This window comes from Marinobacterium sp. LSUCC0821, from assembly GCF_012848475.1.
Taxonomy (GTDB): domain Bacteria; phylum Pseudomonadota; class Gammaproteobacteria; order Pseudomonadales; family Balneatricaceae; genus Marinobacterium_E.
The window spans coordinates 434,962-548,384 of sequence record NZ_CP051666.1; the positions used below are offsets into that span (position 1 = coordinate 434,962).

Below are 113,423 nucleotides of genomic sequence, written 5' to 3' on the forward strand. Positions count from 1 at the left end.
GGTCTGGTGAAATATCTGATTGATGCGGCTGTTACCGCGGGTGCCCCGATTGATAAAGAGATCTCGACTGGCATTTCAGTACCACTTGTTATTGGTACAGTTTGGTTTATTACGCGTAAAATACACAGTCGTTTTAAAAAGCTAGCAGAAGCCAAGGCAGAGGATGTTAATTCATGAGTATCGAGTCACAAATTGAAACCAAGTTGAATGCCGGGTTAGCTCTTTCGCATCTAGAGATTATCAACGAGAGCCATATGCACTCCGGTACTCGTTTGGATACCCACTTCAAACTTGTGGCCGTAAGTAATGATTTTGACGGTAAGCGCCTTATCCAGCGCCACCAGACTATCTTTGGTCTGCTAAACGACATAATGCAAAACCCAATCCACGCTCTATCAATGCACCTATACACTGAAGCAGAGTGGGCTGAAAAGGCTGGTGTGGTTCCAGCTAGCCCGAACTGTATGGGTGGTTCTAAACACGATAAGTAGTTTGGAGTCCTATCGAAGATAGGGTTATCTTTTCTTTAAGAGCTAAATTTAAAAAGCGTTCTACTCGCCTAAAGGCGACCAGCCTTACTTTTCCCTTGTCGGAAAAGTAAGCAAAAGGACACCCCGCTCCTTCGGCCTGCGGCACACTGCGCGCGATACTCTTTTTCTGAAGCTTATCAGGACCGCACAAACCGTTAATTGCTCCTGCATTAACGGAATACATGCCATCCTTGGCATTAAGTCGGCTTCCTGCCTCCGTTGTGCTCTTCGGCCCTCCATGGCCTCAGCCTGACAAGCTTTTAATCGAAAAAGAGCATCGTGCTCGTTCTCAGTCGGACGGGGAAACAGGGTGCCAAATTCGAATCGCGTGCCAGTCGTCCACGTCCGATCGAGAGTGAGTACGATGGTTTTTCACGGTTAAGAGTTCAATCGGCTGAGGCCTGGATGGCCGAAGTCTGCAACGGAGGCAGGAGCCGACTTTGCAGTGTCCTATTGGACTTCAGTGAAAAATCATTGAACGGAGCGTGCCGCAGGCCGAGTGAGCGTAGTCAGTTTTTGGGTACTTTTTGCTGACCAAAAAGTACCAATGACCAGACTTTAGGCTGGGTATTCGCTTTTGATCTAGCTATAGCTTTTAAAAAAGTAACAGCGACAGGCTGAAAGCCCATCACCGCATTTAAATTAAGTTATTTGGTAACTTGAGCAAACAGATCGAAGTACTCTGGGAATGTTTTGCGGGTACAGCCTGGATCATTGATGGTGATCGGGTTGTTGCCGAAAGCGGCTAGTGAGAAACACATCGCCATACGATGGTCATCGTAGGTATCGATGGCTGCGCTCTGTACTTCTGCTGGTGGAGTGATTTCGATGTAGTCTTCACCTTCAACAACCTCTGCACCCACTTTACGAAGCTCTGTGGCCATGGCGTTAAGACGGTCGGTCTCTTTAACGCGCCAGTTGTAGACGTTACGAATGGCAGTAGGGCCTTCGGCAAATAGAGCTGCAGTTGCGATGGTCATTGCGGCATCTGGGATGGCGTTCAGGTCTAAATCTACACCTTTAAGCTCACCTTTAGTCACTTCAATCCAAGTAGGACCGTAAGTCACTTTAGCGCCCATTTTGCCCAGTACCTCAGCAAAGGCTTTGTCGCCCTGTATCGATTCAGACCCAACGCCGTAGACGCGGATGGTACCGCCAGCAATAGCAGCAGCTGCTAGGAAGTAAGAGGCAGAAGAGGCGTCGCCCTCTACCATCACTTCGCCTGGTGACTTGTAGGTCTGACCCGCTTTAACAACAAAGCTCTCGTAGTTGTTGTTGATAACTTCTACACCGAACAGCTTCATCGTGTGAATAGTGATGTCGATGTACGGTTTAGAGACAAGCTCGCCATCCATCACAATCTCTAGGTCTTCTTTAGCAAGCGGTGCAGCCATTAGAAGGGCAGTTAGGAACTGACTAGAGATGTTGCCACGAATTGAGACACGGCCACCTTTTAGTCCCTGTGCATTGATCTTAAGCGGCGGGTAACCTTCGTCTTTTAGGTATTTAATATCAGCACCTATTTGAACAAGCGCATCGATTAGGTCCTTAATAGGACGCTCATACATACGAGGCTCACCCGTCAGTGTGAATTCACCTTCACCTAGACAAAGAGCTGCAGTAAGCGGACGCATTGCGGTACCAGCATTACCTAAAAACATCTCTGCTTGTTTGCAGGTGAATGCACCACCAACGCCTTTAACCACACAGCTACGACGATCGCTTGCTAATTCATAGCTAACGCCAAGTTCAGTTAATGCGTTAAGCATATGGCTGACGTCTGCGCTATCGAGAAGGTTGGTTACACGGGTCTCACCCTCAGCAAGAGCAGCTAAAAGCAGGATGCGGTTCGAAAGGCTTTTTGAACCAGGAAGTTGAACTTCGCCATTAGCAAAGCTGCGAGGTTGGAGTGTTAACGTTTCCATATAACCATTGTGTCGAGAATTGGGTGAATTTTGAGCGCGCTAAGTTACTAGGAAACGGGTTTATTGTCTATTTTTGAGCCCTCTTTTCATTTAATTGATGCGGGTCAATTTCCTTCTCGAATTGATAGGGCATAGTAGCTCCATCGAATATCTGTTTTAGGAGTTACACAAATGGTCGGCGAACATCACGATCTAGTTCACGAATTACCAGAAATGCGCGATCGCATTCACGAACTGAAAACATCAAACAACCACTTTGCACGTCTGTTTGATGAGTACCATGAAGTAACTAAACAGGTTGAGTTGATGGAGGCCGAAGTAACGCCTGCTGAAACTAGCCGTGAGGAAGAACTCAAAAAACGTCGTCTATCACTTAAGGATGAGTTATTTGCGATGTTGAAGGGGTAAGAGAGCGACTTTCATAGTGTCCTTTCGTTGCTATTCAGCCCGGCTTGAAAAAGACCGGGTTTTTTTTTGTCCTAAATTTAATGTTTTGTAAGGTGACGTTTTTAGGAATTATGTCTAAGCTTTAACTAAATTGATTTTGTGAGGTTTGCTATGCGTTTGAACAAACTTTTAGTCCTTTCGATTGCAGCGGTGACTTTGTCTGGCTGTGTGCAGCAGAGTCTGCAGGGAAATGTTTATACACGTTCTGAAGCGCGTCAGGTCCAGCAGTTGGAGTACGCGACTGTTGAACAGGTAACGCCGGTTATTATTGAAGGCGACAAAAATAATCCGGTAGGTGTTGGTGCCGGTGCTATCGTCGGAGGTCTTGCTGGTTCAACTATCGGTGGTGGTAAGGGCTCAAGTATTGCAACTGTCTTGGGTGCTGTTGCGGGTGGTCTAGCTGGACAAGCACTTCAAGAAGAGGCGACACGAGTTCAGGGGCAGGAGATTGTTCTGCGCATGGATAATGGCAAATTACTCTCTGTTGTTCAGGAAGTGGAGAATAATCTCTTCTTCAGAATTGGCGATAAAGTACGTGTGTTACGTTCTAACGGCACGGTGCGTGTAAGTTATTAATGACTCGTCCAGTTCTGAATCGGATCCATCATGCGGCGATAATCTGTAGTGATTATCGCCGCTCTAAACACTTCTATACCGATCTCTTAGGTCTCACTATATTGGATGAGAACTACCGCGCTGATCGTGACTCATACAAGTTAGATCTAGCCCTACCTGATGGTGGTCAGGTGGAGCTCTTTAGTATGCCAGGCGCGCCTAAGCGGCCAAGCTTTCCTGAAGCGCAGGGGTTAAGACATTTGGCTTTCTCTGTATCAGATATAGATCAATGGGTTGCATGGTTAACCTCGCACTCTATCGAAGTTGAGCCTATCCGTGTCGATCCCTATACAGGTATGCGTTTTACCTTTTTTAAAGATCCGGACGATCTGCCACTAGAGCTTTACGAGCAGGCAGCCCAATGAATATAACGCCTTTAGGCTGTAGCGGTGGGTTAGCAAAAAGCGCTGAAACAACAGCTTTTTTGGTCGATGACTTTCTGTTGCTTGATGGCGGTACTGGTGCCGCAACCCTATCAAAATCTGAACTGGATAGGGTGGAGTATCTTCTCCTGACGCATGCTCACTTAGATCATGTGGCGGGTATTGCTCTATTGATCGCTTCATTTGATGAAGGGCGTGCTGCACCGCTCAAAATTGTTGCGCCAAAGGTTGTGCTGGATACGCTTAAAACACACCTTTTCAATTGGCAGGTTTGGCCTGATTTTTCACAGATACCAAGTGCCGACGCGCCATTTATCGAGTATCTTGAGATTGAAGGTTGCCTTGAATTCGCAGGTCTGAAGGTCGAGGCAATTCCTCTAACACATACTGTCCCATCTTTTGCCTATCGGATTGAGAGTGACTTAAGTTCGATCTGTTTTTGTGGTGATACTGGTCCTACACACGAGTTGTGGCAACTGCTCAATAGCAAGCCTGTAGATCATCTCTTTATTGAACTCTCCTACTCTGATGCGGAGCAGGCGCTTGCGAGCGTTAGCGGTCATCATACGGTGAGCTCGCTAGTTGCAGATCTAAGCGAGTTGCAGCAATCCTGTGCGGTGCATTTGATGCATTTAAAGCCAGGGCAAGAGGATGAGATAAAGCGGGAGTTGGAACAGAAGCGGGCAGAGTTAGCGCATTCAACCAGCTTCTGTGAAGTAGGGCAGGTGATTAAGATTTAGCCAATCACCTGTCTCTTTTCATTTGTAAGGTTTGGGTTTTATTTATCAGGTGCGTGGAAGTGCAGGTATAGATCAATAAGCACTTCAGGGATCTGGTCACACATCTCTTCTGTAAGTGCGCGGTCCTTGCGGATATCACGAATCTCCTGCTCTTCGAAAAGATCAGATACAACCATGACTGGTAGAAGAAGGCCTGCAACTTCCTCCTCCTCGTCACCGAACCAGCTATCTTCATGCAGGAATACACCCTCCATAAAGCCTTCAGCCCAGATCTGTAGCTCTGCAACTTCTTCATCGGTATCAACGGTAAGTTCGCAAGGAAGTAGAATCTCTTGGTCGCCGTAAAGGTCGTTGCTGATGGTGCTGTTAAGCTTGCGAAGTAGGTTAGTCATTTCGCTAGCTTGGGCATCACTCTCCCAGTTTGGAGTGCCATCAAATACAAGTTCGATCCACTCAGCTTCTGGCGTGCGCTCGGGTGAGATGTTCAGTGCACATAGCAGACCGTGTGCGCCAACTAAATCGAGCGCTGATTCTGCAACCTGATCCGAGAGAAGAAAGTTCTCTAGTAGATCAAGTTCCTCTTCGCTAATAAGTGCCACTGTGTTGCTCATTCGAGACTCCTCTAATTACAGTAAGTGCTAGTGTACATCTAACACCCTATCAGAGGGTATGTTTATCGCTATATCTGATGACTTAGCTCAGCCCATGTTTATAATAGCCGCATGTTAGATTCCGCCCGCCATCAACTTCTTCACACCTTTGGTTTTTCAGAGTTTCGCGACCCGCAAGGCGAGGTGGTAGAAACTTTGCTGTCTGGCCAAGATGCGCTTGTCATCATGCCAACCGGTGGTGGTAAGTCACTATGTTATCAGTTGCCATCTCTTGTTCGTCCGGGAACTGGTGTGGTTGTTTCGCCGCTTATCGCTTTGATGCAGGATCAAGTGAGTGCGCTCTCGCAGTTGGGTATTAAGGCTGGTTGTCTCAACTCAGCTATCGACTTTGAGCAGATTCAATCGACTGAACAGATGCTGCTTAACGGTGAGTTGGATCTTTTATATATAGCCCCAGAACGACTACTTCAGCCGCGTACCTTGGCTCTGTTGCAGCGTGCAAAATTAGCGCTCTTTGCAATTGATGAGGCGCACTGTGTATCGCAGTGGGGGCACGACTTTAGACCTGAGTATCTCCAGCTAGGTCAGCTTTCAGAACTTTTCCCAGGTGTGCCCCGCGTTGCGCTTACTGCAACTGCAGATGCTCGTACTCAACAGGAGATTGTTGATCGTCTTGGTTTGGGTTCTGGGCGTGTATTCATTAAAGGTTTTGACCGCCCCAACATTCGTTACCGCATCATGCAGAAGGATAGGGCACGCGAACAGCTACTTAACTTTATCCGTACAGAACATGCCCAAGATGCAGGGATTGTCTACTGCATGTCGCGTAAACGGGTCGAAGATACTGCTGCCTGGTTAAGTGAGCGAGGATTTAACGCCCTGCCATACCATGCAGGCCTATCTGCTCAACTGCGTGAACACCATCAGCATCGCTTCTTAACAGAAGATAACGTCATTATGGTGGCAACTATTGCGTTCGGTATGGGTATCGATAAGCCTAATGTGCGATATGTGGCTCACTTGGATCTTCCGAAATCTGTTGAAGCCTACTACCAAGAGACAGGGCGTGTAGGTCGTGATGGTCAAGCAGCTAACGCTTGGATGGTCTATGGTCTGCAGGATGTGATTTTTCAGCGCCAGATGTTAGAGGCGGGCCAAGCGCCTGCTGAACAGAAACGGATAGAGCGACAAAAACTTGAGGCGATGTTGGGGTTGTGTGAAATCACCAGTTGTCGTCGACAGGTGCTGCTCTCCTATTTTGGCGAATCAGAACATCAGCCCTGTGGTAATTGTGATAACTGTATTGACCCGCCAGAGGTGTGGGAAGGTACTGAAGTTGCTCGCAAAGCTTTGTCGGCGGTCTATCGCAGTGGTCAGTTGTTCGGTGTAAATGCAGTTATAGATATTCTATTGGGCGAACATAACGATCGCTCGCATGAGCGTGGCCACGATAAACTGTCTGTCTGGGGGATTGGCAAAGAGTTGGACCGCAACGCCTGGCGTTCGGTATTTCGCCAGCTCGTGGCGCGTGGTTACCTTCAGGTTACGGCTGATCATGGCACCCTCTATCTTGCCGAGCAGTGTCGACCTCTTCTTAAAGGTGAAGAGCAGATTGAGCTTCGCAAAGATAAGCGTAAGTTACGCACTTCGACATCTAGCTCGAAATCCCGTAAGCCTGAGATGCAACTCGATGCTGAGGACTTTAAGCTTTGGGAAGCACTGCGAGCTTGTCGAAAAACGCTTGCCGATGAGCAGGATGACCCTCCATATGTGATATTCCATGACGCAACGTTGATGGAGATGGTTGAGCGTAAGCCGACCTCCTCAATGCAACTGCGACGTATCTCTGGGATTGGCGATCGTAAGCTCGATCTTTATGGCGAGGCGTTCCTTGAAGTGATCAATGAAGCGCTCTCGGAAGATAAGGCCAAAGAGGTTGATTATCAGAAAGAGGAGGTGCTGCAGCTCTACCGTATCGGTATGAGTGTGGAGCAGATCTCAGCAAAGGTGCACCTTTCACCCCAACAGCTTATGAATATTCTTGCTGAGTGGATCGGTGCTGGCGCTATCTCACTCACCGAAGTTGTTGAGTTGCCATTGACTGAAATCTCTCAGATCGAGCAGGAGATTATCACCAGTGCGGCTGTTAACGGAGCATCATTAAAGCCTGTATTCGATCATTTTGCTGGCGCCTATAGTCTGGGTGTGTTGCGTTGTGTGCAGGCGGCGATGCAGTAGCTTTTGGAAACCTTAACGTGATGGCTGATTGGTCACTTTTTCTCTCTGCTTTTATCTCATCAACGCTTCTGCCGGGTGGGTCCGAACTGCTGCTTGGCTATCAAGTGAATGCATCTCCGGAGCGCTGGCTATCATTGGTTGCTATAGCAACGGCAGGTAATCTGCTCGGTTCGATGGTTACCTTTGCCATGGGGTGGTGGGTTGCGTCACGTTACCCAGCAAAATTTTTAAACAAACCAAACGATCTTAAAGCGTCGACGCTCCTGCAGCGGTTAGGTCCTTTTGCGCTTTTACTGGCGTGGCTTCCCATCATTGGTGATCCGCTCTGTCTAGTTGCAGGCTGGTTGCGTTTTAATATTGGCTTGAGTCTGCTACTTATCGGTGTAGGGAAGCTATTTCGATATATAGTTGTCGCGACAGCTGTACTTGAGGTGCTCTGATTTCAGTTCGCCCAACCTTTAGTTATAATCGCCGCCTCGCAAAACCAGAATCCCTAAATAGGTCCATCTAATGTCTGAATCTTCAACTCTGAATGAGTTTGATCGTAAACGTAAACTTCGCTTCGATAAGTTGCACAAGCGACTTCGTCGAGAAGTAGGGCAGGCGATTGAAGCTTTCAAGATGATTGAAGAGGGCGACAAGGTGATGGTTTGTCTATCAGGTGGTAAGGACTCTTACACCTTGTTGGACATCTTGGTTAGTCTGCAGCGCAGCGCGCCAGTTAATTTCGAACTGGTTGCGGTCAACATGGATCAGAAGCAGCCTGGCTTTCCAGAAGAGATTTTGCCTGCCTACCTAGCAACTACCGGTGTCGAGTATCACATTATCGAGAAGGACACCTACTCGGTAGTGAAGTCAGTTATTCCTGAGGGCAAAACCACCTGCGGTCTCTGTTCACGTCTGCGTCGTGGCACTCTGTATGGTTTTGCAGAAGAGATCGGTGCGAACAAGATCGCCTTAGGGCATCACCGCGACGACATAATCGAAACGATGTTTTTGAATATGTTCCATGGCGGTAAGTTAAAAGCGATGCCACCTAAGCTTGTCTCTGATGACGGTAAGAATATGGTGATTCGCCCGCTCTGTTACTCACGTGAGAAAGATATCGCAGAATATGCAGAGATGAAGGAGTTCCCGATTATTCCTTGTAACCTCTGTGGTTCGCAGGAGAATCTGCAACGCGCCAACATTAAAGAGATGTTGCAGGACTGGGATAAGCGTTTCCCTGGCCGTATCGAATCAATGTTCCGTGCGCTCTGTAATGTTGTGCCTTCGCACCTAGCGGATGAAAAGCTATTCGATTTCAAATCGCTTGAACTTGGCTACCCACATGGTATTCAAGATGAGAGCACCATTTTAAGTTTGACCACATCGCATGCAGATAAGCCTGAAGCGGCCTCTGGTGTTCAGATGATGGAACCCATTCAGATCACCACTGTTCAATAAGTGGTGACTTATTAGGTTAAGGCATTCCTTAATTCTGAAAATTGTGCAGTGCACTTATCCTTTAGGCTAACTATTTCCAATTGAACTACGCAATCTCGCAAAAAGTTTGCTAGGGTTGTTGTATAAATCCACGGACGGTAAGGGTTCTAGCCAGATTCAATTAATTTGCTTAGAACTACTAGTTATAGTTAAAAACTGAATATAGCTAGAATTTATTTTTATATAGGATTGCAGGGCGCGTAGAATGTGTCCTAGTACCAAATTTATATAACTCAACCAGCCGGGAGGCATTTGATGGCCAAAATCATCAAGGGGCCGACGACTCGTGAGCTAATGTCCCAGCTTGCGAAAGAGTCTGACGGACTCTCATCGAACGATCGTCGCGATTTTCTCCGTAAAGGTATCACCGCTGTAGGTGGTGTAGCAGCAGCTAGCGTAGCTGGCTCTGCAGTTGCGGATTCAATGGTTAACTCGTCTAACCTACCACCTAATGAACCAAGCTGGGGCCGCCAGTTGGGTCACGGTGTAATCGAATACCCATACGGTCAACCATCGAAGTTTGAAAGCGACGTTGTTCGTCGTACAGTACCTTGGCTGACAGCAGAGTCGATCTCTTCGATCTCTATGACTCCGCTACACGAATTGAAAGGTATCATCACACCTAACGGTTTAGTGTTTGAGCGTTACCACGGTGGTGTACCAACAATTAACCCTGAAGAGCACCGTCTAATCATCCACGGTCTAGTTGATCGCCCTCTGATCTTCACTATGGAAGATCTAATGCGTTTCCCTTCAGAGTCTCACATTAAGTTCATCGAGTGTCCTGCCAACGGTGGTATGGAGTGGCGTGGTGCACAGATGGAAGCACTACAGTTTACACACGGCATGCTATCTTGCTGTGAGTGGACCGGTGTTCCTCTACGTGTTCTTCTTGAAGAAGCTGGCGTTAAACCAGAAGGTAAGTGGATTCTTGCTGAAGGTGCAGACGGCGCGCACATGTCACGTTCGATCCCAATCGAAAAAGCGCTTGATGATGCACTTATCGTCTACGCACAGAACGGTGAGATGCTTCGTCCAGAGCAGGGTTACCCAGTTCGTCTTCTTAACCCAGGTTGGGAAGGTAACACCTCTGTTAAATGGCTACGTCGTATTGAAGTGGGTGATCAGCCTTGGCATCACCGTGAAGAGACTTCTAAGTACACTGACCTTATGGCAGACGGTAAAGCACGTCGCTTTACATTCGTACAGGAATCTAACTCTGTTATCACTTATCCATGTCCGGAAAAACCACTACTTGGTCCTGGTATGGTTGAGATCGAAGGTATCGCATGGTCTGGCCGCGGCAAGATCAAACAGGTTGATATCTCATTCGACGGTGGTGTCACTTGGACTCCAGCTAAACTGAAAGGCCTAGTGCTTGAGAAATCACTGACTCGCTTCAGTCTAGTGACTAAGTGGGATGGTCAGCCATGGTTGCTACAGTCTCGTTCAATCGACGAAACTGGCTATGTACAGCCAACACTTAAACAGCTTCGTGCTGTACGTGGTGTTGAGTCTATCTACCATAAGAACTCAATCCACACTTGGAAAGTATTGAACACCGGGGAGGTTAAGAATGTTCAAATTAGCTAAGCCTACCCTAGCTGCTGCTGCGGTAGCGGGTGCTCTTGTTGCTGGTACTGTTAACGCAGGCGGCCAGTACGGTTTCGGTTCTGCTGCATCTGCTGAACAGATCGCAGGTTGGGATATCGATGTTCGTCCAGATGGTCTAGGTCTTCCAGTTGGTGAAGGCTCTGTATCTGACGGTGAAGGTCTATACGAAGAGAAGTGTGCAGTGTGTCACGGTCTGTTCGGTGAAGGTGAAGGTCGTTGGCCAGTACTAGCAGGTGGTAAAGGTACCCTTGCTCAGGATCGTCCAACAAAGACTGTAGGTTCATACTGGCCATACGCATCTACACTGTACGATTACATCTACCGTGCGATGCCATTCCCAGCGCCACGTTCACTAACTGCTGATGAGACATACGCAATCTCAGCATATGTTCTATACTTGAACGAGTTGGTTGATGAAGAGTTTGTTCTAACTAACGAGAACCTCGCAAGCGTGAAAATGCCTAACGAGCCAAACTTCTTCGTAGACCCACGTCCAGACGTGAAAAACGAACGTTGTATGAAAGATTGTGCTGACCCAGCAACTATGAACGTTGTAGGTACAATCAGCGGTGTAACTCCTGTGAGTCACTTCGTTGAAGGTGCAGATGGTCCAGCTGCTTCGCATGAAGCTCAGCACGAACTAGAAGCTCAGAAAGAGAAAGAGCGTCTAAAAGAGCTTGGTGTTGAAGTTAAAGAAGAAGCTAAGTCTGAAGGTGCGGGTGAGCTATCAGCTGCCGCTCAGGCTGGTAAAGAGACATATGAAGGTGCTTGTAAAGCATGTCACGGCATGGGCATTGCAGGCGCGCCTAAAGTGGGTGATAAGGGTGCTTGGGAAGCACGCATCGCTCAGGGTATGGATACTCTAGTTGATCACGCGATCAACGGGTACCAGGGCAGCAACGGTGTTATGCCAGCGAAAGGTGGTCGTATGGACCTATCTGACGAAGTGGTAGCAAACGCTGTAGCCTTCATGGCAGAATCTAGTCGTTAATTCGACAAGATATAAACGGGGTGGTTCTGCCACCCCAATTAATAATAAAAAGACGCGTAAGCGTCAGATCACTGAAGGAGTGACCATGCGAAAGTTGATCTCAGCCCTCGCAGTGGCCGGCGTAGCACTTGGTGTAGCAGGTTCTGCAGTCGCGGGTTCACATAACGAAGCAATGATTAAAGAGGGGCAAGCGGTATACCACACTAAAACTCGTGGTAACTGTATCTCTTGTCACAACATCCAGGACCCAATTGCAAACCAAGCGGGTAACCAGGGACCTATGATCGTTGCAATGAAAGCACGTTTCCCAAATAAAGCAGATCTGCGTGCTCAGATTTGGGATCCAACTGTTAAAAATCCTCTGACTATCATGCCTCCATTCGGACGTCACGATAACCTCACTGAGGCAGAAATTGACGCAGTTGTTGAATATATTTACCAGTACTGATCACTTGATACAGGTGGAGTTAAAATGAGTATGAATCGTCGTACAGTAGTAAAAGCAATCGCTGCAAGCGGTGCGCTAATGGGCCTTGGCGCTCTTATGCCACGCGTTGCAATGGCAGCATGGAACAAATCAGCATTTGAAGCTAAATCAGAATCAGATGCACTAAACGCACTATACGGTGGCGCTGCAGAAGCTAGTGCTGACGTAGTTCTTAAGGCACCAGATATCGCTGAGAACGGTGCAGTTGTACCTGTAACTGTAAGCTCTAAGCTAGCTAACGTTGAGTCTATCTCAATCCTTGTTGAGCAGAACCCAACACCACTAGCAGCTGAGTTCGTTATTCCTGCTGGTACAGAAGCTGATGTTTCTACTCGTGTTCGCATGGGTAAAACAACTATGGTTACTGCAGTAGTTAAGGCTGGCGGTAAGCTATACAGCGCTTCTAAAGAAGTTAAAGTAACAATCGGTGGCTGTGGCGGTTAATCCGTCGCCTATTGCAGGAGAAATATCATGGGTATTTTTAAAGTTAAAGCGAAAGCAAAAGGCGGCTCTACTGACGTCAAAATGATGGGTAAGCACAACATGGACACTGGCCTTCAGAAAGGCAAAGACGGCAAGCTAATCCCAGCTAAGTTCTTATCAGTTGTATCTGTGTCTCACAAAGGTAAGGTTGTTTTTGAAGCTAACCTAAACACAGCTATTTCTAAAAACCCGTACCTAGCGTTCTCATTCGCTGGTGGTGCAAAGGGTGACATGCTAGATATAGCTTGGACTGAAAACACAGGTAAAACTGGAACCGAGTCTGAAGAGATCAAGTAATTGATCTCTCCTTACGGAGGACACATGAAAATAATAACTAGTACACTGCTCGCATTGAGCGTGGCTGCAGCGAGCCAGATGGCTTCAGCTGCTACTACCGGTGCTACTCTGGCGACTGTAAATCCAGAGGCGGACCGTCTTGCACTGCAACAGTACATGCAGGATCGTTTTCCTGGTGTAGAGATTAACGAATACGGTAATGGTATCTACGCAGTAGATGCTGCTTCTCGCGAACAGTGGGAGCAGATCGAAGAGTTCCCTCCATACGAATTCGATGTCGAAAAGGGTGAAGAGCTATTCAATGAGACATTTGCTAACGGCAAAAGCCTAGCAGATTGTTTTGAGAATGGTGGTATTGGTATCCGTCAAAACTACCCAATGTGGAACGCTGAGCGTGAAACAGTGGTAACACTTGAGATGGCTATCCAAGAGTGTCGAATCAACAACGGTGAAAAACCATACGGCTTCAAGAAAGGTGCGCTAGCGCAGGTTTCTGGCTACATGGCTTACACTTCTCGTGGTAATGCATTCGATATCAAGATCCCTGATGAGAAGGCAAAAGCTGCTTACCTTGATGGTAAGAAGTTCTTTTACTCTAAGCGTGGTCAGCTAAACCTTTCTTGTGCAGATTGTCACATGACAGGTACTAACCGTCTGATCCGTGCGGATCTTCCATCACCAGCACTAGGTCACCCAACTAACTTCCCAACGTTCCGTTCAAAGTGGGGTGAATTGGGTACACTGCACCGTCGTTACGAAGGTTGTCACAGTGACTCACGTTCTGAGCCAGAAAAAGTTCAGAGCGCTGCGTTCCGCAACCTAGAGTACTTCCAGTCTTACATGTCTAACGGCATTGAGATCAACGGTCCTGGCGCACGTAAGTAAGGAGCATACAGATGAAAAAGATCGCTATGATCGCAGCTGTAGCTGCACTTACAACAAGTACTTTGGCGTCAGCTGAATCTTTCCAGAAAGCGTTTGATACTGCGCGTGCTCAGCAGGGCGCAAACGGTACCTTCGAATGGAATGGTAAGAAGTACAATACTCTTCGTGAAGAAGAGGTAATGGCAATGAAACCAGCTAACAAAGCAAACGCAGAAGCACTGATCGCAGCGGCTGAAGCTAAGCACAAAGAAGCTCAGGAAGCTGGCTTCGCTTGGCGTGACACCAAAAAGCGTATCGGTGAAGCTCAGGCTGCACTTGAAGCTGGTAAATTCCAGGAAGCAATGGACGTTGCTGCCCGTGCTCACTACCAGGCTCGTATGGGTCTAGTTCAGCGTGACTACGCTGAGAAGCACTGGATTGATGCTGTTCCAGGCAAGTAATTTAGTTATTTGCTCATAAAAGCTCGGCCTCAGGGCCGAGCTTTTTAATTCTTATAATTCGTACTGAATAGATTTTTTCGATAAGCACCGCTTCTCAAAAAGATTTTCACAGTGATCTTCAGAGCCCTTTATGGGCTCTTTTTTTATACATGGACGTATTTATACTGCGAGCACATGGAAGTGCAGGAGCAGTATTTATACAGGGATGTACTTATACCCAAAGGGCACGCTGTGCAGTATTTTTCTACATCGGGGTCTGACCTGCGGTATGACCCCTCTCTCCAAGTTTGTCGCAAGCCAGGTCGGGGGCTTCTGCTAGCGCAGCAGATCCCTCCTACAGAAATTCTCGGTTGTAGGAGGGACCTGCCCGAAGGGAAGGCCCCGACCCTCAAAGCAGACAACAAAAAACCCGCACTAAGCGGGTTTTTTATCGAGGTAACTAAGCCTTACGCGAAATCACCTGGGTAGTCAGCAAAGCCTGGGTTGTCAGTTACACCAACAACTTTCGGGTTGTTAACCTTAGGAAGGTTGATAACCATGTTCGCATCACGCTCAGTACGTAGGTAGTCAGCGATGATATCCCATAGTAGGCGGCCTTCAGGTGTACGGTTAACCGTAGCCCAACCAGATACTGAGTAGTTCTTATCATCCTGAATCACTTCGCCGTTATCTAGACGAACATCAGTGATACGTGAACCTAGTGGTTTAGTTGGGTCGATTGTGTAATCAAGACCACCAACACGTACCATGTCACCACCTGACTGTAGGTATGGATCTGGGTCGAATAGGTTGTCTGCTACGCCTTCAAGCATCTCTTTGATCGCTTTACCGGTCATATCCTGAACGTAGGTTTCAGAGTAGGTGGTCGCACACTGGCTCATTACGTCATCCATTGTGATCCACTGACCTTCAAGCGTTGTAGTACCCCAACGAACACCAGCAGATAGTGCGATGTCAGCTTTGTATTCCCAACGAAGAGCGTTACAGATGACCTGGTCCCAAGTACCCATGAAGTTACCACGGCGGTAAAGGGTGCGGTCAGCTTTGGCTAGCTTCTCGCTAAGGATCTCTTCGTAAGTCTTACCAACACGCGCTGGGCTGTTCTGCCACTTCTTGTTACGTGCTTCTACAACGTTTTCGTCGTATACAGTCTGACGCATCTGGTCGATGTAAGCTTCCATCTCTTTATCGGCATCTAGCCATTCAGAGATAACTGGTAGCTGCTTGTAAGTCATGTTCTTTATCTGGCCGCCTTCGATAGCGAAGTCCATACAACCTACAAACTTACCGTTTGAACCAGCGTTAGTTACCCAACACTCGCCACCATCAACGTTCTTAACCTTAATTGGGTGTGGTACACCATCGTGAGTGTGGCCACCAAATACAGCGTTAAGGCCAGGAACGCGCTCAGCCATCTTGATGTCTACGTCCATACCGTTGTGAGAAACCAGGATGACAGCATCTGGGTTCTCTTCTGCGCGGATTTTCTGTACAAGATCGATCATCTCTGGCTCACGCAGACCGAACGACCAGTCTGGGAAGAACTCTTTAGGGTTCGCGTTAGAGGTACGTGGGAACGCCTGACCAACTACTGCGATGCGCGCACCGTTGATCTCTTTAATTACGTATGGCTGGAATGCGTGGCCTGTATCTTCGTCGTATAGACCGCGGCCATCGAAGCGCTCAACCATTTCGAAGTAACGATCTTCGAATAGAGAGTCAGGAAGGATCTTAACGTTCTGACCGATGAAGTCACCTTTGAAGAGAGCAACGTTCGATAGAACTTCCTCTTCACGGTAGGTGAATTCCCAGTGACCAACCATGACATCAATACCAAGGATGTTTGATGCTTCAACCATGTCGACGCCGCGTGTCCATAGTGAAGTACCAGAACCCTGCCATAGGTCACCGCCATCTAGAGTAAGGGTGTTCTGACGACCACCAGCTGAATCACGTAGCTGGTCAAGTAGAGTCTTAACATGAGCAAAACCACCAGTACGACCGTACTTTTTAGCCTGCTCAAGGAAATCTAGGTAAGTGTAAGCGTAAGCTTCTGGAGAGTTCTCTTTGAGACCCATCTCTTTAAGGAAGTTCTTACCCACAAGGTGAGGTGCACGACCGAATGCGTCGCCTACACCAAGGTTTACGTTTGGCTCACGGAAGTAAACAGGCTTTAGCTGACCGTGTACGTCTGTGATGTGAAGGATACGAGCATCACCCTGCATTGGGATGTCATAGAAACCAGCAGGTGCAGAGTTGCTAGCTAGGGCACGAGAACTGTAGATGGCTGGGACACTGCCAGCTGCTGCAGCTGCGGCCATCGCTTTTAATAGTTGACGACGATTCATAGTTATCTTAGTTTCCTGTCTTCGCAAGGCTGGGATGGCCTTCCTTTTGTCGGGGTGCTGATGCACTCGTATACCATAGAGGCATAACGTGAAGTATTTATCACGCCTAATAGCTATATGCTCTTTAGTTAGTTCCTTATTCTACCCCGTTCATGCAGACGTTGTGAAGCCCGCGCTGGTTGAGATCAGTGTATTCACGACTGAAGTTGTAGAGGTTGAAATCCGCGCCAGTCTTGAGGCTTTGCTCACGGGTATCAATGGTAAATATCGCAATACAAAAGAAGCACCTAATTCGGATGAGTATGATTACTATCGCGAAATGGAAGCGGTTGAACTTCGCGCGGCTTTTGAAGCCTTTGTGCCAACTCTACTAGAGGGTGTTGAGATCGCTTTTGATGGTAAGCCAGCAGCTCTTCACCTTAAGGATTTGGTTGTTCCAGAACCGGGTTACACCAAGGTGCCGCGCAATTCGGTGATTATTCTTGAAGGTTCTATTCCAAAGGGTACTAAATCACTGACTTGGTACTACCCAATGTCTTTTGGTGATCATGCAACCCGCGTCCGTCAGGTTGATGTAAATACAGAGGAGTATCACTGGTCCTCACACCAATGGGTGAAAGAGGATGTGCCTACCAAGCCATATAAGCTGGATGCGGTTTTTGCCAAACCTACTATTGGAGAGGTAATTCAAACTTACACGGTGAGTGGCTATCAGCACATCTTACCTATGGGGCTGGATCACATTCTCTTTATATTGGGTATTTTCTTACTAAGCCCGCGCCTAAAGCCAATCCTCCTGCAGGTGACCATGTTTACTGTGGCCCACTCAATTACGTTAGCGTTGGGGATGTATGGTTTAGTCGAAGTTTCACCTCGTATAGTGGAGCCGTTGATCGCGCTTTCAATAGCATTTGTCGCTATCGAGAACATCTTCTTTACTAAGATTAACCCTTTCCGTTTACCGATTGTCTTTGGTTTCGGTCTATTACATGGCCTAGGTTTTGCCTCGGTTTTGACCGAGTTTGGTATGCCGACCGATGACTTCTTGGCAGCGCTGCTCGCGTTTAACGTGGGTGTAGAGTTGGGTCAAATCACAATCGTTTTAGCTGCCTTCTTTGGTGTTGCTATTTGGTTTAAATCACAAGATAAGTATCATCGTTTTGTGGTGGTGCCAGCATCGCTTCTGATCGCTGCAACCGGTCTTTTCTGGTTTGTAGATCGCCTAGCGATTTTTTAATGCTTAATAATATGGTCGGCGTCCCTTCGGGAAACCTCCTACAGAGTACTTTGTAGGAACCTCCTTGAAGAGGCGGTGATACGCAGATGAGCGGGGTCAAAGTAGTCTAATAAGACTACTCTGACCCCGATGTGGAATATTGATGGATCAAGACCCTCAAGTTGATCGCCTAATAGAAATATTCGATGGGCTCTTTAAGGATTCACTCAACACTGTGCTTGTGCGCGGTGAGGGAGAGCCTATCTATCTTCCGGCTGATGCAGAGCATCCGCACCATCGCGTTATCTTTGCTCACGGCTTCTTTGCTAGTGCTCTGCATGAGATTGCCCACTGGTGTGTCGCAGGTCCTGAGCGTCGTCTACTTGAAGACTTTGGTTACTGGTACAAACCTGATGGGCGCACTGAAAAAGAGCAAGATGAGTTTGAGCGGGTAGAGGTCTCACCACAAGCTTATGAGTGGATTCTAACGGTATCTGCGGGTCGTAAATTCCACTTCAGCGCAGATAATCTCTCCCAAGGTTTAGGGGCATCAGAGAGCTTCAAAGAGTCTGTGGTTTCTAGAGCGCGTCATGTGCTGGTCTATGGAATGAACGCACGTCTTAGCGCGCTCAGCGAAGCGCTTAGAAATGAGTATCAACAGCCGCCACTCAATATCGATCAATTTACCCTGGAGCCTGGGTGCGTAAGTTAGCTATCAATGCCACTCCCTGGCAGCTAATCTCCTCTGGAGAAAGCTGGGCCCTATCAGAGTGCGCCAATTCCCACTTTAACTACCTTTCGCTAACGATTGAAGATCGACACTACCTCTATGCTGAGGGTCAGATTGAGTTTGGCCAGGATGAACGAGGCGTCTGGGTGTTGGGTGTCTTTGATAGTAGTGAGCAGATTCAGATGTTTCTCGCATTGCATACCGATAACCCGCTGAAGGTGCCTGCGCTTCGAATTGAGAGTGGCTGGCCCGCAGTGCAGTACAATGAAGGTGAGTTAGAGAGTTACCCGACTTATCAGGGTGTTTATCGTGTCGGGTTTAAATCGTACCGAGTAACACCAACAGAATCAGGCACGCTTCTGGTTGAATATATTGATGGCTATAAAGCGGAGTTGCTAGGGGAGTGTGACGGGGAGGTTGAAGCTTGTTTGAAGGTTTACAGCCACTTCGACGCACGTACCCGTGGCTGTAAAATGTGTTGAGAATAATCCAGTTAAAACCGATTAGTTGTGCTTCATCTCGCCATGTTTCATATCTGAATGCCCATCGTTATGGCCAGCCATCTTCTGCATGCCTGGTTTCATCACCTCTTTAACAGGAACACTAAGCTGCTGGCTGCTGCCGTCACTAAAGTTCAGTTTAAGATCGATATCCTGCCCCAGCGTTAGATTCTGTTTAAGGTTGATAAACATCACATGCAAGCTGCCTGGTTGAAGAACGGTGGTCTCATTGGCAGGTAACTCAATGGCTGGGATCTTACGCATACGCATCACCTCACCATCTTTGATGTGCGTGTGCAGCTCTACAACCTCAGAGATAGAAGATTCAGCGGAAACGACTTTAAGGTCTGATCCGGTGTTTTTGATATTCATGAATGCCCCTGTCATCTTCTGACCTGGTGGCACCAAACGCACGCGTTGATCGCTAATTTCGATATCCGCTTGCGCCATACTTGATAGAAGTAGCGATGCGATAAGTACTCTTTTCATGATAACTCCAAGTTATAAAGCTAATTATTTCAGGTAACTCTTAATCTTTTCAGCAAGCAGGGCGGGGTCGTTATTGTGTGGCACAGACTCGACCATTGCTCCCTGCTGGTTGATTAGGTAAATGCGAGAGGAGTGGTCAACGGTGTACTCCATTGCAGACTCCTCCTGTTTAACGAAGCGGTAGTAGGCGCCGTACTTCTCAATTGCGTCATCGATCTGTTCACGGCTACCAGTTGCGCCAATGATCTTTGGCGAGAAGAAGGTGGAATAAGTTTTAAGATGTGCAAGCGAGTCACGCTCTGGATCGACACTCACAAAAATGCCCTGAATTTTGCCAAGCTCTTCATCGCTTAGCGCTTTAAATGCAAACTTCATACTTGTTAGCGAAGTGGGGCAGATATCAGGGCAAGAGGTATAGCCGAAGTAGAGGAGAACAAGCTTGCCTTTGAAGTCTGCAAGTTTGATCTCACCATCCGCAGTGTTGAAGGTGAAATCGCCTCCGAGCTGACGAGGCGCTAGCGACCGACTCTCTGGTTTGAAAAGAGCAATTAAAGCCACCGTCACAACGAGCAGAATGACTACTCCAATAGTCTTTTTATTCACGTTGTTATTCCGCGTCAAAGGTTAAATCTAGAAACAGGGGCTCGCCCTGGGACTGTTCGATAATCACTCGGGCTAACCAGCGCATCTTTCCAGTTGAGCATACGGCTAGCTCTGTTGTTCCTTGCCAGCCATTTCCTATATCAGTTAACTCAAACTGATTAACACCCATATACATATCTACACCCTGCAGATCGACCCAAACTTTCGTAATGTTCGTATTAGACGCTGCTAGCTCAAGTGTCATGGGCTGCAGGGCTCTTGCAGGCATAGGTCCGAAACTGACCTGATAACTGTGTTGAGCAAGCGTTAATTGGCAGTTGCCACTATCGATTGCACAACTAGCGGTTGTACCGGTGCTGGACTTATTTAGAGACCAAAAAGACAAAGCTGCGATGCTCACTAGGAGTATCGCCAAGGTTGCCAAGATTTTTAGTCGTTGATTCATAACTGAATTCTCGCATATTAGAGATGTTGAATGAATGAGCTTTACATTTCTTAACACTTCTTCGGGTATAATTATTGATCTCGATTAACCCTACTGGATTGGTTCAATGCGCAATTCGCGTTTAACGATTATTGCTGATGAAAACATGCCGAGTGTTGAGCCACTTTTCGATGATTTTGGAAAGGTGGTTCGAGTTTCTGGTAGGGACCTTAGTGCCGAACAACTAATTGAAGCGGATCTTCTGCTTGTTCGATCAGTGACCAACGTCAATGAGGCGCTGTTAAGTCAGGCAAAAAATCTTAAGTTTGTCGGTACTGCAACGATTGGAATGGACCATCTGGATACTGCCTACCTAGACAATAGGCAGATCGCATACTCGAATGCAGCAGGTTGTAATGCCGACTCTGTGGTTGATTATGCATTGGCTGCCATCTACCGCGAAGCAGCCATACGCAAGGTCGACCCGAAAACTCTCAGTTATGGCGTTATCGGTGCAGGTAATGTCGGCGGCCGGCTAGTTGCTAGGCTGGAGGCGTTGGGTGTTAACGTTCTAGTCTCTGATCCGCCTAAAGTGAAGCGCATTCCAAGTTTTATCGATACACCGTTGGATGAGCTGCTGCAAAAATCAGACGTGGTTTGTTGTCACCTTCCTTTGACTAAAGCGGGGGCACATCCTACCTATCATCTCCTATCTGAAACGGAGTTGGCCTACCTGAAACCAGATGCCATCTTCCTTAATGCTGGGCGTGGTCCAACAGTTGATGGCGAGGCGCTTAAAGCAATTTCACATAAGCAGCCAGACATGACGCTACTCCTCGATGTTTGGGAGTTTGAGCCGGAAGTCGATTTGCCACTGGCTGCACGTGCAAGTTTGGCAACGCCACATATCGCAGGCTACAGCTTGGAAGGGAAGTTGCGTGGAACGTTCATGCTGTATCAGCAGTTTACAGAGTACCTGGGTGCAATGGCTGGAAAGCAGTTCTCCTCCATTTTACCTCTGCCAGAAAAGCCAATATTGGTGCTTGATGACACCTCAACCGCGCTAGATGTTATCAACTTTCTCTACAACTACGATGCCGATGATATGCGTTTTAGAGATTCACTCTCTACCGATACAGCGCTACAGCGTAAGCAGTTTGATCTGCTGCGTAAAACCTATCCAGTTAGACGTGAATTCTCATCACTTACCCTTACCGGTGTCGTGAATGATTCACTGCGCCATGAATTACATGCCTTAGGTTTTAACGTTGAGGTAAAGCATTGATGTTTCGTTTGGGCGTCCTTGTTAATCCCTACGCAGGCTTGGGTGGTAGTGTCGCCTTAAAAGGGAGTGATGGTGCCGAGATCCGTGATGAGGCGCTTAAGCGTGGTGCAAAACCGATGGCGCCAACTCGTATGACGCAGGCTATTGCTGCCATCAACACTCAAGAGATCGCTTTCTATACCTGGGGCGGTGATATGGGCGAGAACTCAGTAAAAGAGGCGGGGTTCGAATCAACTGTCGTGGGTGCACCAGATAACTGGCCCACTTCAGCAGAAGATACCCTAAAGGCAGCTAAAGCACTTGCAGAGCAGGGCGTTGATCTGATTCTGTTTGCGGGTGGTGATGGTACAGCACGCAATATCTTCGAAGCCTTGGGCGGCTCTTTACCGGTGTTGGGTGTGCCTGCTGGGGTCAAAATTCACTCGGGTGTCTACACTCTTACCCCTACAGCTGCAGGGCAACTTATTACAGAGCTTGTTGAAGGCAAACTTGTTCGGATGGAGCAGGCCGAGGTGCGAGATATTGATGAGCAGGCCTTTAGAGAGGGGCGTGTTCGTGCACAATACTACGGAGAGCTTTTGGTTCCTGCAGAGCATCAGTATGTCCAAGCGGTTAAAAACGGCGGTAAAGAGGTTGAGGAGTTGGTTCTCGATGATATTGCCGCAGACTTCATTGAGCATATAGAGCCAGAAACCTTCTATGTTATGGGGTCAGGTACTACGGTCGCCGCTATTATGGAACAGATGGGACTGCCTAATACCTTGTTGGGTACTGATCTGATGAGAGATGGTGAACTAGTAGCTAGCGATTGTAGCGGTCAGCAGCTTCTAGAGTTGATTGGTTCTGCGCCTTTCAAAGTGGTTATTACCCCAATCGGTGGTCAGGGCCATCTACTGGGGCGAGGCAATCAGCAATTAACCCCCGCACTCGTAAAGCAGATAGGCCTTCAAGGGCTCTACGTCGTTGCGACACGCTCTAAGCTGTTGGAGTTAAATGGTAAGCCGTTGGTGGTTGACACTGGCGACCCAGAGTTGGATCGCCAGTTGCAAGGCGTGGTGACTGTTCACACCGGATATCGCGACGCAGTGTTATACCGCGTCACTTAATCATGAGAAGGCGCGCTTAATTAGCGGCGCGCCTGAAGTGCAGCGATACGCTCATCTAGCGGTGGGTGGCTAGAGAAGAGCTCCATAAAGCCCTGTTTCTTAATGCTGCTAATACCAAACGCAGTTAACTGACCTTCAAGCTCACCCTCTTGGTGCGCCATCGATTCAGCCTTCAAACGCTGGAGTGCGCCAATCATACCCGCAGTACTAGCAAGCGATGCGCCCGCTTCATCTGCACGGAATTCACGGCGACGTGAGAACCAAGCGACAATAATCGATGCAAGCACACCAAAGATAATCTCAGCTACAAATGTCGCGATGTAGAAACCGATTCCCACACCACCTGAGTTGTTATCGCCACGACGAAGGAAGCTATCTACTGCGTAGCCGACAATACGTGCTAGGAACATGACGAAGGTGTTGATGACGCCTTGAATAAGGGTGAGCGTAATCATATCGCCGTTTGCAACGTGGCCGATCTCGTGCGCTAACACAGCCTTAATCTCTTCTGGCTTAAAGCGAGTAAGTAGACCGGTGCTGACTGCAACGAGTGCGTTGTTTCGGTTCCAACCCGTAGCAAAAGCGTTAGAAGCGTGTGATGGGAATACGCCAACATCAGGCATACCAATGCCCGCTTTGTTAGCGAGTTCTTGAACAGTTTCTACTAACCAGCGCTCTTCAGCGGAGCTTGGCTGTTCGATGATTTGAGTTTTCGTCGACATCTTCGCCATCCACTTAGAGAGGAATAGCGAAACGAATGCACCTGCAAAACCGAAGACCGCACAGAAGGCGAGTAGGGCGTTTAGATCTAGGCCATTCGCGGTGAGGTATGAACCCACACCTAAGATGTTAAGGGTTAAGCTGGCAACCAGAATGATTGCAAGGTTAGTTCCCAGGAAAAGCAGAATTCGCATCATGTAAGAGCGTCCTCAATTATTGATATTACTCTAATAATTGTGGCGCTCTTAGCTGAATTCAACCTTTAAAGATTTACAACGCGTGCTTCGATTGCATCGCGAATTTCGTTGTAAGAGTCTAGGTTTTCAGGGGCGAAGTAGAACTTGTAGTAAACCTTTTCACGTACGCGGTTAACGCCAGGAACACTATCAGGACCTGATGATGCGTAGGTGTGTGTCATCTGTAGGTGGATGACTAACGTACCCTGAGGTTGGGTAAACCCACGGCCAGAAAGGTCAACACGCTCGCGTGGATCGTGTTGCGAGTAGAAAGAGATCTCGCCAATGTGTGCCATGTTGATAAGGAAGTTAGAGGTAACATCAATTACTAACTTCTTATCCATGCCGTTGTGGTTCATCTGAATGCCACGGTCTTTTTTGATCTTAAGAAACATATGCTCTCCTTAATGTTTCGTCAGGCTGTATCTTATGTGCCACCTTAAACAGATTAGGTGACATTAAAACGACAAGCCCCGTCATAGGACAGGGCTTGAGATTATTTCTGCTTGTAGGTTTTCAAGAAGGTTGCGATTCTTGAAATTGCCTCTTCCAACATACGCTGTTCTGGAAGGAATACGATGCGGAAGTGTTGGGTATCCGGCAAGTTAAAGCCACTACCCTGAACAATTAACACCTTCTGCTGCTGTAGAAGATCGAGTGCGAACTTCTCGTCGTTGTGAATTGGATACATCTCTGGGTCCAACTTCACAAAGCAGTACATTGCTCCTTCTGGTTTAACACAGCTAACGCCAGGAATATCGTTTAGCATCTTCCATGCGAGGTCACGTTGATCACGAAGACGACCGCCTGGCACGATTAGCTCATTGATACTCTGGTAGCCACCCAGTGCCGTTTGAATCGCATTCTGTGCAGGTACGTTGGCACATAGGCGCATGTTCGCCAGCATATCCAAACCTTCAACATAATCCTTCGCAGTGTGCTTAGGACCACTTAGACTCATCCAACCAGATCGGAAACCTGCTGCACGGTAGGTTTTTGAGAGGCCGTTAAAGGTGCAAACCAAAACATCATCTGCAAGCGATGCGATAGAGGTGTGCTGCGCTTCGTCATAGACAATCTTATCGTAGATCTCATCGGCGAAGATGATCAGCCCGTGCTCACGCGCCAGTTCAATGATCTGCTCAAGCAACTCAACGGGGTATACAGACCCTGTTGGGTTGTTCGGGTTGATCACGACGATACCGCGCGTGCGATCAGAGATCTTACTGCGGATATCTTCAATGTCTGGGAACCAGCCTTTCTCTTCGTCACAGCGATAGTGCACTGGTGTACCGCCCGCAAGTGAAACAGCAGCAGTCCATAGTGGATAGTCTGGAGATGGGATAAGCATCTCATCAGTGTCGTTAAGCAGACCCTGCATCGACATGACGATCAATTCAGACACGCCATTGCCGATGTAGATGTCATCAATACCTACACCACGCACACCTTTACGCTGAGTCTCCTGCATAATCGCTTTACGTGCAGCGAATAGACCTTTTGAGTCACAGTAACCCTGCGCTGAAGGTAGGTTGTAGATAACGTCCTGTACGATCTCTTCAGGGGCATTGAAGCCCCATGGGGCTGGATTACCGATATTCAGCTTCAGGATCTGGTGACCCTCCTCCTCAAGGCGCTTGGCCTCTTGAAGCACAGGTCCACGAATGTCATAACACACATTGTTGAGCTTGCTGGATTTTCTGATTTGAGACATCGGTAATTTCTTCAAGCGAGATCGCTTATTAGTTTAAGGGTGATTGTTGCTAGTAATCAGAGCAACGAATCGATAAATTCTTTTAGAAATGATCTAAAACCCTTCAATCATACGTTTTTACTAGGGGTCGGTATAGATGGTGGCCGGGCTTTTCTCATTAATTTTCAAGGATTTTTAGTATGCAAAACGAGAAAAAACCTTCTGTGGAGAAGTCAGAAACTGAATGGCGTGAACTCCTATCAGATCACGAGTACTACGTGTGCCGTGAAAAGGGGACTGAACGTGCATTCACGGGCGCCCTCTATGCGGAGAAACGCGCCGGTATCTACCACTGCCGTTGTTGTGGTGAGGCGCTATTCAATGACAACCTTAAATATGACTCTGGTTGTGGCTGGCCAAGCTTCTTTGATGAGTTGGGCGAGGGGCGTGTAACCCAGACTCCAGACCATTCACATGGCATGATTCGCACTGAAATTACCTGCACTAACTGCGGCTGTCACCTAGGACATATTTTCCCGGATGGTCCAGAACCTACTGGCGTGCGCTACTGTGTTAACTCAGCATCACTCACCTTTGAGGCGCAAGAGTCATGAAAACCTTTGCTCAACTTTTAGATCAGGCCAAACACTTTCACTCCGATTGGAGTAAGGCTGAGTTACTGGGGCCGCGCGCTGCCAATCGAGCCGAATTAGAGAGTCTTGCAGATGATCGAGTGCTAAGTTCGATGAGCTGGCGCATTTTTTGTGCGGGTCTCAAGCGATCTTTGGTTGATGCAAAGTGGCCAGCGTTCGAGAAAGCATTTTTCGGTTTCGATCCGGAAAAAGTGACATTGATGAGTGATGAGCACCTAGAAAAGCTAATGCAGAACCGCGATCTGATTAGACACTTTGGCAAGATCAAAGCGACCAGAGTAAATGCGATGATGGTGTTAGATAGCAGTCAAAAGCACGGCTCATTTGGTAAGTTTCTTGCGGATTGGCCGGTTGAACATACGGTTGGGCTCTGGGCTTTTCTGAAAAAGGAGGGGGCTCAGCTTGGTGGCAACTCAGGTGCCTACGCACTTCGTATTGTCGGGCGAGATAGTCCAGTGCTTACGGATGATGTTGTCACTGCACTCAAGGCGCAGGGCGTAATCGATAAACGCCCAACATCACAGCGCGATTTGAAACTGGTTCAACAGGCATTTAACCAGTGGCGAGCAGAGTCGGGAGCCGATCTCTGTCAAATTAGTCGAGTGTTAGCTCGCTCTATTGGATAGGAACCCTAGTCGTTAGGGTGGGCAATCGCTGTTAATTGCGATAGAAAGCTCTCAAGATCATCAGCGATCACTCTAAAGGGCTTTTTGCCAGGCGTCTCTAAAAGCACCTGCCCAGAGTGTAGCTCTACCGAAAATATCTGCTGACCATCAGGTTCAGTGACTCCGATAAAGAGACTGAGCGGTTGCTTAAGTCTTTTTTTATTCAGGGCGTGGCCGATTAGGTTCTCTCGCAAACGCTCCATATCCTCTTCGTTCCAAACCTGAATCAAAGAGAGTTGCCCTTCATGGTGTTGCATATACAACGAGAGAGAAAGGTAACGTGTGTAGAAGGTAATGAGAGCTTCTGGTATCTCTGTCTCTAGTGCCTCACTTAAGCGATCAAACATATCGTTTGAAGTTGCTCGAAGAGTGGGGCGCCAGGCAGCCATCTCATTCTCGGTATATGGCTGAATCAAACAGGGGCTAAGCCAGTCGGATTCAACAAGCGTCGTTGGCCAGCCAATAGCAGTTTGGATATCTTCATACTCACGAACGAGTCGATCTAATTGTTGTGCAACGCTGGTCATGTTGTCCCCTCTAAGAAATGGAATCTTAGCATGGAGAGAAGGGGAGATCTGATCGCTTTTTAGCCACTTTGGTTATTTGTTCGCCACACTTTTAAAAAAAGCGTCTTAAAAACGTAAAAAAGTTCGTTAAGGGTTTGACACGGATCGAAAAGCCATTAAAATTCGCACCCTGTTCTGAGACGTTGTCACGGATCAAAACGGAGCGGTAGTTCAGTTGGTTAGAATACCTGCCTGTCACGCAGGGGGTCGCGGGTTCGAGTCCCGTCCGTTCCGCCACTTTCTTAAATCGGCAAGAAAGTGAGTAGTCGCAAGACAAGCCACCGTTTTGGGCGAATAGCTCAGCTGGGAGAGCATCTGCCTTACAAGCAGAGGGTCGGGGGTTCGAACCCCTCTTCGCCCACCAAAACGGAGCGGTAGTTCAGTTGGTTAGAATACCTGCCTGTCACGCAGGGGGTCGCGGGTTCGAGTCCCGTCCGTTCCGCCATTTTCTTAAATCGGCAAGAAAATGTTGAAGTCGAAAGACAAGCCACCGTTTTGGGCGAATAGCTCAGCTGGGAGAGCATCTGCCTTACAAGCAGAGGGTCGGGGGTTCGAACCCCTCTTCGCCCACCAAAACGGAGCGGTAGTTCAGTTGGTTAGAATACCTGCCTGTCACGCAGGGGGTCGCGGGTTCGAGTCCCGTCCGTTCCGCCACTTACTCTTACGAGGAGTGGCAGATTTCTAAACAACATCGCCACATCGATATGGGCGAATAGCTCAGCTGGGAGAGCATCTGCCTTACAAGCAGAGGGTCGGGGGTTCGAACCCCTCTTCGCCCACCATATCGAGTCCTTGTTTATGCAAACAACAAATACCTTCATAGATGATATCGAGCTGCCAAACGGCCTTAGCTTCGATCTAATGCGTCTGGATCAAACCGACTCACTCATCTCTGGTAATAAGTGGTTTAAATTACTTCCAAATTTATCTGACCTTCCTAAGGGCTCATGTATCGCCAGTTTTGGTGGACCGCACTCAAACCATATTCATGCGCTTGCCTGGTCAGCAAATCAGATGGGACTTAATTCAGTAGGTTTTATCCGTGGTGAACCGAAATCCACGCCCACTTTGGATGATGCTTTGTCTTGGGGGATGAAACTCATCTTCATCGATAGAGAGACCTACCGCTCTAAACCAACTCAACAACTGGCAGATAAGTATCAGTTAGCTTCGCCAATCTGGATTCCAGAAGGGGGGAGTAACACCAATGCTGTTAGAGGTTGTGCCACTATTTGGCAGCAAGAGGCTCTTCAAGGGCAAAACTATGATGAACTCTATGTTGCAGTAGGATCTGGCGGAACGCTCGCAGGACTCGTTACAGGCGCTCCTGAAGGGGTTAGGCTGATAGGTCTCTCAGCTCTTGGTAGCAAAGCAGATTTAGAGGAGCGAGTTTCAGATCTGCTTGAACAAGTATCCCCTAATAGGGAATTTGATAATTGGGTTATCGAAGTAGCCCTTGGACAGCGCTACGGTAAAGTGACACCGGAGCTAGCGGCAACACACAAACGAGCAGAGAGTCTTGGTGTAGAACTTGACCCAATTTACACACTGCGCGTTTTTCACTACCTAATTCGCAAACAGCTAGCACGCGAACTTGAAGGTAAACGCATCCTGATGATCCACACCGGCGGCCTCCAAGGCCTGCGCGCCCAGCAAGAGCGAATCAACCGCCTAGCCAACGAATTTGTAGGCCCGCATCCGTTCTAAACTATTCTCTTTTTCACTCAACGTTTAATCTGTTTTCGCGTTTAGATAGAACTATTAACAGAATGATCAAAGCCGCACCGATCAGATTGGCAACAAGGTTAAGTGGCCAGAATGCGCCAATTATGCCCCCCACTAGAATAGGGTAGTGCCAGATCTTAAGGGGCCCTTCGGAGTAGTTTTGGACTGTGACGTTTAATCCATAAATGCCGAACAATCCAAATAGGCCGATTTGGCTAATCTCCAACCAGTTACCGCTAATCAGTGGTGTGTAGGCGAACATAAGTGGAACGACGTACAAACCCTTCGCCAGTTTCCATGCCTGAAATCCTGTCTCCATCGGTTTTGATTTAGCGATACCTGCCGCGGTGAATGCTGCCAAACAGACTGGAGGGGTTACGTTACTGTCTTGGCTCAACCAGAAGATAATGAGGTGTGCGATCAACAAGAACATAGTGAGCTGTTCTGTATCAACTAGCATCGGTCTAAGTGTAATTGCGAGTTCAAAAGGTATTGCTGAAATAAGCTGTGCAGCTTCTGCAGGTGAGAGTCCGCTACTTATTTTGGCAACTAGGGGGCTATCCACCAGCGAGAACATGGCTAACTGCATAGGGTCTGAAATACCGGCAACCAACATATCGACAATGATGGTGTCAGCTAGAATCCCTGCAAGTGCCGGAGCACAAAGAATCGCAAGAATGATGTACGCAGCGGTTACTGGTAAACCCATGCCCAGTACGAGAGATGCTAAACCAATCAATACAATGGCCAGAACCACCGAGCCTTGCGCCCACTGAGCAATCATTAGAGAGAAGCCGTTACCAATCCCGCTGGTAACGATGGCGTTATTCATAATGCCGATAGCAACCAGTAGCACTGCCGTCATGATTGATGCTTGCATACCAAGCATCAACGCACTGGCGATGCGCTTGGGGTTCATGACATTGTCGGTCAGTCCTTTTTTGCCAGTGACTTTTGCATATAGGTAGGTCAGCCAAGAGACCATAATCAAACTAGCAATAGACCAAGAAGCGGCATAACTTGGTGTTACCCCGGTCATTAACAGTGCCACCATAACCGAGAGTGGAATGATAAACACGAGTCCACCTGAGATTATTTTTGCCTTATCGATGGTCATGTCGATACCTTCACCGACACGATGTTTGACAGCTTCAATTCGCACGATAAAGGCTACAGACAGGAAGTATAGAATTGCCGGCATGATAGAGACCGCGACAATCTGTGAATAGGGGATAGCGGTATAACTCGCCATAACAAAAGCGCCTGCTCCCATGATGGGGGGCATTATCTGTCCGCCGGTAGAAGCTGCTGCTTCGACACCCGCTGCAAAGGCGGGCCTAAAACCGTTCGACTTCATCAATGGGATAGTAATTACGCCTGTAGAAGCAGTATTTGCAACCGCTGAGCCGCTAATGGTGCCGGTAAGTGCTGATGAGATAACGGCCACGAAACCTGCACCACCACGAATTCGACCGGCAACTACTTTGGATAGTTCAATAACAAAATCACTAGCACCTGATGCAACCAAAAAACCACCAAAAATCATAAAGAGCGTAATGCTGGATGAGGATATAAGCGCTAAAACGCCAAACAACCCCTCATCGTTGTAGAGCGTTCTAAACAGTACATCGCTAGGTGGCAAGCTGGCTGCACGAAAGACACCAGGTAGGTGCTCGCCTAAAAACAGTATGTAAGAGAGACTGAGAATAATCAGTATAGGAATGACCCAGCCAGAGACTCTGCGCGATAGATCAATCGCTGCAAAAATGAGAAAGAGTCCTGCTGCCCAGTCAAAGAAATTCAGCTGCCAAGCCTGGCCTGTTACCGACAGCGTATCGTCATATATACGCCCTTCGGAGGCTGCTACCCAAAAGGCGGCAACAACAATTAGGCAACCGTAGATGAGATCAAGAAGTAGAGTTTTGCTGTTCGCCTTGCTGCGTTTAAACGCTGAATGGCTGACACTTGCGAGTAGGGCAAAACCACTAAAGTGGATGGCGTTCTGCCAAAGGGTCTGTTCGTTAATGAATAGGTTGGTTGCGACATGCCACAGCCCGAACAGTATGGCTAAAGCGGCAATTAACCACTCCAGTGGTGCTCTTGGGTCATTATCCAGCACCAGCAGGCGCTCACGGCTATTAATGACTTCTACAGCCTTTTCCGGAGTACTATCCATATCACAAACCTTAATCTAAAAAGAGAAGCCACCCTCGAAATCGAAGGTGGCTATGGGTATCACTAATTATTTAGCGATTAGACGAGCTGGGATATTAAGTCCCACCTCTTTGTAGTAACGAGCTGCACCTGGGTGAAGCGGTACTGGCAGACCAGCAATAGCGCTTTCGATCTTCATATCGTTAGTCGCTTCATGGATCGCCTGTAGGAAACCTAAGTTCTCGTACATGGTTTTAGTTAGTAGGTAGACATCATCTTCAGATACCGATGCGTTTACAGCGAGGAAGTTTGGCTGTGCAATGGTGTTGATATCTTTTGTCTGACCTGGGTAAGTACCCGCTGGAATGTTGAAGCGTGTCCATAGATCACGGCCACCGTCCATTTTTGCAAGTTCTGCATCAGTCACATCAAGTACGGTAAATTTACCTTCGTTCGATGCCATCAGTTTTGTGATTGCACCAGTTGGCACGCCTGAAGGGTAGCCCGCCAAAGTCACCTGGCCGTTAGCTTGTGCATCAGCTGTTGGACCGTAGCCTGCGTACATTAGCTCGTAATCTTTCTCGATATCGACACCTAGGCCAGCAAGAAGGATCTTGTTCGAACCTAACGTACCTGAGTTCTTACTGCCCATACCAGCAGTGCTGCCTTTAGCTGCAGCAGCATCGGCCATCGTGCCAGATTTAACTTTGTCATTAGAGATTACGAACTGCTCTACGTTCTGCCACAGCATGCTTACAGAGCGTAGGTTAGTTTGTGGTGCAGTAATTGGACCGGTGCCCGTTGCTGCATACGAACCGTAAAGACCCTGTAGGATTGCAAAGTCAGCAGTGCCCGCGCCCATAGCCTGAATGTTTGCACCTGAACCTGCTGAGTTAACCGCAGTCAAACTGAACTTGTGTTTAGGAAGTAGTTTGATCTTAGTAAGCGTCGAAATAGCCGTGCCCACTGGGTGGTAAGTCCCCCCCGTAGAGGCTGTATTCAGAACGTAGTCTCGAGCATCAGCAGCATGTGCGCTAGTGACTGCTGCAGCTAGCATGATACCGCTGACAAGTTTTGTTATTTTTTTCATCTTTGAGTTTCCTCTGTTGGTCACATTTAAACTCCTTGTTAGGGGAGCGCTGTTTCATTCATAAGTCTCTTGGAGACTATAGATCAAATATTCGCAATTAATCTCTCTTTAGATCCCCAACCTTTTCTACTATCTGTTGCACAATGTGGCGACCGATAGGTATGGCCGATGTGGCAGCAGGGGATGGAGCATTACATACGTTGAATGTTCTCTCTGTTGCGACGAAAAGAAAATCATCGATCAACTCGCCATTATTGCTTACTGCCTGGGCTCTAACGCCGGCAGGATAAGCTAATAGATCTTTCTCGCTAATCTGGGGACAATACTTCTGTACCTCTTTGAGATACATAGATTTGAAGAGTGAGTTTCGCATCTCTCGAATCCCGTTCTTTAAATTCCTCTTCAGCACCTTGAGGACACCTGGGTTAGTTAAGGTCTCTAACGAATCCTTAAGGCTGAGATCTGTTTTGCTGTAGCCCTCGCGTTTAAATGCCAATACTGCATTAGGCCCCACAGTTAGATCACCGTTGATCATCGGTGTTAGATGGACGCCCAAAAATGGCGTGGCTGGATCGGGGATAGGGTAGATCATATGTTTCACAATTGAACGCATACTATCTGGGAGCTTGAAGTATTCACCACGGAACGGACAAATAGTGAAATCAGGTTTTTCGCCAAGCATTCGAACGATTCTATCTGACATTAATCCCGCACAAGAGATCACAAAACCAGCCTCGAATGTGCCGCTTGATGTGGTAAGCGAGACGCCCTGATTGCTCTCTTTGATCGCCAAAACCTCAGTCTCAACCAGTACCTCTCCACCTCTGGAGATAAAAAGATCAATCATCTGTTGGGTGATTTTTGTGTAGCTTACAATGCCACTGGATGGTACGAAGATACCCTCTAGACCGACGATATTAGGTTCGCGCTCAGAAAGTTCTTTTTGATCGACCCAATAGCGTTCAAGCCCATTAGCCTCTGTTCGCTCCCACAGCGCTTTCATGCGTTCGAGCTCTAACTCGTTGGTTGCGACTAATAGTTTTCCGCACTCGTCGAATGGAATCTCCCAGTGGTTACAAAACGCTTTGGTCTCGCGGTTACCTTCAATACAAAATTGTGCTTTGAGTGTGCCTGGTTTGTAGTAGACCCCGGCATGGATGACACCGCTGTTGTGGCCGGTCTGGTGCTGTGCGAATGCAGCCTCTTTCTCGAGCAGAAGAATTTTGGCGTCTGGGTAATGCTCCTGAAGTTGCATCGCCGTCGATGCTCCAACAATACCGCCACCGATAATGATGAAATCGTTTAACACTGCCACTCACTTTATTAATTATTTGAATTGAGGTGCGTTGCTTAAAGTTGATTATTAATAATCTTGATTCGAAGTTACTTATTATTAATAATCCTGTCAACAGAGATGAATCAGATAAAATCTCTCGGCTTAACCCTTCCAAGGGAAAAAAGTATGAAAGAGAAAGAGATAGTCGAGATGATCGAAGGAAAGATCATATTCGGCGAATACGCACCGGGCTTTAGGCTTGTTGAAGATGATTTGATGTCTTTAACTGGCTCTAAGCGCTATGCCGTCCGTAAAGCTCTAAAGCAGCTTGAGGAGGGGGGATTAGTTGTTATAGAACGCAACAAAGGTGCATCGGTCAATGCTCTCTCTAATGATGAGATAGCCAAAATTTACGAGATGCGTTTTCTACTTCAGAAAGCAGCTGTTGATCTGTTTCCCTTTCCCGTTGATCCCTTTTATATCGCGACCCTCAAGACTATTCATATCGAATACACTAAAGCCTTAACTGAAGGCACAGATGCACGCTTGATCGATACTATTAACGACAAGTTTCACAAAGCATTCTTTTCATACTGCGATAACGCCTATTTAGCGAATGAGATTACACGGTATGGAAATCGGGTTAGGCTTATTCGTAGTCAGGCAATCACTGATATAACCATGCGCAGGCTTCTACTTGCCGACCATGAAGCAATGATTGAAGCGCTAGAGCAGGCGAATAGAGACAAATTAAAGTCTCTCTGTATTACACACATGGAACGCGCTCTAACAGCATATAGAAACAGAGAGCAAGAGAACGCTTAAACCAATTAAGGAAGTGGATTATGGATTTAGGTTTAAATGGTCGCACAGCGGTTGTTATGGGAGCATCTCAGGGCTTGGGTAAAGCCTCGGCACTTCAGCTCGCGGCTGAGGGGGCGCATGTCGTGCTTGTTGCCCGTAATCCGGAGACGCTGGCCAATGTCAAAAGTGAAATTGAGCAGGGTGGTGGCACTGCTGATGTTCAAACCTGTGATCTTTTTGATACAAACTCAAGAGCGGCGCTGTGTGAATTTATAAATTCTCTGCCACGTATTGATGTATTGGTAGGCAACAGTGGTGGTCCAGCCCCTGGTATGGCGCCCGGTATTCAATCTGAGGTTTGGACAAAAGAGTTTGACGCCATGGTGTTAGGCCTCATCGAGATCATCGATAGTGCAGCAGTAAAAATGAAAGCGGCAGGCTTTGGTCGCATTGTGGTGATTGGTTCCTCCGGCATTGTTCAGCCGATTCCAAAATTGGCGATCTCAAATACCCTGCGTTCAGCAGTGGCGGGCTATGTCAAAACCCTATCTGAACAGATGGCACCTCATGGCGTTACTTGTAACATGGTTCTGCCAGGCCGAATTGAGACGCCGCGTACGCAAGCAATTGATAAGGGTACTGCAGCAAATTTGGGTATTAGTGTTGAAGAGGCGCGTGCTCAATCTGCAGCAACAATCCCAGCAGGTCGCTATGGGCGGCCGGAAGAGTTTGGCTCAGTGGTTACCTTCCTAGCAAGTACACAGGCAGCTTACATTACAGGTAGTCAGGTACGTGTTGATGGTGGCGCAATTAAATCGATTAATGCCTAAAACTATCAAAGCTATTAAGAGGTTTAATTTTCGCTGAAGCACTGAGACATTTATCGTAGATCCTGTAATCAAACAGGAGAATCGTGATGAGTGATTTCAACGAAAAACTTGAGCAGATCAAACGTGAACACTGTCCAACCTGCATCGTCAAAAAGTAGGCAGTGAAATAGAAAGAGCGCCCTTGGGCGCTCTATTAGTATCCGGTAGTTTTTAGTACTGGTTGATGTCTGCATCACTCTTCTTATTGAAGAGCATTCTCAGAAGTATCAGTGCAATCACCGAAGTGATACCGACGATAAGAAGCTCATCGATGAGGCCAGCATCCAACATGGTTGGAATCATTCCCACTTTGATAAGTAGGCCAGTAACGATGGCACCTAGACCGAAGCTGATTGAGATGTAGCCAAGGTTCAGAAGCATCTCAACGATGATCAAAATAAGGCCGAGTATCAGCCAGCCATTTCCGTTTGTGAAAAAATCAGCCATTGCTTTTGAGTCCTGATCCAACGGTTTCTGCAAGTAACTCAAGTGAACCGATCGCCTTGGTAATATCCGTTGGCATGATCACGGTTTTCGAGTTGTTTGACGCTGCAACCTGTGAAAGGGCAGTTACCTGTTTCTGAAGTATATCGAAGTTGATCGCAGATTGGCCGCCATTGTTGATCGCTTCAGAGATCATGCGGGTCTGCTCTGCGGTTGCCTCAGCCTTAGCTTTGATAGCGTAGGCCTCTGCATCAGCGGCAACACGCACCGCCTCAGCCTGCTTCTGCGCTTCATAGAGTTTCGCCTCAGCTTTCAGCTCGATAGAGCGCTTTTCACCCTCAGCCTGTGCAACAGCAGCACGGCGTTGGCGTTCAGCGTTTAACTGCTGGCGCTGCGCCTCTTTAGTCTGCTCATCTACCTGTACATCGGTGATCTCGGTACGAGTGATCTCAATCCCCCAAACTTCAGCAGCTTTCTGAAGGTTGGTGAGAATCTCCTCATTCATCTGTGCACGAGAAGATTGCAGCTCATCTAGGTCTAACTTACCTGCTGCAGAACGGACAATTGATTCAGCGGTGGTCTGAATAGCCTGATCGATATTCTGAATTCGGTAGACCGAACGCGCGGCATCGATAATGCGGAAGAAGTTGGTCGCCTCAAGAATCACCTCAACGTTATCTCGTGTGATAACGCTAATCTCAAACGCAGGTAACTGGCGCTCCAGAATAGAGATGCGATGGCGCACCTGATCGATCATTGGGATAACAAAGTTAATACCGGCATTGAGCGTGTTAGAGAACTTACCAAAGCGCTCTACAATAAATACCTGCGACTGCGGTACAACCTTCACAGCTGACCAAGCCATTACTAAGAAGAAGAATGCGAACACTAAAGTGACAATCATGCCTTCGCTCATCATGTGAGATTCCTGTATTGATTGAGTGATTAATTAATCATAGACCATAAGGGTCATTTAAGGATTAATTGTTGGACAAATTTGTTAATCAATTAGATCTAAAACAAAAAGCCCCGCTAATAGCGAGGCTTGTATGTGTGGTACGGATGTCCAGATTTGAACTGGAGACCTTCACGATGTCAACGTGACGCTCTAACCAACTGAGCTACACCCGTATTGTGGGTGGGATTATAGCTCTGCAATGCTTCTGGTCAATCGGTTATCTAGATTATCCCTTGGTTGGCTAACTTTATTGATCTATTGCCTCTATAATCAAACCTTTAGAACTGCTTAGCATGGAGTGAAAGGGCAGGGTATGGATCAATTTCGTAGCGTTGGGCTGATCGGGCGTCTTGGTAGTAAGAGTGTTATTGATACGCTCAAGCAGATGATTCGTTTCTTGGAGTCGCGCAATCTTAATATCGTGATCGATAGTAAGGTGGCCGATCTGATTCCAGGGCATGGCCAACAGGTGAGCTCCCAGAAGATGATGGGAGAGATTGTCGATTTAGTGATTGTGGTCGGTGGTGATGGATCACTGCTCGGTGCTGCGCGCTCTTTGGCAACTTCGAATGTCCCTGTGCTCGGTGTGAACCGCGGTAACCTTGGCTTCCTGACGGATATTTCACCCGATGACTTTGAGAAGCAGGTCGCAGATGTTTTGGAAGGTCGCTACGTTGTTGATAAGCGCTTCCTGCTTGATGTGATTGTGAAGCGTGGTGGCTCGCCGATTGCTGAAGCTACTGCATTGAACGATACAGTGCTTCACCCTGGTAAAGCGACCCGTATGATCGAGTTTGAACTCTGGATCGAGGGGCAATATGTCTACACCCAGCGTTCCGATGGATTGATTGTCTCTACGCCTACAGGTTCTACAGCCTATGCACTCTCAGCAGGTGGCCCTTTGATGCATCCGAAGCTGGATGCGTTGGTACTGGTGCCGATGTTCCCGCACACACTCTCTAGCCGCCCGATTGTGGTTGAGGGTAACTCCGAATTGAAACTGGTGATCTCGGAGAACAACGAGACCTACCCATCGATCTCCTGCGACGGCCAGACCAGTATTACTCTGGCGCCAGGCGACACGATTACGATTCATAAAAAGCCGCAAAAACTCCGCCTTTTGCATCCACTCGACTACGATTTCTATGGCACCTGTCGAACTAAGCTCGGCTGGAGCTCGAAACCAGGGGAGTAGAGTTTGGCTTTTAAGGGTTATGACCTTATCGGCGATATTCATGGTTGTTCTGAAACGCTTCGAATACTGCTAGATAGGTTAGGTTATCGATTAGAGCGGGGCGTATATCGTCACCCGCAGCGCCGTGTCATCTTCTTGGGTGATATAGTCGACCGTGGGCCTCATATCCGTGAGACCTATGAGATTGTGCGCGCGATGGTTGAGGCGGGTGAAGCTGAAATCGTTATCGGTAACCATGAGTATAACTACCTCTGTTACCGCACAGAGAATCCAGATAAGCCTGGTACTTTTCTTCGTGAACATACACCTCGTCACCAGCGCATAGTGCAGGAGACGCTAGATCAGTTCGCCAACTATCAAAACGATGAGCGCGACATGCTGAGCTGGATTATGGATATGCCGCTGTTCATTGAGAAAGATGATCTGCGCGTTGTGCATGCTTGCTGGCACAGTACTCTGATTAAGCGTCTGCAGACGCAGGTGCCGAGTTGCCCGCGTATTACCAAAGAGTTTCTCTACAAATCCGCTGTGCCGAATAGCTTTGAGTTTTTGGTGATGGATCGCCTAACCCGCGGTACCCATCTACGCTTGCCTAATAACGAGGTGATGGTGAGTAAAGATGGCTTCAGACGCCACTTCTTCCGGACCAAGTTCTGGTCGCGTGAACCGCAGTTTATGGGGGATGTGGTATTCCAGCCCGATCCGCTACCAGAGCATATTGCCCGTACCGAACTTACTCCGGCTGACCATATCGATCTGCAGCACTACGGCCCTGAAGAGCGGGCGCTCTTTATTGGCCACTACTGGTGTGAGGGTGAGCCTAAACCGGTTGCCGATAATATCGCCTGTCTAGACTACAGCGCCGTGAAATATGGCAAGTTAGTGGCCTATCGTTTTGATGGTGAGCGTGAACTCGATAGCAGCAAGTTTGTCTGGGTCGACGTCAACGCTGAATTCCCAAGGATGCCTCTGTGACACCGGTTCTTCAGGTTGGGCTTGAGGTTGATTTAACCGAGTTCACCCAGTTCTTGTGGGCGCATAAGGTGCCGCACCGTGTGACTGAAGAGGGGCAGTCGCAAACCCTTTGGATAGCGCCTCATATCAATGCTGAACGTATTCGTGAACTCTTTGGTTACTGGCAGGGTGGCGGTGAACTGAACAAGGTTGATGTGGTTGTTCATAACCCTAAATTTGCCAATTCACTCTCTATCACTGAGCTGAAGCGACTTCCTGTAACTGCGCTGGTCATTGGCCTAACTGCGCTTATCACGCTGTTGATCGAATTTGGTGCCAACTCCTCTTGGATGATTCACTTCACCTTCACCGACTTTGTCATATCCGGTGATAAGGTGAGCTACCAAACGCTGAAAACCATGCTCGCATCAGGTGAGTTATGGCGTATCTGGTCACCCATGTTTATGCACTTCAGTATGGTGCATGTCCTCTTTAACCTGCTTTGGATCTGGATGATTGGCGGGGCGATAGAGCGCAAACAGGGCCACAGCCATTTCCTTCTTTTGGTGCTCTTCTCTGGCGCAATAGCGAACCTTGCGCAGTTTTGGATTTCTGGTCCGCTGTTTGGTGGGCTATCGGGTGTGGTATTTGCAGTGTTGGGTTACACCTGGCTGTGGGACCGTATCGCAAAACAGCCGGTGTTTAGATTGCCGCAGGCGCTATTTGGTTTCATGATCTTCTGGTTGGCGCTGGGTTACAGCGGTGCGCTGGAGTTTATCGGTCTTGGTGCTATTGCTAACACTGCCCATTTGGCTGGCTTGGTCTCTGGTTTAGCCTTTGCACTTATCTCTAAAATCTGGCGCGTTTGATCGTCCGTAAACCTTATTAATTGTGTTATCCTGTTTGCCTCTTTTAGGACTCTTTTAAGGTGTTCAACCGTGAACTATGACCAGATGATTGAGGCGATGACGCCTGAGATCTATGAATCACTTAAACGTGCTGTTGAGCTGGGTAAATGGCCCAACGGTGAGCGACTAAAACCGGAACAGCGTGAGACCAGTCTGCGTGCTGTTATCGCCTATGAGATGGCGCGTGAAGTGCCGGAAAACCAGCGTGTTGGTTTTATCGATCGTACCCGTCCAGATGGCAAACAACATGGTCAGGATCCACTACAACCCGACGTGTTAAGAATCCTTACTAATGACTGATCAACCGCTAGTATCTGGTGTGCTGCGCAAGATGCGCGTGCACCTAGAGTCACCTGTTCGTTATGAGTTGGCACTGGATGATAGCGGCTCGGGCCCAATCCTAAATGACTTTCTAGGTCAGCATGTAAAACTTGAGTACACCGGTGTTATTAACTGTTTAGAGTGTGGACGCAAGTCGAACAAGAGCTTTAACCAGGGATTCTGTTACCCCTGTTTCACCAAGTTACCGGGCTGTGATACCTGTATTGTTAAGCCAGAGACCTGCCACTTTGCAGAGGGTACCTGCCGTGACGAGAGCTGGGGCCTAAAGAACTGTTTTGCACCGCATGTGGTTTATCTTGCCAACTCATCCGGAGTGAAGGTGGGTATTACCCGTCGCACTCAGGTACCTACGCGTTGGATTGACCAGGGTGCTATACAGGCGCTGCCAATATTTGAGGTGGATAACCGTCTTCAATCTGGCTTGGTTGAAACACTTTTGGCGACCGAGGTGGCCGATAAAACCAACTGGCGCACAATGTTGAAAGGTGCAGTTGATCCAATTGACCTCTACCAAGCACGTGATGAGCTATTGGCTAAGTGCCAGGCGCAACTGACGGCGCTAAGTGATGCGCAATCGGGTGATGCTATTCGTCTCTTGGATGAGAAGATCGTCGATATCAACTACCCCGTGCTTAACTACCCAACCAAAGTTGCGAGCCTAAACTTTGATAAAACCCCAGTTGTTGAGGGTGTTTTACAAGGGATAAAAGGGCAATACTTAATTCTCGATACTGGCGTTATCAATCTTCGTAAGTTTGGCGCCTACAACATCAATTTTTACGCGTAACTGGAGCCCCATTCGTGAGCGATCAGCAGCCTAATACCATCTACCTGAAAGATTACCGTGTACCTGATTTTCTTATCGACTCTGTCGCGTTGCGATTTGAACTCGATGAAGAGGAGACCCTCGTCAAGGCGACACTCTCAATGCGTCGCAATCCAGAGTCGAATCTGCGTAACGCGCCACTGGTACTGCATGGTGATAAAAGCTTAGAGCTAAAGCGTATCTGCATGAATGGACAGGCAGTGCCAGAGAGCGAGTATCGAGTAACGGATGACTCCCTCACCATTGATGTTGTGCCAGATAGTTTTGAATTAGGCACCTTGGTGCGTATTCAGCCGCAGTTGAATACCGCATTAGAAGGGCTCTATAAATCGGGTGGGGCATTTTGTACCCAGTGTGAAGCGGAAGGGTTCCGTCGTATTACCTACTACCTTGACCGTCCAGATGTGATGTCGCTATTCACCACGACCATTGTGGCTGACCCTGCTCGTTATCCTGTGCTGCTCTCTAACGGCAACCTGATTGACGTGGGTGTGACTGAAGATGGCCGTAAGGTTGTGACCTGGGAAGATCCTTTCAAGAAGCCTGCCTATCTTTTTGCGCTAGTGGCGGGTGATTTGAGCAGCATTACCGATACCTTTACGACCGCCTCTGGCCGTGATGTGAAGCTTGAGATCTATGCTGATGCAAAAGATCACGACAAACTGAGCTACGCGATGGATTCGCTTAAGCGCTCGATGCGTTGGGATGAAGAGGTCTATGGCCGTGAGTACGATCTTGATATCTACATGATCGTTGCGGTCGACTTCTTCAACATGGGCGCTATGGAGAACAAGGGGCTTAATATCTTCAATACCAGCTGTGTATTAGCGAGCCAGAAGACCTCTACCGACCTAGCGTTCCAGCGAGTTGAAGCGGTCGTTGCGCATGAATACTTCCACAACTGGTCGGGTAACCGTGTCACCTGTCGTGATTGGTTCCAGCTTAGCCTCAAAGAGGGTTTCACAGTTTTCCGTGATGCCGAGTTCTCGGCTGATATGAACTCGCGTACGGTGAAACGTATTGAGGATGTTGCACTCTTGCGTACTGCACAATTTGCAGAAGATGCAGGCCCTATGTCCCATGCTGTGCGCCCGGAGTCGTTTATCGAGATCTCTAACTTCTACACCCTCACTGTCTATGAGAAGGGTGCAGAGGTTGTGCGTATGATCCATACCCTGTTGGGTGCCGAGTTGTTCCGTAAAGGGACCGATCTCTACTTTGATCGCCATGACGGCCAAGCTGTGACTACAGATGATTTCTTAGCAGCCATGGAGGCAGCATCCGGCCGTGACCTAAGCCAATTCAAACGTTGGTACTCGCAGGCGGGTACACCCGTTGTGCATGTGAATGATAGCTGGGATGAGAGTCAGGGAGTTTATACAATTCACTTCAAACAGAGTTGTCCTGCTACTCCAGGGCAGACCGAGAAGCTACCCTTCCATATGCCAATAGTTTACGGATTGCTTGATGAAACTGGCGAGGAGCTGCGCAATGGACTGTTTGAGTTAACTGAATCTGAGCAGAGTCTCACGTTTGAAGGTTTAACCTCACGTCCTGTGCCATCCCTTCTTCGTGGTTTCTCAGCGCCTGTGAAACTTCGCTTTGATTATAGTGATGCTCAGTTGCTGCTAATGATGGAGCACGATACAGACGGCTTTAACCGCTGGGAAGCAGGACAGCGCTATCTGATGAATAAACTGCAAGCGGGTATTGCAGGTGAGCAAGTTGCGCCAAGTGATGCATTGATCTCGGCTTGGCAGTCACTGATGAGCGATACCAGCCTAGATGAGGCGATGCTTGCTAAGTTGCTTACTCTGCCTACAGAAGCCTACCTCAGTGAAGAGGCGAGTGTGATCGATGTCGATGCGATTCATAACACTCGTCGTGGTTTTGTCCAGGCGCTAGGCCGTGCTTTAGCACCCTCTTGGCAGGCGGTTTATATGCGCTGTCAGGCAACTGAAGCCTATGCACCTTCCGCCGAACAGGTGGCGCGCCGCTCATTGAAGAACTTGGCGCTTAGTTACCTTGTCGCTGCTGAGGTTGATGGCGCTGTTGAACTGGCACAGCATCAGTTTAACAATGCCGATAATATGACCGATCAGCAGGCTGCACTGACTATTCTTGTGCACTCATCCGATAAGGGTGCGGCAGCAGATGCGCTCGCATCCTTCCGATCGCAGTGGCAGGATGAGGCGCTGGTTATCAATAACTGGTTGGCGATTCAGGCAGGTGACCCAACTGAGGGTGCGCTTGACCGTGTTAAAGCACTTGAGAGCGATCCTCTGTTTGATGCTAAAAACCCGAACAAACTGCGCAGTCTCGTGGGCGCTTTCGCTGGCGCTAACCCGATTCAGTTCCACGCGATGGATGGCAGTGGTTATCGCTACCTTGCTGATTGGATCATTACCCTCAACACGCAAAACCCGCAAATTGCGGCACGTATGTTGGCGCCATTAACACGCTGGAAACGCTACCCAGAGTCGCGACAGGTGATGATGCGCGCTGAACTTGAGCGTATTATGGCAGTTGAAACGCTATCACCGGATGTTTATGAAGTGGTAAGTAAGAGTTTGGTGTAAGGGAAGTTTAAGGAGAGTTATATGGCTGTATCTATCGATCCATCACTGCAGTTTGACCTGCAACAGAACTATCGCCGTTACCTGAAGTATCTTGATCAATATGGTGTTGAGAATGACCAACTGAAGCTGGCTCGCGGCTCTAAGGTCTGGATGGTTGCGTTAGTTCTGCTGGTATTCGCGTTAGCGTCTGACTTCTTCTTAGGTGCAAGTGCGGCACTCTTTGGTATCTTCTTCTACCGTGTTGCGATGGCATGGCTTGAGGTGAGCAAAGCCGAAGAGGGGCGTGAGCAGGCGGAACGTTGGTTCCAAAATAAAGGGTTTAAACTTGAAGGTCGCGTACTGTTTGAGAGTAGTGACGAGATGTTGGAAAACCCAATTGATCCTTTTGATGAGCGCATCTACCGCTAAGAGACACAAGAGACTGCATGGATAAGCTAACCGCGATTAAAGAGGCAAAATTAATAAAAGATTTTGCCGATGGACGTATCTTCTACTTTTGGGAGTTCCAAAATGGAGAGGCGGCGAGTGACTCGTTAACGAGTTACGAGGATGCTGTTGAGTGGTGGCGCCATGCAGTTTTTGATGCCTATGAAGGGCCAGAGCGCCGTACAAGTTACGTCGATCGTCGCGCCAATGATGTTGCCCGTATCCAACAGGCACCGCGTGGTCAAATGCCGCCTATGCAATCACACGGTGGTCGAAGAGCCACTGATAAACTGCCTGAGATTGCAGAAGATCGCTCTATCGAGAAGATAAAGGCCTTTAAGATGGCCTTTATCAAGTCAAAAGCGGAATAGCTTTTAGGCGTTATCCGCAAGAATCATATCTGACGCTTTCTCAGCGATCATCGTGATCGGAGCGTGAGTGTTACCTGACGTAAGGGTCGGCATGATCGATCCATCCACCACACGAATCCCCTCTAAACCATGTACACGCAAACGTGTATCGACAACGGCCATAGGGTCGTTACCCATTTTAGCAGTTCCGACTGGGTGGAAGATGGTGGTACCTACATCACCCGCCGCTTTGGCTAGTTCTGCATCTGACTGTAGTTGCGCACCCGGCTTAAGTTCAACAGGGTTGAATTCCTGCAAACGTTGCGTCGCCATCAAGCGGCGGGCATGACGTAGGCTGTCCGCAGCTACTTTACGGTCCCCATCTGTTGATAGGTAGTTAGGTTTAATCGCTGGCGGTACCTTTGGATCGGTCGATTGAATGTGACAGGTGCCTCGGCTCTCTGGACGCAGGTTACACACTGATACAGTAATAGCAGGGAACTCATGTAGATCTTCACCGAACTTCTCAAGTGAGAGCGGCTGCACATGGTATTCGATGTTGGCTGTTTCGTGCTGTTTTGCCGATTTGGTGAAGATACCCAGCTGACTAGGTGCCATCGACATGGGGCCAGAGCGTTTCAAGAAGTATTCAGCCGCGATTTGCGCTTTGCCAAGAAGGGTTGATTGCCACTCATTCAGGGTTTTGGTGTTCTGAACGGTAAAGATAGTACGAAGCTGTAGGTGGTCTTGTAGGTTTTCACCAACGCCAGGAAGCTCGTGCACCATATCGATATTGTGCTCAGCTAACACATGCGCAGGGCCTATGCCTGAGAGCTGTAGGATCTGTGGTGAGTTCACGGCACCTGCGCTTAGGAGTAACTCTTTATTAGTCGCAACAGTCGCTGCATGGCCGTTGATCTCAAGATCAGCACCAATCACTCGCTTACCATCAAGACAAAGCTTGGTCACCCGAGCATGCGTCATAATCGTTAGGTTAGGGCGTGCTTTTACTGGGTTGATAAAGGCTTTGCGTGAGTTCCAACGCACACCATCCTTCTGGTTAACAGGGAAGTAGCCGGAACCCTCGTTATCACCCCGGTTAAAGTCGTTGGTACGATCAATACCCATCTCTTCAGCAGCATCACGCACCGCTTCTAGAATTGGCCAGCTTAGACGCTGTTTCTGAACATAGAGCTCGCCCTGATCGCTGTGGAAATCATCTGCAGGTTCGTAGTGGCGCTCCGACTTTTTGAAGTAGGGGAGAACATCTTTCCAGCTCCAACCATCGTTACCTAGCGATGCCCACTCATCATAGTCGCGCTCTTGGCCACGCATGTAGATCATGCCGTTGATTGATGAACAACCGCCCAATACTTTACCGCGTGGGTAGATTAGGGAACGACCGTTAAGGCCAGCGTCTGGTTCAGTTGAGAAGCACCAGTCAGTTTTAGGGTTGCCGATACAGTAGAGATAGCCAACAGGGACATGTACCCAGAACTGGTTGTCACTGCCACCCGCTTCGAGGAGTAGCACTTTGGTGTTTGGATTTTCGCTGAGGCGATTGGCAAGCACGCAGCCTGCAGAACCTGCACCAACGATAACGTAATCGTAACTTCCTAAATCCTTAACCTGTGCCATAGAGAACCCCGAATTATTGTTAATAAACCCTATCTTATGATTATTTGTGTGTAATTAAATGCTTAAAAAGACTTATTGCTGTGCTAAATTGCACATATGAAATCTGAAGATCTGAACTGGAATGACCTACGCTACTTTCTTGAAGTTGCACGAACTGGTCGCTATTTAACTGCTGCCAAGCGGTTAGGGGTAACGCACACAACTGTCTCGCGTCGTATTGCTGCACTGGAAGAGGCGTTACAGGCACGTCTTTTTGATAGTGATGAGCGCGGACTGCATCTCACTGCGTTGGGTGAGAGTATCTTGCCGTTAGCGCAGCAGTTTGAGGATGTAGCGACTCTTACGCAAGAGGTGGCTACGGGTAGCGATCGAGCACTGGTAGGTAATCTTCGAATAGGTGCGCCTGATGGTATCGGTAACCTATTTATCGCAAATCAGTTAACGGACTACATGCACCGCAATCCAGATCTGAATATCCGCCTGGTTCCAGTCCCACAGAGTCTGAATCTGATTAAGCGCGAAGTGGATATCGCGATTAGTTTGGAGCCCTCGACGCGTAAAGATATCGATTGTCGTAAACTGACTGACTACAAGCTCTTTCTCTACGGTTCACGTGCATACATAGATAAGCATCAGGTTGATATTCAAGATATTGAGGCGGTTAAGAGGCATCCATTTGCTGGCTATATCCCAGATATTCTCTACACCGACCAGCTCAACTTTAACCACCTGATTGCACCAGGTCTTAGGGAGAGCTTTCAAGGCGCAACCGTTATGTCGCAATTTGAGTTCATTGCCAACGGCGGGGGGTTTGGTGTTTTACCGCACTTTATGGTGCAGGATGACCCGCGGTTTGTGGCGATATTACCTGAACAGATTCTGTTCGAACGCAGCTACTGGCTATTAACCCCAATCGAGCTGCGCCGTCGTGCCAATGTTAGATCAATAGAGCATGAGTTAGAGCGGCTTGTCTCGGCTCAGCAGCGCCGCTTCTATCCGCGATTTCCTCTAGATCCTTCAGCGTGAGGAAGAGCCCTTAGCGTGAAGAAAAGCCCTCAGCGTGAAGACAAATAGCGCTCCACTGTATCCACTATCGCTTGAGTCTGTGGATCTATCTCAAGGTTGATAGTGTCTCCCACCTTGGCAGTGCCAAACAGGGTGCGCTCTAGCGTCTCAGGGATCAACCATACAGAGAAACTATCATCGGTGATGTTGGTCATGGTGAGGCTGCAGCCGTTTAGGCCAACAAATCCCTTGTCGAGTAGGTAGCGAGCCCAGTTGGCAGGGCGCTCAAATTCGATACGACAGTTGGTCTCGGTCCGTTCAATCGCTCGAATCTTGATCTGGTCACAGATGTGGCCAGACATCAGATGTCCGCCAATTTCGTCGCCAATACGTGCTGCGCGTTCAAAGTTGACCTTGCTGCCGACGGTTAACTGGCCAAGGTTGGTGATAGCAAGGGTCGATTTAATCGCATCAAAACGTGCACGCTGCCCTTCAAAACCGGTAATCGTTAGGCAGGTACCATTGAGGGCTACACTCGCTCCAATAGAGAAGTTTTCACAGTTCGCAGCAGGAAACTCCAGCTCAAGCGAGATGAACTCCTCTTTCGCTGTTAATGCAGTGACGGTTGCTATGCCTTGTACAATTCCGGTAAACATAATCTGTCTCTATACTTTGTGTAGGAAGTCTGAATAAGCTAACTATACGTAACTCTAAGCAAAAGATATCACTTCGGGGTGTTCAGATGCATATTCTCTTAACCGGTGGCACAGGTTTTATTGGTAAAAGCTTAACTGATGCGCTGTTAAAGCGCGGTGATAAGGTCAGTGTCTGGGTGCATAAGCATCGGCCAACACACTCTGGTGTCAATGTCATCGAGAGACTAGAAGATGCAAAAGATGTCGATGCGGTTGTTAATCTAGCTGGCCTACCCATAGCAGACAGGCCTTGGAGTCACTCACGTAAAGTTGCGTTACTCGCCAGCCGAATGGGCCCAACGGGTCAGTTGGTTAAGTGGATGCAGAGCCTCGAAACACCGCCTGCAGTTTTGGTGAGTGGTTCAGCTATTGGCTATTACGGTGCGACGCGAGCTAGCAGGTCGATCACTGAGGCTGATGCACCTCTTGTTAAGGATTTCTCATCCCAGCTTTGCCAAGAGTGGGAAGATACCGCGCAGGAGGCGTCTAAAATGGGTGTCCGTGTCTGCCTTATTAGAACCGGGATAGTTCTTGGTAAGGGCGGGGCGCTTAAGAAGATGTTGCCGGCATTCAAACTAGGTTTGGGTGGTCCGATTGTCGATGCGAAGCAGATGATGCCTTGGATACATATCGATGATGAGGTACGCGCTATTCTGCACCTGATTGACCAGCCAGTGTTAAGTGGAGCATTTAACCTAACAGCCCCGAACCCAGTTGATAATCAAACGTTCACTAAAACATTGGGTACTGTGCTGAATCGCCCTACATTTCTGCCTATGCCTAAGCTAATGGTACAACTGATGTTGGGTAAAGAGGGTGCGGCACTTCTTACAGAGGGTTTAAAGGTTGTTCCTGAGCGGTTACAGAACTCAGGATTTACCTTTAAATATGATTCGCTAGAGGATGCGTTGAGAGCTATCTAGCCCTTTTCATCTTCGGGCTGACTCGATTCCGGTTGGCGACGATTCGCTTCTAGTGTCTGGATTTGCTCGAGTGAAGCGACAGCTTTGGTTAGGTTCGCTTCTATGCGTTCGAGTCGTGCTTCAACGAGTGTCATGCGGCGAATGATGGTCTCTTCACGTTCTGTCTTTTGCTGCTCATCTTTTTCGATAAAAAACACAGAGAAGCTGGCGGTCAGCATTGAGAATATCGCGATGCCGACCAAGATCAGTAGCATGCCTACGATGCGTCCTTCGATGGTGGTCGGTACCAGGTCGCCGTAGCCTACTGTCGTCATAGTGACCCAAGCCCACCAAAACCCATCGATTGGATTCTCGAATGCTGGATCAAGGCCGGAGATCAAGAAGGCGGCAAGAATCAAAAAACCAAAGGCAACCGCAAGGGTAATACCCAAGTTATGTCGCCCTAAAACAGAGCGAAGGTCGCTTGAAAGACGTGCAAAGATGCTAACGAATAGCAGTAGTCGAAGTGATCTGAGAGCGCCGCTTTGAAGGCCTAGTATCTCAAAAACTAAAGGCGCGCCGGTGATAACAATCACAAGACTCATCCAGTTACCTTTTAGGTAGCGCCAACGGTTATCAACAAGAACGAGCATCGCTGCTAGATCGAGGGTAAATATTGCCCAGATAACCCAGTCGCTTAACTGAATGACGTTAAGTTCGCCTCGGTGGTCGGTGGTTTGAAGGTACCAGTCGATCAAAATCCAGAAAGCGAGAAACAGGAGTGGCCATTCAAAAGCGCGGCCCCAGCGTCTGGCGTTACGATTTTCCCTTGGATCTACGCCTCGAACACCGAGAAGACGCATAAAGCGTAGATGATTGTCGTACTGTGCCATTTTCCACTCCGGTTAAACTTATTCCCTCATTATTGGTAGAGAGCGTCATCGAGTAAAGGGCTTTGCAGTCGCAGATGTTTTTTGCAGGTGCGTTAGGATATAATTTGCGCACTTAAAAACCATGGTTGGAAATCGATGCTTTACGATATCGCGCGTTCACTTATGTTTCGTCTTGATGCTGAGAAGTCGCATGACCTTGCCCTTAGCAGTATGAACCTCGCTGCAGATTTAGGTCTGCCTGGTCTTTTGGGCGCACGTCGTGTTGAGGCTCCAACAGAGGTGATGGGCATTCGCTTTCCAAACCCTGTAGGTTTGGCTGCGGGTCTTGATAAAAATGCTGGTGCTATCGATGGTTTGGCAGCAATGGGCTTTGGCTTTGTTGAGGTAGGTACTGTTACACCACGCCCACAGCCAGGTAACCCTAAGCCACGTCTATTTCGTATTCCAGAGCACAGCGCGATCATCAACCGTATGGGTTTCAATAACCTAGGTGTCGATCGTCTTATTGAGAATGTTGAAGCCTCTAACTACAAAGGTGTGTTGGGAATCAACATTGGTAAAAACAAGGATACGCCAAACGAGCAGGCAGCTGATGATTACCTCATCTGTCTTCGTAAGGTTTACCCATACGCTACCTACATTGCGGTTAACATCTCGTCACCTAACACTCCGGGTCTGCGTGATCTGCAGCAGGGTGATAGCCTAAACCAGCTGTTGGATATGCTTAAGAACGAGCAGGCACGCCTCGCGGGTATTCACGGTAAGTATGTTCCAATAGCGATTAAGATTGCACCTGACATGAGTGAAGAGGCATTTGTCTCTACAGCTAACCTACTTAAGACCTATGAGATGGATGGCGTTATTGCGACTAACACTACCATTGAGCGTGCTGGTGTTGAGAGCTCTCCGTTTGCTCAAGAGTCGGGCGGTTTGAGTGGTGCGCCTGTGCGTAACCTATCAACGCGGGCAATCCAGATTCTGGCGCGTGAGTTGGATGGCTCGCTGCCAATTATTGGTGTAGGTGGTATTACCGAAGGGTTTGATGCGGTTGAGAAGATCGAAGCGGGTGCAAGTTTGGTTCAGGTCTACACAGGCTTTATCTACCGTGGGCCGAAACTTGTTACTGAAGCGGTTGAAGCGATTCGCGATCGTCGATTGCTACAGCAGAGCTAAGCTGGATTGAAACTAAAAACGGCTCCCAAGGGAGCCGTTTCTCATAAGTCTATGTTAATGAAGTCCAGGTGTTGCTTGGATTGCTGAGACACCTGACATACCGTCCCAGTGTGCTTCACGACCCTCGCGCCATCCTGTCATCCAGTGGCTGCGGAGATCTGTTGATTGTACCGGACAATCTGACTGTGATTTTCCCTCTAGTCCGGCTGTAAAACCGCGTTTGTAAAGAGTGCTAGTACGTTCTCGTTTCTGTCTTCTCATATATACGCCTCGTATTGAATGAGTGAGTAGTGCAAGATCTAGTCTTGTACTCGGATTTGGCGACAACAACTCGTAGTCACACTTATATGTTTAATGCAAAATTGTGAAAACGCGTAATTTAAATAAGCTATGTGAAATAAAGGTGTAATAAATTTGCCCTTAGTGCACTAGCAAAAAACCTGTGGTTATCATGGGTTTAACCGATGAAATTCGATATAGAATTGCTGAGTGAAAAATATTCATACAGCTAAATAAGTTTAGTGAGCATCAGATGAAACTATTTGTAACCTGCCCCAAAGGACTTGAGTCCCTCCTGCTCGAGGAGATTCGCTCGTTGGGTTTAGAGCAAGCCAAAGAGACCCAAGCAGGGGTGCAACTTGAGGCTGAACTTGCTGATGCTTATCGAATCTGTCTCTGGTCGCGTCTAGCTAACCGTGTTCTCTTATTGGTAGCAGAGGTTGACGCAACAACTACTGATGCTCTGTATGAGGGTATCAAAGCGATTGATTGGTTAGATCACCTGCGCCCAGAGGGTACGCTGACAGTCGACTTTAATGGTCGTAACGAAGCGATTAATAATACTCACTTCGGTGCGATGAAGGTTAAGGATGCGATAGTCGACCAGGTGCGTGATGCAACAGGTCGCCGTCCCTCGGTGGCTAAAAACCAGCCAGATTTGCGTATCAATGTTCACTTGCGTCGCACCAGTGCGCAAATAGCTATCGACCTTTCGGGTGAGTCACTCCACCGTCGCGGCTATCGTCTTCAGACTGGTGCAGCTCCGATGAAGGAGAACCTTGCCGCCGGTCTATTGTTGCGCTGTGGTTGGGGTGCAAATTCAGAGTTTAAACAGCTAGTAGACCCAATGTGTGGTGCGGGTACCCTGATTACCGAAGCGGCAATGATTGCAGCAGATATTGCTCCAGGTTTACTTCGTCGCCGTTGGGGTTTTGATCGCTGGTGTGGCCACCAGCCAAGTGTTTGGACTCCTATCTATCAGGAAGCGCAGGAGCGCCGTGTTGCTGGATTGGCTATATCACAGGTACCAATGCGTGGTTTTGATGCGGACAAACTGGCTGTAGATCGTGCGCTTGCCAACGCGGATGCCCTAGGTGTCTCAGATCTTGTTGAATTTACTCGTTGTGATTTGGCGAGCCTTGTTTTGCCAAACGCAGAGGAGAGTGGTCTTCTAATTAGTAACCCGCCTTATGGTGAGCGCTTGGGTGAACAGTCTAGCCTGCGTTTTCTCTACAGCCAGTTGGGTGATTTCCTAAAAGCTCAAACTGTGGGTTGGCGCTCTGCGATTTTCACCTCTAACCCTGAACTTGGCAAAGTGATGGGATTACGCGCTGATAAGCTATACCGCCTCTTTAACGGCCCATTACCAAGTCAGCTGTTGCTCTTTACTGTCTACCCGCAAGAGGGGCGTGAGAGTTCCCAGGCTGCTACTGCTGGCGATACAGGCTTGACTGGCGACCAGTCAAATAAAACGCACCAAGTTGGTGCACTATCGGATGGGGCTCAGATGTTTGAGAACCGTCTCCGTAAAAATTTGAAGCAATTGAGTCGTTGGGTTAAGCGAGAAGAGATCGAAGCTTACCGCGCTTATGATGCTGATCTACCTGAATATGCCGTTGCTATCGACTGTTATGCCGATCAGGTCGTGATTCAAGAGTATGCTCCGCCAGCGAAGGTTGACCCTGTTAAATCATTCAAGCGCCTCCAAGAGGTGGTAGCAGTGGCGGGTCGTGTATTTGAGATGAGCACCGACAAGATCACTCTAAAGCAGCGTAAACGCCAAGCGGGTAGTGACCAGTACGAGCGTGAAGATAGCCAAGGTCAGACCTTTGTTGTCACAGAGTATGGTTGTAAATTTGAGGTTAACCTTCGAGATTACTTGGATACTGGGCTGTTCCTCGATCACCGCCCCGTGCGCAAGAAGATTCAGGGGTTGGCTAAAGATAAGCGAGTGCTTAACCTCTTCTGTTACACAGCAACTGCAAGCGTGCATGCTGCAGTGGGTGGGGCTAAAGAGACGACCAGCGTCGATATGTCAGCAACTTACCTAGATTGGGCACGTCGCAACTTTGATTTGAACAAGATCCCAGCGAATAAGGCAAAATTGATTCAGGCTGATTGTATTCAGTGGTTGGATCGTCCTCGTACAGAGACCTTTGATCTGATCTTCATGGATCCACCGACCTTCTCAAACTCTAAACGTATGAGCGACATTCTCGATGTCCAGCGTGACCATGTCATGTTGGTCGAGCGCGCCATGGCACTGCTAGAGCAGGGTGGGCTACTGATCTTCTCTAACAACTACCGTCGCTTTAAGCTCGACTATGAAGCGCTCTCTGCGTTTGATATTAAAGAGACTACTCCTAAGACGATCGATCAAGATTTTAAACGCAATGAGAAGATTCATTGCTGCTTTGAAATTCGTCATCGCTCCTGATCTGTGCATTTGTGAGGAGTGTGCCCAAAGTTGGTACGCTCCTTGCAAACTACTAGGCAACTGTTTTTAGCTAACGCTGCTTTTAACTTTAATAAAGCTTAATAAAACTTTGATTATAATGTGGTTTTTGTGATCATTTTATCTAATCTTGCTTTGTTTTAGATGGCTATAACTAGATCTAAATGCACCAAAAAGGTGCGTAAATTTTGTTGATGCACATCCATTGTGCAAAAACTTTAGGAGAAAATTGGTGGAATCAATTAATAGTGCAGTAGAGACTCTAGTCCAGAGCTCTAATACATTGTTCATCCTCTTGGGTGCGATCATGGTGTTTGCGATGCATGCCGGCTTTGCATTCTTAGAAGTGGGTACAGTCCGTCGTAAAAACCAGGTGAACGCACTTGTTAAGATCATGACCGACTTCGGTTTTTCGGCAGTCGTCTACTTCTTCGTAGGTTACTGGATTGCGTATGACGTAACTTTCTTCTCTGACGCAGCTACGCTTGCACAGGGTAACGGCTACGACCTAGTGAAGTTCTTCTTCCTAATGACCTTCGCTGCGGCTATTCCAGCAATCATCTCTGGTGGTGTTGCTGAGCGTGCGCGCTTCTACCCAATGCTTATCGCAGCAGCACTCTGTGTAGCGTTTGTTTACCCATTTTTCGAAGGTATCATCTGGAACGGTAACTACGGCTTCCAGGGCTGGTTAGAGAGCAGCTTCGGTGCTGGTTTCCATGACTTTGCAGGTTCTGTCGTTGTTCATGCAGTAGGCGGCTGGTTAGGTCTTGCAGCTGTGCTCGTACTCGGTGCACGTAAAGGTCGCTACCGTAATGATCGTGTACAGGCTTTCCCACCATCAAACATTCCATTCCTAGCATTGGGTGCTTGGATTCTCTGTATTGGCTGGTTTGGTTTCAACGTGATGTCTGCGCAGACTCTTGATGGAATCTCAGGTCTAGTTGCTGTTAACAGCTTGATGGCTATGGTTGGCGGTATTATCGCTGCAACTCTGGTTGGCAAAAATGACCCTGGCTTCATCCATAACGGTCCTCTAGCTGGTCTTGTTGCTATCTGTGCAGGTTCTGACTTGCTACACCCAATCGGGGCGCTAGTGGTTGGTGGTGTCGCTGGTGCGCTTTTTGTTTGGTTGTTCACCCTTGCTCAGAACAAGTGGAAGATCGACGACGTACTGGGTGTGTGGCCGCTACACGGCCTATGTGGTGCTTGGGGCGGTATCGCTGCAGGTATCTTCGGTTCTGAAGCCCTCGGTGGTCTTGGTGGCGTAAGTCTAGCTTCTCAGGTTATTGGTACGCTTGCAGGTATTCTTGTAGCACTAGTCGGTGGCTTTATCGTCTATGGTGTTGTGAAAGCTGTTGCAGGTATCCGTATGGATGAAGAGCAGGAGTTCCGTGGTGCTGACTTGACCTTCCACCACATCGAAGCGACCTCTGAAGATCGTTAATCGATACTCTACATACAAAAATGCCGAGCACTAAGCTCGGCATTTTTATATCAACTTAGCACTAGTGCTTAATGATGGTGGCCGCCTGCACCGTGTACGTGACCGTGCTCAACTTCTTCAGTTGTAGCTTCACGAACTTCAACTACTTCAACGTCGAAGTTTAGTGTTTCGCCAGCAAGTGGGTGGTTGCCATCTAGAGTAACCATCTCGCCTTCAACTTTGATAACAGTCACTGGCTGCTCGCCCCATGGAGTTTGTGCCATGAACTGCATGCCAACATCGATCTCATCAACGCCCTGGAATGCGCTGCGATCAACTTCTTGGATAAGCTCTTCACGAATCTCACCGTAACCTTCAGCTGGCTCTACAGTTACCTGAAGTGAATCGCCAACAGTTTTACCTACAAGCGCCGCTTCAAGGCCTGCGATGATGTTTTGCGCACCCTGAAGGTAGACAAGTGGCTCCTGGCCTACAGAACTATCGATAGTCTCGCCAAGCACGTTAGTTAGGGTGTAGTGAATTGAAACAACAGATTTGTCAGCGATTTGCATCTTTTTCTCCTGTAAATGGAGATGCGATTTCTGGTGAAGATGCAGCGCTCCGTGAATTGAGGTCACTATGCTAACAAACACATGCTGCAGTGCAAGTTTGCTGGCACTTTATTGGGGTCAGAGTCATCTGAAGATGACTCTGACCCCAGTATCTGTGAACCCGATGTCTGGAAGTCGCTGAGATAGCGGATGACTGGCTAAAGGCCAGTCATCGGTGCACTGAACTAGCTACAATGTTACCGTGACAGGCCTTCAGCCTGTCATCGGCTCTTTCAGTCATCTGAAATCTAGAAAGTCACGTACATATAGCCAACTAAATATTTGAATCGAGGCATACAATGAAGCTTATGCGAATCTTAACAATGCTAGCCGCTTTAGTCGGTTTTAAAACAGCCTCTGCAGATAGCTGTATGAATGTCTTGGACCATACAGTGCGCGAGCTTGCAGGTGAGAAGCAGGTTAACCTCTGTGAGGCATACAAGGGACAGGTTCTGCTGATTGTCAATACTGCCAGCAAGTGTGCATTTACTGGTCAGTATGAAGGGCTTGAGGCGATGCACGCTAAGTATCAAGATCAGGGTTTCTCGGTACTGGGTTTTCCGTCGGGTGATTTTGCCGATCAAGAGTATAACCAAGAGAACAAAATCCAGGAGTTTTGCCGTCTAACCTACGGCGTTAAATTCCCAATGTTTGAGAAGTCGCATGTACGTGGCGATTATGCCAATCCAGTATTTAGTGATCTGATTAAAGCCACTGGAGTGTCACCGAAATGGAACTTCTACAAGTATCTTGTTGGACGTGATGGCAAGGTGATTGATGTCTATTCAAGTATGACATCGCCAGAGAGTTCCGGTTTAGTAAAACAGTTAGAGGCCGCGCTGGCCGTTCCGATGGATAAGGATAGTTGATGCAACGTGTAGCGATTGTTGGTGCGGGTATAGCAGGGGCAACCCTTGCACGTCGTTTAACCGACGCGGGTATGAGTGTCGAGGTATTTGAAAAGAGTCGTGGCACGGGTGGGCGTCTAGCTGCAGCGCGCTTAGGTGAAGCATCCCTTGATTTGGGTGCGCCAATTATCGAGGCGCACTCTGCTGAGTTTAATGAATGGCTCACGATGCTTGAGCGTAAGGGGAGTGCACTTCATTGGCCAGCCAAAGTACAGCAAGGTCTGAATGGATCAGCCAGCATTCAAAATCAGTGGTTAGGGGTGGGGCGCAACTCTGCGTTAACTCGTGCACTTCTCGATGGAGTTACACTTCACACTGAGAAACGTGTAGGCGTGCTTTGGAGTGATGCCAGTGGCGCGTTAGTTCGTGATGAACATGGCGATCTCCTTGGCTATTTCGATGCTGTTGTTTCAGCTGCTCCTGCACCTCAAGCAGAGCCTTTATTGGAGGTGGTTAGCCGCTTCGCTAAGCGTGCCCGTGTAGCGACCACAACGGCGAGTTGGGTAGCACTGTTTCAGTTGGCACGCTTGCCTAAGGTGCTTGAGAACTCAGACATCGTCAATTTGGCGGATAGCCCAATCTCGCGCATTGTGGTTGAGAGTCATAAACCCGCTCGCTCCGGTGCGCTGCTTCATGTGGAGATGTCACAAGCCTGGAGTGAACAGTGCATTGAGGACAATAGAGATGCTGTGCTGTCTGATGTGCAAAAGGTTCTCGAAGAGGCTGTTAATGACGCTTTAGAGATTGAAAATGCACGACTGCATCGCTGGCTCTACTCTCGCTCCCATTCAGCAGGCAAAGGTGAGCTCGCGCTTTGGGATAGTGAGTTGAAGGTAGGTGCCTGCGGTGATTGGATTGGTGCGCCAGGAATTGAGGGAGCATGGACCTCAGCAAACGCATTAGCTGATATGATACTCGCATCTCAGGAATAGCGATGATCATGCATGCCACAGGAAGTTGAATTCAGTTATCGAATAGAGCGATCAGCACGGCGTCGTCGTATGGCTATCCATATCGATAACGCCGAAGTAGTTGTTCGAGTTCCTAGCTATGTGGCAGAGACTGAAGTACTCGCTTGGCTCCTTGAAAAACAGTCTTGGATTAAGCCTAGGTTGGCCAAGCAAGCTGCAGCGTTATCTGAGCACTATATCGATCATGAAGGAAGTACACTGCCACTTTTGGGACGTCCCTTTAATTTGTGCTATTCACTGAGTGCAAAAAGATCACAAGTTGATTTGGCTGCCAATACCATCACAGTTGCTGTAACAGGAAAAGCAACCGCTCGATCCAAGGAACGACTTTTAAAGCAACTCTTAAATGAATTTGCTGAGGCTCACCTAAGCGAGCGCACAGCTCAACTCTCAAACTTTACTGGACTTACTCCGTTGAGCGTTGCAACTGCCAACTACAAGCGGAAGTGGGGACAGTGTAGTAGTCGCAAAGAGGTCACTTTAAATTGGCGTTTGGTGCATCTGAATCAGCAATTACAGGACTACGTGATTATTCATGAGTTGTGTCACCTTAGGGAGATGAACCACAGTGCCCGATTTTGGGGATTGGTTGCTGAGTTCTTTCCTGACTATCAATTGGCTCGCCAAGAGATGAAAGGGTGTTTTAGCTATCTAAACTGGTGAGTCTTCCACGCTAAGTTGTTACACTCAGGTTTTTCAAGCTTGGAGTCTGGGTGTGCAATCCTTTCTATTCTCGACAGAAGACGATCGCGGTGGCGTAATTCTATGTGATATAGATTCGCTGGAAGAGGTTGTGCCTTATCTTCAGGCACGCTTTAAAGGCGTTGTGCGTGTCGAGCAGGGTTTGAAGGCTTGGACCAAAGAGGGTGGGATCGCAGATTTTACTCCGCGCCCCATCTCAGAGATCGATATCTGAAATTGAATTAGCGCTTGATGCGCTGTTTCTCTTCATCTTCAATACGAATAGGCTGAAGAGCTACTTTGTCCGCTTCAGCTTTCGCTTTAATTTGTGATGCTAGGTAACCGATAACAGCCAGTGTCGCTAAACTTGCAAGTACTACACTCATCATCTCAATTCCCATATTCATTCTCTTCGCTTAGTTTGTTTGTAATTACTACTTGGTTCTATTAGAACCATTCGCTTTGTCTCTTCTTACGGCGTGGAAGGTTGGAAACGATCACTCCAATAATTAAGCCGCCCAGGGCAATTAATCCGCCGTGTGTTAGCCAACGCATGAGGTTTGATTGATCCATGCTGGCTACCTGAAATTCTAGCTCTCTAATGCGTTTGTCACGCTCTAAAACTTCCGCATCACGATTGGATGTTTCAGCACGAAAGTTTGTGAGCTGGGTCTGAACAGTCTGAAGTTGCTCTTCACGATGAGTCAGTTCAGCACGCAAGTTATCCACTTCGCTACGCAGGGTAGGGAGTTCGCTCTGAAGCGATTTAAGCTGACTCTCTCCCTCGGCAATATAACGGGTTAAAACCCAGCCCTCTTTGCCAGACTCGGTTTTAATCTTGGTGTAGTCGCCACTCGCCTTATCGATAGTAATGCTATCGCCGCTGCGCACGCGACCAACAATACGGAACTCATATGAGGGGCCGCTGTGCATAAATAGCTGCACATCATCGGCAATATGGTTCTGTGCAGCGAATGCTGAGACAGTGAAAATAGCAGGTACAACAGAAATAAACTTCAACATCTTCTTGGAAACTCGAATACCTGAGTTATAGTACTTAATAGGGTTGTATTCTAACGTTTTCAACCTTTCTTAAACCTTAAGATAGAACAGTTTTTAGGATCTGCACACATGCCTGATACACAGCTTATTATTGATACCTATATCACCCCCTGGTCGATCAATATCGCCTCAGCGCTTGCGATATTCATCATCGGTCGTTGGTTTGTTGGTCTGCTGGCGAAGGGGCTTGATAAAGTTCTGACTAAAACCGGCATGGATACGATGTTGGTTAATTTTATCCGCTCGGTTGCCCATATCGCCTTGATTCTGTTTGTCGTTGTAGCGGCGCTAGGGCAATTAGGGGTAGATACCACGTCGCTGATTGCGTTGGTGGGTGCCGCTGGTTTAGCGATTGGCTTGGCGCTGCAAGATTCGTTAAAGAACTTTGCTGCTGGCGTCCTGCTAATCTTCTTTAGACCGTTTAAAGAGGGTGATTTTGTTGAGGTAGCTGGTGTTTCTGGTGTTGCGGAACAGATTACGATCTTTAATACGGTGATGCGTACTGGTGATAACCGCGAGGTCATTGTCCCAAATGGTGCGATCTACTCCGATATCATCACAAACTATAACCGTCGTCCTACACGTCGTATCGATATGATTGTGGGGATCTCTTACGATTCCGATATCCGTCTTGCCAAGCAAATTTTGGCTGAGATATTAGCTGCAGATGAGCGCGTGCTAGAGGATCCTGCACCCAAGATTGCCGTGGCAGAGTTAGCCGATAGCAGTGTGAATTTTGTCTGTCGCCCCTGGGTTAAAACAGATGACTACTGGGATACTAAGTGGGCTATTACCGAGCAGATTAAGCTTCGTTTCGATGAGGCGGGTATCGGTATTCCATTCCCGCAGATGGATATCCATCTAAAACGTGAGGATGCTTAAGGCGTCCTGATTAAGACTCCTTAGCATCACCCTCGATGGCACGGCTACCTATCTCTAGTGTTAGCTGTGCCTTTAGAGCCTCATTCTCCATATTCAAACGCTGGGCTTCTAAGCGGTATTTGAATATCTCTTGATACTGTCTATCCAGTTTCTCATCGAGCACCTTATTGGCATTGCGCAGTTGAGCAATCTCATTGTTCAGCATCTCGTTGCCTTTCTGCAGATCCCTAAAGAACTGAGAACCCTCTCCAGAGACGATCTGCTGCCCGCGCCCATCTGACTGACTCAGCTTAAGTTCGCTAGCAAGGTGACTGAATAGGGCGCGAAGGTCTGCCGATTCTCGGTCGCTGTAACTAATTGAGTCCTCTATGGCAGAGTGTGCTCCTGCTGCACCGATGGAGCCCGCAAGGCGATGCTCGATCATGCGATGGAACTCCATCAGCTCAACGACGGTCAGATGGCTGCGGCTTCCGAGTTGAAGATCATTCAATATCGAACCCAACATCTCTTCTGCTTTCTCATCAGAGAGGTAGCGGTTTAGGAGTTTCTCGGCCTCTTGAATCTTCGGTTCACGTTCGATGTAGGCTTCAAGTCCGGTCGGGCGAGCGTTTCTATAACGATCGCTCATCTCTTCTCGCATTGCATTAAACAGCTCGGCTGTTAAGGCGCGCTCAACTTTGCGCGGACGGTAGAGTTTACTGCCTAGCCAGTAGAAACCGAGGTTAAAGAGTAGCGACCAGAATACCCCGTGAGCGAGCGGTGGGAGGAAGTCAAAGCCAAACATCGCTTGTGGGCGCAGCCAGCTGTAACCCATAAATCCGTGGGTCATGATGCTCTGATCAATCCACCCCTCACCGACCATCGGTGGAACGACAAGCGTGAAATACCAAACCAGGTAGCCAATCAGAAGACCAAGTGCTGCACCCAGACTGTTGCCTGTTTTCCAGAATAGGCCGATGAGACCTGCAGGCGCTAACTGCAGCACAGCAGCAAAGGAGATAAGTCCAAGCGAAACAAGTATGTAGGGAGCCTGTAACTGCTCAGCGGCGGTGAATGCCAACAAAAGAATGATGACAATTAACCCCCAACGAATCTGCAGTAGGGATGCAGCTAGTTGAGTATCAGGACGAATACGACGCCAGATAGGGATAACTAGATGGTTAGAGGCCATGGTCGCCAAGGTAAGTGTGGTGACTATGATCATGCCCGTTGCTGCAGCAAAGCCGCCTATGAAAGCGATTAGGGTCAACGCTGGGCTTCCGCTCATCTGTGGGATAAGGAGGACAAACTGATCGCCTGCCGATGCGGGTAGGCCTAGTAGGAGGCCTGCAGCTGCAACGGGAATAACAAATAGATTGATTGCAATGGTGTAGATCGGGAAGAGGCGAATAGCACTCTTTAGATGTTTGGAGTCAGCGTTTTCAACTACAGTGACGTGAAACTGGCGAGGCAGCATCAAGATTGCAGCAGCGCCCAGAATAATTAGAGCAACCCAGGTATAGCCGCTACCTTCCTGCCCAGCAGAGTAGAGGTATTCAAGGTTGGCAGTTTGAATATTTTGATGTAGGTCTTGGAAACCATCGAAAAGTCCGTAGGTGACGAAAAGGCCTACAGCAATAAACGCGAGTAACTTGATAAGACTCTCTGCCGCTAGTACGGCAATAATTCCTTGGTGACGCTCTGTGGGGTCAACACGGCGCGCGCCAAACATGATGGTCAGTAGCGCCATGAGCAGGGTTACGACTAAGCCATTGCCGCTGCTGCTTGGCTCTCCAGTGAGTACCTCAAAAGCTCCATAAATCGCACGAAGTTGGAGAACGATGTAGGGTGCTAAGCCGATCATGGCAAGAATTGAGACGAGTGCAGCGAGGCGCTGAGAACGTCGGTATCGAGTCGAAATTAGATCTGCGATTGAGGTGAGGCGAAAACTCTCTTTTGCCAAAATCATGCGTTTAAGAGCACCGGCCCCTAAAATGAGTCCCACAATAGCACCGACGTAAATGGCAAAAAATTGTGCACCGTTGGCGATGGCAAATCCCACGCTGCCGTAGAATGTCCAAGAGGTGAAAAAAACAGCTAGAGAAAGGGCATAAATAGCGCCTTGCCAGCGAAGCCCCGAACGTTTACGAGCGTAGCGTTCAACTAATACGGCAAGCGCAAACAGCATGCCCATATAGACGATTACAATGGCTGATAGTGATCCGGCCGAAAACATTAGGGTTGCTCCTTCGACGCACCGCAGCCGCACTTGGCTGCCTCTTCTGCTAGCTCTTGCTGGTAGCTCATCTCAAGTTCGCTACCCGGGACTGGGTCTATGCCGCCGTCTGAACCTGGATGGCAGCGACCAATCCGTTTCATACCTATCCAAAACCCTTGAACTGGTCCATGCAGTGATACCGCCTCGATCATGTAGCTAGAACACGATGGATAGAAACGGCATCTCGGCCCAAGAATAGGGCTGATGAAAAGCTGGTAAAAGCGAACCACCAAAATGATGATTCGCTGGAAAAGACCTTTGATCAAAACGGCACTCCTTAAGAGCGTCTATGTTAGCCCTAGGGGAGGGGTAATGCCACTTTATCAGGCTGCTTCTGACTCTGACTCTTGGTCTAGTAGAAGCGTGTTGAGTGTGTGACTGCGAACCTTCTCAAGAAGTTCGCTATTGGTCGCAAGTGATTCACCGTATGATGGAATCATCTCTTTGAATTTTGCTTTCCAATCAGCACTTTGCGCGCGCTCTTTGAAACAAGTTTCAATGATACAAACCATCGTGTTAGTGGCAGTAGATGCACCTGGTGATGCACCAAGTAGTGCAGCTAACGAGCCGTCTGCCGCGGAAATTACTTCAGTTCCGAACTCCAATTTACCTTTGGTCTCGTTACCTGGTTTGATGATCTGAACACGCTGACCAGCGTAGGAAAGTTCCCAATCATTCTCCTCAGCATCAGGGAAGAAATTGCGCAGCGATTCAACACGTGAACCGTGCGTCTGCATCACTTCACTGATGAGATATTTGGTGAGGTCCATGTTGTTTTTAGCAACAGACATCATAGGGATAAGGTTGTCTGGGCTTAACGACATAGGTAGGTCCATAAGTGAACCATTCTTCAGGAACTTAGTGGAGAAGCCAGCAAAAGGTCCAAATAGAAGTGCTTTTTTGCCATTAATGATTCGTGTATCCAAATGCGGAACCGACATCGGCGGAGCACCTAGAGGTGCCATGCCGTAAACCTTGGCATGATGGCGTTCGATTACGGCAGGGTTTTTACAGATCAACCACTGGCCGCTCACTGGGAAACCACCGTAGCCATCACCTTCAGGGATGCCAGATTTCTGAAGAAGTGGAAGTGCACCACCGCCTGCACCAAGGAAGACAAACTTAGCGTTAACCTTGTAAGTATCTGGCTTAGCAGAGTGTTTAAGTTTCACACTCCAGCTGCCGTCCTCTTTCTGTTTAAGGTCGGTAACGACACGAGAGAGGGCAAGCTCAAAGTTCTCGCTCATCTCAAGGAAATTGACCATGTAACGCGCTAGCTCACCAAAGTTTACATCTGATCCGTAGCGAACACGGGTGGCAGCAATGGGTTGGTTTGGATCACGGTTATTCATTACCAGCGGCATCCACTCTTTGATGACTGCTGGATCTTCGCTGTACTCCATGGCACTGAATAGTGGGTGTTGTGTCAGTGCTGAGTGACGCTTGCGAAGGAAGTCGACATTCTCTTCACCCCAGACAAAGCTGCAGTGTGGAGAGGTGTTTATAAACTTTTTAGGATGAGGTAGTGCACCTTTGTTCACAAGGTACGACCAGAACTGTAGGCTGATTTCGAAACTCTCGTTGATCGAAAATGCTTTGCTACAGTTGATTGAGCCATCAGCCTGTTTAGGTGTGTAGTTCAATTCACAGTAAGCGGCGTGACCTGTACCGGCATTGTTAAGACCATCGGTACTTTCACTAGCTACATGTCCCAAACGCTCAACCATTAAGATTTTTAGGTTTGGATCAAGTTCCTGGAGCATCACGCCTAGAGTTGTACTCATTGCGCCTGCGCCAACTAATAACACGTCTACTTTCTGCGTATCCATAACACCACCACATCTGCAATTTGAACAAATGGGTCTGCAGTAACTCAATGTTAGGCTTTTGGCCGAATAGAGGTTAGTTGCAAACCTAGGGATTTAACGAAAGTTTCTCGTCGGTATCCATTGTTGCCATACATGCTTTGTATGACATCCCTATTACTTGATGCTGATTATATTGCGCTGCACCATAATGTAATCACCTTTCTAAGTGAATTTTTCGTTATAGCTGTATAGCAAATTCTGATAAGTCAGTTTCTATGCGGCCTAGCGCCAAGTTGCTTAAAAATTGATCAGACTAATGTTGAAGATTGAATCTGTTGGTTAAGCACTAAAAAATAGACGAAACCGCGTCGTTATTGGGATTCACGGATACATTGTGCGGACATTTTTCGCTTAAATCTTCTTAATAGATCTTTTTAATTGGTTTGTTATTAGAGTGGCTTTCGCTAATTAAACCCGAGACTGGTTAGTGTGAATTCCAAATAGAATTGAACGTTCGATAAGGTGTTGTAGATAGGGTTATTGCTGCAATTGCAAAATAAAAGGCGGCTCGATGGCCGCCTTGTTGTGTCGCTTAGACTATTAGAGATGCTCTTCAGCGTATTCTGCCAATTTCGAGCGGAAGATCCCTTCAAAGTGAACAGATGCACAGCCCTCATAATCGCGGAAGCGCTCTGCGATATAGGTAAGACCTGAGGTAAGTGCTGTGAGGTAGTTTGAGTCGATCTGAGCAAGGTTACCCAAGCAGACCATCTTGGTGTTCTTACCACAGCGGGTCAGAATGGTTTTTAATTGTTGTGGCGTAAGGTTCTGCGCCTCATCAATCAACACAATCGCATTTTGAATGCTACGGCCACGAATAAAGTTCAGTGACTTGAACTGAATATTGGCCTTCTCAATCGCATATTTAACACTGCTTTGTGGGCGTTCATCATGCTCATGCATCGCTTCAAGGTTGTCGTTAATTGCGCTCAACCAAGGTGTCATCTTCTCCTCCTCGGTACCTGGTAGGAAACCGATATCCTCTGCGACAGGTGGAGTAGAGCGGGTAACGATAATCTTATTATAACGCTGTTGCTCAATGACCAGCTCCAGTGCGCTTGCTAGGGCTATCAAGGTTTTACCTGAACCTGCAGAGCCTAAAAGAATGGCAAGGTCGATATCTGGATCGAGCATGGCATTCATTGCAAAGGCTTGCTGGATATTGATTGGGCTAATGCCCCAGCAGTTTTGCTGCATCAATTTCTGGTAGCCAAGATCGCGAAGAATGACCTTATCTCCCTCAGTGCGCATAGTCCGTGCAGCGAAATCTTGAGAGTCATCATAGATGTACTCGTTGGCGTAGGTCTCCGGAAGGACCTCACGTGCAACACGATGGTAGGTGTGCTCTGCATCGTGGTAGCTCTCTACCTCGTCAACGCCTTCCCAGAATGGCGTTTCAAGGTGCGTATGGCCAGCAGGGAGTAGATCGATATCTGAAACTAACTGGTCAGTACGGTAGTCCTCAACACGTTTTAGGCCTGCACCCATCGCCTTGAGGCGCATGTTGAGATCTTTAGTAACAAGGATAATCTGACGCTTCGGCATCGTCGCTTGGAGATGCAGCGCACAGTTGATAATACGGTTGTCTTTGTTGGTTTCAGCCGGGAGGAAACCTTTCTCTTTGCCAAGTTCGTGGTCTGGATAGATGGAGAGCTTACCAAGAACAGTTTCGCGATCTTTACCCTCAAGCTTGATCTGTACGCCACTATGAATCTCTGAAGGGCTAGTAGCCCCACTTAGGATCTTATCGATCTCTCGAATCGCAGCACGCGCTTCAGCAGCGACGTTCTTTTTGCGATCTTTAATATCATCTAACTCTTCAAGCACGGTCATCGGTATAGCGATATCTTGCTCTTTAAACTCAACAAGACATTTCGGATCGTGCAGGAGAACGTTTGTATCGAGGATATAGAGTTTGGATGCGCTCATTGGCATTTCCTTATCGGTCACGAAAGAGGATAGTGAACATTGTGCCCACCACTCAAAGCTAAACTAAGAGTGCTGGTTTAGCAAATGTCATCTATGCTTAATCTAACTGCGTAATAATTACAGAGCCATTACGCTGAGGAGTTATTTATGAGTAGTCAGTCTGTATCAGCCAGTGTTCGTCCTCTAGAAAGTTTAGACATGCTCTCACCGCATGAGGTAGAGCGAATTAGAGATCGCAGTGAGGCAGGTCTCTATCCGTTGTTTCGCAAGTGTGCTTTGGCCGTCCTGAACTGTGGAAGTGAGATGGATAGCACTCATGAGGTACTAAAGCTTCACAAAGATTTTGATGTTCATATTGGTACCAAGCACCGTGGCGTGCAGTTGGAGCTTGAGAATGCGCCAGCTTCAGCTTTTGTTGATGGCGAACTTATTCAGGGTATTCGCGAACATCTCTTTTCAGTATTACGTGACCTTGTTTATGTCGTTGATGAGGTAGCTCATGTAGGAAGGGGTTTGAGTGACTCCGAGAAGATCACCCATAAGGTGTTTCATATTCTGCGACATGCTGAGGCGTTGCAGCCACATGTGAAACCCAATATTGCTGTTTGTTGGGGTGGCCACTCAATCGCGCGTCCTGAATATAACTACACCAAAAAAGTGGGTTATGAGTTGGGGTTGCGGGGAATCAATATCTGTACCGGTTGTGGACCGGGTGCCATGAAGGGGCCTATGAAAGGGGCGACCATCGCTCACGCTAAACAACGTATCAGTGATGCGCGTTATATCGGTATTACTGAGCCAGGCATTATCGCGGCCGAGAGTCCTAATCCGATCGTATCTGAACTCATCATCATGCCTGATATTGAAAAACGCTTAGAGGCGTTTGTTCGTCTTGGTCACGGCATTGTGGTTTTCCCTGGTGGTGCAGGTACTGCCGAGGAGATTCTCTACATGCTCGGCATTCTTCTGCGAGAAGAGAACCGCGACGTTGAGTTTCCATTTATCTTCACAGGCCCAGAGGGTAGTGAAGCCTACTTTGAACAGATCGATAAGTTTATCGGTGCAACTCTAGGTGAGCGTGCCCAGTCCTTATACAAGGTTATTGTGAACGATCCAGCAGCAGTAGCAGCTGAGATGAAACGAGGTTTTGACGCGGCTACTGAACATCGTAAAGAGGCGGGCGAAGCTTACCACTACAATTGGGACCTCTTTATTCCTTATGAGCTACAGAAACCTTTTGATCCAACGCACGATAATATGGCAAAACTCGATCTGCATTTAGATCAGCCAGACTATATGCTTGCGGCTGAATTGCGAAGGGCGCTTTCTGGAATTGTTGCGGGTAACGTTAAAGAGCAAGCGGTTCAGGCAGTTGAGACGCATGGTGCCTTTAAACTATGCGGTGATCAGGTGGTGATTGATGCATTATCCGAGTTATTGCAGGGCTTCATTGAGCAGCGTCGGATGAAGATTGATTACGCTTCATATACTCCTTGTTTTGAGTTGGCTTGTTAATGGCAACGTTATGGGGGGCAGAGTCATCCTAGGATGACTCTGACCCCGTTCGTTTAATCGTATATACTGGCTCAAACTAAACTGACAGGGAGTCGATGATGTGTGAGCTTTTGGGTATGAGCGCGAATGTACCCACGGATATCTGTTTCAGTTTTGCAGGTCTTATGCAGCGTGGGGGTGGTACAGGCCCGCACCGAGATGGTTGGGGTATAGGGTTTTATGAAGGCAAAGCGCTGCGCGCGTTTCACGATCCTGAACCAAGCGTCAACTCGCCTATCGCAGAGCTGGTATGCCAATATCCGATTAAAAGCTGCACCGTCATTAGTCATATTCGCCAAGCCAATGTTGGCCAAGTAAACCTTGAGAATACCCATCCATTCAGTCGTGAACTATGGGGCTTCACCTGGACCTTTGCGCACAATGGGCAGTTAGATAAATCGCTGTTTGAGAAAGAGCTTCACTTCTACCAACCAGTCGGTACCACCGATTCTGAGTACGCATTCTGTTGGCTTCTCGGTCAGATCAGAAAAGCTTTCCCGCAGCCGCCAGCCAATAACCGAGAGCTCTTTGAGCTTATTCGCTACTGTAGTGATCAGCTACGGGCTCTGGGTGTATTCAATATGCTGCTGAGTAATTCAGAGTTTCTATACTGCTACTGTACGACAAAACTTAACTATCTCACCCGACGTGCTCCTTTTGGAGAGGCGCAATTGCGTGACTTTGATTTGAGTATCGATTTTAGAGGTGAGACCAATCCAAATGATGTCGTCACTGTTATAGCAACTGAACCACTGACCGATAATGAACCTTGGCTGCAAATTGAATCGGGAGAAGCGATTGTGTTTGCTCAGGGGGAGGTGTGCTATCAACAGCGATAGTCGACTTGGCTTCTACCTTCGTGGCTTAGAGAGTCTCTCTGGGCTGGCGACCTTTTTAGCGGAACGTCATGAACACAAGGTGGCGGTGCGTGTAGATCGTGATCAACTCACCTTTGGCGATATAGAGCGCTACTCTATGTCGGTTGCGAACTGGATGATTGATCGTCTAGCGATAGCTCCAGGGACTCGCATTATTATTCATCTCCCCAACTCTGTTCACTATCCTGTGGCTCTAATGGCGGCTTGGCGAACCGGCATGATTCCCGTTTGTCTATCGCCATCTGCAGGAGTTGAAGAGATAGATCGGGCTGCTAAAAGCAGTGGTGCTAGTGTCATCATCACTGAAGCTAAAAGTCCTGTTTTACTAGACCTCTCTCGTCGTCGCAAAAAAACGCTGCAGACAATTAGCTGTTCTGAAGAGGATTTTAGTTACTGGTTCCTGAGACCTGTTAAGCGATTCTTTCGTCACATGAAGACCCCGCGTCGTCGTTTGGCTGAGTTTAAGTTTCGTGATGGTTTGGACTACCGAGCTCTTAATGTACGTCGTATAGCGCAAACTCCTATAAATGATGTAGCGCTTGTTCAATCAACTAGTGGCACCACTGGCACTCCTAAAGGGGTAAAACTGACTCACGGTAATCTTCTTGCAAACATGCGTCAGCTCTCTGTTTCACTGGAGATGATGGGGTTGGAAGGTCGACAACGACTGCTTCAGCCGCTGCCCATATATCACAGTTATCCGATGATGATGTGTCTAACGACTTGGGCGCAGGGTGGTTCTGTTGAGATGCTGAGCGATGTTAAGGATATCAATCAGATAGCTGAACTGTTCGATAGGGTAAGACCTACGCTGTTCGCCGGTATCAGTCCGGTTTTTATTGGTTTGATGCAGCATCCACTATTTTCGCAGCTCGACTTTAGTGCCCTGAAATGCACGCTTTCGGGTGGCGCCCCCCTCAAACAGTACATTGCGGATAGATGGCAGAGTATTACAGGCAATGTGATCTCACAGGGGTATGGTTTAACAGAGTGTTCACCTGTAGTTACCTTGGATACTAGCGGCCAATTTCGCGATGGCATTGTCGGTGCACCTTTACCACTCACCGAGATTGAAATTCGTGATGTTGATGGCAATGCTTTACCTATCGGAAGTGCAGGGCAGATTTATGTTCGTGGTCCTCAGGTGATGCGGGGATACTGTAGCTATGTAGAGCAAAGTGCTGAGATTTCATCGGATGCTTGGCTCGCTACCGGTGATATAGGCCGCTTTGAAGAGCAGGGTGTTCTACGCATGATTGAGCGGCAATCCGACGTTATTCATATCGGTGGTTTTAAAGTCTATCCATCAGCGATTGAGGCTCTGGTAGCAGAACATCCAGATATTCTAGATGTTGCGGTGAGCGCTTATGAGGAGGAGGGTGAGACCAAATTGCGGCTTTATGCTGTAACTAACAACCGTCGCTTAACGCAAAAGATGATTCGAGAGTACTGTCGCCAGCGCCTCACATCATACAAGGTCCCGGAGCGTATTGAGCTGCGCCAAAGCCTGCCTCATACCCCTGTGGGCAAGGTGTTACGCAACGAACTGAGCGAGGCCTGAAACCTCCTCGATTTAGAAACCGAAATGGTTTCTTTAAGCTGCTACGACTCTTCGTTAAAATGCCCGACTTAATTGCATTTTTGGACCTCCAGTGACCGATACCCAACCTACAATTGAACAGCTTCGTAATCGACTCTCGCGTTGTTTGATTCGGGATAGATTTCCGATTAAACAGCAGATAGAGCGTGTTGCTGCGCAGGGTTCGGATATCGCGACATCGGCTGAGCTGCTTGCGAAGATTATCGAACGTATCGAAGCTTCTGAGGTTATTGTAAGCAAGCGCACTGAGCTGGCGCTGCAAACAATTGACTATCCGGATCTTCCCGTCACAGGTGCCAAGGATAAAATCCTAGAGGCAGTACGTGATAACCAAGTCGTAGTCATAGCAGGTGAGACGGGGTCTGGTAAAACCACGCAGTTGCCTAAAATTTGTCTAGAACTTGGCTTGGGTTGCCGTGGTCTGATCGGTCACACTCAGCCGCGTCGATTGGCAGCTCGTACAGTCGCCAATCGTATAGCTGAAGAGCTTAAGTCACCCCTGGGTGAGCGTGTCGGTTATCAGGTACGTTTCCATGATCAGGTCGGGGAAAGCACCCAGATCAAGTTGATGACTGATGGTATCTTGTTGGCAGAAACTCAGCACGATCGATACCTCAATAATTACGAAGTTATCATCATCGATGAGGCACATGAGCGAAGCCTCAATATCGATTTTATTCTGGGCTATCTAAAGCGTATTTTGCCTAAGCGTCCAGATCTCAAAGTGATCATTACATCGGCAACTATCGATGTAGACCGCTTCTCTAAACATTTTAATGAAGCACCGGTTATCGAAGTATCTGGCCGAACTTTTCCAGTTGAGATGCTCTACCGTCCTTTAAACGAAGGGAGCGAAGAGCAGGAAGCCACGGGTGATTATCAAACGGCGATTCTTGCTGCTGTCGATGAGATAACAGCGATAGATCGTGCCAAGGGCAATAGTGGGCCTAGTGACATATTGATTTTCCTCCCCGGTGAGAGAGAGATACGAGATAGCGCCGAGACACTGCGTAGAGCAGACCTACGTGATACCGAAATTATGCCACTCTATGCACGTTTGTCTCTGGCCGAGCAGAATAGAGTCTTTACCGGTGGTCGAGCGGCCGGGCGGCGTATTGTCCTGGCAACTAACGTTGCTGAAACCTCGGTTACTGTTCCGGGTATTGGCTATGTGATTGATCCAGGCTTAGTGCGCATGTCGCGCTACAGTTATCGCTCTAAGGTGCAGCGTCTACCTATAGAGGCTGTCTCCCAAGCGAGCGCAAATCAACGCGCCGGTCGTTGTGGTCGTATCGCGCCTGGTACCTGTATCCGTCTCTACTCTGAGGAGGATTTTAAGTCTCGCCCTGAGTTTACTGATGCAGAGATTCGCCGCACTAACCTGGCATCGGTTATTTTGCAGATGCTGCAACTGCGTTTGGGTGATATTCATGCATTTCCTTTTATTGACCCACCTGACAAACGCTTCATCAACGACGGTTTTAAGCTGCTAGAAGAGCTACAGGCGGTTGATGGAAAAAGGAATATAACCAACCTAGGTAAACAGCTGGCGCGTCTACCTGTCGATCCACGTATTGCTCGTATTATTGTCGAGGGGCATAGGCAGCAAGCGCTCTCTGAAATTCTGACCATAACCAGTGCTTTGAGTATTCAGGATCCACGTGAGCGTCCGCAGAATAAACGCCAGGCCTCTGATGAGAAACACAAACTTTTCCAAGATGAGAAGTCAGACTTCATAACGCTACTCAACCTCTGGAATGCCTTTGAAGAGCAACGCCTTGAACTTAGCCAAAATCAGCTGCGTAAGTGGTGTGAAAAGCACTATCTAAGTTATTTGCGTATGCGTGAATGGCGCGATTTGCATCGTCAGTTACACCTGAGTATCAAGGCTATAGACCTTAAAGAGAACAAGAGTGGCGCGAGCTATGAACAGGTTCACAAAGCGCTAATCTCAGGGTTTTTAGGCCAGCTTGGTTTTAAGCAGGAGCGGGGCGAATATCTAGGTGCGCGTAATCGCAAGTTTAAAATATTCCCTGGTTCCGGTGTCTTTAAACAGTCCCCTAAGTGGCTAGTGGCTGCTGAGCTGATCGAAACCAGTCAGTTGTTTGCCCATACTGTGGCGGAGATAGATCCCGAGTGGGTAGAGCCTCTGGCTAAGCACTTGGTTAAGCGAAGCTATTTAGAACCTCACTGGGAGAAGAAGCGAGCGCAGGTTGTTGCTATCGAGCAGGTGCAACTCTACGGTTTGATTATTGTGCCTAAGCATCGTGTGCACTATGGGCCAATCGATCCAGTTATTTCTCACGAAATCTTCATTCGCAGTGCCCTTGTTGAGGGTGAATTTGTTACCAAAGGTAGCTTCTTTGCACATAACCGTTCACTGCTAGAATCCGTTGCAGCTTTGGAAGATAAGTCGCGTCGACGCGATCTTTTGGTAGACGAAGAGACACTCTATCAATTTTACCTAGAGCGCCTAGCAGAGCAGGGCGGTAGCGGTATCATCAATGGTGCTGGGTTTGAAGCTTGGCGCAAACAGAGCGAGCAGAAAGCACCGAAGCTACTCTACTTAACCGAAAAAGATGTATTGCAACGCTCTGCAGAACATGTGGGTGAGAGCAGCTATCCAGAAACTCTACTTCTGGACGGAGCACCGCTGCGTCTACACTACCGCTTTGACCCGAGTGCAGTGGATGATGGATTAAGCATCGATTGTCCACTGCCGCTGATTTCTCGTATGGGTAGCGAGCGACTCGACTGGCTAGTGCCTGGCATGTTGGCTGCAAAACTAGAAGCGCTTCTGCGAGGTCTACCTAAAGCTGAGCGAAAACAGTTTGTGCCTATACCAAACTATGTCGCAGAGTTGATTACAAATCTGAAGTTTGCAGAAGGGGATCTGTTTGAAGCGGTCTCTTTGCAGCTACTGCGCTTAACGGGCCATCGTGTGAAGGTTGAGCTGTTACGTGAGGTCGTTTTGGAGCCCGTGCATCAGATCAATATTCGCTTGTTAGGGGATAAGGGTGAGCTGCTTGGTCAAAGTCGAGATTGGACCGCGCTTCAGAAAAAATTTGGTGATGCGGCTCAAACAGCGATTCAGCAGGCGCCTAAGCAGAGCTGGGGTGAAACTGAACTTACCGAGTGGAGTTTTGGCAACCTTCCAAAAGAGAAGCGGGTTAAGCATGCTGGTGGTATAGAGGTTGAAGCCTACCCCGCGCTAATCGATAAGGGTGAAACGGTTGAGCTTACTCTGTTAAGTCAGCCGCTTGATGCTATTCGTGCATCCCATAAGGGCGTTGCTCGTCTGGTGTTGCTATCACTGCAATCTCAAGTTCGCGATGCACGAAAAGCGATACCTAATTTAGCTCAAGCGATTCTCCAAGCGGGCAAAAAATATAATGAGCGCTATCTGCAAGATCAGATCATCATGGCAGCGGCCCTTCGTCTGATAGATGCCTCTCATCTTCCTAGAGATGAAGAAGGGTTCGCGAAGTGCCGTGATGCTGTTCGCTCTGAACTTCATCAAAGCACATTGAGTGTGGCAAAGTTTGTTATCGATCTGCATCAGCGAGTTCATCGAATATCCAAGGCTCTTAACGGCAAGGTGAATCTTGAAACTGTGCCTGTTTTGAATGATCTAAGGGCGCAGTTGGATAGGCTTATCTCGAAGACATATCTCACCGATACTCCACCAGAGTGGTTGAACCATCTACCACGTTATCTCAACGCGATAGAGATCCGACTCGAGAAGTATCAGCGTAACCTTCGCCAGCAAGTACTATGGTCGGATGAGTTGCAGAAGTGGCAAAAACAGTACGAATCAGCACTCAGTAAGGCGCAGGATACCGGTGTGGTATCAAGTGAGTTGCTGGATCTGCAGTGGTGGTTAGAGGAGTATCGTGTCTCACTTTTCGCTCAGGAACTTGGTACAGAATTTAAGATTTCTGAGAAGCGCCTTAAGCAGAGGTTCACAGAAGTTGGGGCATAATCCGTTTTAAATTGGCGCTATTTGATTTTGGCGTCTACACTTTTGGCTCAAGATTGATAGATTAAATCTTTAGCGTTTTGGAATGCATATGAAGTTATTTAAACAGTTATCACAGTTAATTTTACTCAGTTTCACCCTTGCATCAGTGCCTGCCTTCGCAGAGAGCGAGCAGCAGTCTGACCCATGGGAGGGTTTTAACCGTGCTATGTTCAATTTTAATGATGCATTGGACAGAGCTATTTTAAAACCAGTTGCTCAAGGCTACCGCTTTGTAATGCCAGATATTGCAGAGCGCGGTGTGCATAACTTTTTCGAAAACCTAGGTGACGTTGTCACTATGGTGAACAACCTGCTTCAGTTGAAACCTGTCGAAGCCGTGCAAGATCTCTCTCGTGTGGTGATTAATACCACGATTGGTATCGGTGGTTTGATTGATGTCGCATCGGCGATGGATATCCCTAAACACGACGAAGATTTTGGTCAAACCTTGGGTGCATGGGGAGTAGATTCAGGCCCTTACCTAGTGCTTCCTCTTCTTGGACCATCTTCACTTCGTGATGGTGTTGGTCGAATCCCAGATACCATGATCGATCCACTAAACCAGGTAGCAGACGATGAGACACGAACAGCACTTTGGGTGGGTAAGGTGATCGATAAGCGTGCTGATCTTCTTAAGCGTGAAAGTGTGATTACCGGTGATCGTTACATATTCATTCGCGATGCGTATCTGCAGAAGCGTGAGTTTGATGTAAACGATGGTCGCATTCCGTTCAATTCTAGCGACTTCTAATCGCTAAGCTGTTTACTTCGATTCGGTGCAAGAGTAGTCTGATCTAAACTTTGTAACCGAATCGATCCATGGAAACTCACGAATCCATAATACTCATCTACTCGTCAGATACTGAGACGATCGATTCTATTTTTGATTTTTGTGAACTGAGTCAAACCAAGTCGCTTAGATTAGTCACCTGTCCTAATGAAGAGGCATTGGATGATCATCTTGATCATCACGAATGTTCTCTCGTGTTTATCGACCTAAAATCGTTTCCTGATGGCAACCAGCTAGATGCAATCGCGCAACGCGTGAGTCCTAAGCCTACTATTGCGATACTCCCAGAACTGGATCAACACCTCCTCATTCGCGCCCTGCGTAATGGTGCAGACAGTGTCTTCACGCAGACCGAGATGCGTAGCGATCCGCTTGAGTTGGTGCGCTGTCTAGATCGCCAACTGCAGCGAGCACATGCCATTGAAGAGACGCGTTATCTGCGTGATACGCTAAGTAAATCGTTAGAAGAGTTGAAAGCGGACCAGGATGCAGCTGCGCAGATTCAACAGCGCCTTTTGCCTCCAGCAGAGCAGACACTCGATGATGGTCTGCACTGTGAGTATATTCTGCGTCCTTCAATGTTATTGAGCGGTGATTTTATCGATTTGATAAATCTTCACGATAACAAACATCTCTTCTATCTAGCGGATGTCTCCGGTCATGGTGCCTCATCTGCGATGGTTACAGTTCTTTTGAAGAACATGACCAACCGACTTGGTCGCCTATACAATCGCGGAGATAGCAAAACTCTTGAAAGCCCAATGGCGCTCTTGAAGCATTTTAATAGAGAGATACTGCTGACAAGCCTCGGTAAGCATATGACGATGCTGGTTGGTGTGATCGATCTCAATAACTCTACACTCACCTACAGCATAGGTGGTCATCACCCAAGCCCACTGTTAACTCAGGGCGGAAAGACTGTGTTTTTAGAGGGTAGAGGGATGCCGGTTGGCCTCTTTGAGGAGCCAATCTATGAAGAGCACTGCATCGATCTAGATGAGCAGTTTTCAATCGCGCTCTTCTCAGATGGTATTCTCGAAATTTTAGAGGGTGACAACAGCGACGAGAAGGAGCAAAATCTGCGCCTTCAGTGTCAGGATTTTGATCTCACCCCTGAGCAGTTATTAAAACGCTTGGTGAACAGTGAAACCGAAATGCCTGACGATGTAGCAATTATGATGGTTTCGCGTCGATGTTAACGACTGATGGCGACATACTTTACGCCTTTCAAGACGGTCACTACGTTTTAAAATTTATCGGGGATGTCCGATTAACGCTCTGTTCAACTATTGATCAGCATCTGCGTGACATTCTAGAACGTGATGATGTGACTGATACTCTGGTAGATCTTACCGAAACAGTGAATATCGATAGCACTTCATTGGGATTAATCGGCAAGTTGGCTGTTAAGAGCGCCAAGTTTGATATGCCCAAACCCACCATCGTATCGACCAATCCAGATGTAACCAAAATCCTTATGGCTATGGGATTTGATCAAGTTTTTCTACTGCTTGATGAGATGCCAACCAACCGCCAAGATCTCGCTAAAGTTCCCTTCGTACAAGAGTCTGATGACCAGGTGAAAGCACGTATTATCGATGCTCACCGTGTTCTTATTGATCTAAACGAACAGAACCGCGACGAGTTTAAAGATCTCCTCACTGCGTTAGAGTGTAATTCTTAGATTTATTGACTATCAGGGCGCCACGTCTTGAGAATCTCGTTTCTTCTTTTGCTCTTCTCGCTGTTCGGTAAACGCCAATTATCCTCATAAAGTTTACTTTCCCATTCTCCATACATGGGGTTAGGTAAGAGGATAAATCTGTCTCCAAAGAGTTTGCGGTTCTTCACCACAGCTGCATCGGTTTCTGCAAAGGTTTCTGTATCAAAATCTGAGCTAAAGTCATTTAAGTTATCACCCATGAGTAAGGCGATTTCAAAATTGCTAGCGATAGATCTTCGATGATCTTCTTTATCTGAAGTTTTAGATTTTGTTAGAAGATGATCATTGTCCGAAAAAGGGAAATTGAGTTCAGATAGATTACGAAGAGTGCCCTCACGAGTATCATCTTTTCGGTTAGTAACGTAGAAGACCTCCCCACCATGCCCCTGAACATAGTTTAGAAACTCAACTGCACCAGGAAGTGCGGGGGCAATAGCAGCATCTGCCCATAGTTTTTGACGTTTGCCTGAGTGAAAAATACCGTCTGCGATTAACCAAGCCTCATAACGGGCATTACTGATAATGGTTTCATCCACATCAACAATAACAGCAAAAGGTGTCTCCTTTTTATGACCTTCTAGAAAATCATTTAAACGATATTTAGCTAGGTTGAATGACTGGTAAGAGAGAGCCTTAAACTCACTTGATGCTTCAACCCAAACAGTAGCCATAAGCATCTGCTGATTTAATGCATAAGTAGAAAACTTCTCCTCCTCTTCAGCTGAAGCGAATTGGGCAGTCGCTAGAGTAGAAATCAAAATTGAAGTGGTTACGGCTGAGAAGATTTTAGTTTTAAACATGACATTTGCTTTTGTGATTGATCTTTTGAGTTTAGTTGAAAATTCATTGAATAGATATTTAGTAAGTATCTTGCGAAAAGTACTTTGATTGATCATCGCAGCTATGGGTCGGTGTCTCTATCTATGTCGGCGTCTCGTTGGGAAGCCTCCTACAGGGGGAGTGTTTTCGGGATTCGTAACAGCTGATGCCGCAAACGGCGTTGAGCTAACTCCAAAGAGATCGGATAGAGGGTGACCTTGGTTCCCGGTAGGGCTTGGGCCAGTTGGGATAGGTCAGCTCGGCAAATTGAGCCAATCTTCATATAGCCACCAATGGTTTGGTGGTCATTTAGCATGATGATTGGGCAGCCGTCGGCTGGCAGTTGCACTGCACCCAGAGTAACCCCTTCCGATCGAATGCCATCAATAGGCGGTTTGATGGGGGTATCGGTCGTTAAACGGTATCCCATGCGATCTGCATGTGGAGAGACATTAAATCGAGTTGTAAAAAAGCGTTGTTGCTGCTGCCAATCAAACAGGTAGTGCTGAAAACCCCTCACTAAACCCAGAGCGATATGGCGTTTGAACTGCGGGATCTGATCATTTGAGAGGCGCTTTCTCTCAACTAATTTGGGTGCAAGTAGAGCGATCTCTTCGCCCACTTTAAGAGCTGCACCTATCCCTTCACGTATACAGACTGATTGGCTGTTAAACCAAGTTGGAGTGTCCATTCCTCCAGCCACGGCTAGGTAGACTCTGGCTCCAGATGATAGGGATTTAATCTCAACCTGATCGCCACTGTTCAGGTTAATTGTTTGATACTGTTCCGCTATCTCACCATTAACTAAGAGATCAGATTTAGCACCGGTCGATGCGATAGAGATGGGCACGGTTGTAGTGAGGGCAAAGCCACCGAGAGTAATCTCTATAACTGCGTCAGAATCATCATTTTCGACCAGTGCATTTGCACATCGCATAGACCATTTATCTGCGGCACCCGATTCAGTGATTCCCAAGTGTGCATAGCCAGATCGCCCCATATCCTGAATGCAGGCAAGGCCAAGGGCTTTTTCAATTCTAAATTTAGAGGCAGTTGAATTAGACACAGCACCCCTCCAGAAGATTCCAGCTGTTGGGGGCAGCTTTAAGTGCCTTAAATGTATTCTGATCTATGGCGATAAATTGCACCTGGTCTGTAGGTTGGATCAGAGAATAGGGTGCTCGGTTTTGATCAAAGAGCTCAATAGGGCATTGTCCAATAAGGTTCCAGCCACCGGGTGACTCAGCAGGGTAGACCGCTGTCTGGCGGTCTGCTATTGCTACAGATCCTTTGGGTACACGGGTTCTTGGTGTGGCAAGTCGTGGTGTAGCAATACGGCTATCGACCTGGCCAAGATAGGCAAAGCCAGGGGCAAAGCCCAAAGCAAAGGCGCTATAGATTGTGGATGAGTGAATCTCGATCACTTCCTCTATCGAGATAGATGCCTTCTGTGCGACCCGCTCTAGATCTTCGCCCGTCTCAATCGAGTAGTAGACTGGAAAGTAGAGTCGTTTTGTTTGTGTTTCAGAGGTGAGCGATAGCGGCTCATCCTGTAGTGATTTCAGCGCTCGTTGCATATCAGTAGCACTGATTTTAGTGATGTCGTAACACAACAGAATGGAGCTGTAGGATGGCACCGCATCGATGAGAACCGGGGCTAGCCTTTCATTGATCAACTTGGATAGTGTCGATAACTGTTGATTAAGCTGAGTATCAATTGCGCCATCGATATAGAGGATAAATGCGCACTCCGATGCCGTTTCAAAACGCCAACGAATCACAATATCTCCTTGCGAATTCTGGCAACCATAATTAGGGCTTCAGGATTATCGCCGTGGACACAGAGGCTTTCGACAGGGAAGGTTAATGCTTTGCCCGATTCGCTAATGATTTGACCCTGAGAGAGCAGATGTTTGACCTGCTCGACTGCAGCCGACTCATTTAAAACTGCATTGGCTTGGCTGCGAGCAACAAGTTTTCCGTCGTTGGTATAGGCGCGATCAGCGAATGCTTCGTATATGAGGGAGACTTTGTGTCTATCGGCTATTTCACGGTACCTATCGTGATCTCTATTGGCGAGTATCATTAATTGAAGAGGTAGCGGGATTTGCGCAACCACTTTAACGACCGTCTCAAAGAGAGAAAGATCTGCCATCATGTCGTTGTAAAGCGCCCCATGAGGTTTCACATAGCTTAATGGGTAGACCTCTTCAATCGAGATCCGAAGCAGCATGAGTATTTGATCTAGCAGCGTCTCGCTCAAAGCTTCAGGGGTGATCGACATGGATGAGCGGCCAAAGTTGTCGGGATCCGGGTAAGAGGGGTGAGCGCCAATTTCAACCCCAGTTGCTTTAGCAAGGAGTATCGTTTCGCGCATGGTTTTAGGGTCGCCTGCATGCATACCACAAGCGATATTAGCTTGGTCCAGCATGGGCATCAGATCTGCATCCATCCCCATCAACTTGCCATTAACGCGCTCGCCTAAATCTGCATTTAATTTCATTTCACACCCCTAAGAACGACTATACGTAAATCTAAGCTACATGCAACGCTGACGCCTTTCCCCTATAATCGCACCAACCAAAAACAGGGAAGGTGTGTGATGGAGATTAAGGTAAATTTTTTAGAGAACTTGCGCTTAGAGGCTAAGTTCGATGACTTTACGGTCATTACCGATCAACCCATCCGCTACAAGGGGGATGGTTCTGCACCTGCACCCTTTGACTACTTCCTCGCCTCATCCGCACTCTGTGCTGCCTACTTTGTTCGTGTCTACTGTTTAGCGCGTGATATACCGACTGAGAATATTCGCCTGTCGCAAAACAACATTGTTGATCCGGAGAATCGTTATAACCAGATCTTTAAGATCCAGGTTGAGCTTCCAGAGGATATTTCGGATAAAGATCGTGAAGGCATTCTGCGCGCAATTGATCGCTGTACCGTTAAGAAGGTCGTTCAGCAGGGGCCAGATTTTCAGATTGAGCTGGTCGATAGTCTAGATTCAGATTCGCAGGCTCTGTTGATGGAGGAGAGTGCGCTTAATAGTGAAACCTTTATTGAGGGTAAGGATCTTCCGCTCGAGCAGACAATCAAGAATATGACCAAGATTCTGTCGGATCTGGGTATGAAGATTGAGGTCGCCTCTTGGCGCAATATTGTGCCTAATGTCTGGTCGCTACACATACGTGATGCGGCATCGCCCATGTGTTTTACCAACGGCAAAGGCGCTACAAAAGAGAGTGCACTCTGTTCTGCACTAGGGGAATTTATCGAGCGCCTCTCGTGTAACTTCTTCTACAACGACCAGTTCTTTGGTCCAGAGATCGGTAACGCTGATTTCGTTCACTACCCAAATGAGCGCTGGTTCCAGCCAGGTCCTGATGATGCGCTACCTGCTGAGATCTTGGATGAGTACTGTTTAGAGATATATAACCCTGATGGTGAGCTGTTTGGCTCAAATCTGTTTGACACCAACTCAGGGAATCCAGAGCGAGGAATCTGCTCAATTCCGTTTACTCGTCACTCTGATGGTGAAACGGTCTACTTCCCATCGAATCTCATAGAGAACCTCTTCCTAAGTAACGGCATGAGTGCCGGTAATACGCTTGAAGAGGCTCAGGTGCAGTGTCTCTCTGAGATCTTTGAACGTGCTGTTAAACGCCAGATCCTAGAAGAGGAGTTGGCGCTACCGGATGTTCCGACTGAAGTGCTAGCGCGCTACCCATCGATAGTGGCGGGGATTCAAGGATTGGAAGAGCAGGGGTTCCCTGTTCTTGTTAAGGATGCATCGCTTGGTGGTCAATTCCCAGTTGCTTGCGTGACGTTGATGAACCCCAGAACAGGCGGTGTATTCGCCTCCTTTGGTGCCCACCCTAACTTTGAAGTGGCGATTGAGCGTAGCTTAACTGAGCTACTTCAGGGGCGTAGCTTCGAGATGTTGAATGACCTGCAAAAGCCTACATTCAACTCTATGGCGGTGACTGAGCCAAATAACTTTGTAGAGCACTTTATCGACTCTACCGGCGTTGTCTCTTGGCGTTTCTTCAGTGCTAAATCAGATTTCCAATTTGTTGATTGGGACTTCTCAGGTACCAACAGTGAAGAGGCTGAAACCCTGTTTGGTATCCTCGCTGAAATGGGTAAAGAGGTTTATACCGCGGCCTTTGATCATCTCGCTCCGGCTTGCCGTATTCTTGTGCCGGGCTACTCTGAGGTCTACCCAATTGAGGATCTAGTCTGGGATAACACCAATAAGTCGCTGCAGTTCCGTGAGGCGATTTTGAATCTGCACGACCTAGATCAGGATGAGTTGGTTGACCTAGTTGAAGCGCTTGAAGAGTGTGAGGTCGATGTTTACAGCGACATTATCACCCTGATAGGTGTCGAGTTTGATGAGAATACTCCTTGGGGTCAGCTGACCATTCTTGAACTAAAACTCCTGATTTACCTGGCGCTAGGTGAGCATGAGGCTGCTCTTGAACTCGTTGATGCGTATCTGCAGTTTAACGATAACACCGTTGAGCGCGGACTCTTCTATCAAGCACTCAGTGCAGTGTTGGAAGTGACCTTGGATGATGAGCTCAACCTAGATGATTTCCTACCTAACTTTACTCGTATGTTCGGCAAAGAGCGTATGGATGCGGTTGTCGGATCTGTTGAAGGGACTGTTCGTTTCTACGGTCTAACCCCAACCAATTCAAACCTCGAAGGCCTAGATAAGCATCTTCGCCTGATTGAGAGCTACAAAAAGCTGCATGCTTGGCGCGCGAAATTTAAATAAAACGCTTCGCGGCTTCGCCTCTGGCGAATGCGCTCCTACGTAACCCTGGAATAACACCGTACGAGCGCATTCCCGCTTGCGGGAAGCCGCGACCAAGGGAAAATTAAAAACCTGCGTTTCATCAATTCCACACCCATCTCACTCCGCTATACTGATTAAGGTTCCTAGATAAAAGTCAGAAAAGGGTGATGCAATGAAAAGTGCTATGGATTTAGTGATGGCTGCTAAAGCTAAGATCAAAGAGGTTGGGGTTGCTGAGGCTGCTGCGGCGATCTCTGATGCTGAGGTCTTGATCGATGTGCGTGAACCTGATGAGTACCGTGCGGGGCATTTGCAGGGCGCTATTAATATTCCGCGTGGTCTATTGGAGTTCAAGATGGGCGGAGACCCTTCACTTGAGAAGCGTGACCGCAAAATTGTGATCTATTGCAAAACCAGTGGGCGTGCGGCGCTGGCTGCAGCCTCTCTGCAGGAGATGGGCTACATCAATATCACATCAATTGCTGGTGGCTTTGATGGTTGGGTTGCTGAGGGTAAACCAGTCACTGAGCGGGCTATGCCAGAGTTCGGTTAACGAATGAAAATAAAATGGGGGCAGCAAGCCCCCATTTTTTTGTCTGTTTTTCTTATCGGTTACTTAAACTAAGTAATGACCGACGAAGTAACTTCCGATGAAGCCCGAGATGAAAGCAATCGTCAGGAAAAGCACGTAGCGAGCGTAGGTACCGAAGGTGAGAATCTCAACTTTAGACATAGCCACAATGCCGGCAGCCGAACCGATGACCAACAGCGAACCACCCACACCAACGGAGTAGGTGAGTGATAGCCAGTCACCCGTGGACATCTGTACGCCTGATTTCAATAGCGCAGCTGTAAGCGGAACGTTATCGACTAGTGCAGAGAAAACACCCATGGTTAGGTTGGCAGCAGCGACAGGCATCATCTGATAGATACCGACCAGCGAATCCAGTACCCCAATCTCTTTCATCATACCGACGAGCAGAAGGATACCTAAGAAGAACATTAGGGTATCGAACTCGATACGACGTACGTAGTCCAATAGGTTCTCACGTTGGTCATCGTGGTACATGAAACGTCCCAGAAGGAACATCATTGAAAGACCGAATAGGAAAGTCAGTACCGGTGGGATACCTGCAATCACGTTCAGAACGATGGTTGAAAGAATCGTCAGTAGGAATACAAAAGCGATAATCTTACCCACACGGTCATCTTTGCGTGGTGTCGGAATGATCTCCGCAACACCGTTTAGAGGACGAGAAAGTAGGGTCGCGAGTAGCATTGTGCTTAGTAACGACGGGATCGATAGGAACAGTAGGTCCTGAATATGCACCTTACCCGCCATAAATATCATGAGCGTAGTTACGTCACCGGTGATCAGTGAGACACCGCCTGAGTTCACTGCAAAGACCACAAGTACAGCGAATCGAAGAGTTTTACGTCTATCCAGACGAAGTGACAATACCAGCGCAATACAGACTAGCGTTGCCGTGATGTTATCGGCAAGTGACGAGAACGCGAATGAGAAGATCGCGACCAGATAGATCAGTTTGCGCTCGGATATGCGTCTCGGCAGTAGTTTATAGATTAAGGTTTCAATCAAACCCTGATGGTTTAGAAATGCAACGAAGGTCATTGCCGCCATCAAGAAGAGCCAAAGGCCTGCAATCTCAAGCAAGTTCTCATCCAACTGCTCGCGCAGCATCTCATGAGTGACACCTGGTTCTGGGAAGAGAAAGATAAGAATCCACGATAGCGTCCCTAAGAATAGAGTCGATTTGGCTTTGTTTACGTGGATTACCTCTTCAAGCACAATGGAGAGGAGGGCAAGTAGTGCAAGCGATAATAGAAAGCCGTGCAGCATTTGGACATCCTTGTGGGTTTCCTGAAAGTATCTATTCAGGCCTAAAAAATTTGCGTCATTTTACTACTTTTGTCGAACTTCCTCTGGCCTCAATTGAATAAAAAGAGATATTTTTAGTAATTATTTTTCATAAGCTTAATTCGTTGGATTTTAAGAGGGGTTACCCGTTTGGATAAGTGTTCGAATTGGTTTGTCTATCTATTGAGGTGTGCAGATGATTCGCTCTATACAGGAATCACGACAGACACTGTTCGCAGAGTAAGGCAGCACAATGGTGAGTTAGTCGGTGGTGCACGTTACACACGTCCAAGACGACCGGTTGAGTTGGTTTGGCAGGAGCAACATGCAGATCGTTCATCTGCTTCGAAACGAGAGTGTGCGATTAAAGCTTTGTCTCTTAAAGAGAAACGACGATTGATTGGCAGTAAAGACTGAGAATTTTAGTTGGTTAAAAAATGAACAATTTTCAGTTTTCATCCAATTTAGTTGGAGTAAACTAAATTAAAAGTTATTCATTGAATAACTTACCTGGCCCGGGTTTGAGGGTAAGACGAACCGGGATCTTTCCGGTAAATAGCGGGCGACAACCTTAGGGTGTCGCCCGTTTTCGTTAGGAGTCCTTTGATTAAAGGCTCCCTAGCAAGGATTAGTCGCGATCTTTGCGCGGCGCTTTACGAGGAGCTCCTTTGTCCTTTGATGGTGCTTTTGAGCGTGGTGCGCCTTTGTCACTTCGAGGAGCGCGTCTCTCACCACGTGGTGCAGAGTCCTTATCGCGAGCAGGGCGCTTGCGTGGTGCGCCGCGTGATGGAGCTTCATCACTCCAAGGACGAAGACCAAGTTCACGACCACATACACGTGCTGCAGCGATCTTCTTGATCTGCACATCGTGCAAGTTACTTGGCAGATCAATTGTTGAGAAGTTCTCGCTGATACTGATACGGCCGATCTGTGCGCTGCTTACCCCACCTTCGTTCGCTACTGCGCCAACGATGTTGCTTGGTTTAACACCATCTAGATGACCAACGCTAATCCAGTAGCGTGTCTTATCGCCATCTGGACCTGAGTTATCACGGTCACGACGTGGACGATCACCGCGCTCTGGACGGTCGCCACGCTCTGGGCGTTCACGACGCTCACGCTTCGGACGCTCTGTGAATTTAGGCTCATTCTCATCTAGGTAGAATGGTTTGTTACCGTAGATCATCTGAAGTGCAGCTGCAGCTAGCGCGCTAGAGGTGATGCCGCTTTCTGCAGTTAACTCTGTAATCAGTTTGTGGAACTCAGCTGTCTGGCTGCCATCAACGGCATCAACCAACTGCTGCTTAAGGCGTTGTGAACGGCGAACGTTCAGCGCTTTAGCATCTGGAAGTTCTAGTGTCTCAAGAGTTGAGCGAGTGTGCTTCTCGATCTGGCGAAGTAGGTGGCGCTCACGGTGAGTCACGAATAGAACTGCATCACCCTGGCGACCGGCACGACCAGTACGACCGATACGGTGTACGTAAGACTCAACATCGTAAGGGATGTCGTAGTTGATTACATGGCTGATACGCTCAACGTCTAGACCACGTGCCACAACGTCTGTTGCGATAACAACATCAAGTTGGCCGCGCTTAAGACGCTCTACAACACGCTCACGTTGAGACTGCTGAATATCGCCGTGCAGCGCTGTTGCTGCAAAGCCTGAATTTGTAAGCTGTTCTGCAAGCTCTTCTGTCGCTGTTTTGGTGCGAACAAAGATAAGGGCTGCATCGTGTTCATGCATCTCTAGAAGACGCGTTAGAGCCTGTAGTTTGCTTAGGCCACGAACTTCCCAAACGCGCTGGCGAATGGTGCTAGCTGTTTCGGTTTTGCTCTGAATTTTTACGTGAACTGGATCGTTCAGGTAGCGCTCTGTAATCGCTTTAATTTCGCGAGGCATGGTCGCAGAGAAAAGGGCGATCTGACGAGTTGGTGGTGTATGCTGAAGAATCCACTCTACATCGTCGATAAAGCCCATGCGTAGCATCTCATCCGCTTCGTCGAGTACAAGACACTGAAGTTTATCAAGGCTTAGGGTGCCACGGCGCACGTGGTCCATCACACGACCTGGTGTACCGATAATAACCTGAACGCCTTTGCGAAGTGCGCGTAGTTGAGTGTCGTAGCCCTGGCCGCCGTAGATAGCGAGTGAGCGAAGACCGTTAAGGTGTTTTGAGTACTTTTCACAAGCTTCAGCAACCTGGATTGCAAGTTCACGCGTTGGTGCAAGAACCAATAGCTGAGGGTGAAGTTGAGTCGTATCTACGCGCTGCAAAAGTGGTAGTGCAAAGGCTGCGGTTTTACCGGTACCTGTTTGCGCCTGGCCAAGAATGTCGCGGCCTTCAAGTAGGGCTGGGATAGCGCCTGCTTGGATTGGAGATGGAGTCTCGTAGCCAACATCTGAAAGTGCTTCGAGAATAGGTGTGCATAGGCCTAGATCAGCAAATGTGATCGCCTGGTCAATATCTGACATCGATTTTTCCTGCTTGTTAATGAGACCCTTTACCCGCGAGCCCATTCGTAAAGCAGGTGTTGGATCTAATGAAAGAGCGCGTATCATACAGGGTTGTATCAGAAAAAGCTAATTTATATCGACTTTGGTCTAAATTGATTATATGTGCAGTGACTAAGTTGCTATCCTGCGGGTTCCAAAAAGAGGGCTTTAAATGAAACTAGTCGATATTGTTCGTTACCCCCTAAAGTCTGGTGCGGCTCAGCACCTTAGGACCACGCAGTTGAGTTCGATAGGTATCGAAGGTGATCGTCGATTTATGCTGGCAGAGCCTTCAGGAAAGTTTATTACTGCTCGTAAAGATCCTCAGTTATTGCATTTAGACCTTCAGGTTGAAGACGGTACGGTCTCGCTTTTTCGTGATGGTGAGCTACTTGGTACCTTCGCTACCTCATCTCATGATCGTTTAAATGTAGAGGTTTGGTCTCGCACGATTTCTGTTATGCAGATCACAGAGGCATCTCCATTGGTGAGTGAACTTGTGGGGCGCGAAGCGCGCTTGGTCTTTAACGATGCAGGTGCAAAAGATATTGCAGAGAAGCGCTACCCTTGGGGGCCTATCTTGAGTGATGGCTATCCGCTGCTACTTACTAATACGGCCTCGTTGGCTGCTTTGGATGCAGCTTCTGGTGGTGTTTTTGAGATGTCGCGTTTTAGGCCGAATCTCGTCATCGATAGTGATACGCCTTGGCAGGAGGATGGTTGGACGCAGTTTCGGATAGGTTACACACTATTTGAGCGCAAAAAACCTTGTGAGCGATGTGTCCTTACAACTCGTGACCCGCTGACAGGTGAGAAAAGCATTAATCAAGAACCATTGAAAACGCTCGCCAAGATACACAGGGGTGAGGATGGTGCGATTAACTTTGGTCAGAATATCGCGGTACTAGAGCCCGGTATTATTTCAGTTGGTGATACTGTTGAGTTGATCGACTAACTTAGCGACGCCTTCTCTCAACTGGTTCATCTCTTGTCGATTACTCGGCTCTGTTAAATCAATCTCATCCAAGGGCTGGTTTGTCAGCCTCAGCGCTTCGCGTATAAAAGGTTTGCTCAATGTAAGAGGGGCAAACGCATGTGCGAAGCGAGCCAGCATACTGATTAGTAACTCAGGATCCGTCTGTTTTAATTGAACACCCTCAAATCCGACAGGCAGTTCAGGAATCTCCTTGTGAGCGAAAAGGTCTTGATAGCGCTGGCTAGCTCTGTCTATGAGTTGTGAGAGATTTGGCGAAACGTCAGGATTCAACTCTTTTAAGACGAGCGCAGCTGCTTCTCCAGCGACCGAATCAATGGTATCGCCCCATCTTACCAGTGAATATCCATTGGCCTGCCAGAAGGCTAGTACATCCTGAAAACCGGCAAAGCTCGAACCTAAAAAATCGACTTCTAACTCTTTTGCAGACTCTTCAACCTGTTTGAGAAGTTCAGCTCCTGTCCCTTTGCGACGCATCTCTTCTGCTACGGCAATACGTATGATGCGCCAATAACTATTTGAAGCAGCTTTAGGCCATCCCTCAGAAAACGCCAAGGTTTGCGGGAGTAGGTTGCCGTTCGGGCGGCGCTCACCTCGCGCAATCGCTTCAGCTAACTCTGGATCGATATTGCCCTCGCTTGCGACCCAGCAAGTGCCTGTAAGCATGCCTTTATTAATAGCTACAAATAGAAGGTGGCCGGGTGAATCTAACAATATCCGCAGATCATTCGGTGAGGTCCGATAGTGAGCCCCTTGTAGCAGAGCAAATACCGCTTCAAGTAGTTCTGGCTTCTCTACTAGCTGCGCACGTTCGATCTGATGGATGCCATCCGGTAAATCAACCGTTTGCGAACTCGATAGATCCATTAATAGTAGTTTGTTGAGTTGTTGCTCTAGTGGATCGTTACTCTGCCAGCGGATAGGTTCGTTCAGAGTAAGGTGCTGGTCTAGGTTGCGCTCTGCTTTTAGTTTATCGAGAAAACGTAGCGCGAAACCGCGGCCAAATCCCTCGTAGCCAGCCGTAGTAGTTGCCAAGCAGAGGTGGGGTGTTTTATTTGCAAGCTGTAAAAGCATAGGGGTTGCGATGGCTGCGGCTTCATCGATGATGAGGAGTTCAATATCAGATAGCTCTTGCTCATCTTTTAGTACCTGCAGCGCCTCGGCAGGTCTTAAGAATCGAGGTGGATGTTCAGCCCGGTCCGTATCAGCGATTTGATGATAGCGAGAGTAGAGTGAGTCTACCGAGCGTCTATCGGGGGCTGTAATCAAAATCTTAGCAGGGTTGATGCTCTCTGTTTTGGCCAACGCAATGCCAATAGAGCTGCTTTTGCCGCGGCCACGATCGGCCGTGATCAGTGTTGTGGATCTGTCGTTTTGCCAGGCTCTGAGAAGTTGAACAACGCTGTTGATTTGATCATCGGTGGTGCGGTCTTCAGTGTTAGGAATTGTAAATTTATGCAGCCCATTTAAACTAGATATTGGTTTATAAATATTATTTAAGCCATTGCTTATAAATGAAATAAATAACCCTTCTTCAGCGATAACCAAACCGACTTTTTTCAGTTCAGGGTCTTTAAAAGAGGACCATACATCACTTGCCGGTGTTATCAAAAACAGCTTCCCAGCGGATCTAATCATTCCAGCAGCTTGCGCCAGTGTGTTGGGTGAAAAGCCATCAAAGGTGTTAAAGATAATAAAATCGACCGATTCGCCAAGGTGATTTACTACTGCATTTGGTGAGATAGCTTTTAATGGCGAAGGGCACTGCTTTGCAATCACATAGCCGTTGGCAGGATTTAGCGCGCAGACTTTACTTAGTTCTGCGATGGTTGCATCAACTTCAGATGCAGTGCAGTTGATCCAAACCAGTTCTCTATCACCGGATAAGCTCATGAACGATGGCGCTCTTGGTTAGCGAGACGTTGTTCATCATTCTTTCGCAGCAGAACATAGATTGCCGCTAACCCACCATGTTGTGGTTGTGCTGAGTGGAATGCGAGTACCTCATCTATTTTGGGTAGCCAGATAGCTAAGGCACTTTTCATCAGGTTTTGTGGAGCATTTTCATGTTTGCCGCGACCATGATTGATCATCACGGTTCTTAGGCCAAATCGGTAACACTCTTTAACAAAGTTGGGTAATTCATCCATCGCTTGTGGCAGTGTCTTATTGATCAGATCGAGACGGGCATCCGCTTGGTACTTGCCTAAGCGAAGGTTTCTATAGACTCCATCTTGGACGCCATCGCGTTTCCAATCGAGAGGATCGAGTGGGTTAATGATTTGATCTTTAGTAAACCGAAATCGCTCATCCTGGCCTTCAGCCGCACGACGGCGCTCCTCTAGTGCAGAGAAGTCGCCACGACGGAGTTGTTCGCGGGCTGATACACGTTTTTCAGTTGCGAGAGGTTTTACCCCTTCGCCAAGCATTAGAGCCGAAAATTCGTTATCTAGATCGGCATCACTCACGCTTTAACTCTCCCAATGAAAATAGCTACTTAAAGGGGTTTAATGGATTCCCGAAAGGGGCTATTGTTGCATGAATAGATAACAAAAACCCAACATCAGCCTAGGCTGGTTAGAAGGATTGGTTCGTATGCAACGCCTTATTATTGCACTTATTTTAATCATCATTGCGGCAGCAGCCTACCTGTTTATGGCGGGTCCTGTAGAGAATAGTCCAAGTCAGGTCTCCTCTAACGTAAATGCTCCGACGCCTCAGCAAAGTGATGAGCAGAGTGCAGATTCTGCACGTGATGTTATTAAAGCGCTCACCGAAGAGAGTAAAGATGAAGCGTTAGACGTTACTAAGGCGAACAACTTTGTCACTGGCGATCAGTTGGTAAAAATGCCAAACATGGCTAAAGAGAGTGCTGTAAGCGAGCAGATCGCAACGGATATGAGTGCTGGCGATGGGGCGAAAACTCAGGCGGTTGAAGCTGCGCCTCAACTTGTTGTGAAACAGGCAATGGTGAATAGTCAGCCTGATCAACTTATGAAGATGGTGGGCGATAAAAACATCATCAATGCTGACTCTCTATCACCGGGTGAACAGATTCGTTTGAAAGAGTTGCTCTCAAATCCTGATATGGCTGCAGGCACTGTCTTCTACATCCATGCTGTTACTCCAGAAGATGCACAAGGTTTGTGGGGTATTCTGCAGCAGGGGCTTACAAAAACCTTCCGTGAAGGGATTCAGCTACAGGGTAGTGAAACAAAACTTGTGGCACAAATTCCTGAGATGGCTGATGAGCGTCTAGAGAATATGCGTTCATCCTATTTGGGCAACTTTCTATACAACAAGGTTAATGATATCTACGTCTACAACTACCAGCAGGGTATGTTGGGACAGGATCCTGATCTAATTAAACCAGGTCAGCAGCTCATCATAGTCAGCTACTCTGAAGAGGAGCTAATCGAAATCTACCGCCACTTCACGCAGGGCTAATTTGATGATCGACTTCTACACTTGGGGAACACCAAACGGCCATAAGATCCGGATTATGTTGGAGGCCTGTGGTCTTGAGTACCGCTTACACCTGGTAAATATACTCAACAAAGAGCAGTTTGCGCCCGAGTTTCTTAAGATCAGTCCAAACAATAAGATTCCCGCCATTGTGGATAGTGAAGGGCCTGGTGGCCAGCCAATCTCAGTGTTTGAGTCGGGTGCGATACTCATCTATCTGGCTGAGAAGTGTGGGAAATATCTACCACAAGATCCTCGTCAGCGTGTTGAGGTGATGGAGTGGTTGATGTGGCAGATGGGTGGTTTTGGTCCTATGCTTGGTCAAGCGCACCACTTCAATAAATTTGCTCCAGAACCGGTGCCCTATGCAATTGAACGCTACTGCGCAGAGGCTCATCGCCTTTGGGGTGTCCTTGATGAACGCCTAGCTTCGCGAGAGTTTGTCTGCGGTCAAATGAGTATTGCCGATTTTGCGATTTACCCTTGGGCGAATCGTTTTGAGTTCCAGAAGATCGAACCAGAGCAGTATGCAAATGTGCATCGTTGGATGGAGCATATGAAATCATTCGACTTCGTTCAAACGGGTCTTTTGACCCCGGAGGGGTGAGAAATTACTCCCGCGGTTAACTGCGCCAAAAAGGCCAAGATCGATTTCACCCTGCATGAGTACCAGCATGAAGCCTCTGAAGAGGGCTACGGTTTAGAGGCTGCGCGGAAGTTGGGTTTAGATCCCAACGCGGTATTTAAAACCCTGCTTGTCGCAATTGATGGTGATAATAAACGGCTTGCCGTGGCGGTTGTGCCAGTCTCGGGTACGCTCGATCTAAAAGCGATGGCTAAAGCTTTAAAGGCTAAGCGTGTAGAGATGGCTGATAAGCAATCAGCGCAGCGATCTACCGGTTATCTGCTCGGTGGTATATCACCACTGGGTCAAAAACGGCTTCTCATTACCGTGGTTGATGAGAGTGCCGCACACTGTGAGACTATCTATGTCAGTGCTGGAAAACGTGGCTTGGATATGGGGCTAGCGGCCTCAGATCTACTTCTACTAACTAAAGGCACACTTGCTGATATCGGCTCTGATTAATCCTTCGTTAGCAGCTCTTTTGCGGCGTTGATTCTTGCAGCGAGCCAGTCACTTCCCCCTCGGTCTGGATGCGCCTTCTGCATTAAGCGCTTGTGCGCAGCAAGAATCTCCTCTCGGCTTGCTCCCGGTTTCAATCCCAGTATTTGGTAGGCTTCTTCCTTGTTGCTGACTGGCGCTTTAGCGGGGCTTTGCGTTTTTTGATCGCGTTTGCGTTTGAGAAATGGGAGAAGTCGAATCAGCCAGGGTAGGACGCGGCGAACAAAGGGTAGTAGGGCGCCAATAGCTGCGCCTATCCAGTGCATGCGCCCGGTGATAGCGAGAAACAGAAGAAAGAGTGCCAGCGCCACTAAAATGATCTGTATGGTGGCTCGTCGGCGTTGTTGAGGCAACAGTGTTCGCAACCAGAACAGGGTGATTGCTGTAAGGCCAAAAAGAATGATCAGAAGTAGGGGGTTCAAAATATCTCACTCTTCAGAATTAGCTTAGCGTGATCTGCTTTCATACAATCCAATTCTATACAGCCGTCGTAGAAAGACCAATCCATATGAGATTTACGTTTATGAAAGTCACTATCGATCAACTACAAAGCCAACGTCCTAAAATTCATGAGTTGCGCCTTAAGTCATTTGAATGCGAACACTATTTAGTTCAAGTGACTACCGACCAGGGTGAGTCGCTTGTCTATGCAGATAACGGCAAGCCAGCGCTATTTCGCTCACAGCTAGCAGCTAAGTTCCCTTTTAAAGGTCTTGAGGTCGCTAGGGCTACCTTGGAACATCAATCTACCTACAACGAGATGATCGGGTTGGATGTGGGTTCGGTCGAGCCGCTGGTGGTTGATATCAGCCTGCCGGATGCTGACCTTTCGTAAACAAAAAAGGCGGTCAATGACCGCCTTTTGCACATCTAAGCTATTAGCTTAGCGCTTTAAGGATCTGATCTAGACGATCCTTAGCATCACCAAATAGCATGCGTGTGTTGTCTTTGTAGAAGAGTGGGTTATCTACACCCGCATAACCGGTACCCATCGAACGTTTCATTACAATGGTCTGCTTACCGTTCCATGGCTCAAGTACTGGCATACCCGCGATTGGGCTATCTGGAACTTCTTGGGCGGCAGGGTTTACGATGTCGTTTGCACCGATAACCACAGATACGTCAACGTTAGGGAAGTCTTCGTTGATCTCTTCCATCTCATACACGATATCGTAAGGAACCTTCGCTTCAGCAAGCAGTACGTTCATGTGCCCTGGCATACGACCCGCTACAGGGTGGATACCAAAGCGAACGTTTACGCCTTTATCACGAAGTTTCTTAGTGATCTCGAATACGATGTGCTGTGCCTGTGCAACGGCCATACCGTAACCTGGAAGGATCATCACCTCTTTAGCGTGCAGAAGCATATCTGCAACTTCATCAGACTCGATAGGGCGGATGTCCTCTTCGCTGCCTGCAGGGCCTGAAGGACCCGCTGCCGATTTCTTCTGGCCAATACCGCCAAAGATAACGTTAAGGAACTTACGGTTCATCGCCTTACACATGATGTAAGAGAGGATCGCGCCGCTTGAGCCTACAAGTGCACCGACTACGATAAGTAGATCGTTACCGAGCATGAAGCCCATCGCTGCTGCAGCCCAGCCAGAGTAGCTGTTTAGCATAGATACAACGACTGGCATATCCGCGCCACCGATAGCTGCAACCATGTGGATACCGAAGATCAAAGCGATGATAGTCATCACAGTCAGTTCGAATACGCCATCAGTCGCTGCAGTATCCATGTACTGAAGCATGAAGTAGAACGCAATTATACCAAGTGCAATGTTAAACAGGTGACGACCAGGTAGCTGAAGAGGGCGACCGCCCACTTTGCCACTTAGTTTGAGGTAAGCCATGATCGAGCCTGAGAAGGTCATCGCACCGATAAGAATGCCAAGGTAGGTCTCTACCGCGTGGATAGATAGCTCAATACCTGTAAGTGAAGCATCATGCTCAAGCGCATTTGCCCAACCTACAAAGACTGCAGCCAAACCAACAAGGCTGTGAAGAACTGCAACTAGTTCAGGCATTGAGGTCATCTCAACGCGCTGCGCTAGGATGTAGCCGATGATACCGCCGACAACGATACCGCCAACGAGCATGCCGTAGTTGTTGTTCACTAGACCAAATACAGTAACACCAACAGCGATAGCCATACCTAGCATGCCGTAGAAGTTACCGCGACGAGCAGACTCCTGATGTGCTAGACCGCCAAGTGCCATGATGAACAGGGCGCTGGCAGCGATGTAGGAAGCTGTAATAATTCCTGAAGTCATAAATTATCTCCTTACTTCCTAAACATGCGTAGCATGCGCTGAGTAACGGCAAAGCCACCCACGATATTGATACTGGTGATAAACACCGCAAGACCCGCAAGTACTGAAACCACTGGGCTCGTACTAGAGATCTGTATCAAAGCACCGATCACGATGATCGAACTTATCGCGTTAGTTACCGACATAAGAGGGGTGTGTAGCGAGTGAGATACGCCCCAAATAACCATGTATCCGATGAAACAAGATAGAACGAATACGGTTAGGTGGCCGATAAACTCAGATGGCGCTACAGAACCTAGGCCAAATAGCGCACCGCCTGCAATAAGCAGAGGGATTAGGAACGCTAGAGGGTGAGCAGGTTTCTCTTCCGGCTTCTCTAGGCTCTGTTTCGCTTTAAGACCAATGTCCTCTTTAGGAGCTAGGGAGATACGTGGTGCTGGTGGTGGCCAGGTGATGTTGCCCTGTTTAACCACAGTAGCTCCACGAATCACTTCATCTTCCATGTTGATATCTATCTCGCCGTTCTTTTCAGGGCAGAGTTCGGTCAACAGGTTAAGAAGGTTAGTTGCGTACAGCTGTGAAGACTGAGCAGCTAGGCGGCTTGGAAGGTTGGTGTAACCGATAATCGTTACGCCGTGCTTATTTACTACCTTGTTCGCTTCAGTCAGCTTACAGTTACCACCCGCTTCAGCAGCAAGGTCAACGATAACTGAACCTGGTTTCATGTTGGCAACCATACGCTCAGTAATAAGCTCAGGTGCCTCTTTGCCAGGAATAAGTGCTGTAGTGATGATGATATCTACTTCAGCCGCCTGTGCAGCGAATAGATCCATCTCAGCTTTGATGAACTCAGGGCTCATGGTTTTAGCGTAACCGCCTGCACCGGCACCATCTTCATCTTCTGGGAAGTCGAGCATAAGGAACTCGGCATCCATCGACTCAACCTGCTCTTTAACTTCAGGACGAGTATCGAATGCACGCACGATTGCGCCCATGCCTTTCGCAGCGCCGATGGCAGCTAGACCTGCTACACCTGCACCTATAACTAGTACCTTAGCTGGCTGGATACGACCTGCGGCAGTGATCTGGCCGGTAAAGAAACGACCAAAGTGCTGCGCAGCTTCAACAACAGCACGGTAACCCGCGATATTAGCCATTGAAGATAGAGCATCCATCTTCTGCGCACGTGAGATACGTGGCACAGAGTCCATTGCTAGCGCGTTGATGCCGTGATCAGCCATCTCCTGAAGCATCTCAGGGTTCATGGCAGGGTAGAGGAAGCTGATGATCGTTTGATCTTTCTTCATCAACTCAATGCCATAGAAACCAAGCTCTGGGTGCGCTTTAGGTGGGCGCACTTTCAGAATGATGTCTGATTTACCCCAAAGATCGTGTGGATCTTGGATAATTTCAACGCCTGCTTTCTCGTACTCTTCATCAGCGTAGCTAGCCTCTAAGCCAGCACCCGCTTCCATAGAGACTTCAAAGCCCAGTTTTTGCATCTTAGATGCAACTTCTGGTGTGAGAGCGACGCGTTTTTCGCCCTCTTCGTTCTCTCTTGGTACACCGATTCTCATCGATTTCCCCTCGTTTACGAGTCACCTAAGTGACGAATAGTGTTAACTCAAAGCCTAGTTTCTATTCCTAGGTTGAGAGCCTTAGAACAGTATTGGCCAGCATGCGGAGTTCAGTTTCCAAGCGCTTGCCTCAGTTCGTCAAATTTTTTCGGTCCGATTAGAATACAAGATAATTAAGTTATAACCAAATCGAATGTGTGAAATATGTTCATGATTGCTTAACGTAAATTTCATGTTGGCTTAGTGGTTAAAGTTTCATCATATGGAAGGGTAATCTAAAAACCGTGACAGCTAATCGTCCTAGGCAGATACTTTAAAAAAATTAATAAAAGGTGTGTTTCATGACGAATGTGGTTTTAGTTACAGGTGGCGGTAGAGGCATAGGTGCGGCTACTGCAAAGTTACTAGCATCCAAAGGTTATCTAGTTGCGGTTAATTATCGCGATGATAAAGCATCCGCTGACCAGGTCGTTGGTGCCATTCAAGAGAAGGGTGGTACAGCACTCGCTTTTCAAGCGGATGTTTCAGATGAACAGCAAGTTATTCAGCTGTTTGATCAGATTGAATCTAGCCTTGGTACTGTCTCACACCTTGTAAATAATGCCGGTCGCTTAATGACGCAGGCGAGATTTGCAGATATATCACTTGAGCGATTCAATACGATCTTAAATGCTAACCTGACGAGCTGCTTCTTGTGTTGCCGTGAGTATCTGCGTCGCCAATCTAAATCTGGCCAAAAGGGTGCAATTGTAAATGTCTCATCAGTGGCTGCTCGCACTGGATCGCCTTTTGAGTATATTGATTACGCCGCATCCAAAGGTGGAATGGATACCCTGACGCGGGGGTTGGCGACAGAGCTTGCCGATACAGGTATTCGGGTAAATGGAGTCCGTCCAGGTTTTATCTATACCGATATGCACGCCGATGGTGGTGAACCGGGTCGCGTCGATCGGCTTGCACCAGTTATCCCAATGAAACGTGGAGGCACCTCGGAAGAGGTGGCTCAAAGCATCGTTTGGTTATTGTCCGATGACGCCTCATATGTAACGGGCAGTTTTATTGATGTGGCTGGCGGGCGATAGAAAAGCTAACTAATCTAAGAACTCCAGGCTATCAAGTTTATACAGGATTGGTTTTGTTAATGCTGATAGCGCAGTTTTGTGCATACCATTTTCATCGAAGTTAGAATCGCTTAGATAGGTTTCATAGCACTCTTTAAGAGAAGCCCATTCTGAATCTATAGCTGCAAACCAGGCGGTATTGCGGTTTCTACCTTTCACAATATTCGACTGTCTGAAAATACCTTCAAAAGAGAAGCCAAGACGCTGCGCAGCATACCGGCTCTTTCTATTCAGGGCGTTGCATTTCCATTCGTAACGACGATATCCGTTCTCAAACGCCCACTTCATCATTAAATACATCGCTTCAGTGCTCTCTTTAGTGCGCTGTAATGTGGGGGCGTAATTCAAATGTCCGACCTCGATTGAACCCTCGGCTTGATTGATTCGTAGGTAGGCAGCAACCCCGACAGCTTTATTATCTGAAGTTCGAACAATGGCAAAGAAGGTCGGGTCATCTTCTGAAGTGATAGAGCCTAACCACTCGGCATACTCTTCAAAATTGCTGAAAGGACCGTAGGGTAAGTATTCCCAAATAGCACCTTCTATATCCTCAGAGTAAGCGTCAAATAACTCTCTTGCGTGCTTTGAAATATCAATAGGTTCAAGAATCACTGCTGTCCCAGCTACACGCACATTTTTCGGATGCTTGGCGGGCTTAAAGTTCTCTACAGCAAAATCATGTTCCATCTGATATCAGTCCATTGTGTTGGTGGTAGTGGTGAGTCAATTTAACAGGCGTGGAAACTGATGTAAAAAGAGCGAAAACACTGAGGCAGTTATTAATGATTTTGGTGAATTAGCGAAGTCCTGCAACCCAATGACCGCGAAGCGCCGTATAACTAAGCCTAGCTGAACGGTCCATGATGACCAGAGCGGGATGTTTTCTTACAAAGATAGTGATAAAGAATATGACAGCACAACTTCGCGTCACTCAGCGGACCCTCCCGACAGGTCAGGTGACAGCAGCGTATGAACGCAAGGTGGAGGCGGGGGAGGTGCGACGAGATGACGCGCAAGTGGCACTGGCGGTAAAACTTGACGCCTTACACGATTCTCTCACTTCGCTCCCACCAGTACCTGTTCACACTAACCAGTTACTGACGCGATCCTTAGCTTCCGTTTACTCCTTGCTTCGAAAGAAGTTCCTGTTTTGGTCTTTTAGTCCATTACCGCGAGGCATATACATTCATGGACCTGTAGGGGTCGGCAAGAGCTTTCTGATGGATCTCTTCTACGCGTCGGTTAATAGCCCTATTACCAAACGCCGCGTCCACTTTCATGAATTCATGCTAGAGGTCCATCGTCGAATTTTTGTCTACAAACAGAAGCACCCCAAAGATGATGCGATGCCAATCATCGCGCAGCAATTGGCAAAGGAAGCCCAACTCCTCTGCTTCGATGAGTTTCAAGTGACGGATGTTGCTGATGCCATGATTTTGAAACGACTTTTCTCATTATTGTTGGAGTGGAATGTCGTGGTGGTGGCCACCTCGAATCGCTCTCCCGATGCCTTGTATGAGGGCGGCCTTAACCGATCTCTCTTTTTGCCATTCATAGACATGTTAAAACAGAGGTTCGACATTATCTCCATGGAAGATTCCGCTACGGATTATCGACTCGAAACTCGAGCGGATGGTCAATCCTATTTTTGGTCAAACAAGGATGCTCATAGCGATAAAAAAACTGAGAACGACATTCAGGCGCAGTTGAAAGCAATATTTGGCGGCACTTCATCCGGAACTGAGGCTGAGGTCATCCATGTACTCTTCGGTCGCACCGTCCAGGTTGCACGAGTGAATGAGCGGTGCGCCTGGTTTAACTTTTCCGAGTTATGCTACCAGCCGCTCGGCGCGGCTGATTATATCTCCCTCTGCGACAGATTCCCGGTCCTCATCGTTGATCGCGTGCCGCAATTAGATGCCAATTATATTGACGAAGCGAGACGATTCGTGACCCTTATTGACGTGTGTTATGAATCTCGCACCCGCTTGGTACTGGCGGCAAATGTCCCGCTCGATAAATTATTTGTCGATTTTTCAGCGCAAATCGAAAGCAGTGATGGAAATGAAGAGTTGTTTGTCAGTGAGAAGGGGGGGAACTCGAGTTCCTTTGCAACGACAATGATTCGCACCAAAGAGGGTGAGGATATGGAGTGGTCGGCGACGGGTCGAATGGGCGCTTCACTTGCTCAATTATCAGCCGCCAATGATCTCGTATTCTCCTTTCGGCGAGCCGCTTCTAGGCTGGTTGAAATGGGTGGAAAGGATTGGGGCCGGCAATAATGAAAGATCTTTACTGCTGATTATGGCACTTAGGTTCCCTAATCTGAACTGATAGCTCTTTCGTAGACTCTGCTATGAAAAATACTTCACTAAAAACCTTTGCGCCTGTACCTAAAACACGCACGTCTCGACTTTTGAATCTTGGCGGTTTGGCCACAAAGGTTGCAAGCAATGTGTTAGCTGAGGGCACAAAACATTGGATAAAAGGCGACGCTCCGCCTATCAGTGAGCTCGTCCTTAATACCAAAAATCTTTCAGAGGTAGCTGACAAGCTAGCCCGTATGCGCGGCGCCGCAATGAAGCTTGGGCAGTTGCTCTCCATGGATGCCGGCACACTTTTGCCAGTTGAATTAGCATCAGTGCTAGCCAAGCTTCAGTCAGAGGGCGTTATGATGCCCAAAACCCAATTAATCGACACACTGGAGTCGGAGTGGGGAACTGATTGGAGTGAGCGGTTCAGCTACTTCTCTTTTGAGCCAATAGCGGCAGCTTCTATAGGTCAAGTTCACCGAGCCCGTTCGAATACTGGCGATGAGCTCGCCGTTAAGATTCAATTTCCTGGCGTTGCAGAGAGCATAGATAGTGACATTGATAACGTATTATCACTGCTCAAGCTCAGCCGATTACTCCCTAAAACACTCAATATAGATGACTTAGTTGTCGAAGCCCGACGCCAACTTAAATTAGAGGCTAACTATCTTGCCGAGGCCGCACATCTCAGTGAATTCACGAATGAGTTGGCAAAACATCAAGTCTTTGCAGATGTGGTGATACCAAGCCAACAGCCTTCATTAACAACCAATAAGATCCTAACCATGAGCTTTGTTGAAGGTTTGTCCCTAGAAAGCTGGTTACAGAAAAAACCTTACGAAGCTAATCGGCTTATTACAACCCAGTTAGAACTCTTCTTTACTGAGCTTCTAAATATGAATCTAATGCAGACAGACCCTAACCCGGCAAACTATCAAGTTGAATCTGGCACGGGAAAGCTAACGCTATTAGATTTTGGGGCTGTAAGACGCTTCGAAAAGGGCTTTGTTGCCAATTATAAAAGCGCGATCGACCAAGCAATCGCACAGGATAGACCCGCACTCTTAGGTGCTTTAGAAGAGCTAGGCTTTTTCGCAAAAGGCAGTGACGTCGCTAACAAAGATGTTGTCTTGGATATATTTATGCTTGCAGCAGAACCACTCAGGGCAAATGGAAGTTATAACTTTGGCAGTTCAAATTTAGCAAAACGAATTCAGATGCTAGGCATGTCCGTTAGCAAGAACCCGGATGCCTGGCACACCCCTCCTGCTGATGTTCTATTCCTACATCGCAAAATGGCGGGGCTATACCTCTTGGCAGCTAAGCATAATGCGCAGGTAGATGTCGCTCAGCTTTACTACAGTTTTCAATAGAGCTAGGCCTCTAGCTCCTGAATTTGTTTATAAACAGACTCGGCCTGACTCATCACATTTGAGTAAGCTTCAATATCTCCATTGCGCTGTAAATGCATGGCCTGCTCGGTTAGCTCCGCATACTCTTTTTTGAGTTGTTTAAGGGGGTCTTTTTTAAGAAATCCGAACACTTTTCACTCCTGTTTTTGGTTCTTAACACTAATTTGATAAGAAATTGCACAACCATATTTGCAGCGACGTTTGAAACGCCAATTTGCAAATCGGAAGTAAACCCAGTCTAAAAGTCGTGCTGTTTTGGTCGCACGTATAAAAAATGCTAACCAGCGATAGCCAGTTAAGCGCTCCCAAACTGCAAGAAACGCATAAACACCTATCAGCTTATCTCCATCGGCTGTTACGGCATGAATGAACTGCATGGTTTCCGTAAGGTTTAATCCTAAATCATTGAGTGCTTTAGGATCTGAGGTGATATCAACCCAATTAATCAAATCTCTTGTATCGATTCTTTTATAGTGCTGAATCTCTTTAGAACAGAGAGAACAGCCGCCGTCATAGAGCAAAGTAATTTTTTCCATGCTCTATTTACGTCTGCGCTAATGATTTGGATGCAAGAAAATCTCAAGTGGTGGGCGCTAGATTTCACACACCTCTTCGTTGAGATTAGTGTGTTGCACCGATCATTTGAATCTACAGCCGTTTACCGCCTTTGATTTTTTAATTGATCAGGGCGGGGAGGATTGGCGTACTATCTCTTAAATTCTCTAAGGTGTAGTTATTTGAAACATATACGCGGCATTGTTTTCGATCTTGATGGGACATTGGTTACCTCAAATTTAGATTTCAGTCTTATTCGATCAGAATTGGGTTGTCCTGAGGGTGTTGATGTATTGGCGTACGTTGATCAGCTCTCTGCTTCTGAAAAGGTTGAAGCTGCGGCTATTATTCATCGGCATGAAGTTGACGATGCCGAGCAGTCTGAGTGGTTGCCGGGTGCAGAGGTATTTGTTCAACGCTGTATTGAGTCTCAGTTGCCATTGGCTATTTTGACCCGTAACTCTGATTTCTCGTCTCGACGAAAAATCGCTAAGAATAAAATTCCAATCTCTTATCTTATTACGCGAGAGAACTCTAAGCCCAAGCCTGATCCTAGTGCACTTAACCAAATCGCAAGTGCCTTCTCATTACCTAATGAATCTGTGTTGATGGTGGGGGATTACAAATATGATCTGCAGGCGGGGCGCAATGCCAATATGCTTACATGTTTGGTGAATTGTGAAGGTGAGCCTGATTACCTGCATCTGGCTGATTATAGGTTTCAGAGCTTTATTGATTTCCATGAAGCGTTTTTTGAAGAGCGATAAATCCTTATAGATGACCAGTAAATAGATACATTATCTGTTACGTGATCTAAAAATGATGTCACCCCTTGGAGGGTTTTTTTCATCTGTGAATTGAAATAGCTAAATAATTTAATGCAATTCCATAAAGATTTGGGCCCCTAATAATTACCTAAAACCCAATGAATATAAGGCTTTTGGCCTGTTTTTAAATTTTCTATTGGCCAGGTGTCGTTAGTAACATTGCTAATTCAGTAGTGCACACATACACCTTCGCCTTTGTACTTCAGATTGGCTATCTGCTTTTAAAGTGGGTTGTTCTTTTAATTGGCTTCAGATAAGTTGAACTTAATGGATCGTCCGGGAGAGAGCATTTTGCGATTATGCATTATGCCGCCGAAGGAGCACGTGCCCCGCAAACTCTCAGGCAAAAGGACCGGCGATCTTTAAAACATCCGAAGAGTGATCTGCGCACTTTCAGATCCACCGAAGGAGCAAGCGCTTCCGTCAATGGGACGGTTCGCGTGAATCTCTCAGGTACCATGACGGAGAGGGTAGTCGGACTTAAAAGCAGTTCTGCTTGTCATTTGAAGTCCGCAAATAAGAGTGCGCTCCTATGCAAACTATTGCTGTTTTAGGTGCCGGAATCACCGGTATTACCACTGCTGCGAAACTTCACGAACAGGGCTTTAATGTCACGGTTATTGACCGTCAACGCTATGCTGCGATGGACACTAGCTTTGCTAATGGTGGTCAACTATCTGCATCCAATGCTGAGGTCTGGAATACCTGGTCTACGGTCTTTAAAGGGATCAAGTGGATGATGCAGTCAGATGCCCCTTTGCTGGTAAACCCTAAGCCATCTTGGCATAAGATCAGTTGGATGCTCGAGTTTATGAGCAACATTCCAAAATATGAACGCAATACTATCGCTACAACAGAGCTGGCGATCTCTTCGCGTGCTCACATGCGTGATCTAGCAACGCGCTGGGGTGTTGAGTATGACGAGTCAGACTGCGGAATTTTGCATTTCTATTCTGAGAAGAAAGACTTTGAACATGCTCGTCGCGTCAATAAGTTGCTCGCTAAGGGTGGGTTAGAGCGTTTTGAACTTTCACCGTCTGAGATCATCGAGAAAGAGCCGCAACTACGTGGGGATTTTGTTGGTGGCTTTTGGACACCGAGTGACTTCACTGGCGATATTCATAAGTACGCTTTCAGCTTGGCTGAAGCTATCCGCAAAGCGGGTGTGAATTTCCAGATGGATACTGAGCTTGTCGATGTGAAAGCTGACCAGGATGGCGTACGACTGAGTGATGCCAAAGGCAATGAGTATGAATTTGATGCTGTTGTTGTCTGTTCAGGGGTTGGTAGTCGTGCGCTTGCAGCTAAGCTTGGCGATCGCGTTAACATCTATCCTGTTAAAGGTTACTCGATTACGGTCAACCTGCGTGACGAGCAGAGCCAGCAGAGCGCACCTACTCGTTCACTTCTTGATGATAAAGCGAAGATTGTGACCAGTCGTTTAGGTATCGATCGATTCCGAATTGCAGGTACTGCGGAGTTTAACGGCTATAACCGCGATATCCGCGCTGATCGAATCAAGCCACTCGTTGAGTGGTGCCAGCACCATTTCCCAGGCGTATCGACAGAGAGTGTTGTGCCTTGGGCGGGTCTACGTCCAATGATGCCAAATATGCTGCCTAAACTGGGAGCTGGGCGTCGTCCAAATGTCTTCTATAACACGGGTCACGGTCACCTTGGTTGGACACTCAGTGCCGCAACTGCAGATATTGTGACTACGGCTGTTGTCGAGGCGCGTGAGAGTAAAGGCAACTTAAAACTGCTTGCTCTGTAGTTGAGTTTTGATCAAGGGGAGGTGGTTGTCTTCCCACTATTTCTAACCTTTCAAAGGTTTTAGATTCGAATGTTTTGGAGAATATGATGTTAACTGTTACACGTTTAGATATCGCAGATGCTGCTCTACTTATTGAAGGTGCTCGCCTCAAAGCTAAAGAGATTGGCATTCCAATGTGTATCTCAATCGTTGATGAGTCGGGAAATCTCATCGCTTTTGAACGTATGGATGGCGGAAAAATTACGAGTGTGACGATCTCGCAGGATAAGGCGTTTACTGCTGCGGCTGCTAAAAAAGCCACGCACGAATATAACGCTGTCTGTCAGCCAGGCTCGTTGGTATTTGGTATCCATACTGCGCTTGGTGGCCGTCTATGTGTGGTCGGTGGTGGTTTGCCGATCGAGTATGATGGTCAGGTTGTTGGTGGTATTGGATTAAGTTCGGGCACGCCTACTCAGGACATGGAGTGTGCGCAGGCGGGTATCGATCATTGGCGATCTAAGACTCAGTAAAAATAAAAAAGGAGAGCTTATGCTCTCCTTTCTCTTTTACTTGATTCGCATGCCAGACTGGGCGCCTTCGTGCGGTTCAAGAATCCATAGATCGCTGCCGCCAGGGCCGGCTGCAAGAACCATACCTTCAGACATACCAAACTTCATCTTGCGTGGTGCGAGGTTAGCAACCATCACCGTCATCTTGCCTTCGAGATCCTCTGGCTTGTAAGCAGATTTAATACCTGCAAAGACATTGCGAGTCTCTCCACCAAGATCCAGTGTAAGTTGCAGTAGTTTGTCTGCACCCTCAACATGTTCCGCTTTAGCGATACGAACAACGCGAAGATCGATCTTTGCAAAGTCGTTAAAGTCGATTGTTTCGGCAATCGGCTCAATGTTAGATGGCTTCGGCGCTGCGACCTGAGCAGTTGCTTGTAGATTCTGTTTAGAGTCTTCAATAACCGCCTCAATTTTCTCAGGCTCTACACGCTGCATTAGCGGTTTGAACTTCTCTACTTTGTGAGAGAGTAGAGGGGTTTTAATCGCATCCCATGCAAGGCTGTCGATATTTAGGAAAGCTTTAGCTTCTTCGGCAACTTCAGGAAGGACTGGAGCCAGGTAGTTGATGATGACGCGGAATAGGTTGATACCCATGGTACAGCAAGCTTGTACCTCTGCCTCTTTACCTTCCTGTTTCGCAAGCACCCAAGGCTCTGCAGCATCGATGTACTGGTTAGCTTTATCAGCCAGAGCCATGATTTCGCGCATCGCCTTAGCGTATTCACGCTTCTCGTAGGCCGTTGCAATGGTATCAGCCAGTGCAATCGCTTCTTCGTATAGCGCAGGCTCTGCAAGCGTTGAGTCTAGCTGGCCATCAAACTTCTTGGTGATGAAACCTGCGCAGCGACTCGCGATGTTAATCACCTTGTTGACGAGGTCCGCGTTAACACGAAGACGGAAGTCCTCGAGGTTAAGGTCGATGTCGTCGATACCTGAACCCAGTTTCGCTGCAAAGTAGTAGCGTAGGTACTCAGGGCGTAGGTGCTTCAAGTAGGTCTCAGCCATGATGAAGGTACCACGCGACTTCGACATCTTCTGGCCATCAACGGTTAGGAAGCCGTGACAGAAGACGCCTGTTGGTGTGCGGAACCCTGCACCGTGTAACTCAGCTGGCCAGAATAGGGTATGGAAGTAGGCGATATCTTTACCGATGAAGTGGTAAAGCTCTGCTGTGCTATCTTCAGACCAGTACTCATCGAAATCGACACTGTTCTTATCAGCCCAATTTTTGAAGCTCGCCATGTAGCCGATAGGTGCATCTAGCCAAACATAGAAGTACTTGCCAGGTGCATCTGGAATTTCAAAACCCCAGTAGGGTGCATCACGTGAGATGTCCCACTGTTGCAAGCCAGACTCAAACCACTCATTGAGTTTGTGTTTCATCTGATCCTGAACGTGAGTATCAACCCAGCCTTTTAGAAACTCTTCAAAATCTTCCAGTTTGAAGAAGTAGTGTTCAGAGTCCTTCTCGATCGGTTTAGCACCTGATACTGCTGAATAGGCGTTCTTAAGTTCGGTTGGAGAGTAGGTTGCACCACACTTCTCACAAGAGTCGCCATATTGATCTGCAGCACCACACTTAGGACATTCACCCTTAATGAAACGGTCTGGAAGGAACATCTCTTTCTCAGGATCGTACGCTTGGGTGATTGTGCGGCGGGCAATGTGACCTTTATCGCGCAGACGCGTGTAGATAAGTTCTGCGAACTGCTTGTTCTCGTCTGAGTGCGTCGAGTAGTAGTTATCGAAGTTGACAAGGAAGCCGCTAAAGTCGCGTTGATGCTCCTGACTCACCTGGTCGATCAGTTGCTGTGGCGAAATACCCATCTGATCCGCTTTAAGCATGATCGGAGTACCATGCGCATCATCAGCACAGACGTAAGTACACTGGTTGCCGCGCTGCTTCTGGAAACGTACCCAAATATCAGTTTGGATGTACTCAACCAAATGGCCAAGATGGATAGGCCCGTTGGCATAAGGAAGTGCGCTGGTCACGAGTATTTTGCGGTTTGAATCGGTCATGAACGTTCGATCTTTCTAATAAGCGAAAATTTGAGTCCGAATTCTACGTGTTTACGGATTCCGTTTAAAGTTTCTTCGCTTGCTCAGCACTGTTAAACTGCGCCACCAGCTTTTAAATCATAGGTTATTTTGCGCATATGTCTTCACTTCCAGTTATCGATCCTGCCCTTTATCCAGCTCAACTGGAGGAGAAACGTGCCGCGATGCAAGCGATGTTTGCGCACTTTGAGCTGCCAGAGCTAGAGGTCTTTACCTCGCCTGAAACGGGTTACCGCATGCGAGCAGAGTTCCGTGTTTGGCACGATGGTGATGACCTGGATTACGTAATGTTCGAGCCAGGTGATAAGCACACGCCAGTTAAATTAACTGAGTGTCCAATGGTTGATGAACGTATCGCTTCAATGATGTTTGAATTTCTTGAGGCTGTTAAAGGTGTTGAAGAGCTGCGCAAGCGTCTGTTCCAGATCGACTTCTTGGCGACTCTAAAGGGCGAGCTGTTGGTCAGTATGCTCTATCACCGCGCAATCGGAGAGGCTTGGAGCGAAGCTGTTGCGCCGCTGCGTCAGCAGTTTGGTATCGATATCGTTGGCCGTTCTCGTAAGAATAAGATCGTTCTTGAACGTGACTTCGTTATTGAAGAGCTGACGGTTAATGATCGTAAGTACATCTACAAACAGACCGAGAACAGCTTTACCCAGCCAAACGCACGTGTATGTGAAAAGATGCTGCAGTGGGCGTTGGATATTACTCACAATGCTGAGGGTGATCTGGTTGAGTTTTACTGTGGTAATGGCAACTTCTCACTGCCACTAGCGCAGAATTTCGATCGTGTTGTGGGTACTGAAATTTCTAAAGAATCTGTTCGTTCGGCGCAATTTAATATTGCCGAAAACAAAATCGATAATGTTTCGATTTTGCGCCTCTCTTCTGAAGAGTTTACGGAGGTACTCCAGGGTAAACGTCAGTCGCGCCGTACCGAAGGACTCGATTTAGCCTCCTTCAAATTTGATACCGTACTGGTCGATCCGCCACGTGCAGGTCTTGATGATGAGACAGTGAAACAGATCCAAACCTATCCTGCGATCATCTACATCTCTTGTAATCCTGAGACACTTCAACAGAATTTAGAGGTTTTAACGCAGACGCACCGTATAGAGCGTTTTGCTCTCTTTGATCAATTCCCATACACCCACCACATCGAGTGTGGTGTCTATCTGGTCAAAAAGTAATAAGAAGCCAGTTTTATAAAGAGCGGCACTATTGCTTTAATAACTTTCTTGGGTAGTATATCCGACTAAATTAGTCGGATTAATTGAGGCCATTTTATGTCTGCCAATGCAAATCTTCCTAACCTTGCCGGTGTTAAAAAAATCGTTGCGGTATCCTCTGGTAAGGGTGGGGTCGGTAAATCGACAGTAACAGCTAACCTTGCAGCGGCACTTAGCGCATCAGGTATGCGTGTCGGTGTTTTAGATGCTGATATCTATGGACCTAGCCAGGCGATGATGTTTGGCGTGCCAGCGGGTACTCGTCCACAAACAGCAGAAGATAAATACTTTATCCCTGTTGTTGCGCACGGCATTCAGACGATGTCGATCTCATACCTTATCGATGAAAACACGCCAATGGTGTGGCGCGGGCCTATGGTGAGTAGTGCGCTACAGCAGCTATTGATGCAGACACAGTGGGATGCATTGGATGTTCTTCTAATCGATATGCCGCCAGGTACAGGTGATATCCAGTTAACCCTCTCTCAGAAGGTGCCTGTGGATGGTGCGATCGTTGTGACTACGCCACAGGATATCGCGCTGTTGGATGCCAAGAAGGGTATCGAGATGTTCCGCAAGGTTGAGATTCCTGTTCTGGGTGTTGTCGAAAATATGAGCACTCATATTTGTACTAACTGTGGGCATGTTGATCCTGTATTTGGTGAGGGCGGTGGTGCTAAGTTGGCTGAGCAGTACCAAACTCGCTTGCTAGGTAAATTGCCGTTAGCGATGCCTATTCGTATTCAGGCAGATGCCGGTACGCCAGTTGTTTTCTCTGAGCCAGACTCTGAATTTACAGCGATCTACAAGGCTTTGGCTGCTGAAGTACAAGCTGAGTTGGCTGCCAAAGTTGCGCGCACTGCACCGGTGATTCAGTTTAGTGATGATTAATCGATAAATTGATCATTAAAAGGGCTCCGTTAAGGGGCTCTTTTTGTTACAATTTCGCGGTTTTCTTTTAAGGTATTTAAAGATGGGTATTAAAGCAGATAGCTGGATCCGCCGTATGGCGCAAGAACACCAGATGATTGAGCCATTCGAAGCGGGCCAGGTTCGTGAAGTGAATGGTAGCAAAATCGTCTCTTACGGCACTTCAAGCTACGGTTACGATGTGCGTTGTGCGGATGAATTTAAAGTGTTCACCAACATCAACTCATCAATCGTTGATCCAAAAGATTTCAGCTACGACAGCTTTGTTGATGTGAAATCTGACGTCTGCATCATTCCGCCTAACTCGTTCGCGCTTGCTCGTACGGTTGAGTACTTTAAGATTCCTCGTGATGTCCTAACGATCTGCCTGGGTAAAAGTACCTATGCACGTTGTGGCATCATCGTTAACGTGACTCCGCTTGAACCTGAGTGGGAAGGCCACGTCACACTAGAATTCTCTAACACAACACCGCTTCCAGCTAAAATCTACGCCAATGAAGGTGTAGCGCAGATGCTATTTATCGGTGGTGATGAGGTGTGCGAGGTCTCTTATGGAGATCGCGGTGGTAAATACCAGGGACAGACTGGCGTAACGCTACCACGCACTTAATATGCACACCCAAGTAGAGACAATTAACGCCTTTTGGGCGGATCTATCAGAATCACTCGATGGTTTGAGTGGCGTCAATCTAGAGCAGCTAGCTGAAGATGGTGAACGCCTACTCAATGGCTTTCGTGCATCGCTTAAAGCGATCGACTCCAATCTGACCTTCCATTTCGAACGTTCGAAAGAGGAGGGGCCGGTTGAGTTGGTGTTTGGTTGTGATGGTTACCCTGAGTCTATTCATAACGTGCTGACCCTTGTCGGTGCGGCACCTGCCTTTAATGGTATTGAGATTCGTGCCTTTAATGATCGTCACGATCCTATTCCTAGCATGGTCAATCTTGGTGGTGAGCTCTGCTCGATCAATGACTACTGGTGCTCTCTGCGTAATATCGATGGCAAACTTGAGTTGGCTATCTATATGGAAGATGCACCAACGGTCCTAGAGATGGACCCGCGCGTTGAAGCGGTGATGATTTTGCTTGATGCGTTGATTGGAGAGTATGAGATCATGACTCGCATTTGGGCCCTGGATTGGTATGACCTACCAACTTGTCCAGTCGATTTTGGGCTGATTCCTTTAGCGGATCTGCGTGCTCAGTTTGATCAGATCAAAAGCCGTGTTCAACCGATTGGAATTAAGCTGCACTAATGTCCGATAAGCTCACTCAGCTGCTAGACAAGCTTCGTGAACACTATCTCGATGAGATGGAGTCTAACGGTTCAAACTACCCCTATAAAACTGCACACCAGGTCGCACATCGCCGTTTAGCGCTTGAGCCCAACGAACTTGTTGAACTGGTTCAGTCGGCACCGCGGCTACTCGCTTCTCGTGCTTCAAATCTTATAGAGGATGAGGCTGAGATCCATAATCCAACCATTGGCGCTATCATCACAGCGAACCTTGTTGCCGCTGGGATGGAGGGTTTGATTCTTGTCGCCTTGAAGCGTAATTGGCTAGAGCGTGATGAGCAGGGTGACCTGTTGGTTGATGCTCATGAGTTAGATCTAGTGAAACCTATCGCGGGCGTTGATTACACGAAAACACCGCGTGAATATGTACCTCCTCAAGGTCGCAGCAAGTTATCGGATCTCTTTGCTGCAGCTGAAATGGAGTTTGAGGGTCGGCTGGCTGAAGAGGCTGTTGATGCCTATCAGTTGAGTCTCAAAATCGCCGCAGACTATGCAGTCTTTGCGCCGGATGATTTGGCGCCTATTCTTGCTGAAAATCCACTGATGCTAGGTCTTCGCAATGATGGTCTGGTCGATCCTGAATTCTTCGAAAATGACCCGCCTGCGGGCATGATTCTGAGCGCTCATCTGACTGAGATGATGGTCGCCCAAATGGTTGATCGTGCCGTAGAGAAGGGGAGTATTGCGCTTGATTCTGTAGGTACGCCAATCCTTAATGAAGAGAGTGACGAGTCACCTATCCTACATTAAGTAGGCACTCAATAACCCAAGAATTGGGCTTCTTCAATTCGCGTTAGCCGGCAGTTTAAGGCTAATTGCAGAGGCAAATCCGATCATTAGCGTCGACGCGATTAAGCAGAGCAGTAACCCATCAACCCCCAACTGACCTATCTGAAAGAGCACACCAGAGAGCAGCGTGCCGATCAGTCGTCCCATAGCATTCGCCATGTAGTAGAAACCTACATCAAGAGATACACCATCTGATTTTGCATAACTCACTATAAGGTAGCTGTGCACAGCCGAGTTGAGTGCAAAAAGAAGCGCAAAGAGTGTAAGCCCAACGATGAGTATTAACTCAGTAGAAAGCTCTGTAGTAACACCTAGTGAAAGTGCTAGGGCAATCGTTGCTGGAATTAGAGTTAGTGATGCTGCTAAAAATACAGCCGTGCTTTTAGAGGGGGCGTTCTCTTTAGTGTTAAGAATCAATGGGGTCGCCGCCTGAATGATGCCGTAACCAATAATCCATAACGCTAAGAATGAACCGGTCGCACTTTCGCCCCAGCCGAGTGTTTGGCTAAGAAAGATGGGCAGCGCAATTACAAACCAAACATCTCGGGCTCCGAAGAGAAATAGACGTGCTGCTGATAGCCAATTTATAGCGCTACTCTTCGAGAAGATTTCACGAAACTTAGGTTTGTATGTGGCCTTACCAAGATCCCTTTTAAGCAGTGCAAGGGAGCCAATCCAGACAACTGCTAACGCGATGGCCATGGATAGAACCGCGCCCTGGAATCCAAGTGCTGTAAGAAGTAGGCCACCAAGGAAGAAGCCAACCCCTTTTAATGTGTTCTTAGAACCTGTCAGCAGTGCGACCCACTTGAAGAGGGAGGATTCAGCGTTGTCAGGGACTAGCTGCTTTACGGCGCTCTTAGCCGACATCTTATTCAGATCTTTTGCTATACCTGAAAGTGCTTGTGCAGCCATCACCAAGGGAATAGAGAGCATGGGCTGCGGAAGTGCCAGCATGCCAAGGGCTGCTATTTGCAAACCTAGACCAATGTTCATGGTGCGATTCAGTCCGATACGCGCACCTAGCCAGCCACCGACTAGATTGGTAATAACACCAAAGAGTTCGTAAAAGAGGAAGAGTAGAGCGATATCAAGTGGCGCGTAGCCCAGTTGGTAGAAGTAGAGTACAACTAGCATGCGAAGGGCGCCATCCGTGAGGGTGAACGCCCAATAGTTGCCGGTAATCAAAAGGTATTGTTTAACGGCGCTGCTCATCGTTGTCCTTAACTATTAGAGCCTTAGCTTAGCTCTCTAGCCAATCATCTAGCTCTTCGATTTCTGAAGGGCTAAGTGTACCTACTGTCAGTTTCATTTTCATGACAAGTGCGATGTGATCTAGGCGAGCAGAAGCGTAATCTTTTTTAGCTGCGTACAAAGCGCTCTCTGCGTTAAGAACGTCAACAACGTTACGTGTGCCCACTTCAAAACCTTGCGAGGTCGCTTCAAGAGCCTTTTCGCGAGACTGCACGCTGACTGCTTGTGCATCTACCGCTTTTGCACTTGATTCTAGATCACGAACCAAGGCCGCAGTGTCAGAGCGAACAGTACGAACCTCGCCTTCATAGTTGAACAGTGCCTGCTCATGAAGGTTTGCATACTTGTCTGCTTTGGCTGTAGTTTCAAAACCACTAAATATAGGCATCGATAGGCGTATGGTTGTCGTCTGATCACCACGAGCTTCGTAGGTTTTCTCACCACTCAGCATAGAGTGGTTTAGGGAAAGTGTTGGCAGGTGAGCAGATGCATAGGCACTCGCTTCATAACCCGCTGAGATCTCAGCTTGCTTCTTAAGCTGTAGTGCTACGTTTCCACTCAGTGCTTTATCAATCCACTCAGATGCACTTTTGCTATCTAGTGTTGTGATTGGGTAGTTAGCTTTGAGGTCTTTGATCTCAGGTGCTGTGTTGCCAGTGAGTTTCTCTAATGCTTCAAGGGAGTTACGAACAGCGCTTTGTGCGTTGATAAGACCGACGCGTGCACTATCGTAGGTCGCTTGTGCTTCTAGAACATCAGTAATGGCTGTTAAGCCCACATCAAACTGAGCGTTGACCTGATCTAGACGGCGTTTAACTGCGCGCTCCTGGGCTTCAGCCACTTCAAGGGCGCTTTTAGCTTTGAGTGCACCAATGTATGAGTTTACTGTGCGAGTAATTAGTGACTGATCAGCAGCTGCAAGTTTCAAGCTTGTGATGGCAGGTAGCGTATCTGCCGCTTTGTAACCATACCAAGCCGGCATGCTAAAAAGAGTTTGATCGATGCTTAATGTAGCACCTTTACTCTCAGTGGTACTTTCACCAACATGGGTGCTAGTGCTTGAGCCGTTTAGGGTGATGTCTGGATACAGGTTAGATAGTGCAATAGCTAGTCCGGCATCACCTGCTGCTGCTTCTGCTCGACTTGCTTGATAAGTCGCATCGTTTTTAAGTGCTTGTTGGTAGATATCAGCCAATACACCTGCCTGCGCAGAGGTGGCGATAAGCGTTGCTAGCGATGTTACAAGTGCTTTCTTAACGAAACGAGAGGTCATAACAAGTCCTACAATAATTGAGTACTAACTTTAAGATGTTGTGAATATTAGCAACTTCTAAAGTATAGTGAAAGTGCTTAAACGAAAAACAATAAAAAACCGGA

Annotated in this window: 113 protein-coding genes, 7 tRNA genes and 1 riboswitch (1 of these 121 running past the window's edge); of the genes, 76 read left to right on the forward strand and 44 right to left on the reverse strand. The window is 47.8% G+C overall.

Annotation, left to right across the window (positions count from 1 at the left end; translation table 11 throughout):
- Both HH196_RS02190 and HH196_RS02195 read left to right on the forward strand, forming a co-directional pair.
- Window positions 1-177, forward strand: the end of a protein-coding gene (locus tag HH196_RS02190; RefSeq protein WP_169450460.1) for a DUF3422 family protein. Its footprint begins 1,152 nt before the window's first position; 177 of the gene's 1,329 nt are visible here — the last part of the coding sequence; its start codon lies beyond the left edge, outside the window; its stop codon occupies window positions 175-177.
- A complete protein-coding gene (locus HH196_RS02195; protein WP_169450461.1) occupies window positions 174-491 on the forward strand; it encodes a BolA family transcriptional regulator in 318 nt (105 codons plus the stop codon). Before HH196_RS02190 ends, HH196_RS02195 begins: the two co-directional genes overlap by 4 nt.
- A gap of 686 nt (window positions 492-1,177) precedes the next feature.
- Here HH196_RS02195 and aroA read toward each other — a convergent pair.
- A complete protein-coding gene (gene aroA / locus HH196_RS02200; RefSeq protein ID WP_169450462.1) occupies window positions 1,178-2,455 on the reverse strand; it encodes a 3-phosphoshikimate 1-carboxyvinyltransferase in 1,278 nt (425 codons plus the stop codon).
- Between the two features lie 171 nt (window positions 2,456-2,626).
- On the opposite strand from aroA, the gene HH196_RS02205 reads away from it, so the two are divergent.
- The 4 genes from HH196_RS02205 (at window position 2,627) to HH196_RS02220 (ending at window position 4,640) form a co-directional block, all read left to right on the forward strand.
- Window positions 2,627-2,863 (forward strand): YdcH family protein, encoded by a 237-nt coding sequence (locus HH196_RS02205; protein WP_169450463.1) that lies wholly within the window; start codon window positions 2,627-2,629, stop codon window positions 2,861-2,863.
- Window positions 2,864-3,013: 150 nt separating this feature from the next.
- Window positions 3,014-3,478, forward strand: coding sequence for a glycine zipper 2TM domain-containing protein (locus HH196_RS02210; RefSeq protein WP_169450464.1), 465 nt, complete (start codon window positions 3,014-3,016; stop codon window positions 3,476-3,478).
- Complete coding sequence (locus HH196_RS02215; RefSeq protein WP_169450465.1) at window positions 3,478-3,882, forward strand: VOC family protein; 405 nt, start codon at window positions 3,478-3,480, stop codon at window positions 3,880-3,882. Before HH196_RS02210 ends, HH196_RS02215 begins: the two co-directional genes overlap by 1 nt.
- Window positions 3,879-4,640: a 3',5'-cyclic-nucleotide phosphodiesterase gene (locus tag HH196_RS02220; protein ID WP_169450466.1), complete on the forward strand. Its 762-nt coding sequence runs from the start codon at window positions 3,879-3,881 to the stop codon at window positions 4,638-4,640. Before HH196_RS02215 ends, HH196_RS02220 begins: the two co-directional genes overlap by 4 nt.
- A 38-nt stretch (window positions 4,641-4,678) precedes the next feature.
- On the opposite strand, the gene HH196_RS02225 is transcribed toward HH196_RS02220, so the two are convergent.
- The gene (locus HH196_RS02225; protein WP_169450467.1) at window positions 4,679-5,251 is read right to left on the reverse strand and encodes a YecA family protein; all 573 of its coding nucleotides are present in this window, start codon (window positions 5,249-5,251) and stop codon (window positions 4,679-4,681) included.
- A 111-nt stretch (window positions 5,252-5,362) separates the two neighbouring features.
- Between HH196_RS02225 and recQ the strand changes: the two genes are divergently transcribed.
- From recQ to HH196_RS02275, 10 genes are all read left to right on the forward strand, one after another.
- The gene (gene recQ / locus HH196_RS02230; protein ID WP_169450468.1) at window positions 5,363-7,489 is read left to right on the forward strand and encodes a DNA helicase RecQ; all 2,127 of its coding nucleotides are present in this window, start codon (window positions 5,363-5,365) and stop codon (window positions 7,487-7,489) included.
- Window positions 7,490-7,509: 20 nt separating this feature from the next.
- Entirely contained in the window at window positions 7,510-7,929 is a 420-nt protein-coding gene (locus tag HH196_RS02235) for a YqaA family protein (RefSeq protein ID WP_169450469.1), read from the forward strand.
- A 70-nt stretch (window positions 7,930-7,999) separates the two neighbouring features.
- Complete coding sequence (gene ttcA, locus HH196_RS02240; RefSeq protein ID WP_169450470.1) at window positions 8,000-8,935, forward strand: tRNA 2-thiocytidine(32) synthetase TtcA; 936 nt, start codon at window positions 8,000-8,002, stop codon at window positions 8,933-8,935.
- 294 nt (window positions 8,936-9,229) lie between these two features.
- Window positions 9,230-10,567, forward strand: a complete 1,338-nt coding sequence (gene soxC / locus HH196_RS02245) for a sulfite dehydrogenase (protein WP_169450471.1) — start codon at window positions 9,230-9,232, stop codon at window positions 10,565-10,567.
- Window positions 10,551-11,579, forward strand: a complete 1,029-nt coding sequence (locus tag HH196_RS02250) for a c-type cytochrome (protein ID WP_169450472.1) — start codon at window positions 10,551-10,553, stop codon at window positions 11,577-11,579. Before soxC ends, HH196_RS02250 begins: the two co-directional genes overlap by 17 nt.
- Before the next feature lie 85 nt (window positions 11,580-11,664).
- Window positions 11,665-12,027 carry a sulfur oxidation c-type cytochrome SoxX gene (gene soxX / locus HH196_RS02255; protein ID WP_169450473.1) on the forward strand — a complete coding sequence of 121 codons (363 nt, stop codon included), beginning with the start codon at window positions 11,665-11,667 and terminating at the stop codon, window positions 12,025-12,027.
- A 24-nt stretch (window positions 12,028-12,051) separates the two neighbouring features.
- Window positions 12,052-12,510 carry a thiosulfate oxidation carrier protein SoxY gene (gene soxY / locus HH196_RS02260; RefSeq protein WP_169450474.1) on the forward strand — a complete coding sequence of 153 codons (459 nt, stop codon included), beginning with the start codon at window positions 12,052-12,054 and terminating at the stop codon, window positions 12,508-12,510.
- Window positions 12,511-12,537: 27 nt separating this feature from the next.
- Window positions 12,538-12,846 (forward strand): thiosulfate oxidation carrier complex protein SoxZ, encoded by a 309-nt coding sequence (soxZ, locus tag HH196_RS02265; protein WP_169450475.1) that lies wholly within the window; start codon window positions 12,538-12,540, stop codon window positions 12,844-12,846.
- A 24-nt stretch (window positions 12,847-12,870) separates the two neighbouring features.
- The gene (gene soxA / locus HH196_RS02270) at window positions 12,871-13,731 is read left to right on the forward strand and encodes a sulfur oxidation c-type cytochrome SoxA (RefSeq protein WP_169450476.1); all 861 of its coding nucleotides are present in this window, start codon (window positions 12,871-12,873) and stop codon (window positions 13,729-13,731) included.
- Between the two features lie 11 nt (window positions 13,732-13,742).
- Entirely contained in the window at window positions 13,743-14,171 is a 429-nt protein-coding gene (locus tag HH196_RS02275; RefSeq protein WP_169450477.1) for a hypothetical protein, read from the forward strand.
- A gap of 446 nt (window positions 14,172-14,617) precedes the next feature.
- Here HH196_RS02275 and soxB read toward each other — a convergent pair whose 3' ends face one another.
- Complete coding sequence (gene soxB / locus HH196_RS02280) at window positions 14,618-16,519, reverse strand: thiosulfohydrolase SoxB (RefSeq protein WP_248276877.1); 1,902 nt, start codon at window positions 16,517-16,519, stop codon at window positions 14,618-14,620.
- A gap of 163 nt (window positions 16,520-16,682) precedes the next feature.
- Here soxB and HH196_RS02285 point away from each other — a divergent pair, with 163 nt between their 5' ends.
- The 3 genes from HH196_RS02285 (at window position 16,683) to HH196_RS02295 (ending at window position 18,947) form a co-directional block, all read left to right on the forward strand.
- Window positions 16,683-17,756 carry a HupE/UreJ family protein gene (locus tag HH196_RS02285; protein ID WP_169450478.1) on the forward strand — a complete coding sequence of 358 codons (1,074 nt, stop codon included), beginning with the start codon at window positions 16,683-16,685 and terminating at the stop codon, window positions 17,754-17,756.
- A 142-nt stretch (window positions 17,757-17,898) separates the two neighbouring features.
- Window positions 17,899-18,447, forward strand: coding sequence for an elongation factor P hydroxylase (locus tag HH196_RS02290; protein ID WP_169450479.1), 549 nt, complete (start codon window positions 17,899-17,901; stop codon window positions 18,445-18,447).
- Window positions 18,435-18,947, forward strand: coding sequence for a hypothetical protein (locus tag HH196_RS02295; protein WP_169450480.1), 513 nt, complete (start codon window positions 18,435-18,437; stop codon window positions 18,945-18,947). Before HH196_RS02290 ends, HH196_RS02295 begins: the two co-directional genes overlap by 13 nt.
- Window positions 18,948-18,968: 21 nt before the next feature.
- Here the strand turns inward: HH196_RS02295 and HH196_RS02300 are convergent, their stop codons facing one another.
- The 3 genes from HH196_RS02300 to HH196_RS02310 are packed head-to-tail and all read right to left on the reverse strand — an operon-like array spanning window position 18,969 to window position 20,502.
- Window positions 18,969-19,454: a copper chaperone PCu(A)C gene (locus HH196_RS02300; protein ID WP_169450481.1), complete on the reverse strand. Its 486-nt coding sequence runs from the start codon at window positions 19,452-19,454 to the stop codon at window positions 18,969-18,971.
- A 24-nt stretch (window positions 19,455-19,478) separates the two neighbouring features.
- Window positions 19,479-20,057: an SCO family protein gene (locus HH196_RS02305; RefSeq protein ID WP_169450482.1), complete on the reverse strand. Its 579-nt coding sequence runs from the start codon at window positions 20,055-20,057 to the stop codon at window positions 19,479-19,481.
- A 4-nt stretch (window positions 20,058-20,061) separates the two neighbouring features.
- Complete coding sequence (locus HH196_RS02310) at window positions 20,062-20,502, reverse strand: hypothetical protein (protein ID WP_169450483.1); 441 nt, start codon at window positions 20,500-20,502, stop codon at window positions 20,062-20,064.
- A gap of 106 nt (window positions 20,503-20,608) precedes the next feature.
- On the opposite strand from HH196_RS02310, the gene HH196_RS02315 reads away from it, so the two are divergent.
- Window positions 20,609-21,766, forward strand: a complete 1,158-nt coding sequence (locus tag HH196_RS02315; RefSeq protein WP_169450484.1) for a 4-phosphoerythronate dehydrogenase — start codon at window positions 20,609-20,611, stop codon at window positions 21,764-21,766.
- Window positions 21,766-22,872, forward strand: a complete 1,107-nt coding sequence (locus HH196_RS02320; RefSeq protein WP_169450485.1) for an ATP-NAD kinase family protein — start codon at window positions 21,766-21,768, stop codon at window positions 22,870-22,872. Before HH196_RS02315 ends, HH196_RS02320 begins: the two co-directional genes overlap by 1 nt.
- 20 nt (window positions 22,873-22,892) lie before the next feature.
- Here the strand turns inward: HH196_RS02320 and htpX are convergent, their stop codons facing one another.
- From htpX to HH196_RS02335, 3 genes are all read right to left on the reverse strand, one after another.
- A complete protein-coding gene (htpX, locus tag HH196_RS02325) occupies window positions 22,893-23,789 on the reverse strand; it encodes a protease HtpX (protein WP_169450486.1) in 897 nt (298 codons plus the stop codon).
- A gap of 65 nt (window positions 23,790-23,854) precedes the next feature.
- On the reverse strand, window positions 23,855-24,223 hold the full coding sequence (locus HH196_RS02330; protein WP_169450487.1) for a hypothetical protein: 369 nt from the start codon (window positions 24,221-24,223) through the stop codon (window positions 23,855-23,857).
- A 101-nt stretch (window positions 24,224-24,324) separates the two neighbouring features.
- Entirely contained in the window at window positions 24,325-25,542 is a 1,218-nt protein-coding gene (locus HH196_RS02335) for a pyridoxal phosphate-dependent aminotransferase (RefSeq protein ID WP_169450488.1), read from the reverse strand.
- Between the two features lie 179 nt (window positions 25,543-25,721).
- Between HH196_RS02335 and msrB the strand changes: the two genes are divergently transcribed.
- Entirely contained in the window at window positions 25,722-26,135 is a 414-nt protein-coding gene (msrB, locus tag HH196_RS02340; protein ID WP_169450489.1) for a peptide-methionine (R)-S-oxide reductase MsrB, read from the forward strand.
- The gene (locus HH196_RS02345; protein WP_169450490.1) at window positions 26,132-26,800 is read left to right on the forward strand and encodes a DNA-3-methyladenine glycosylase I; all 669 of its coding nucleotides are present in this window, start codon (window positions 26,132-26,134) and stop codon (window positions 26,798-26,800) included. Before msrB ends, HH196_RS02345 begins: the two co-directional genes overlap by 4 nt.
- 5 nt (window positions 26,801-26,805) lie before the next feature.
- Here the strand turns inward: HH196_RS02345 and syd are convergent, their stop codons facing one another.
- Window positions 26,806-27,366, reverse strand: coding sequence for a SecY-interacting protein (gene syd / locus HH196_RS02350; RefSeq protein WP_169450491.1), 561 nt, complete (start codon window positions 27,364-27,366; stop codon window positions 26,806-26,808).
- Window positions 27,367-27,565: 199 nt separating this feature from the next.
- On the opposite strand from syd, the gene HH196_RS02355 reads away from it, so the two are divergent.
- The 7 genes from HH196_RS02355 to HH196_RS02385 all read left to right on the forward strand — a co-directional run bounded on the left by HH196_RS02355 (window position 27,566) and on the right by HH196_RS02385 (window position 29,112).
- Window positions 27,566-27,642, forward strand: a tRNA-Asp gene (locus HH196_RS02355).
- A gap of 51 nt (window positions 27,643-27,693) precedes the next feature.
- A tRNA-Val gene (locus HH196_RS02360) sits at window positions 27,694-27,769 on the forward strand.
- 4 nt (window positions 27,770-27,773) lie between these two features.
- Window positions 27,774-27,850: transfer RNA gene (locus tag HH196_RS02365), tRNA-Asp, on the forward strand.
- A 52-nt stretch (window positions 27,851-27,902) separates the two neighbouring features.
- Window positions 27,903-27,978 (forward strand) — tRNA-Val (locus HH196_RS02370).
- A 4-nt stretch (window positions 27,979-27,982) separates the two neighbouring features.
- A tRNA-Asp gene (locus tag HH196_RS02375) sits at window positions 27,983-28,059 on the forward strand.
- A gap of 52 nt (window positions 28,060-28,111) precedes the next feature.
- Window positions 28,112-28,187: transfer RNA gene (locus HH196_RS02380), tRNA-Val, on the forward strand.
- 16 nt (window positions 28,188-28,203) lie between these two features.
- Window positions 28,204-29,112, forward strand: a complete 909-nt coding sequence (locus HH196_RS02385) for a 1-aminocyclopropane-1-carboxylate deaminase/D-cysteine desulfhydrase (RefSeq protein WP_169450492.1) — start codon at window positions 28,204-28,206, stop codon at window positions 29,110-29,112.
- 13 nt (window positions 29,113-29,125) lie between these two features.
- Here the strand turns inward: HH196_RS02385 and HH196_RS02390 are convergent, their stop codons facing one another.
- The 3 genes from HH196_RS02390 to lhgO all read right to left on the reverse strand — a co-directional run bounded on the left by HH196_RS02390 (window position 29,126) and on the right by lhgO (window position 33,629).
- On the reverse strand, window positions 29,126-31,306 hold the full coding sequence (locus HH196_RS02390) for a TRAP transporter fused permease subunit (RefSeq protein ID WP_169450493.1): 2,181 nt from the start codon (window positions 31,304-31,306) through the stop codon (window positions 29,126-29,128).
- A 66-nt stretch (window positions 31,307-31,372) separates the two neighbouring features.
- Complete coding sequence (locus tag HH196_RS02395; protein ID WP_169450494.1) at window positions 31,373-32,374, reverse strand: TAXI family TRAP transporter solute-binding subunit; 1,002 nt, start codon at window positions 32,372-32,374, stop codon at window positions 31,373-31,375.
- 97 nt (window positions 32,375-32,471) lie between these two features.
- On the reverse strand, window positions 32,472-33,629 hold the full coding sequence (lhgO, locus tag HH196_RS02400; protein WP_169452282.1) for an L-2-hydroxyglutarate oxidase: 1,158 nt from the start codon (window positions 33,627-33,629) through the stop codon (window positions 32,472-32,474).
- A gap of 207 nt (window positions 33,630-33,836) precedes the next feature.
- Here lhgO and HH196_RS02405 point away from each other — a divergent pair, with 207 nt between their 5' ends.
- Both HH196_RS02405 and HH196_RS02410 read left to right on the forward strand, forming a co-directional pair.
- Entirely contained in the window at window positions 33,837-34,475 is a 639-nt protein-coding gene (locus tag HH196_RS02405; RefSeq protein ID WP_169450495.1) for a GntR family transcriptional regulator, read from the forward strand.
- Between the two features lie 20 nt (window positions 34,476-34,495).
- Window positions 34,496-35,284 (forward strand): SDR family oxidoreductase, encoded by a 789-nt coding sequence (locus tag HH196_RS02410; protein WP_169450496.1) that lies wholly within the window; start codon window positions 34,496-34,498, stop codon window positions 35,282-35,284.
- A 210-nt stretch (window positions 35,285-35,494) separates the two neighbouring features.
- On the opposite strand, the gene HH196_RS02415 is transcribed toward HH196_RS02410, so the two are convergent.
- From HH196_RS02415 to HH196_RS02425, 3 genes are all read right to left on the reverse strand, one after another.
- The gene (locus HH196_RS02415; protein ID WP_169450497.1) at window positions 35,495-35,770 is read right to left on the reverse strand and encodes a hypothetical protein; all 276 of its coding nucleotides are present in this window, start codon (window positions 35,768-35,770) and stop codon (window positions 35,495-35,497) included.
- Window positions 35,763-36,686 carry an SPFH domain-containing protein gene (locus HH196_RS02420; RefSeq protein ID WP_211160808.1) on the reverse strand — a complete coding sequence of 308 codons (924 nt, stop codon included), beginning with the start codon at window positions 36,684-36,686 and terminating at the stop codon, window positions 35,763-35,765. The genes HH196_RS02415 and HH196_RS02420 overlap by 8 nt, the downstream gene beginning before the upstream one ends.
- Window positions 36,687-36,821: 135 nt before the next feature.
- Window positions 36,822-36,898, reverse strand: a tRNA-Val gene (locus HH196_RS02425).
- A 140-nt stretch (window positions 36,899-37,038) separates the two neighbouring features.
- Between HH196_RS02425 and HH196_RS02430 the strand changes: the two genes are divergently transcribed.
- From HH196_RS02430 to HH196_RS02465, 8 genes are all read left to right on the forward strand, one after another.
- Window positions 37,039-37,920 carry an NAD(+) kinase gene (locus HH196_RS02430; RefSeq protein WP_169450498.1) on the forward strand — a complete coding sequence of 294 codons (882 nt, stop codon included), beginning with the start codon at window positions 37,039-37,041 and terminating at the stop codon, window positions 37,918-37,920.
- Window positions 37,921-37,923: 3 nt separating this feature from the next.
- Window positions 37,924-38,895: a metallophosphoesterase gene (locus HH196_RS02435; protein ID WP_169450499.1), complete on the forward strand. Its 972-nt coding sequence runs from the start codon at window positions 37,924-37,926 to the stop codon at window positions 38,893-38,895.
- Window positions 38,892-39,743, forward strand: a complete 852-nt coding sequence (locus HH196_RS02440) for a rhomboid family intramembrane serine protease (protein WP_169450500.1) — start codon at window positions 38,892-38,894, stop codon at window positions 39,741-39,743. The genes HH196_RS02435 and HH196_RS02440 overlap by 4 nt, the downstream gene beginning before the upstream one ends.
- A 69-nt stretch (window positions 39,744-39,812) precedes the next feature.
- The gene (locus tag HH196_RS02445; protein ID WP_169450501.1) at window positions 39,813-40,082 is read left to right on the forward strand and encodes a YeaC family protein; all 270 of its coding nucleotides are present in this window, start codon (window positions 39,813-39,815) and stop codon (window positions 40,080-40,082) included.
- Window positions 40,075-40,911 carry a DUF2797 domain-containing protein gene (locus tag HH196_RS02450; protein WP_169450502.1) on the forward strand — a complete coding sequence of 279 codons (837 nt, stop codon included), beginning with the start codon at window positions 40,075-40,077 and terminating at the stop codon, window positions 40,909-40,911. Before HH196_RS02445 ends, HH196_RS02450 begins: the two co-directional genes overlap by 8 nt.
- Window positions 40,912-40,925: 14 nt before the next feature.
- Complete coding sequence (gene pepN, locus HH196_RS02455; RefSeq protein ID WP_169450503.1) at window positions 40,926-43,529, forward strand: aminopeptidase N; 2,604 nt, start codon at window positions 40,926-40,928, stop codon at window positions 43,527-43,529.
- 21 nt (window positions 43,530-43,550) lie between these two features.
- Window positions 43,551-43,937: a hypothetical protein gene (locus HH196_RS02460; RefSeq protein ID WP_169450504.1), complete on the forward strand. Its 387-nt coding sequence runs from the start codon at window positions 43,551-43,553 to the stop codon at window positions 43,935-43,937.
- A 17-nt stretch (window positions 43,938-43,954) separates the two neighbouring features.
- The gene (locus HH196_RS02465) at window positions 43,955-44,326 is read left to right on the forward strand and encodes a hypothetical protein (protein ID WP_169450505.1); all 372 of its coding nucleotides are present in this window, start codon (window positions 43,955-43,957) and stop codon (window positions 44,324-44,326) included.
- A 3-nt stretch (window positions 44,327-44,329) separates the two neighbouring features.
- Here the strand turns inward: HH196_RS02465 and HH196_RS02470 are convergent, their stop codons facing one another.
- Window positions 44,330-45,943 (reverse strand): GMC family oxidoreductase, encoded by a 1,614-nt coding sequence (locus HH196_RS02470; RefSeq protein WP_169450506.1) that lies wholly within the window; start codon window positions 45,941-45,943, stop codon window positions 44,330-44,332.
- 96 nt (window positions 45,944-46,039) lie between these two features.
- Between HH196_RS02470 and HH196_RS02475 the strand changes: the two genes are divergently transcribed.
- Window positions 46,040-46,969: a LysR family transcriptional regulator gene (locus tag HH196_RS02475; RefSeq protein ID WP_169450507.1), complete on the forward strand. Its 930-nt coding sequence runs from the start codon at window positions 46,040-46,042 to the stop codon at window positions 46,967-46,969.
- Window positions 46,970-46,998: 29 nt separating this feature from the next.
- Here the strand turns inward: HH196_RS02475 and HH196_RS02480 are convergent, their stop codons facing one another.
- Complete coding sequence (locus HH196_RS02480) at window positions 46,999-47,604, reverse strand: riboflavin synthase subunit alpha (protein WP_169450508.1); 606 nt, start codon at window positions 47,602-47,604, stop codon at window positions 46,999-47,001.
- A gap of 86 nt (window positions 47,605-47,690) precedes the next feature.
- Between HH196_RS02480 and HH196_RS02485 the strand changes: the two genes are divergently transcribed.
- Entirely contained in the window at window positions 47,691-48,566 is an 876-nt protein-coding gene (locus HH196_RS02485; protein ID WP_169450509.1) for a TIGR01777 family oxidoreductase, read from the forward strand.
- Here HH196_RS02485 and HH196_RS02490 read toward each other — a convergent pair.
- Window positions 48,563-49,438 carry a potassium channel family protein gene (locus HH196_RS02490; RefSeq protein WP_169450510.1) on the reverse strand — a complete coding sequence of 292 codons (876 nt, stop codon included), beginning with the start codon at window positions 49,436-49,438 and terminating at the stop codon, window positions 48,563-48,565. The two genes, HH196_RS02485 and HH196_RS02490, sit on opposite strands and share 4 nt — an antisense overlap.
- A 135-nt stretch (window positions 49,439-49,573) precedes the next feature.
- Between HH196_RS02490 and HH196_RS02495 the strand changes: the two genes are divergently transcribed.
- The gene (locus HH196_RS02495; RefSeq protein WP_169450511.1) at window positions 49,574-50,611 is read left to right on the forward strand and encodes a quinone-dependent dihydroorotate dehydrogenase; all 1,038 of its coding nucleotides are present in this window, start codon (window positions 49,574-49,576) and stop codon (window positions 50,609-50,611) included.
- Window positions 50,612-50,665: 54 nt separating this feature from the next.
- Here HH196_RS02495 and rmf read toward each other — a convergent pair whose 3' ends face one another.
- Window positions 50,666-50,872, reverse strand: coding sequence for a ribosome modulation factor (rmf, locus tag HH196_RS02500; RefSeq protein ID WP_169450512.1), 207 nt, complete (start codon window positions 50,870-50,872; stop codon window positions 50,666-50,668).
- A 271-nt stretch (window positions 50,873-51,143) separates the two neighbouring features.
- Between rmf and rlmKL the strand changes: the two genes are divergently transcribed.
- Entirely contained in the window at window positions 51,144-53,327 is a 2,184-nt protein-coding gene (gene rlmKL / locus HH196_RS02505) for a bifunctional 23S rRNA (guanine(2069)-N(7))-methyltransferase RlmK/23S rRNA (guanine(2445)-N(2))-methyltransferase RlmL (protein WP_169450513.1), read from the forward strand.
- A gap of 250 nt (window positions 53,328-53,577) precedes the next feature.
- A complete protein-coding gene (locus tag HH196_RS02510) occupies window positions 53,578-54,789 on the forward strand; it encodes an ammonium transporter (RefSeq protein WP_169450514.1) in 1,212 nt (403 codons plus the stop codon).
- A 68-nt stretch (window positions 54,790-54,857) separates the two neighbouring features.
- On the opposite strand, the gene HH196_RS02515 is transcribed toward HH196_RS02510, so the two are convergent.
- Window positions 54,858-55,340, reverse strand: a complete 483-nt coding sequence (locus HH196_RS02515; RefSeq protein ID WP_169450515.1) for a peptidylprolyl isomerase — start codon at window positions 55,338-55,340, stop codon at window positions 54,858-54,860.
- A gap of 338 nt (window positions 55,341-55,678) precedes the next feature.
- Between HH196_RS02515 and HH196_RS02520 the strand changes: the two genes are divergently transcribed.
- From HH196_RS02520 to HH196_RS02535, 4 genes are read left to right on the forward strand one after another with little or no spacing between them, the layout of a single operon-like run.
- On the forward strand, window positions 55,679-56,248 hold the full coding sequence (locus HH196_RS02520) for a glutathione peroxidase (RefSeq protein ID WP_169450516.1): 570 nt from the start codon (window positions 55,679-55,681) through the stop codon (window positions 56,246-56,248).
- Window positions 56,248-57,219: an NAD(P)/FAD-dependent oxidoreductase gene (locus HH196_RS02525; RefSeq protein ID WP_169450517.1), complete on the forward strand. Its 972-nt coding sequence runs from the start codon at window positions 56,248-56,250 to the stop codon at window positions 57,217-57,219. The genes HH196_RS02520 and HH196_RS02525 overlap by 1 nt, the downstream gene beginning before the upstream one ends.
- Window positions 57,220-57,231: 12 nt before the next feature.
- Entirely contained in the window at window positions 57,232-57,921 is a 690-nt protein-coding gene (locus tag HH196_RS02530) for a M48 family metallopeptidase (protein ID WP_169450518.1), read from the forward strand.
- A 52-nt stretch (window positions 57,922-57,973) separates the two neighbouring features.
- On the forward strand, window positions 57,974-58,174 hold the full coding sequence (locus HH196_RS02535; RefSeq protein ID WP_169450519.1) for a hypothetical protein: 201 nt from the start codon (window positions 57,974-57,976) through the stop codon (window positions 58,172-58,174).
- 7 nt (window positions 58,175-58,181) lie between these two features.
- On the opposite strand, the gene HH196_RS02540 is transcribed toward HH196_RS02535, so the two are convergent.
- Window positions 58,182-58,346 (reverse strand): hypothetical protein, encoded by a 165-nt coding sequence (locus HH196_RS02540; protein WP_169450520.1) that lies wholly within the window; start codon window positions 58,344-58,346, stop codon window positions 58,182-58,184.
- A gap of 40 nt (window positions 58,347-58,386) precedes the next feature.
- On the reverse strand, window positions 58,387-59,025 hold the full coding sequence (locus HH196_RS02545) for a TIGR04211 family SH3 domain-containing protein (RefSeq protein WP_169450521.1): 639 nt from the start codon (window positions 59,023-59,025) through the stop codon (window positions 58,387-58,389).
- A 45-nt stretch (window positions 59,026-59,070) separates the two neighbouring features.
- Between HH196_RS02545 and HH196_RS02550 the strand changes: the two genes are divergently transcribed.
- Complete coding sequence (locus HH196_RS02550) at window positions 59,071-59,883, forward strand: mechanosensitive ion channel family protein (RefSeq protein WP_169450522.1); 813 nt, start codon at window positions 59,071-59,073, stop codon at window positions 59,881-59,883.
- 10 nt (window positions 59,884-59,893) lie between these two features.
- Here HH196_RS02550 and HH196_RS02555 read toward each other — a convergent pair whose 3' ends face one another.
- From HH196_RS02555 to HH196_RS02570, 4 genes are all read right to left on the reverse strand, one after another.
- Window positions 59,894-62,098, reverse strand: coding sequence for a sodium:solute symporter (locus tag HH196_RS02555; RefSeq protein WP_169450523.1), 2,205 nt, complete (start codon window positions 62,096-62,098; stop codon window positions 59,894-59,896).
- Window positions 62,098-62,406 (reverse strand): membrane protein insertion efficiency factor YidD, encoded by a 309-nt coding sequence (gene yidD / locus HH196_RS02560; protein WP_371807844.1) that lies wholly within the window; start codon window positions 62,404-62,406, stop codon window positions 62,098-62,100. Before yidD ends, HH196_RS02555 begins: the two co-directional genes overlap by 1 nt.
- A 57-nt stretch (window positions 62,407-62,463) precedes the next feature.
- Window positions 62,464-63,969 (reverse strand): malate dehydrogenase (quinone), encoded by a 1,506-nt coding sequence (gene mqo, locus HH196_RS02565; protein ID WP_169450524.1) that lies wholly within the window; start codon window positions 63,967-63,969, stop codon window positions 62,464-62,466.
- 579 nt (window positions 63,970-64,548) lie between these two features.
- On the reverse strand, window positions 64,549-65,937 hold the full coding sequence (locus HH196_RS02570; protein WP_169450525.1) for a PhoH family protein: 1,389 nt from the start codon (window positions 65,935-65,937) through the stop codon (window positions 64,549-64,551).
- 147 nt (window positions 65,938-66,084) lie between these two features.
- Here HH196_RS02570 and ppnN point away from each other — a divergent pair, with 147 nt between their 5' ends.
- From ppnN to HH196_RS02605, 7 genes are all read left to right on the forward strand, one after another.
- A complete protein-coding gene (gene ppnN, locus HH196_RS02575) occupies window positions 66,085-67,452 on the forward strand; it encodes a nucleotide 5'-monophosphate nucleosidase PpnN (protein WP_169450526.1) in 1,368 nt (455 codons plus the stop codon).
- Window positions 67,453-67,550: 98 nt separating this feature from the next.
- Window positions 67,551-68,330 (forward strand): class II glutamine amidotransferase, encoded by a 780-nt coding sequence (locus tag HH196_RS02580; RefSeq protein ID WP_169450527.1) that lies wholly within the window; start codon window positions 67,551-67,553, stop codon window positions 68,328-68,330.
- Window positions 68,296-69,930 carry an AMP-binding protein gene (locus HH196_RS02585; protein WP_169450528.1) on the forward strand — a complete coding sequence of 545 codons (1,635 nt, stop codon included), beginning with the start codon at window positions 68,296-68,298 and terminating at the stop codon, window positions 69,928-69,930. The genes HH196_RS02580 and HH196_RS02585 overlap by 35 nt, the downstream gene beginning before the upstream one ends.
- 91 nt (window positions 69,931-70,021) lie before the next feature.
- Window positions 70,022-73,951 (forward strand): ATP-dependent RNA helicase HrpA, encoded by a 3,930-nt coding sequence (hrpA, locus tag HH196_RS02590; RefSeq protein WP_169450529.1) that lies wholly within the window; start codon window positions 70,022-70,024, stop codon window positions 73,949-73,951.
- Between the two features lie 88 nt (window positions 73,952-74,039).
- Window positions 74,040-74,741, forward strand: a complete 702-nt coding sequence (locus HH196_RS02595; protein ID WP_169450530.1) for a VacJ family lipoprotein — start codon at window positions 74,040-74,042, stop codon at window positions 74,739-74,741.
- Window positions 74,742-74,809: 68 nt separating this feature from the next.
- Window positions 74,810-75,979, forward strand: coding sequence for a PP2C family protein-serine/threonine phosphatase (locus HH196_RS02600; RefSeq protein ID WP_169450531.1), 1,170 nt, complete (start codon window positions 74,810-74,812; stop codon window positions 75,977-75,979).
- Window positions 75,973-76,464 carry an STAS domain-containing protein gene (locus HH196_RS02605; RefSeq protein ID WP_169450532.1) on the forward strand — a complete coding sequence of 164 codons (492 nt, stop codon included), beginning with the start codon at window positions 75,973-75,975 and terminating at the stop codon, window positions 76,462-76,464. The genes HH196_RS02600 and HH196_RS02605 overlap by 7 nt, the downstream gene beginning before the upstream one ends.
- A gap of 2 nt (window positions 76,465-76,466) precedes the next feature.
- Here HH196_RS02605 and HH196_RS02610 read toward each other — a convergent pair whose 3' ends face one another.
- The 4 genes from HH196_RS02610 to HH196_RS02625 all read right to left on the reverse strand — a co-directional run bounded on the left by HH196_RS02610 (window position 76,467) and on the right by HH196_RS02625 (window position 79,825).
- Complete coding sequence (locus HH196_RS02610; protein WP_169450533.1) at window positions 76,467-77,303, reverse strand: 5'-nucleotidase, lipoprotein e(P4) family; 837 nt, start codon at window positions 77,301-77,303, stop codon at window positions 76,467-76,469.
- 149 nt (window positions 77,304-77,452) lie between these two features.
- Complete coding sequence (locus HH196_RS02615) at window positions 77,453-78,388, reverse strand: biotin-dependent carboxyltransferase family protein (protein WP_169450534.1); 936 nt, start codon at window positions 78,386-78,388, stop codon at window positions 77,453-77,455.
- Window positions 78,381-79,103 (reverse strand): 5-oxoprolinase subunit PxpB, encoded by a 723-nt coding sequence (gene pxpB, locus HH196_RS02620; protein WP_248276878.1) that lies wholly within the window; start codon window positions 79,101-79,103, stop codon window positions 78,381-78,383. The genes HH196_RS02615 and pxpB overlap by 8 nt, the downstream gene beginning before the upstream one ends.
- Window positions 79,100-79,825 carry a 5-oxoprolinase subunit PxpA gene (locus HH196_RS02625; RefSeq protein WP_169450535.1) on the reverse strand — a complete coding sequence of 242 codons (726 nt, stop codon included), beginning with the start codon at window positions 79,823-79,825 and terminating at the stop codon, window positions 79,100-79,102. The genes pxpB and HH196_RS02625 overlap by 4 nt, the downstream gene beginning before the upstream one ends.
- Before the next feature lie 99 nt (window positions 79,826-79,924).
- Between HH196_RS02625 and HH196_RS02630 the strand changes: the two genes are divergently transcribed.
- Window positions 79,925-82,102 (forward strand): OsmC domain/YcaO domain-containing protein, encoded by a 2,178-nt coding sequence (locus HH196_RS02630; RefSeq protein WP_169450536.1) that lies wholly within the window; start codon window positions 79,925-79,927, stop codon window positions 82,100-82,102.
- A 193-nt stretch (window positions 82,103-82,295) separates the two neighbouring features.
- Window positions 82,296-82,676: a rhodanese-like domain-containing protein gene (locus HH196_RS02635; protein ID WP_169450537.1), complete on the forward strand. Its 381-nt coding sequence runs from the start codon at window positions 82,296-82,298 to the stop codon at window positions 82,674-82,676.
- Between the two features lie 63 nt (window positions 82,677-82,739).
- Here the strand turns inward: HH196_RS02635 and nhaD are convergent, their stop codons facing one another.
- Window positions 82,740-83,984 (reverse strand): sodium:proton antiporter NhaD, encoded by a 1,245-nt coding sequence (nhaD, locus tag HH196_RS02640; RefSeq protein WP_169450538.1) that lies wholly within the window; start codon window positions 83,982-83,984, stop codon window positions 82,740-82,742.
- 168 nt (window positions 83,985-84,152) lie between these two features.
- Here nhaD and HH196_RS02645 point away from each other — a divergent pair, with 168 nt between their 5' ends.
- Complete coding sequence (locus HH196_RS02645; RefSeq protein ID WP_169450539.1) at window positions 84,153-84,419, forward strand: GIY-YIG nuclease family protein; 267 nt, start codon at window positions 84,153-84,155, stop codon at window positions 84,417-84,419.
- 211 nt (window positions 84,420-84,630) lie between these two features.
- Here HH196_RS02645 and HH196_RS02650 read toward each other — a convergent pair whose 3' ends face one another.
- Window positions 84,631-86,475 (reverse strand): DEAD/DEAH box helicase, encoded by a 1,845-nt coding sequence (locus HH196_RS02650; protein ID WP_169450540.1) that lies wholly within the window; start codon window positions 86,473-86,475, stop codon window positions 84,631-84,633.
- Between the two features lie 193 nt (window positions 86,476-86,668).
- Between HH196_RS02650 and HH196_RS02655 the strand changes: the two genes are divergently transcribed.
- Complete coding sequence (locus HH196_RS02655) at window positions 86,669-87,451, forward strand: MOSC domain-containing protein (protein WP_169450541.1); 783 nt, start codon at window positions 86,669-86,671, stop codon at window positions 87,449-87,451.
- Here the strand turns inward: HH196_RS02655 and HH196_RS02660 are convergent.
- Complete coding sequence (locus HH196_RS02660; protein ID WP_169450542.1) at window positions 87,419-89,383, reverse strand: GNAT family N-acetyltransferase; 1,965 nt, start codon at window positions 89,381-89,383, stop codon at window positions 87,419-87,421. The two genes, HH196_RS02655 and HH196_RS02660, sit on opposite strands and share 33 nt — an antisense overlap.
- Window positions 89,380-89,958 (reverse strand): DNA endonuclease SmrA, encoded by a 579-nt coding sequence (gene smrA, locus HH196_RS02665; protein ID WP_169450543.1) that lies wholly within the window; start codon window positions 89,956-89,958, stop codon window positions 89,380-89,382. The genes HH196_RS02660 and smrA overlap by 4 nt, the downstream gene beginning before the upstream one ends.
- A gap of 127 nt (window positions 89,959-90,085) precedes the next feature.
- Here smrA and HH196_RS02670 point away from each other — a divergent pair, with 127 nt between their 5' ends.
- From HH196_RS02670 to ybaK, 3 genes are read left to right on the forward strand one after another with little or no spacing between them, the layout of a single operon-like run.
- Window positions 90,086-90,937: a hypothetical protein gene (locus HH196_RS02670; RefSeq protein ID WP_169450544.1), complete on the forward strand. Its 852-nt coding sequence runs from the start codon at window positions 90,086-90,088 to the stop codon at window positions 90,935-90,937.
- A gap of 4 nt (window positions 90,938-90,941) precedes the next feature.
- Window positions 90,942-91,562: a glutathione S-transferase C-terminal domain-containing protein gene (locus HH196_RS02675; RefSeq protein WP_169450545.1), complete on the forward strand. Its 621-nt coding sequence runs from the start codon at window positions 90,942-90,944 to the stop codon at window positions 91,560-91,562.
- 51 nt (window positions 91,563-91,613) lie between these two features.
- The gene (ybaK, locus tag HH196_RS02680; RefSeq protein WP_371807849.1) at window positions 91,614-92,042 is read left to right on the forward strand and encodes a Cys-tRNA(Pro) deacylase; all 429 of its coding nucleotides are present in this window, start codon (window positions 91,614-91,616) and stop codon (window positions 92,040-92,042) included.
- Here the strand turns inward: ybaK and HH196_RS02685 are convergent.
- Complete coding sequence (locus tag HH196_RS02685; protein ID WP_169450546.1) at window positions 92,039-92,500, reverse strand: DnaJ domain-containing protein; 462 nt, start codon at window positions 92,498-92,500, stop codon at window positions 92,039-92,041. The genes ybaK and HH196_RS02685 overlap by 4 nt on opposite strands.
- 101 nt (window positions 92,501-92,601) lie before the next feature.
- Here HH196_RS02685 and HH196_RS02690 point away from each other — a divergent pair, with 101 nt between their 5' ends.
- Entirely contained in the window at window positions 92,602-92,913 is a 312-nt protein-coding gene (locus HH196_RS02690) for a DUF6482 family protein (RefSeq protein WP_169450547.1), read from the forward strand.
- Between the two features lie 43 nt (window positions 92,914-92,956).
- Here the strand turns inward: HH196_RS02690 and HH196_RS02695 are convergent, their stop codons facing one another.
- Window positions 92,957-94,354, reverse strand: coding sequence for an NAD(P)(+) transhydrogenase (Re/Si-specific) subunit beta (locus tag HH196_RS02695; protein WP_169450548.1), 1,398 nt, complete (start codon window positions 94,352-94,354; stop codon window positions 92,957-92,959).
- An 11-nt stretch (window positions 94,355-94,365) separates the two neighbouring features.
- Entirely contained in the window at window positions 94,366-95,931 is a 1,566-nt protein-coding gene (locus HH196_RS02700) for a Re/Si-specific NAD(P)(+) transhydrogenase subunit alpha (protein ID WP_169450549.1), read from the reverse strand.
- A gap of 341 nt (window positions 95,932-96,272) precedes the next feature.
- Here HH196_RS02700 and HH196_RS02705 point away from each other — a divergent pair, with 341 nt between their 5' ends.
- On the forward strand, window positions 96,273-97,013 hold the full coding sequence (locus HH196_RS02705; protein WP_169450550.1) for an SDR family oxidoreductase: 741 nt from the start codon (window positions 96,273-96,275) through the stop codon (window positions 97,011-97,013).
- A gap of 9 nt (window positions 97,014-97,022) precedes the next feature.
- Here the strand turns inward: HH196_RS02705 and HH196_RS02710 are convergent, their stop codons facing one another.
- Complete coding sequence (locus tag HH196_RS02710) at window positions 97,023-97,739, reverse strand: GNAT family N-acetyltransferase (RefSeq protein ID WP_169450551.1); 717 nt, start codon at window positions 97,737-97,739, stop codon at window positions 97,023-97,025.
- Between the two features lie 221 nt (window positions 97,740-97,960).
- Here HH196_RS02710 and zapE point away from each other — a divergent pair, with 221 nt between their 5' ends.
- On the forward strand, window positions 97,961-99,334 hold the full coding sequence (zapE, locus tag HH196_RS02715; protein WP_211160809.1) for a cell division protein ZapE: 1,374 nt from the start codon (window positions 97,961-97,963) through the stop codon (window positions 99,332-99,334).
- Window positions 99,335-99,408: 74 nt separating this feature from the next.
- On the forward strand, window positions 99,409-100,737 hold the full coding sequence (locus HH196_RS02720; RefSeq protein WP_169450552.1) for an AarF/ABC1/UbiB kinase family protein: 1,329 nt from the start codon (window positions 99,409-99,411) through the stop codon (window positions 100,735-100,737).
- A gap of 2 nt (window positions 100,738-100,739) precedes the next feature.
- Here HH196_RS02720 and HH196_RS02725 read toward each other — a convergent pair whose 3' ends face one another.
- Complete coding sequence (locus HH196_RS02725; RefSeq protein WP_169450553.1) at window positions 100,740-100,907, reverse strand: DUF6435 family protein; 168 nt, start codon at window positions 100,905-100,907, stop codon at window positions 100,740-100,742.
- A gap of 3 nt (window positions 100,908-100,910) precedes the next feature.
- Window positions 100,911-101,312: a thiol-disulfide oxidoreductase DCC family protein gene (locus HH196_RS02730; RefSeq protein WP_169450554.1), complete on the reverse strand. Its 402-nt coding sequence runs from the start codon at window positions 101,310-101,312 to the stop codon at window positions 100,911-100,913.
- Window positions 101,313-101,513: 201 nt separating this feature from the next.
- Here HH196_RS02730 and HH196_RS02735 point away from each other — a divergent pair, with 201 nt between their 5' ends.
- The 3 genes from HH196_RS02735 (at window position 101,514) to HH196_RS02745 (ending at window position 104,444) form a co-directional block, all read left to right on the forward strand.
- Window positions 101,514-102,098, forward strand: coding sequence for an HAD family hydrolase (locus HH196_RS02735; RefSeq protein WP_169450555.1), 585 nt, complete (start codon window positions 101,514-101,516; stop codon window positions 102,096-102,098).
- A 327-nt stretch (window positions 102,099-102,425) separates the two neighbouring features.
- Window positions 102,426-102,522, forward strand: a riboswitch (glycine riboswitch).
- 168 nt (window positions 102,523-102,690) lie between these two features.
- A complete protein-coding gene (locus HH196_RS02740) occupies window positions 102,691-103,932 on the forward strand; it encodes a D-amino acid dehydrogenase (RefSeq protein WP_169450556.1) in 1,242 nt (413 codons plus the stop codon).
- 86 nt (window positions 103,933-104,018) lie between these two features.
- The gene (locus HH196_RS02745) at window positions 104,019-104,444 is read left to right on the forward strand and encodes a heme-binding protein (protein ID WP_169450557.1); all 426 of its coding nucleotides are present in this window, start codon (window positions 104,019-104,021) and stop codon (window positions 104,442-104,444) included.
- Between the two features lie 36 nt (window positions 104,445-104,480).
- Here HH196_RS02745 and metG read toward each other — a convergent pair whose 3' ends face one another.
- Entirely contained in the window at window positions 104,481-106,508 is a 2,028-nt protein-coding gene (metG, locus tag HH196_RS02750) for a methionine--tRNA ligase (RefSeq protein ID WP_169450558.1), read from the reverse strand.
- Between the two features lie 137 nt (window positions 106,509-106,645).
- On the opposite strand from metG, the gene trmA reads away from it, so the two are divergent.
- From trmA to HH196_RS02775, 5 genes are all read left to right on the forward strand, one after another.
- Entirely contained in the window at window positions 106,646-107,737 is a 1,092-nt protein-coding gene (gene trmA / locus HH196_RS02755; protein ID WP_169450559.1) for a tRNA (uridine(54)-C5)-methyltransferase TrmA, read from the forward strand.
- A gap of 96 nt (window positions 107,738-107,833) precedes the next feature.
- The gene (apbC, locus tag HH196_RS02760) at window positions 107,834-108,667 is read left to right on the forward strand and encodes an iron-sulfur cluster carrier protein ApbC (RefSeq protein WP_169450560.1); all 834 of its coding nucleotides are present in this window, start codon (window positions 107,834-107,836) and stop codon (window positions 108,665-108,667) included.
- Window positions 108,668-108,749: 82 nt separating this feature from the next.
- The gene (gene dcd, locus HH196_RS02765; protein ID WP_169450561.1) at window positions 108,750-109,316 is read left to right on the forward strand and encodes a dCTP deaminase; all 567 of its coding nucleotides are present in this window, start codon (window positions 108,750-108,752) and stop codon (window positions 109,314-109,316) included.
- Between the two features lies 1 nt (window position 109,317).
- Complete coding sequence (locus HH196_RS02770) at window positions 109,318-109,962, forward strand: hypothetical protein (protein ID WP_169450562.1); 645 nt, start codon at window positions 109,318-109,320, stop codon at window positions 109,960-109,962.
- Complete coding sequence (locus HH196_RS02775) at window positions 109,962-110,753, forward strand: hypothetical protein (protein WP_169450563.1); 792 nt, start codon at window positions 109,962-109,964, stop codon at window positions 110,751-110,753. The genes HH196_RS02770 and HH196_RS02775 overlap by 1 nt, the downstream gene beginning before the upstream one ends.
- Before the next feature lie 33 nt (window positions 110,754-110,786).
- On the opposite strand, the gene arsJ is transcribed toward HH196_RS02775, so the two are convergent.
- Both arsJ and HH196_RS02785 read right to left on the reverse strand, forming a co-directional pair.
- Complete coding sequence (arsJ, locus tag HH196_RS02780; protein WP_169450564.1) at window positions 110,787-112,007, reverse strand: organoarsenical effux MFS transporter ArsJ; 1,221 nt, start codon at window positions 112,005-112,007, stop codon at window positions 110,787-110,789.
- Between the two features lie 28 nt (window positions 112,008-112,035).
- Entirely contained in the window at window positions 112,036-113,319 is a 1,284-nt protein-coding gene (locus HH196_RS02785; RefSeq protein ID WP_169450565.1) for a TolC family outer membrane protein, read from the reverse strand.
- Between the last annotated feature and the right edge of the window lie 104 nt (window positions 113,320-113,423).

Bases quoted from the DNA above. Each gene is read 5' to 3' on its own strand.
- HH196_RS02195 (WP_169450461.1), top strand. From the start codon at position 174: ATGAGTATCGAGTCACAAATTGAAACCAAGTTGAATGCCGGGTTAGCT.
- aroA (WP_169450462.1), bottom strand. From the start codon at position 2,455: ATGGAAACGTTAACACTCCAACCTCGCAGCTTTGCTAATGGCGAAGTT.
- HH196_RS02205 (WP_169450463.1), top strand. From the start codon at position 2,627: ATGGTCGGCGAACATCACGATCTAGTTCACGAATTACCAGAAATGCGC.
- HH196_RS02210 (WP_169450464.1), top strand. From the start codon at position 3,014: ATGCGTTTGAACAAACTTTTAGTCCTTTCGATTGCAGCGGTGACTTTG.
- HH196_RS02215 (WP_169450465.1), top strand. From the start codon at position 3,478: ATGACTCGTCCAGTTCTGAATCGGATCCATCATGCGGCGATAATCTGT.
- HH196_RS02220 (WP_169450466.1), top strand. From the start codon at position 3,879: ATGAATATAACGCCTTTAGGCTGTAGCGGTGGGTTAGCAAAAAGCGCT.
- HH196_RS02225 (WP_169450467.1), bottom strand. From the start codon at position 5,251: ATGAGCAACACAGTGGCACTTATTAGCGAAGAGGAACTTGATCTACTA.
- recQ (WP_169450468.1), top strand. From the start codon at position 5,363: ATGTTAGATTCCGCCCGCCATCAACTTCTTCACACCTTTGGTTTTTCA.
- HH196_RS02235 (WP_169450469.1), top strand. From the start codon at position 7,510: ATGGCTGATTGGTCACTTTTTCTCTCTGCTTTTATCTCATCAACGCTT.
- ttcA (WP_169450470.1), top strand. From the start codon at position 8,000: ATGTCTGAATCTTCAACTCTGAATGAGTTTGATCGTAAACGTAAACTT.
- soxC (WP_169450471.1), top strand. From the start codon at position 9,230: ATGGCCAAAATCATCAAGGGGCCGACGACTCGTGAGCTAATGTCCCAG.
- HH196_RS02250 (WP_169450472.1), top strand. From the start codon at position 10,551: ATGTTCAAATTAGCTAAGCCTACCCTAGCTGCTGCTGCGGTAGCGGGT.
- soxX (WP_169450473.1), top strand. From the start codon at position 11,665: ATGCGAAAGTTGATCTCAGCCCTCGCAGTGGCCGGCGTAGCACTTGGT.
- soxY (WP_169450474.1), top strand. From the start codon at position 12,052: ATGAGTATGAATCGTCGTACAGTAGTAAAAGCAATCGCTGCAAGCGGT.
- soxZ (WP_169450475.1), top strand. From the start codon at position 12,538: ATGGGTATTTTTAAAGTTAAAGCGAAAGCAAAAGGCGGCTCTACTGAC.
- soxA (WP_169450476.1), top strand. From the start codon at position 12,871: ATGAAAATAATAACTAGTACACTGCTCGCATTGAGCGTGGCTGCAGCG.
- HH196_RS02275 (WP_169450477.1), top strand. From the start codon at position 13,743: ATGAAAAAGATCGCTATGATCGCAGCTGTAGCTGCACTTACAACAAGT.
- soxB (WP_248276877.1), bottom strand. From the start codon at position 16,519: ATGAATCGTCGTCAACTATTAAAAGCGATGGCCGCAGCTGCAGCAGCT.
- HH196_RS02290 (WP_169450479.1), top strand. From the start codon at position 17,899: ATGGATCAAGACCCTCAAGTTGATCGCCTAATAGAAATATTCGATGGG.
- HH196_RS02300 (WP_169450481.1), bottom strand. From the start codon at position 19,454: ATGAAAAGAGTACTTATCGCATCGCTACTTCTATCAAGTATGGCGCAA.
- HH196_RS02310 (WP_169450483.1), bottom strand. From the start codon at position 20,502: ATGAATCAACGACTAAAAATCTTGGCAACCTTGGCGATACTCCTAGTG.
- HH196_RS02315 (WP_169450484.1), top strand. From the start codon at position 20,609: ATGCGCAATTCGCGTTTAACGATTATTGCTGATGAAAACATGCCGAGT.
- HH196_RS02320 (WP_169450485.1), top strand. From the start codon at position 21,766: ATGTTTCGTTTGGGCGTCCTTGTTAATCCCTACGCAGGCTTGGGTGGT.
- htpX (WP_169450486.1), bottom strand. From the start codon at position 23,789: ATGATGCGAATTCTGCTTTTCCTGGGAACTAACCTTGCAATCATTCTG.
- HH196_RS02330 (WP_169450487.1), bottom strand. From the start codon at position 24,223: ATGTTTCTTAAGATCAAAAAAGACCGTGGCATTCAGATGAACCACAAC.
- HH196_RS02335 (WP_169450488.1), bottom strand. From the start codon at position 25,542: ATGTCTCAAATCAGAAAATCCAGCAAGCTCAACAATGTGTGTTATGAC.
- msrB (WP_169450489.1), top strand. From the start codon at position 25,722: ATGCAAAACGAGAAAAAACCTTCTGTGGAGAAGTCAGAAACTGAATGG.
- HH196_RS02345 (WP_169450490.1), top strand. From the start codon at position 26,132: ATGAAAACCTTTGCTCAACTTTTAGATCAGGCCAAACACTTTCACTCC.
- syd (WP_169450491.1), bottom strand. From the start codon at position 27,366: ATGACCAGCGTTGCACAACAATTAGATCGACTCGTTCGTGAGTATGAA.
- HH196_RS02385 (WP_169450492.1), top strand. From the start codon at position 28,204: ATGCAAACAACAAATACCTTCATAGATGATATCGAGCTGCCAAACGGC.
- HH196_RS02390 (WP_169450493.1), bottom strand. From the start codon at position 31,306: ATGGATAGTACTCCGGAAAAGGCTGTAGAAGTCATTAATAGCCGTGAG.
- HH196_RS02395 (WP_169450494.1), bottom strand. From the start codon at position 32,374: ATGAAAAAAATAACAAAACTTGTCAGCGGTATCATGCTAGCTGCAGCA.
- lhgO (WP_169452282.1), bottom strand. From the start codon at position 33,629: ATGCAACTTCAGGAGCATTACCCAGACGCCAAAATTCTTCTGCTCGAG.
- HH196_RS02405 (WP_169450495.1), top strand. From the start codon at position 33,837: ATGAAAGAGAAAGAGATAGTCGAGATGATCGAAGGAAAGATCATATTC.
- HH196_RS02410 (WP_169450496.1), top strand. From the start codon at position 34,496: ATGGATTTAGGTTTAAATGGTCGCACAGCGGTTGTTATGGGAGCATCT.
- HH196_RS02415 (WP_169450497.1), bottom strand. From the start codon at position 35,770: ATGGCTGATTTTTTCACAAACGGAAATGGCTGGCTGATACTCGGCCTT.
- HH196_RS02420 (WP_211160808.1), bottom strand. From the start codon at position 36,686: ATGATGAGCGAAGGCATGATTGTCACTTTAGTGTTCGCATTCTTCTTC.
- HH196_RS02430 (WP_169450498.1), top strand. From the start codon at position 37,039: ATGGATCAATTTCGTAGCGTTGGGCTGATCGGGCGTCTTGGTAGTAAG.
- HH196_RS02450 (WP_169450502.1), top strand. From the start codon at position 40,075: ATGACTGATCAACCGCTAGTATCTGGTGTGCTGCGCAAGATGCGCGTG.
- HH196_RS02460 (WP_169450504.1), top strand. From the start codon at position 43,551: ATGGCTGTATCTATCGATCCATCACTGCAGTTTGACCTGCAACAGAAC.
- HH196_RS02465 (WP_169450505.1), top strand. From the start codon at position 43,955: ATGGATAAGCTAACCGCGATTAAAGAGGCAAAATTAATAAAAGATTTT.
- HH196_RS02470 (WP_169450506.1), bottom strand. From the start codon at position 45,943: ATGGCACAGGTTAAGGATTTAGGAAGTTACGATTACGTTATCGTTGGT.
- HH196_RS02475 (WP_169450507.1), top strand. From the start codon at position 46,040: ATGAAATCTGAAGATCTGAACTGGAATGACCTACGCTACTTTCTTGAA.
- HH196_RS02480 (WP_169450508.1), bottom strand. From the start codon at position 47,604: ATGTTTACCGGAATTGTACAAGGCATAGCAACCGTCACTGCATTAACA.
- HH196_RS02485 (WP_169450509.1), top strand. From the start codon at position 47,691: ATGCATATTCTCTTAACCGGTGGCACAGGTTTTATTGGTAAAAGCTTA.
- HH196_RS02490 (WP_169450510.1), bottom strand. From the start codon at position 49,438: ATGGCACAGTACGACAATCATCTACGCTTTATGCGTCTTCTCGGTGTT.
- HH196_RS02495 (WP_169450511.1), top strand. From the start codon at position 49,574: ATGCTTTACGATATCGCGCGTTCACTTATGTTTCGTCTTGATGCTGAG.
- rmf (WP_169450512.1), bottom strand. From the start codon at position 50,872: ATGAGAAGACAGAAACGAGAACGTACTAGCACTCTTTACAAACGCGGT.
- rlmKL (WP_169450513.1), top strand. From the start codon at position 51,144: ATGAAACTATTTGTAACCTGCCCCAAAGGACTTGAGTCCCTCCTGCTC.
- HH196_RS02515 (WP_169450515.1), bottom strand. From the start codon at position 55,340: ATGCAAATCGCTGACAAATCTGTTGTTTCAATTCACTACACCCTAACT.
- HH196_RS02520 (WP_169450516.1), top strand. From the start codon at position 55,679: ATGAAGCTTATGCGAATCTTAACAATGCTAGCCGCTTTAGTCGGTTTT.
- HH196_RS02525 (WP_169450517.1), top strand. From the start codon at position 56,248: ATGCAACGTGTAGCGATTGTTGGTGCGGGTATAGCAGGGGCAACCCTT.
- HH196_RS02530 (WP_169450518.1), top strand. From the start codon at position 57,232: ATGCCACAGGAAGTTGAATTCAGTTATCGAATAGAGCGATCAGCACGG.
- HH196_RS02540 (WP_169450520.1), bottom strand. From the start codon at position 58,346: ATGAATATGGGAATTGAGATGATGAGTGTAGTACTTGCAAGTTTAGCG.
- HH196_RS02550 (WP_169450522.1), top strand. From the start codon at position 59,071: ATGCCTGATACACAGCTTATTATTGATACCTATATCACCCCCTGGTCG.
- HH196_RS02555 (WP_169450523.1), bottom strand. From the start codon at position 62,098: ATGTTTTCGGCCGGATCACTATCAGCCATTGTAATCGTCTATATGGGC.
- mqo (WP_169450524.1), bottom strand. From the start codon at position 63,969: ATGGATACGCAGAAAGTAGACGTGTTATTAGTTGGCGCAGGCGCAATG.
- HH196_RS02570 (WP_169450525.1), bottom strand. From the start codon at position 65,937: ATGAGCGCATCCAAACTCTATATCCTCGATACAAACGTTCTCCTGCAC.
- ppnN (WP_169450526.1), top strand. From the start codon at position 66,085: ATGAGTAGTCAGTCTGTATCAGCCAGTGTTCGTCCTCTAGAAAGTTTA.
- HH196_RS02580 (WP_169450527.1), top strand. From the start codon at position 67,551: ATGTGTGAGCTTTTGGGTATGAGCGCGAATGTACCCACGGATATCTGT.
- HH196_RS02595 (WP_169450530.1), top strand. From the start codon at position 74,040: ATGAAGTTATTTAAACAGTTATCACAGTTAATTTTACTCAGTTTCACC.
- HH196_RS02600 (WP_169450531.1), top strand. From the start codon at position 74,810: ATGGAAACTCACGAATCCATAATACTCATCTACTCGTCAGATACTGAG.
- HH196_RS02605 (WP_169450532.1), top strand. From the start codon at position 75,973: ATGTTAACGACTGATGGCGACATACTTTACGCCTTTCAAGACGGTCAC.
- HH196_RS02610 (WP_169450533.1), bottom strand. From the start codon at position 77,303: ATGTTTAAAACTAAAATCTTCTCAGCCGTAACCACTTCAATTTTGATT.
- HH196_RS02625 (WP_169450535.1), bottom strand. From the start codon at position 79,825: ATGAAATTAAATGCAGATTTAGGCGAGCGCGTTAATGGCAAGTTGATG.
- HH196_RS02630 (WP_169450536.1), top strand. From the start codon at position 79,925: ATGGAGATTAAGGTAAATTTTTTAGAGAACTTGCGCTTAGAGGCTAAG.
- HH196_RS02635 (WP_169450537.1), top strand. From the start codon at position 82,296: ATGAAAAGTGCTATGGATTTAGTGATGGCTGCTAAAGCTAAGATCAAA.
- nhaD (WP_169450538.1), bottom strand. From the start codon at position 83,984: ATGCTGCACGGCTTTCTATTATCGCTTGCACTACTTGCCCTCCTCTCC.
- HH196_RS02650 (WP_169450540.1), bottom strand. From the start codon at position 86,475: ATGTCAGATATTGACCAGGCGATCACATTTGCTGATCTAGGCCTATGC.
- HH196_RS02655 (WP_169450541.1), top strand. From the start codon at position 86,669: ATGAAACTAGTCGATATTGTTCGTTACCCCCTAAAGTCTGGTGCGGCT.
- HH196_RS02660 (WP_169450542.1), bottom strand. From the start codon at position 89,383: ATGAGCTTATCCGGTGATAGAGAACTGGTTTGGATCAACTGCACTGCA.
- HH196_RS02670 (WP_169450544.1), top strand. From the start codon at position 90,086: ATGCAACGCCTTATTATTGCACTTATTTTAATCATCATTGCGGCAGCA.
- HH196_RS02675 (WP_169450545.1), top strand. From the start codon at position 90,942: ATGATCGACTTCTACACTTGGGGAACACCAAACGGCCATAAGATCCGG.
- HH196_RS02690 (WP_169450547.1), top strand. From the start codon at position 92,602: ATGAAAGTCACTATCGATCAACTACAAAGCCAACGTCCTAAAATTCAT.
- HH196_RS02695 (WP_169450548.1), bottom strand. From the start codon at position 94,354: ATGACTTCAGGAATTATTACAGCTTCCTACATCGCTGCCAGCGCCCTG.
- HH196_RS02700 (WP_169450549.1), bottom strand. From the start codon at position 95,931: ATGAGAATCGGTGTACCAAGAGAGAACGAAGAGGGCGAAAAACGCGTC.
- HH196_RS02705 (WP_169450550.1), top strand. From the start codon at position 96,273: ATGACGAATGTGGTTTTAGTTACAGGTGGCGGTAGAGGCATAGGTGCG.
- HH196_RS02710 (WP_169450551.1), bottom strand. From the start codon at position 97,739: ATGGAACATGATTTTGCTGTAGAGAACTTTAAGCCCGCCAAGCATCCG.
- zapE (WP_211160809.1), top strand. From the start codon at position 97,961: ATGACAGCACAACTTCGCGTCACTCAGCGGACCCTCCCGACAGGTCAG.
- HH196_RS02720 (WP_169450552.1), top strand. From the start codon at position 99,409: ATGAAAAATACTTCACTAAAAACCTTTGCGCCTGTACCTAAAACACGC.
- HH196_RS02730 (WP_169450554.1), bottom strand. From the start codon at position 101,312: ATGGAAAAAATTACTTTGCTCTATGACGGCGGCTGTTCTCTCTGTTCT.
- HH196_RS02740 (WP_169450556.1), top strand. From the start codon at position 102,691: ATGCAAACTATTGCTGTTTTAGGTGCCGGAATCACCGGTATTACCACT.
- HH196_RS02745 (WP_169450557.1), top strand. From the start codon at position 104,019: ATGTTAACTGTTACACGTTTAGATATCGCAGATGCTGCTCTACTTATT.
- metG (WP_169450558.1), bottom strand. From the start codon at position 106,508: ATGACCGATTCAAACCGCAAAATACTCGTGACCAGCGCACTTCCTTAT.
- trmA (WP_169450559.1), top strand. From the start codon at position 106,646: ATGTCTTCACTTCCAGTTATCGATCCTGCCCTTTATCCAGCTCAACTG.
- apbC (WP_169450560.1), top strand. From the start codon at position 107,834: ATGTCTGCCAATGCAAATCTTCCTAACCTTGCCGGTGTTAAAAAAATC.
- dcd (WP_169450561.1), top strand. From the start codon at position 108,750: ATGGGTATTAAAGCAGATAGCTGGATCCGCCGTATGGCGCAAGAACAC.
- HH196_RS02770 (WP_169450562.1), top strand. From the start codon at position 109,318: ATGCACACCCAAGTAGAGACAATTAACGCCTTTTGGGCGGATCTATCA.
- HH196_RS02775 (WP_169450563.1), top strand. From the start codon at position 109,962: ATGTCCGATAAGCTCACTCAGCTGCTAGACAAGCTTCGTGAACACTAT.
- arsJ (WP_169450564.1), bottom strand. From the start codon at position 112,007: ATGAGCAGCGCCGTTAAACAATACCTTTTGATTACCGGCAACTATTGG.
- HH196_RS02785 (WP_169450565.1), bottom strand. From the start codon at position 113,319: ATGACCTCTCGTTTCGTTAAGAAAGCACTTGTAACATCGCTAGCAACG.